Raw genomic sequence first — 115,343 nt, 5'->3', positions numbered from 1 at the left:
AATAGTGTGGCATGGGAAATATGCGAATCAATAGCAAACTAGTGATTTACTAGTTTGCTATTTTTACTTTTGTAAAAGGATTTGAAGGTATGATTAAGTTTGATTAAAATTTTTTCATTTTACTCTTGACCTTAACGTTGCGTCAAAGCTTACAGTAGCATTAGTGGAGGTGATGATATGGAATATACCATTCAGGAGCTTGCTCAACTATCTGGCGTTAGTACAAGAACATTGCGTTATTATGATGAAATTGGATTGCTAAAACCAGCCAGAACCAATGAGGCAGGTTATCGATTTTATGGCCAATGGGAGGTCGATATGTTGCAGCAGATTTTATTTTATCGTGCATTAGATATGAAATTAGCGACAATTCAGGCTATTGTTCAAACACCAAATTTTCAACATGCTGAGGCGCTCAAAACACATAAAGCTGCTTTGCTTCAACGCAAAGAACAGTTGGAAACGATCTTACAGACAGTAGAAAAAACAATACAATCCATTGAGGAGGAACAACCAATGTCAAATGAAGAAAAATTTAAAGGCTTTAAAGAAAAGTTAATGGAGGATAACGAAAAGCAGTACGGCAAAGAAATCCGTGAGAAATATGGGAATGAAACAGTGGATGCATCCAATGCTAAGCTTATGAACATGACCGAGCAACAATATCAAGCGATGCAACAGCTAGAACAGCAAATGTTTGAACGCTTAGCAGAGGCAATGAAACTTGGAGATGCTGCAAGTGACATTGCGATGGAAGTTGCAGAGTTGCATAAACGCTGGCTCAACTTTACGTGGAAAGAGTATTCCAAAGAGGCACATGCAGGGCTTGCACAAATGTATATTGCTGATGAACGTTTTACAGCTTATTATGATGAGCGTGGTGAAACAGGAGCAGCACAATTTTTGCATGACGCCATTATAGCTTATACAAGTAAGTAAATCGGTCTTCCTTATGCTGACATGTTTTAGAAATCGTAAAATAGGAAAAAATGAAAGCATGAGGAGGAGATTATTGTGGATCAACAAGTAATGCAACAATTAAAAAGACAACTAGAGCAAGAATTACAAGAAATAGAACAACGAATAGAAGAATCAGAGCGACCACAAGCGACAGAACTATCGAATTATGATAATCATCCAGCTGATAATGCAAGTGATTTAACGGATCAGCTTACAGAAATGGCTATTGATGAGCATCGTGGTGAGAATGCTGAAGAAATAAAAGAAGCTCTTCAAGCAATGGCAGACGGTACATATGGCAAATGTGCAGTCTGTGGTAAAGAAATTCCGATTGGTCGCTTAAAGGCAATGCCGCAAGCTCTGACATGTGTGGAGCATGCTGAAAAGAAAGAAGACAATTTACGACCAGTGGAAGAAGATGTTCTTTCTTCAACACCAAAATCAGATGATTTTATCGAGCTGGAGGAATTCGGCTCTTCTGATACACCACAGGATAAAATTTAGTCAGTTTTTCCTTGCAGAAGCAGTATAATAACTGTAGAGGTGAGGATATGAAGATTATTGATTTACATTGTGATGCGCTTTTAAAGTTAACTACTCTTGAAACGGCAAATTTTGCAGAGGATGTGCGAATACATGCTAATCAAAAAAGATTGCAATTAGGGCAAGTAGAGGCTCAAGTGTTCGCTATCTTTATTGACCCAAAAATCCCACAAAATTTGCAATTTCTTGAGGTCATGCGCCAAATCGAAGCATTCCATACTCACGTATTACAAACAGAGGGCATGGTGCATATTACAGATTGGGCACAGTTAGATCAATTAGCTCTCCACGAAATAGGAGCCATTTTAAGCTTAGAGGGCTGTAGTGCCATTGGCGAAGATTTAACAAAACTGACAGCTGTACTGGATGCAGGGGTGAAGTTGGTAGGTTTAACATGGAATGAAGAAAATGCTGTGGCCCATGGTGCTGAACAGGATGCAACTCTTGGTTTAAAGCCATTTGGTAAAGAAGTTATACAATTATTAAATGAACGCGATATTATTATTGATGTGTCCCATCTAAATGAGCAAAGCTTTTGGGATGTCTTGCCGCTTGCAAAGCATATTATTGCAAGCCATAGTAATGCACGTGCACTATGTGATCACCCGCGTAACTTAACTGATGCCCAGGCAAAGGCACTTGTTGAGGCGGGAGGACATATCCATGTAGTTTATTTCCCACTCTTTATAGGCAAAGGTGCAACACTAAACCATTTAGTGGGGCATGTGGAGTATTTAGCTAAACTGGTAGGCGTGGAGCATATTGGATTAGGCTCCGACTTTGATGGGATTGATAGGACTGTCAGTGGCTTAGCCCATGCAGGAGAGGCGCAAAATTTACTAGAGGCATTACGTACACGCTTTTCAGATGAAGAAGTGTATGGTATTGCAAGCCAAAATTTTCGACGCTATGTAAAAAAAGCAGCAACCCGTTAAGGCTGCCGCATCTTAATAAAAGAAATAATGAATTAATAAACCGATTCCTAATAGGAAGCCGAAGAATGTATTTGTTTGCGCTGTATATTTCATTGCAGGCATTACCTCTTTGGCTTCTTTTTTGTCTCGGAAAATTTGAATGGCACGTAATGGTTTTGGAATACTTAGGAAGATGATTAATGCCCAAAAAGTAATACCATCAACTGCTACAAGAGCAATCACCCATAAATAAGAGACGATAAAAAAGCCTGATAACACGGAAATTGCATTATCACGTCCTACCAAAATAGCTAAGGTTTTTCGTCCGCCTTCTGTATCGCCAACAATATCACGTATATTGTTCGATAGCATAATGGCACCGACTAAAATCATGCTTGGTACAGAGAGCAAGACAGCGTCTAGTGTTACTGTAAGCGCTTGAATATAGAAGGCAATTAATACAATGCCCATCCCCATCACTGCGCCAGAAACAATTTCACCAAATGGCGAATAGGCGATTGGGTACGGTCCACCTGTATATAAAAAGCCAATAAGCATACAAACAAGTCCGACAACAGCTAACCACCAAGATGTTGAGGCACATATGTAAATGCCAAGAAGCATGGCAATAGCATAAAAGCTTAATGCAATCATCATAATTGTTTTTGGCTGTACTCCATGACGGACAATCGTTCCGCCAATCCCGACGGAATGCTCGTTATCTAATCCTAATTTGTAATCATAATATTCATTGAACATATTCGTTGCTGCTTGTATAAGCATACTTGCAATGAGCATAGCAAAAAATAGTCCAAAATCAATTGTTTCTTTTTCAATTGCTAAGGCAATTGCTGTTCCTAGGAATACAGGAACAAATGAAGCGGTTAAAGTATGTGGACGTGTTAAATGCCACCAAACTTTAAAACCCCTATCAGCTTCAATGACTTTGGTCATAAGGTCTTTCTCTCCTTCAAATATTGTCGACTCTTCTTATTTTAAACGAAGATTGAGAAAATGGGTAGGTTCACAGCTTATTACATACTGTTTAATGAAAAAAAGTGATACAATAGAACATGCATTTATGAACTGAAAATAAAAAAGAACGATTAGCAACAGGACGAATCACGTGTTGCCAACCAAAATATGATGTGTTATTTAACCATCATTCATTATGTACATTGCAACAACGGAGGTAATTTTCATGCAACAGAAGTGGTACCAAGCCACAGAAGTAGAAGTGGACTCTTTGGGCCAAAGCCTTCATTTTTATATGGAAACAATGGAAGTAAGTCGCCTATCTGCACTGGCGTTTTATGCAGCTGGCGAGGAATGTTATAAAGGTGAACGATTTTATTGGCAAAATAGAGAAAAAACAATGACATTAGTTGGGCTAGGACATGCACATACTATTCAAAACAACGCTAAAGAAAGCCGCTTTGATGCAGTTGAAGCGGAATGGAAAAACATAACGAAAAACTGTCCAAAAGGTCAAAAAGCGTTACAACCAATTTTGTTTGGCGGTTTTACATTTGATCCTCAAAATAATGTGGGTGGGGAATGGACGGATTTCCCAGAGGCATATTTTGCATTAGCAACGTTTCAACTGGTGATACGCGATGATAAAGCATATGTGAGTATTCATCTTTTGACACAAGACCAACAGGCTGAGGATCAGTTCGAAGCGTTAAGAAAAGAGCGCGATCATTTAATCCATGCAGCTCAGGTTAAAGAAGTGAAAACGTATACAAAACCTGAAATCACAAGTTATTTTGAACCATATAAAGAACCTTATTTAGCCTCAATCGATCAAGTGACAGCATTAATTAAACAGAAAAAGGCAGATAAGGTGGTCATTGCAAGATCACTTGCTTTGCAATTTAAAGAGTATGTATCCGCACCACAAGTACTTTCTCAAATTATTCATGAACAACCAGAAAGCTATTTATTTGGTTTAGAGCATAGACATTTATTATTTTTCGGAGCATCACCTGAACGACTTGTGAAGGTAGAAGATGGTCGAGCATTTTCTTCTTGTGTTGCTGGCTCAATTAAACGAGGTAAGACTGCAGAGGAAGATGAGGCTTTTGGACAAAGTTTATTAAATGACCCTAAAAATGGCGGAGAACATCAGTATGTTGTGGATATGATTGCGGAAACATTCCGTAAAAATTGTGTGGACATGACGGTGCCAGATAGACCACGCTTGTTAAAAATACGAGATATTCAACATCTGTATACGCCTGTTGAAGGTCAGTTAAATCAGGATGCAACAATCTTACAATTGACTAAATCATTACACCCAACACCCGCTTTAGGTGGTGTACCACGCACGGAAGCATTGGCAGCCATTCGTAAATATGAGCCGATGAATCGAGGACTGTATGCTGCGCCAATAGGCTGGCTAGATGCCGAGGGGAACGGTGAATTCGCAGTTGCCATTCGTTCAGCAGCCTTATTAAATGATAAAGCTTATTTATATGCAGGCGGTGGAATCGTCGCAGATTCAGAACCACAATCTGAATATGAAGAAACATTAGTAAAATTCCGTCCAATGCTTCGTGCGCTAGGGGGACAATTACATGAGTGAACGAAAAATACTAACAGATTATGTTTATAAAATGGTCGCATCGCTAGTGCAGGCTGGTGTAGAAAACGTTGTCGTTAGCCCAGGCTCACGTTCAACACCGCTTGCTTATGCGGTTGCATCTACTAAACAAGTAAAAATGTATCGGCAGGTAGATGAGCGCTCAGCAGCATTCTTTGCGCTAGGGCTTGCTAAGGCAACTACTAAGCCTGTGGTTCTTTTATGTACATCTGGTACAGCAGCAGCTAACTATTTTCCTGCGATTGTGGAGGCAAGCTATGCACGTGTACCATTAATCATTATAACAGCTGATCGCCCACATGAATTACGTGAGGTAGGCGCTCCACAGGCTATCAACCAACCCAATTTATATGGTTCACATGTGAAGTGGAGTGTTGATTTTCCGTTAGCAGATGGTGCTGAACCAACATTGCCTTTTATTGAGCGTCATCTTGCTCGTGCGGTAGCCATTGCCACGAGCGCACCTTTTGGACCAGTCCATATTAATGTACCTTTCCGTGAACCACTATTAATTGATTTACAGCAGGAGCTACCAGCAGTGACGTTTAAGCACAGCAGTATGGGACAATTAACCCCAACACGCGTAGATCAACAGGAACTATCCTCTATTATACAATCAACTAAAAGAGGTTTTATGATCATCGGTGAGTTAGCTCTTGGTACAGAATTATCCATAGTTTGGGAATTTGTACGTCAGCTGAAGTGGCCTGTCATTGTTGAAAGTTTATCGAATATGCGTACATCCGTACCAGAGGATTGTTTACCATTTATCGTGACAACCTACGATGCCATTATGAAGAGTGATGACTTCAAAGCACTGGTGCAACCAGATACAGTAATCCGAATAGGGGCACAACCAGTTTCGAAGTTTATAATGCAATTTATTACAAAGTCACGTCCAAATGCGTATGTGATTATCGATGAAGACCCTATGTTTAGAGATGCTACAGGTGTATCTACGCATTTTATTCATGCGAATGTCGATCAGTGGCTAACAGAATTAGCTATCACTGAAACGGCTATCGAGGAAACATACTTAGTCGAATGGCAAAAAGCAAATCAGCTTGCTTCTATGTTTATTGAACAATACGCAGAGGTAGAAAAAGATGAAGGGGCTATAGTCAGTCGTTTACTCAAAATGATTCCTGACGGTAGTGATATTTTCGTAAGCAGTAGTATGCCAGTACGAGATATTGATACATTTTTATTGGCTACACCAAAAGATCTACGTGTTTTTGCCAATCGAGGAACGAACGGGATTGATGGTGTCGTGTCAACAGCAATCGGTTTCAGTCAGGGGAATAATCGAGAAAGTTATTTACTGATTGGTGATTTAGCCTTTTTACATGATGTGAATGGACTCATTGCTTCCAGATATCAGGAATGTAACTTAACGATCATTGTGATGAATAATGATGGTGGTGGTATTTTTTCTTATTTACCACAGTCAACTGTTGAAGATCACTATGAGGATTTATTTGGCACACCTACAGCCCTTGAATTCCGTGACATTGCACATATGTATGATATGGACTATGTACGTGTCGAAACAATCTCTGAGCTTTCTGAGAAATTTTCAACATGTAAAAACCATTCTTTACGATTAGTTGAAATATTTACAGATAGAACCGAGAATGTGAATGCACATCGAGGTCTATGGAATCGAATTAATGCGGAGTTAAAAGCATGACAAAGTGGATGATTCGTGGGCTTGAAACCCATGTCGATATATGGAATGAAAACGGTGAAGATACAGTCGTTGCCTTACATGGATTTACCGGTAGCTCAGCAACATGGCATAATCTAGCACAAGCTCTACCTCATGTGCGTGTTATTGCCGTTGATTTAATCGGACATGGTCAAACAGCTATTCCACAGCACGTACAGCGTTTTTCTATGGAGGAGCAATTACAAGATTTAGAAGAACTATTTTGCCAGCTTCATTTAGAGAAATTTACGCTGTTAGGCTATTCAATGGGTGGAAGAATCGCTTTATCCTATGCCATTTCGTATCCAGCTCGTATACATCAGCTCATTTTAGAAAGTGCTTCTCCTGGCTTGCGAACAATGGAAGAGCAACATGAACGTTGTAAGCGAGATGAAGAACTGGCGCAAAAAATAATGACAAATGGTTTACTGTCCTTTGTCAATGCATGGGAAAGCATCCCGCTTTTTGCTTCACAGCAACGTCTACCTAAAAGGGTAAGAGAAACCATTCGAGAAGAGCGACTTTCACAAAAGGAAGAGGGACTCGCTGGTAGCTTGAGAGGTATCGGGACAGGCGTTCAACCTTCAAATTGGGATAGACTGACGCAATTAGAAATACCTGTCCTGCTAATTAATGGTTCATTGGATGAAAAATTTTGTAAAATTGCACTAGAAATGAAAGCGCTATTAAATACTGTTAAGCATTTAACAGTAAATGACGCTGGACATGCAATTCATGTGGAAAATCCCGCTGAGTTTGCTACAATAGTAGAGGAGTATTTAACGTAATATACGATTACGTTAGCGCCTCGCTAGAAACGAGACGAATTTAATGATATAGGAGGCAATTCAATGACACGTCAATGGACAACATTACATACTTATGAAGACATTAAGTATGAGTTCTATAACGGTATCGCAAAAATTACGATTAACCGTCCAGAAGTGCGTAATGCATTCCGCCCAAAAACGGTAATGGAAATGATTGACGCATTCTCACGTGCACGCGATGATAAAAATATCGGTGTTATTATTCTAACTGGTGAAGGTGAACATGCTTTCTGCTCAGGTGGAGACCAAAAAGTTCGCGGTCACGGTGGCTACGTAGGAGAAGATGAAATTCCACGTCTAAACGTTCTTGATTTACAACGTTTAATCCGTGTAATTCCAAAACCTGTAGTAGCAATGGTAGCTGGCTACGCAATTGGTGGAGGTCATGTTTTACATGTTGTCTGTGACTTAACAATTGCAGCTGACAATGCTCGCTTTGGACAAACTGGACCAAAAGTAGGTTCATTCGATGCTGGTTATGGCTCAGGCTATCTTGCTCGTATTATTGGTCATAAAAAGGCACGTGAAATTTGGTACCTATGCCGTCAATACGATGCACAACAAGCACTTGATATGGGCTTAGTCAATACAGTTGTGCCTTATGCGCAATTGGAAGATGAGACAGTTCAATGGTGTGAAGAAATGCTTCAGATGTCACCGACTGCACTACGCTTCTTAAAAGCAGCAATGAATGCAGATACAGATGGTTTAGCAGGTCTTCAACAAATGGCTGGAGATGCTACACTTCTTTACTACACAACTGATGAAGCAAAAGAAGGCCGCGATGCATTCAAAGAAAAACGTCAACCAGATTTCGGTCAATTCCCAAGATTCCCTTGATTAGTATAGGGTTGAAAGCTCGTATCTTTTGGAGATACGAGCTTTTTATATGTCTTGAGCAGATTGAGGATAAAAATCTAAAAGTAGGGGATAGAAGCGGCTAAAAGGTGGATAAAATTCTTAAAGTAGCGGATAGAACTCAATATGTGAAGGATAGAGGTATTCACTAAAAAGCTAGATACTACATGGAGTAATAGACAAACTAGATGGGAAAGCGTTAAGATGTAGGGTGATTGGAGTGACAAAGATGTATCCTAACTGGATTTTACAAAGAGCTTATTTAACACCTTTGCGCAAGGCACTTACTTTTAAAAAGCAAAGCTGGACTTTTCAAGAATTAAATGATGAATCGATAAAACGTGCTCGACAATTAGTGACACTCGGTATTCAACAGGGTGATCGAATTGCTATTATGGGGCCAAGTAAGCCTGAGCTTGTGATCATGATGTATGCCTGCATGCATCTGCAATGTGAAATGGTGATGCTTAATCGTAGACTATCACAGGATGAGTTGGCTTATCAGTTAGAGGATTCAGAGGCTGTAGCAGTATTGGTTGCCGATGAGGATGTAGAAAAGCTGCCATCTGAAACAACCTATCATTTATTTTCAGCAATTGAAAAGGGTGCAGAGAGTGCAGTAGATATTGTCAAGGAATGGCCTCTTCATCAAACAATAACGATTATGTATACGTCGGGTACAACAGGCTTTCCAAAAGGGGTTCGCCAAACAGTTGGAAATCATCAGGCTAGTGCCACTGCCTCCGTTTTAAATATTGGGCTGCAGGCTCAGGATGTTTGGCTATGTGCGGTCCCTTTATTCCATATTAGTGGATTCTCCATTTTAGTGCGTTCACTGCTATATGGAAATCAAATCTTTTTATATGAGCAATTTGATGTAGAAGCTATCGCACAAAATATTATGGATGGGGATGTCACCCATATGTCTGTTGTAGCGGTGACCTTGGAACGAATTCTACATACGCTAGAGCAACGCAAGGCGAAAGCTTCATCTTATTTTAAGTTAATGTTAGCTGGAGGTGGACCTGTTCCCGTTGATTATTTAGCGAGAGCACATGCGTTAAATTTAGCTGTAGCACAAACGTATGGGATGACAGAAACCTCCTCACAAACTGCCACATTGGCAAGTGAAGATGCTATGCGGAAAATTGGTTCTGCTGGAAAGCCTTTATTTTTTAATCAAATAATGATTGCTGAGCCAAATGCTAAAGGTGAAGGGGAAATTTGCATTCGAGGTCCCCATGTCACACCTGGCTATATTGGACGTTTTGTGCAAAAAAATGCAACGAAGGCTGGCTGGCTTCATACAGGTGATATTGGTTATGTGGATGAAGAGGGTTATTTATTCGTCATTGATCGAAGGGCTGATTTAATTATTTCAGGGGGAGAAAATATTTATCCTGCAGAAATAGAAAATGTACTACTCACACACCCAGCTGTCAAAGAGGCAGGTGTATGCGGTATGCCTGATGAACAATGGGGACAGGTACCCATCGCATTTATCGTGTTAAATGAGCAGGTATCTGTTGAGCAACTAAAGGCCTTTTGTTTACAGAAACTTGCTAAATATAAAGTACCTAAAGAAATGATTATTACAGACAGTCTTCCGCGCAATGGTGCGGATAAATTGTTGAGACGGAAATTATTACAATAAAAACTTTTTGAAAGAAGTCTTCTTAAAAGGAGGCTTCTTTTTTATTTGAACTTTTAGCATGAAATTAATCATTTATTAACATAATAAAAAAAGAGAGGCATAAACTATTTAGTAAAGGAGAATGACTCATATGAGGAAATATATATATAATGTTGTCATTATATTATTTGTTCTACAAATGAGTCATGTGCAAGTATTTGCAAACTATGAAAAAGAAGATGTAGCAACAGCTCATTCAATTGAAACACTACAATCTCTCATTAATAAAGAAGTTATGCATCTATCATCCGAATTCTCGATTCGTTATACTGGAGACTTATCCGAGATAAAAGATGAACTAACAGAAATTACTAAAAATGCAATTGAAAACTCTTATATTTATACTAATATTTCAAGTTTCCAATGGAAGTACGAAGGTTATAGCAATAATATTGTCATTGCCTTTGCATTTACGTATCATCTCTCACAAACAGAGGCATTATTTGTCGAGCAAACTTTGGAAAATATTATTGCACCTATGCATGGATTAAGTGACATAGAAAAACTACAGGCTGCACATGATTTTATTGTATTGTACGCGGAATACTCTAAGGAAACAGAAGGAAGTCAATATTCTCCTTATACATTATTAACGGAGAATAAGGGCGTCTGTCAGGCATATGCTTTAGTGCTATATCGAATGTTAGAAATGTTGGGTTTTGAGGTACAATATGTACCTGGAAAAGTAGGAGAACAGCTACATGCCTGGGTATTAGTGAAACTTGATCATGCTTGGTATCATATTGATGTGACATGGGATGACCCTTTGCCTGATCGTAAAGGAGAAGTGCGCTATCAATATTTTTTAGTGTCGGATCGCCAATTAGCACAAGATCATACATGGGATTATGCAAGTTTCCCCGCTGCAACAAGCGAGAAATTTATAGATTTGCAGGAAGAAATAAAAAGACAAAGTTTAGCAACGCCTATACAACATCAATTGAATCAAATTATAGGGTTATCAATCATCGAAGAAAATCGGTTAGCCGTACAACCATTAGTGGAACAGCCGATGAAGCTTGTAACTCAAAAAACAAATAAACAAGACAATTCAATTCAGTTTAACTTTACGGAGTGGCCACCGATACTAGTAGAAAGTAGTATAATGACTTTTGTTGTCCTTCAGCCAAAAGCTAAGCATGTAACTAAGCAAAAAACAATGAAGTGGCAAACGTCTTTTTATCGAACGGGAAAACGAATGCCACAAGAAAAATACGTCATAATAAAGGAGGTGTCCCAATAGCGGGGCACCTCCTTACTCATATTATTGAACGCTTAAAGCTTTTTCTAATGTTTGAATATTTTTTTGCATCAATGTGAAATAGGTTTCTTTATTTTTTTCATCATCAGCTGTTAATACGCTTAAATTATGCAAGACAAGAGATTCTGCACCAACTTCTTTTTGAATAATCTCTGCTAATTTGGAAGAGACATTTTGTTCAAATAAAATATAGTGAATGTGCAATTCATTTGCTTTGTCTACAATCTTTGTTAATTCCTTTTGAGATGGCTCATTTTGTGAATTCAAGCCAGCAATCGGCACTTGAGTTAAGCCGTATTGACCAGCAATATAGCCAAATGCAGCATGGGATACAAAGAATGTTTTATTTTGTGCTTTGTCAGTCATTGCTCTGAAATCTTGATCTAAATCCTGTAATTCTTTTACTAATGCATCATAATTTGTGTTAAAAGTTGCCTCCTGAGCTGGCATTTTTTCAACTAGTGTGTTTTTAATAGCCAGTGCTAAATCTTGACTAATTGTAGGAGATAACCAAACATGCGGATCGATATCGCCATGCTCATGCTCATCATGTCCATGTTCTTCATGCTCATGATTGTCCTCTGTTGTACCGTGCTCATGCTCATCATGTGCGTCTGCTTCATGTTCTTCATCTTCTGCATGAACATGTCCTGTGCTTACAGCTAATTTTTCATCTGAAACTTCATCAGCAGTTGCCACCATTGTGACATCTTCGTTCGCTAAAGTTTTTTTAGCGTTTTCTACAAAGCCTTCAAGTCCTAAGCCAATATAGAAAAAGATATCAGCATCTGCTAATTTCATCATATCTTTTTGAGTTGGCTCGAAGGTATGTTCATTCGCACCAGCTGGGTAAATAGAAGCTACTTCAACATAATCTCCACCAATGCGCTGTGCAAAATAGCTTAACGGATAAACCGTTGTATAAATACTTAATTTATCTTTTTCCTCAGTCTTTTGGGATGTGGACGATTTGTCTCCACAAGCGGCAGTAAATAAAGCAAGAACTGCGACTAACAGTAATACAGATAGTTTTTTCATATAAGTAAGATACCTCTCTTAAATAGTAATCATTACGATTTATTTTTTAGAACAGTTATTATGATAACGCACAACTTAAAAAAGTACAAGAAAAAAATGCCCTCCGAAATTAATTCTTTTTCGAAGGCCATTTTTCAGGCACAGGATCAAAGCCACCAGGATGAAATGGATGGCATTTGGATATACGTGTAATGGTTAAGAAGAAGCCTTTGAATGCACCGTGCTTTTGAAAAGCTTCGAGCCCATAAGAAGAACAGGTAGGATGAAAACGACAAGTAGGTGGCGTCATAGGTGAAATAAATTTTCTATAAAACTGGATGAGCCAAATAAAGGGGTATTTCATCGTTGCTCTTCCTTTTGCTGAGACGTATGTTGTTCAGGCTTTGGATCAATTGTTTGTGTAAAAATATTATTTTTTTTCTTCATAATGATAATAACAGAAACACCAAACATTAGCATCATCATCGCAATCATAATGATAATTGGTAAAGGTACGCCCATTTCTTTCACTCCAAATTCAGTAATGGTATTTAATTTTCCTCTTGATGATAGTTTTGCTTCGGTTTTTCATCAACAGTATGTTTAAAGGCATAGGCACGGTTGACACTGATAATTGTCGCAATGGTGATTAAAATAACGATGATAACTGCGACTATTAAGAGCGTAGTTAAACTCATAGTATTCACTCCGTTCTTTATTCATCATACCTATTATAAATTATCTGGTCCTACTAATTGTGAAGGAAGTTTGACATAAAAGCGAATAAAACACCACCTATCACTCCATACTATGGAAAAAGGAGTGAATCGTAAAGATGGATCGTCAGCGCGTATATTTTTCACTTGCCAATAGAACGTATTATACCAACCCATATGCAGGACCATGGAATTTCGAACTCAATGTAGATCGACAAGCATTAGATGTATTTGAGAGAATCTTTCAGCAAATGCAACTGTTAGAAATTTCGAATGCATGGCGTGCACAGTTACCGTATTTACAGTATCATCAAGACAGAGAAAATGATGAAATAGATAAAAGATTAATGAAAATCTATGCACTTGTTCATGAATATGGAGATAATGATACGAAGGCATTCGTTGAGCAGCTTCCTTATTTCAATAAGCGTGTCTAGCGAATAGGGGAAAAGGTCACTGAATCAGAAGTGACCTTTTCTTCTATTAACAAATGGCTTTTAAAATTGTAAAAACCGCTTCTCGAGGGACGATGATGGGGATAGTGAGTTGATCTTTAATCATGTTTTTCATTGTTGTGGAATAGCCCATACAATCAAGAATAAGCAAATCAGCTCCTTGCTCTTCTAATTGTTGTGCTTCTGACAATAAATGTTGGTTATCAAAGTGATATGGGGAGCTTGCTGAAAAAGTTACATCGAACTGTGCTTTTTGCCATTTCTCTGCAACCGATTGTTGTTGTTCGGGTTCGGGACCTATTAAACCAATGGCTAATTCTGTATGTAAGCCCTTCACTAAATTAGTCATCATACGATCAGGTAATAAAAGATTTTTATAGGATAATTTATTCGCAAAATCTCCTGTACACATAAGTAGTATCCAAGTGAATTCATGTAGATCATCAATGCAGCTTTGAATATAAGGCATGAGCTTTTGTTTACTGAGCTTTACTTGTCGACCATTGGTAAGAAGTGTTACTAAAACATCTGAGTCCTCACATGAAGGCGAAAGTGTAGCAATTTCCTCTGAAGAAAGTGAATCCAGTACACCGAATTCATGAACATGTAAACCTGCTTCTCTTAATTGCTGTATATCCTCTGCCATATCTTTACGTGGTGCCTGACCAATTGTTACAACGGCAATTTTCGAATGTTGCATTGCGCTCACTCCGCTTCGTAATATTTTTGTCCATTTACATAAGTTTGTAAAACCTTTGCTTCTGTTTCAAAAATAGGGTGCGACCAAACAACAAAATCAGCATCTTTGCCTTCCTCAAGGCTACCAATGCGGTGATCTAGCTGTACAAGCTTAGCTGCATTGATCGTAATGCTTTTGAGGGCTGTGTCTTCATCTAAACCATATCGAATCGCTTCTGTGGCACAATACTTTAAGTATTGAATTGGTACAAATGGATGATCTGTCATGATAGCAAACGGAATATTATGTTCTTTAAAAATGCCAGCAATTGCTGGTGTAGAATGACGCGTTTCGTATTTAGATGGCGTTAACATATAAGGACCAAGCGTTGCATGGAATCCACTTTCTTTAACGGCATCCACTACGAGACAGCCTTCTGTGCAGTGTTCTAAATGAAGCTTTACATTAAATTCTTTGGCAATTCTAATTGCTGTCATAATGTCATCTGCTCTATGGCAGTGAAGGCGAAGTGGCATGTCGCCTCGCAGAACCTCAATAAACGGGCGTAACTCAGCATTTTGTTTAATTTGCTCAATTTGTTGTTGTTCATTGAGTTGACTTGCACGTTGGAAACCATCTCGTAAAAGCTGTGCAATGGCCATGCGAGTCATCGGCTTGCGCTTATACTGATTGCCAAAGACGTTTTTCGGATTTTCGCCTAGGGCCCCCTTTAAACCGCTCCGCTCTACTAAAACACGAGAGGAAAGGGTAGGTCCTGCTGTTTTAAGAATGCTCCAAATGCCACCAATGACATTGGCACTACCTGGACCAGTTTGCACAGTGGTTACGCCACCTTCTAACGCATGTTGAAAGGAAAAGTGTCGGATATCTACACTGTCTAAAGCGTGCATAAGAGGTGTAAAGGGTTCGCTATATTCATTGGCATCATTAATGTCTTCAGTGACTTCAGCCCATGTTCCAACATGGGCATGAATATCAATTAACCCTGGTGTAACATAAGCTCCCTGTAGATCAACAAGCTCTGCTTGTGGGGGAAATTCTTTGGCTGGTCCAATATAGACAATACGCCCATCTTCGATCCATAACTGTTCACAAGTATCGTTCTGCTCATTGACTGTAAGAAACTTTGCATGATGATAAATAATCATTGTGTAAACCCTTCTTCCCGTGCATAAACTTTTGTTCCTTTAATATAGGTTGCGACAACCTGTGCATCTAAATTTAATGGATGCTTATCCCAAATCACAAAATCAGCAAAAAGACCATCACGAATAGCACCTGTTTTATGGGCGATCCCTAGAAAACTTGCAGCCCCTGTTGTGAGAGCGTATAGTACGTCCTGGCGTGCCATACCTTCTCTTACAGCTAAGCAACCTTCTAATGTTAGATGGGAGGTACTACTAACAGGATGATCCGTACAAAAAACGAATGGAATATTGTTCTTAAACAGTTGATGATACAGTTTTGGTGATAGTGCCATCATCTCATTGTGTTCAATATATCGAAATGTGGGACCAGCTATAACCGTATTAAAAGATGTTTCATGAAGGAATGTAACTTCAGTGCCATGGATAATATGAAAATCAAAAATTGACGCAAATTCTTGTTGAAGGCGGCTAACGAATTCAAGATCAACGGCTTTGTGTGCTCGAATAACGATTTTCGTAATGGACGGCTCTTGTTGCTGAATTTGTTGTAATGTTTCTCTTAAAATTTTAGCGATGCCCATACGTGTGAGTGGTTTTTTCTTTTCAGCGAAAAATGTACTTTTTGCCTGTTGTCCAATAGAGAAGGAATAAGCCACATCTTTTGAAATAACCATTTCATCAACCGTTGTATGTGTATGATGAATAATAGCCGTTTTTGCACCTATCAAGCTTTTAGGAGAGGGAACAATATGAGATGCCGTCACCCCATGAGAAACAGCTTTTTGAAAAGCAGTATCAAATGGGTATATGCCATCAACTACAGAATATTGCAGATGTGAGTCAAATTCATAGCTATCATCTCCTTCCCAACGAATCCCTATTTCAGCTAGACCGATTTGTGAGCAGCTATCGATAAAACCTGGTGTAATATAGTGTCCATCTAAATCCAACTCTGTTTCAGGTGAATGAGTAGCGGGTTCAAAGTATTGCCCTTGTACTTGAAAAGATTGCTTATTAAAGCTACGAGTCTCAGAATTAAAAACAAGTCCATTTATATAGCGTGTCATCGGATCAAATCTCTCCTTATGAAGAGAAAAGCGGAGACTGGTATCTCCACTTTTCAAGTTTAATTATTTAGTAATGGATACGTTTGTGCCATTTGGATGGACAATTTGTACGGAGTTATCAGCAGAAACCTCAAAGCCCTGTACTTTTTTGTTTACACCTGCAACCGTTTGTGTTGCCTCTAATTCAATACGTGGAACATCAGCTAAAATTAGCTTTAATGCTTCTTGGTATAATTTTGCACGTTCTTCTTGCACCACTGTTTCTGAGACGGCACGTTCTAATAATTTATCCACTTCTGGATTGCTGTAGCCTTTACCATTTCCTAAGGCACCAATCTGATTTGTGTGGAATAATTGATAAAGGAAGAAATAAGGATCTGGGTACCAAGTCCAGCCACCAATATTCATCGGCGCATTACCCTTTGCCACAGTATCACTGTAAGTACCCCATTCAAGCACTTTTATTTCCACATCAATATTTAAGTTCTTCTTTAACTGACTTTGGAAAATCGTTGCGTAAGGAACACGTGCTTCTGATACGAAAATCTCTGTCTTGAAGCCATCAGCGAAACCAGCCTCTGCTAGTAATTTTTTTGCTTCTTCTGGATTATATTTTGGTACCATATCAACTAACGATTGATCATATCCCCATGAACCAGGTGGTAATGGTAAATAAGAAACATCGCCGCCACCCCATTGGTTAACGCCAGAAATAATTTCTTCTACATTTGTTGCCATATAAATCGCTTCACGAACGCGTTTGTCAGCAGTTGGACCTACTTTGTTATTAAGGTCAAGATAAACAATGGATAGACCTGGATTTGTTAAAAGCTCAAGGCTACTATCTTGGTTGATGATTTCTCGGTTTTGACCTTTAACGTCCATGGCAATATCAATATCACCAGAACGTAATGCGTTTGTCATCATATTTTGATCGGAGATAAACTTCATTGTTAAGTTATCGACATTTGGCTTATCGCCCCAGTAATTATCGTGACGAACTAATTTTACTTCTTGGTCTTTTTTCCATTCTGTTAGTTGGAATGGACCTGTACCAACAAAGTGTTCAGAAAAATTATCGCCCCATCCTTCAACTTCTTCTTTTGGAATAATAATATTCCCTGCATCCGTTAGCATAGCAAGTAGGGCAGCATTTGGCGTAGCTAAGTGAATCTCTACTTCATAATCCGATAACACTTTCACTTCTGTTACACCACTTAAACGATTCATAGCAGATTCTTTAGCAGAGCGTTCTAAAGAGTATTTCACATCTTCAGCTGTCATTTCACGTCCATCCTGATATTTACCTTTTTGGAATTTAATACCTTCTCGTAATTTGAATGTGTAGACTAACATATCCTCTGATACATTCCATTCAGTTGCTAACGAAGGGATGATATCAGATAGATCTTTGTTATAAACAACTAACGTATCACCCATTTGGCGCATCACCTGTGATTCATAAACCCCTGTATATTTGATCGGATCAAATGTTTTTGCATTGGCTGACAGACCGATATTTAATGTGCCTCCAGAAGTAGCTTCTCCCTCTTTTTCATCCGTTGAAGTACTTTTCTCATTTCCACCACAAGCAGCTAAAACACCAATTAGTAAAGTTAAAAAGAGTAGTAGTAAAGACTTTCTTACGTTTAATTTCTTCATATGCACTAGCCTCCTTAGTTTTTGTTTCACAATATGAACCGTTGATTCAAAAATGGTAGGTTCGAGATTAAAATTAGCACACTTGTAAATAGAAAGTAAATATAAAATTACAAAGATTCAGAAAAAAATATATTTACAAACAATTATTAAGTGGTGTACTATGTGGTTATTCACAATATGAACCACTGATTCTAATAATGAAAAGGAGGTCTTGCTAAGATGGGCTCATTTATTTTAAAAAGATTAGTTAACCTCATCCCGACACTGCTAGTAGTAGGAATTATCGTCTTTATTATTACGCGAATGATTCCTGGTGACCCGGCTTCAGTCATGCTTGGACCACAAGCGAGTGTAGAAGATGTAGAGAATTTAAGAGAAGAGCTAGGATTAAATAAATCCATGCCTTCGCAATTTATTTCATATGTAGGAGATCTAGCACAGTTAAATTTAGGATATTCCTATTCTTATAGTGAATCTGTCATCGGACTTATTCTCGAAAGGTTCCCTAATACAGTGATATTGGCATTGGCAGCGCTGTTAATAGCAGTCGTGATTGGCATCCCAGCAGGAATATTTGCAGCGAGAAAGCAAAATACCATCATTGATTATGTTGTTATGCTTGTGTCATTAGTTGGTGTATCCATGCCAATTTTCTGGTTGGGCATCATGCTTGTTTTATTCTTTAGTGTTAACCTTGGTTGGTTCCCAGCGACTGGGATGGGGAATATTAGCGATGGCCTATGGACCTATTTGAAGCATTTAATTTTGCCAGCATTTGCTTTAGCAACGATTCCAATGGCGACATTTGCACGGATTACCCGTTCAAGTATGTTAGAGGTTATTTCGCAAGATTATATTAAAACAGCTCGTTCTAAAGGTATTAAAGAATATTTAGTAATTGGTAAACATGCATTTAAGAATGCACTAACACCGATTTTAACCGTGTTAGGAATGCAAATTTCTAATTTACTGGGCGGAGCGGTTTTAACAGAAACAATTTTTAGTTGGCCGGGGATGGGTCGATTAATTGTAGATGCCATTGATAAACGTGACTTTGTAGTCGTCCAAGGTACTGTTATTTTCATTGCGTTTATCTTTGTGCTTGTTAACTTAGTAGTCGATGTACTTTATAAAGTGGTCAATCCTAAGGTCAATTTAGAATCGGATGGGGGGAAAAAATAACAATGACTCAAGCAATAGTCCAAGAAACGAAAAAAAGAAATACGTTATTGCGTAAGTTGCTAAAAAATAAATTAGCGACAATTGGGTTAATCATTGTCACTTTAATGGGTATTGTTGCTATTTTTGCCCCATTGATTGCTACCCATCCACCAAATGAAATGATTGTCGGTAAATCGTTTTTACCGATGAATACAGAAGGACATTTATTAGGAACAGATAACTATGGTCGTGATCTGTTTAGTCGCTTAGTTTACGGTACACGAATCTCAATGATTGTTGGGATTGCGGCGGTGCTATTTGGTGCTGTGTTTGGCACACTGCTAGGCTTAGTGGCAGGATATTTTGGTGGACGTATTGACTCCATTATCATGCGCACAATGGATGGTCTTTTCGCATTCCCGTTTATATTACTAGCTATTACATTAATGACGGTATTAGGGCAAGGACTTGTCAATGTTATTGTTGCGATTGGTATTGCTAATATTCCAGGTTTCGCACGACTTGTTCGAGGACAGGTGTTAAGTGTAAAAGAGGAGGAATTCGTTGAAGTAACGCATTCTTTAGGTGCTACACATACGAGGATCATTTTTAGCCATATATTACCGAACTGTTTAGCACCTTTAATTGTCTATGGAACGATGAGTACAGCTGGCGCTATTATTTCAGAAGCTGCCCTTAGCTTTTTAGGATTAGGCGTTCAACCACCGACAGCTTCATGGGGCAGTATTTTAAAAGATGGCAAAGACTTTTTAGTATTAAATCCCCAAATGGCGACATTTTCAGGCATTTGTATTTTATTAACAGTTCTTGGGATTAACCTATTAGGGGACGGATTGCGCGATGCATTAGATCCGAAAATGAAAGTTTAATAGAAGGGGGTGGAGTCATGACTGAACGTTTACTAGATGTAGAAAACTTAACAGTAGAATTTAAAAGTGGCGGCTCTACAATGAAAGCTGTTAATGGAGTAAATTTACAATTAAATAAGAAGGAAACACTAGGTATTGTGGGAGAGTCAGGATCAGGAAAAAGTGTTACAGCCACTGCTCTCATGCGTTTAATTCCATCTCCGCCAGGAAAAATAACGAATGGAAAAATTCTATTTAATGGCCGCGATTTAATCGGAATTTCTGAAAGGGAAATGCGCAATGTGCGAGGCAATGACATCTCAATGATTTTCCAAGATCCTATTACAAGTTTGAATCCTGTATTAACAGTGGGCAATCAAATTATTGAAGTGATACAAGCACATGAGACAATATCGAAGAAAGATGCTGCTATCAAAGCCGTTGATATGTTAAAAATGGTTGGGATTCCTGAGCCAGAGAAACGATTAAAAATGTATCCTCACGAATTTTCAGGTGGAATGCGTCAGCGTGTCATGATTGCTATTGCCCTGGCTTGTAACCCGAAACTACTCATTGCTGATGAGCCTACAACTGCACTAGATGTAACTGTACAAGCTCAAATTCTTGATTTAATGAAAAAATTACAACAAGAACACGATACAGCCATTATTATGATTACGCACGATTTAGGTGTGGTTTGGGAGCTATGTGACAAAGTAAATGTTATGTATGCAGGTCGTACAGTAGAGTCTACTACAACAAGACAGCTATATGAAAAACCTTTACATCCCTATACGTGGGGATTATTAGAGTCTCAAATTACAATGGGGACACAAGAGCAACAAAGGCTGCCAGCTATTCCAGGTAGTCCGCCAGATTTAACAATGCCACATAGTGGCTGTCACTTCTCAGCACGATGTCCTTTAGCAACAGATATTTGTCGTAGTACGGTGCCTGACTTAGTGGAAGTACAGGACAACCATTTTGTAGCCTGCCATTTACAAGCAAAAGATCAAATTGTCCCAAGGAAGGAGGGAATTTTTAATGCAACAGTACAATGAACTTGTCTTAAAGGTCAGTAATTTAAAAAAGCATTTTCCCATTAAAAGTTCAATTCCTTTTAAAAAACCAACACAATTTGTGAAGGCGGTAGATGGTGTAAGTTTTGAGTTATATAAAGGTGAGACACTGGGGATTGTGGGAGAGTCGGGGTGTGGTAAATCGACAGTCGCCCGTTTAATCAACCAGCTAATTTCACCAACAGAGGGAATAGTTGAATTTAAGGGAACGGATTTAGCAAGCTTAAATTCAAAAGATATCCGCTCTGCTCGAAAATCCATCCAAATGGTTTTCCAAAATCCTTATGCATCACTCGATCCTCGTAAAACGATTGAATATCTTATTGCTGAGCCATTAGTGATTCATGGGATTGGTGATGAGGCATCTCGTAAAAAGCGAGTAGTTGAATTACTGGAAACGGTCGGATTAAGTGCCTACCATGCAAAGCGTCATCCACATGAATTTTCTGGTGGACAGAGACAACGCATTAATATTGCTCGGGCTCTTGCACTGAATCCAGATATTGTGGTGTGTGATGAACCAGTTTCCGCATTAGATGTCTCTGTACAGGCTCAGGTTATCAATCTATTAAAAGATTTACAGAAAGAATTCGGTTTAACCTATATTTTTATTTCACATGATTTGAATGTGGTGAACTACATGTGTGATCGTATTGCTGTCATGTATTTAGGAAAAATAGTGGAAATTGGCTCATACAAGGAAATTTATGAGAAACCTCAGCATCCTTACACACAAGCCTTGTTATCGGCCATACCTAAGGAAAATCCTTTTGATAAAAAGGACCGTATTATTTTATCTGGCGATGTTCCAAGCCCGGTTAATCCTCCGAGTGGCTGTGCATTCCATAAGCGTTGTCGTTTCGCTACAGAAAAATGTGCAGAGATCCAACCGACACTTGATACAGTATCAGCTACACATCAAGTATCGTGTCATTTATTTAAGTCGATACAGCAAGAAGTATCATCCATTTAACGAAAGATAAAATTTATTGAAGCAGAAAAAGGAGCGGACTGATTATGTCATTGAAGCATGTTATTGAATTATACGAGGTAATGGATAGTATTTATGTAAACGGAGACACGATTAAAGAGTATTTACACAATATTGATTCCACAGCAGATGTCAAGGTAAAAACTATTCAAGGCGAAAGCGGCTCAACTGATTTTGTTCGCGTCCTCGTGAAAGGAAAGAACGGCAAATCCTCTGGCGGGAATGCACCTACATTAGGAATTATAGGACGATTAGGTGGTATTGGAGCACGCCCTGAAATGACAGGCTTTGTATCAGATGGAGACGGCGCACTGGCATGTCTGGCAGGAGCAGCAAAAGCTATTGATATGGCCTTAAAGGGTGATCAATTAGAGGGTGACGTTATTTTCTCCACACATATTTGTCCAACAGCTCCAACCTTACCACATGAGCCAGTGCCATTTATGAACTCGCCAGTGGATATTAGTGTCATGAACGAAAATGAAGTAGAAGATACAATGGATGCTATTCTATCCATTGATACAACAAAAGGCAATCAAGTATGTAACCATAAAGGATTTGCGATAACGCCAACTGTCAAAGAAGGTTACATATTAAAAATTAGTGATGATTTATTGCACGTATATACACAATCTGCTGGCATTTCTCCAGTTGTCCTGCCAATCACGATGCAAGACATTACACCGTATGGTAATGGTTTATTCCATATCAATAGTATTTTACAACCAGCAGTTGCAACATCTAGCCCTGTTGTAGGTGTAGCGATTACAACTGAATCTGTTGTGGCAGGCTGTGCAACGGGTGCAACCCATGTCACAGATGTAGAAAATGTTGTGCGATTTGTGTTAGAGGTAGCAAAAACTTATGGTGCTAATAAATGCTCTTTCTTTGATGAAACACAATTTACACATATGAAAGGCTTATATGGTAGCATGAGTCATCTACAAACGAAAGGAAACGAGGTACACACACATGAATGATTTACAAGCACTTAAAGCTCAATTAGTAGAGGCAGTTGAAAATCATCAAGATGAATTGATAGCGTTTTGTTCAAAGCTCATTCAAATTCCAAGTGTCAATCCTCCAGGGGATACGACTGAAATAACAGCTTTTATCGAAAACTATTTAAATGATGTAGGCATTACTTATCAAAAATATGAAGCTGCTGATAAAATGTTTAATTTAGTAGCTTCTATTGGAAATGGGGAAGGAAAAGAACTCGTTTATTGTGGCCATACCGATGTTGTTCCTGTCGGTGATCTATCAAAATGGGATTTTGATCCGTTTTCAGGAGAAGTGAAGGATGGCTGGATGCTTGGACGTGGGGCGAGTGATATGAAAGCCGGTTTAGCAGGTATTATTTTTGCAACAAAGCTTTTAAAGAAACTGAACATTGAACTACCAGGGAAATTAACTTTGGCGATCGTACCAGATGAAGAAACTGGCGGTGAATTCGGTGTTCCTTGGCTGTTAGAGCGAGGCTATGTGCAGGGAGATGGTTGTTTAATCGCTGAGCCCTCTTCACCTTTAAACCCAACCATTGGACAAAAGGGCTCTTACTGGTTTGAATTAGAGGTGCGTGGGGAACCTGGTCATGGAAGTCTATCACCATTGGCTGGACGAAATGCCATTGTCGATGCAATTCGAGCTATAGAAGAGATTCGTACACTATGGGATGTAGAAATCACAATTCCTGAAGAGGTACAGCCACTTATTAAGGTATCAAAAAAATACATGCGTGAAGTGGAGAAAGATCGCTTGAAATATCAAGAAGTTTTAGAGAAAATTACTGTAAATATTGGTACAATTGAGGGAGGTACGAAGTCAAACGTAATCCCAGATTACTGTAAGGTCCAGGTCGATTGTCGTTTACCATTTGGTATTACACAAGAAGAGGTAACTGAAATCTTGACAACTAAACTAGATGGCTTGGCTATCGATTATTCAATCCAACGTTTTGGCTTCAAAAGCGTCGCCAATTATACGCCTGCTGAAAATCCTGTATGCCAATCGATAGTGGAAAATATATCGTATGTGACAGGGCAAGAGGCATATGGTGTCATGCAATGGGCAAGCAGTGACGCTCGTCATTTCAGACAATATGATATTCCTGTATTGCAATACGGCCCAGCTTATTTACCAAGTATTCATGGTTATAATGAAAAAGTGCGTGTTGAGGATATCGTACGCTGTGCAAAAGTTTATATAACTGCTGCTGTTGATTTCCTATATCAAAAGTAAGAGATTAGCTACTCTCTTACTTTTGATAAAGTGATATCAGGTGCTGACGGCTGCTAAATCTGTCGATTATTTCCCCCTTAAGAGAGAGATTTGCAGCCGTTTGTACAGATAAATAGTTCAGAGGGATGAGAGATATGCTAAAGACATTAAATTTATCAATTGCGGTTTTAAAAATGTTTACAAAGGAAAAGCCCACATGGGGTGGTCGAGAGTTAGCACTGGCGATGAACATGAATCATACAAATTTATATCGCATTCTTGAAACCTTCGAAAATAATGGGTTTATAACAAAAGATCCTATAACAAAAAAATATTCTCTTGGTATTGCATTATGGGAAATAGGTATGAATATGTATGATTCATTAAACATAGATCAGCTATGTATGCCAGTTCTTGAGAAATTAAAGGATGTCACTGGTGAAACAGCTATTTTTACCGTACTGAATGGACTGGAAGCGTTAACATTACTAAAAGCAGAGCCTGTAAATAAGGTGAAGTTTACAGTTTCAAGAGGAAGTAGATCGCCACTGTATGTAGGAGCATCTTATCGTTCGATGCTTGCTTTTTTAAATGAAGAGCAAATTGCAAAGGTCATAGATGAACCATTAACAGCTTATACAAATAATACGATGACAGATGCCACAGAAATAAGGGCAGAGCTAGAAAAAATTAGAACATGTGGCTATGCACTTAGTAACAGTGAGTATTCGGTCGATGTATTGGCGCTAGCTATGCCTATATTTAATAGTGAGGAACAGGTCGTAGCGTCTATTACCGTTTCTGGACCAATTTATCGTTTTACAGAGCAACGTGTTCCTGATTTTTTGGGACCTTTAACGGAAGCTAGAAATGAAATAGAAGGAATTATTCGTAGATATCATTTGAATTTTAATTAAGGAGCCCTATTATGCATCATTTACATGATATTGCACTAAATGTTTTAAAAGGCCATTTAAATGTTCAATCTTCTGAGTCACTATTAATTTTGACAGATAGCCACAAACAAGACATCGCGAAAATTTTTTATGAAGCTGGACTGTCAATTACTGCAAATACAATGTTCATGGTGATGCCCCTGTTAGAGAAATCTGGGCAGGAACCAATCCATGCAGTTTCTGAGCTTATGGCAAATACCGATGTTACACTGTGTATTACCTCCCACTCCCTAACACATACACTAGCTCGTAAACATGCCTGTGAAAAGGGTGGACGTGTAGCAACAATGCCAGGGGTAACATTGGAGATGCTGGAGCAAGGTGCCCTTCATGCAGATGCACAGGAGATCGAAGCTACGGTAGAAAAATATGTCCTTTTACTTAATACGACAAAAGATATTCGTATTGTCAAGGATGGTCATGAGCTGACGTTTAGTGTAGAAGGTCGTTTTGGCATTCGTTCCACAGGGGTTATTCGTCAACCTGGTGAGTATGGGAATATTCCTTCAGGAGAATCCTATATTGCACCAATAGAAACATCTGCGAATGGAGAGATTTTAGTAGATGGCTCTATTGCTAATATTGGTGTCTTAAAAGAGCCATTATTATTAAAAATAAAGAATGGTCGCTTAGAAGAAGCAATCGGTCCTGATGGTCCACGACTACTGGCATTACTTGGTGAAGGCAATGGTAGAGTTATTGCTGAGTTTGGCATCGGAGCCAATAAAAGTGCTATCCTATGTGGCAATGTATTAGAGGATGAGAAGGTGTATGGGACCATCCATATCGCTTTTGGTAGTAATGCGCCATTTGGTGGAGCCAATGCGTCAGATGTTCATATTGATTGTGTTGTGAAAAGTCCTATCGTCTATTTTGACGGTCAGCAAGTAATTTAAAGAAAAGCGTGTCTTCCTATGAAGCACGCTTTTTTCATGCTTTATAAGACTGTAGCTTAGGGTTGCTTGTCATTGTAGGTTTACAATATAGTTAATATAGATAGGAATAGGAATGATGATTAAATTCTGTCCATAAAATAGAAGTAATGATGAAGAAAGTTACTTTTGTTTTGCAACAAGAAAGAACGTGAGGGTGAAGAGATGTTAACATTTACAGATTTACATGGCCTACAAGTAGATTTGAGTTTTACAAGAGGCGAATTTAAAGTAGAACCTAAACACGTCCTTGTCCTTTTAAAGTATGAAAATAAATGGTTATGTACTGTCCATAAACGACGTGGTGTAGAAGTGCCAGGGGGGAAATTAGAAGAAGGCGAAACATTAGAGGAGGCGGCGATTCGAGAAGTTTTTGAAGAGACGGGTGTTCATGTGAAAAATCTTCAATGGTTTGCAGAGTATGCAGTGTATGATGAAATCGTTTTTTGTAAAACCGTTTTCACTGCACAATTTTTAGCGCAAGAGGATATAGAATTTGATTTAGAAACGTCAGGCATGCTTTGGTTAACCGATGAAGAATTTGTTCAGCATCCTAACTTGAGTTTTCACATGAAGGATGAGGGGATGAAGAAAATGCTGGAGGAGCTGAAACATCGTGACACACAATGGTGATATTATCGAAAAACGCCCCTATCCTTCACCAAATCCAGCTATAAGTTTAACGGAAATAACCTATCTTTCACAGGGCTTACGTATAAAAGGACTATTAGCAGAGCCAAAGACAGAGGGTACATATGATGGCTTTTTATATTTAAGAGGCGGCATGCAAAGCATTGGGATGGTAAGACCCTCTCGTATTGCACAATTTGCGGCGCAGGGCTTTATCGTATTTGCCCCATATTATCGTGGGAATCGTGGGGGAGAGGGTCGTGACGAGTTTGCAGGGGCAGACCGTTACGATGCGGTCTATGCCGTAGATGTACTCAAACAATTCTGCAATGACAATATCCATGTTTTTGGTTTTTCACGAGGTGGTATTATGGCTCTGTGGACAGCCATTTTAAGAAGGGATATTACTTCTGTTGTAACATGGGCAGGTGTTTCTGATGCAACGGCCACCTATTGGGAACGTACAGATATGCGAAGGATGATGAAGCGCGTTATTGGAGGAACACCTAATCGTGTACCAGAAGCATATGATGCAAGAACACCTCTTTTTGAGATAGAGCGAATAACAGCTCCCGTTCTTATCATTCATGGCTATCGTGATGAAAATGTGGATATTGAACATGCCAGACAATTGGCATTTTTTTTAGAGGAAGCAAATAAATCATTCGAAACTTGGTATGATCTTCACTATGCACATCAATATCCACCAGCAAAAAATCGTGAAACTGTCCGTGCTCTTTGCAAGTGGATGAAACAACAATAAAGCGTAGAGAAAACAAAAAGACAAAGGGAACGAATAATTTGTTCCCTTTGTCTTTTATATAGACGTTACTTTAATGGGCCACCAAGTGTAGTGATGGCTTCAGAAACGTTTGAGAATTTCTTGAAGTTTTCGTTGAATAAGCCTGCAAGCTCAGCAGCTTTTGCATCGTATGCAGCTTTATCTGCCCAAGCTTCACGAGGATTTAACACTTCTGAAGGTACTCCTTCAACTGCTGTTGGAATGTGTAAACCAAACACAGCATCTTGTGTTGTTTCAACATCTGCTAATTTACCATCGATTGCTGCACGGACCATTGTACGTGTGTAAGAAAGTTTCATACGGCTACCTGTGCCATATTCGCCACCAGTCCAACCAGTGTTTACTAAGTATACCTGTGCACCGTGCTCGTCAATTTTTTGACCTAACATTTCTGCGTATACTGTTGCAGGAAGCGGAAGGAATGGAGAACCGAAGCAAGTAGAGAATACTGGTTCTGGCTCAGTCACACCACGTTCAGTTCCAGCAAGTTTAGAAGTGAACCCACTTAGGAAGTGATACATTGCTTGTTCTTTTGTTAATTTACTGATTGGAGGTAACACGCCAAATGCATCAGCTGTTAGGAAGATGATTGTTTTTGGATGACCTGCAACAGAAGGATCAACGATATTTTCGATGTATTGGATTGGATAAGCTACACGTGTATTTTCTGTTAGTGAACCATCGTCATAGTCACAAATACGAGTTTCTGGATCAACAGCTACGTTTTCTAATACAGAGCCGAAGCGGATTGCATTGTAGATTTCTGGTTCTTTTTCAGCAGAAAGGTTGATTGTTTTTGCATAGCAACCACCCTCAATGTTGAACACACCATTATCAGACCAACCGTGTTCATCGTCACCGATTAGCTTACGATCAGGATCAGCTGATAACGTCGTTTTACCAGTACCAGATAGACCGAAGAATAACGCCACATCGCCAGCTTCACCAACGTTTGCTGAGCAGTGCATTGAAAGAATACCTTGTTGTGGTAATAAGTAGTTCATGATACCAAAGATAGATTTTTTCATTTCACCAGCATATTCTGTACCACCAATTAAAATAATTTTCTTTTCAAGTGATACGATGATGAATGTTTCAGAAGCAGTGCCATCAACCGCAGGATCTGCTTTAAAGTTAGGAGCTGAGATGACAGTGAAGTCAGCAACATGAGAAGCTAATTCATCTGCTGTTGGACGGATAAATAATTGATGAGCAAAAAGATTGTGCCATGCGTATTCATTAATAACTTGAATGCTTAATTGTGAATCTTTGTCAGCACCTGCAAAGCCTTTGAATACAAATAACTCGTCACGTTCTTTTAAATATTTTATTACTTTTACATATAGGTTATCGAACACTTCAGAAGAAATTGGTTGGTTTACTTTACCCCAGTCAATTTGATCTTTTGTGCTTTCTTCTTCTACCGTATATTTATCTTTAGGTGAACGACCAGTGTATTTGCCAGTTTCTGCACGAACTGCGCCATCTACTGTTAACATTGCTTCACCACGAGATGTAGCTTTTTCTGCTAATTGTGGTACTGAAAGTTGAACATTAATGTTACCGCCGTTTAATAATTCCTTCAGTTCGTTTGCAATTTCTACTGAATTCATCGATTAAATACCATCCTTTTTTATAGTATTCCCTTGATTTAGAGGGATTTTTTCTTAATTTCAAAAATAGTATAACACAATTGCTTAAATAATCTATACTAATTAAGAAATTATTTTAGAGTTTTTACCACTTTTCAATAAACTGACAAAAAATAATGTTTTTCGAGGAGAATACCATCAATCCTACTGTAATTAGGCATGAAAATTGAGCCACACATATGTTACCACAAGTAGCTAGGTATGTTGTAGGGATTAATTTGCTTCTATTTACATCATCATCCAAGTATGAAAAGTTTTTGTGTAATAAGTTCTTTCCTTTCTATACAGTAATACATAAGAAAATATTTGACAACGTTCGACCTTTTCAGTAACATGAGATTGAACGGATACTCTTATCCCGAGCTGGTGGAGGGTCAGGCCCTGTGAAACCCGGCAACCTGCATGAACTATTTCACGACATGCGTTGGTGCCAACCTGATGCAAGGGAACATCCCTTGAACGATAAGAGTGAAAGGTTACGCAGTCATTATTCCTTTCCTCATGTAAAGTAACGTGAGAAAAGGATTTTTTTATTGTTAAAAATTAATGTAAAGGTAAGTATATGTAGTTCTTTCCTTATTATAATGACGGATCTTTCGAAATCCTCGTGTTAAAAGCAGCAGTAACGGCTTGAGAGTTCAATCCTTAGGAGCGGACTTGACATGGGTAATGAGTACCGTATTCATACACAACTACTTATTGTAAGAGTATTTAGGAGGAAAACCAAATGACAAACCGTCGACTGTTTACATCAGAGAGTGTAACAGAAGGACATCCAGATAAGATTTGTGACCAAATCTCGGATGCCATTTTAGATGCTATTTTAGCAGAAGATCCAAATGCACGTGTAGCGTGTGAAACAACTGTAACAACAGGATTAGTATTAGTAGCAGGAGAAATTACAACTTCTACTTATGTAGATATTAAAGGTATTGTTCGTGACACTGTAGCTGAAATTGGTTATACACGAGGTAAATATGGCTTTGATGCTGAGAACTTAGCGGTGCTTGTGGCTATTGGTGAACAATCACCTGATATTGCTCAAGGTGTTGATCAGGCATTAGAGGCACGTGAAGGCTCTATGACAGATGCAGATATTGAAGCAATTGGTGCTGGTGACCAAGGCTTAATGTTTGGCTATGCATGTAATGAAACACCAGAGCTAATGCCATTACCAATTAGCTTGGCACACAAATTAGCACGCCGTTTAACAGAAGTACGTAAATCCGGTGAACTTGCCTATTTACGTCCTGATGGTAAAACGCAAGTAACGATAGAATATGATGACAATAATGTACCGGTTCGCGTGGATACAATTGTTATTTCAACACAGCATGATGAAGAAGCAACACTTGAACAAATTCAAGCAGATTTAAAAGAATTTGTTATTGCACCAGTTGTACCAAGTGAATTATTAGATGCTAATACGAAATACTTTATCAATCCAACTGGCCGTTTTGTAATTGGTGGACCAAAAGGTGATGCTGGATTAACAGGACGTAAAATCATTGTTGATACATACGGTGGTTATGCACGTCACGGTGGTGGTGCCTTCTCAGGTAAGGATGCAACCAAGGTAGACCGTTCAGCGGCATATGCAGCACGTTATGTAGCGAAAAACATCGTAGCAGCTGGCTTAGCAGAGCGTGCTGAAGTGCAACTTGCCTATGCGATTGGCGTTGCGCAGCCTGTTTCGATTGCTGTCGATACATTTGGAACAGGTAGAGTGAAAGAAAGCGAGATCGTTGAATGGGTACGCGAGCTATTCGATTTACGCCCAGCGGGTATCATTAAAATGCTTGATCTTCGTCGTCCAATTTATAAACAAACTGCTGCGTATGGACATTTTGGTCGTACAGATTTAAATGTACCATGGGAGCAAATTGATAAAGCAGACGCGTTACGAGAAAAAGCACGTTTATAAACTATTGAACTAAAGTAATGAAGTCATTAAAAAATTATTCTAATGTATTAATAAACAAAGGAGCAATATTGCTCCTTTTGTTTTTTTATAAAAAATACCTCGCTAGGATTCGTGAACGTATTCGGTACACGAAAACGCGAGGGATTTTTTCGTTGGTATTAATTTTTTTGTGTAGATTATTTATTTCTGAATTGATTTATAATATTGACCTTTTTCTGCGTATTCTCGTACGATGCGTTCCATATCCTCTTTATCCTCAGCATTTAATTCTCGGACAACTTTTGCTGGACGACCTAATGCTAGACTATTTGGAGGAATGACTTTACCAGGAGGTACTAGGCTTCCTGCCCCAATAAATGCACCTTCTCCAATCTCAGCTCCGTCTAAAATAATGGATCCCATACCAATTAAGGCATTTTTGCGAATTGTACAACTATGTAAAGTGACTTGGTGTCCAACTGTTACCTCATCTTCAATAATGAGCGGATATTTTGGGCTTTGGTGTAAACAGCAAAGATCTTGAATACTGACACGTTTACCGATAATCGTTGGGGAAACATCACCACGAATAACCGTATTAAACCAAATGGTTGTTTCGGCGCCAATTGTTACGTCGCCCGTAACAGTTGCGTAATCAGCAATGAAAACAGACGGATCGATCTTTGGCGTTTTATCTTTAAATGGATAAATCATGAAAATCGCCTCTTTTCTTTCTATAATGTAGTATTATCGTATCAAATACGCAACTTTATGGAAATATAAAATTAAAATATGCTATTTATTTCGATATAATCAAAGTGTAATTATTTTTTAGGAGGACTATGTAAATGTGGAAATGGGAAGCTGATGGACAAGCAAAAGCTGTGATTGCTATTCTTCATGGTGCTTATGAAAATCACCGTTGGTATGCATGGCTGATAGAAAAATTAAGATTAGAAGGCTTCCACATAGTCATGGGGGATTTACCGAATCATGGGGGTAATGCAAGGTTTGCTCGAGTCCATGATGAAGACTTCAAATTGTACAATAAGTATACAAGAAACCTGATTGAGAATGCTTTTTCATATAATTTACCAACCTTTGTAATAGGTCATGGACTAGGTGCAACATTAATCCTCCATACACTGCAAAAGAGACAATATGAATGTGCAGGCATTATTTTAACATCACCTTGGTTGCAACTAAAGCTATTACCAGGTAAATTAACAAATGCTTTAACAAGTCTAAGTGCGTTAACAGCCAATGTGAAATTAACACATGATATTACATTAGAGAAATTAACGCGTAGTGTTGAAGGCAGAGAAGAAATGAAAGATGAGGTACCGCTCATGTCGGTTGTTTCTGTGAAATGGTACCGAGAGCTTCAGCAGATGATGAAAAATTTAGTGATGCTGCCTAAAGGTGAAATGCCAAATATGCCTATGCTCATTATGACAGCTGAGAAGGATAAAATTACGGACACTCGCCACACCCGAAATTGGCTTCATCAACAGGAATTCACAGAATTTCAGTTTAAAGAATGGGCAAATTGTTATCATAATTTATTTCATGAGGGAGAGCGCGAAGAGATTTTTATGTATACACGAGACTTTATTAATAATGCTCTTCGAAGAATTGGTTATATAATTAAATAGGTTTATACCCTTCCATTTACTAGGTTACTTACTTAAATATTGTTACTCAAAAATAATATTGTAATTTTCTGAAAAGTGTAATACTATAATGAACTAAAGTAAGGTATTTTAAATTGGAGGGGTAAAATGGATGTAATTGTGGAGAAGTTGAATGGTATTTTATGGGGACCATGGTTTATTTATGGTATCTTATTGATTGGGTTATTTTTCTCAATTATCACAAGGTTCCTACAGGTAAGGCACATTAAAGATATGTTTGTTTTAATGTTTAAAGGGGAGAAATCGGAAAAGGGAATATCCTCTTTCCAAGCAATGTCTATCGCATTATCAGGACGTGTAGGTACAGGTAATATTGCTGGTACTGCGACAGCAATTGGAATGGGAGGACCTGGTGCTGTCTTTTGGATGTGGGCAATCGCTTTCATTGGTGCGGCTACCGCGTATGTAGAGTCAACATTAGCTCAAATCTATAAAGAAGAGAAAGATACAGAATATCGTGGTGGACCGGCCTTTTACATAGAAAAAGGAATGGGTCAGAAATGGTTTGCAGTTATTTTTGCTGTAGCTGCTTTAATTGCAATGTTAATTTTGATGCCTGGTGTGCAGTCAAATGCCATCGCAGGTGCTGTTGAAAACGCTTTCGGTTTGGATACATGGATCACAGGACTTATAATTGTTGTGTTACTAGGTGCTATTATCATTGGTGGTATTAAATCAATTGCAAACGCTGCTCAAATTATTGTACCATTTATGGCATTAGCTTATATCATTATGGCAATAGTCATTATTTTTATGAATATTTCACAAGTACCAACAGTTATCGGATTAATTTTTTCTAGTGCATTTGGTGCTCAAGAAATTTTTGGCGGGGTTATTGGTTCAGCGATTGCTTGGGGTGTTAAACGTGGAATTTACTCCAATGAAGCTGGTCAAGGAACTGGGGCCCACCCTGCGGCAGCTGCGGAAGTATCGCATCCTGCTAAGCAAGGAATTGTTCAAGCAGCATCTGTGTATATTGATACATTATTAATTTGTTCTGCTACCGCATTTATGATTTTATTTACGGGTATGTACAATGTACAAGATGAAAAGGCAGCTGAAGGCGCAGATCCATTTATTCATGTTGGAGAATTCAATAGTGGTGGGTTAGCTGGTGATGAGCAAATGACTTTTGCAAAAAGTATTGAAGCAGGAGCTGCGTATACACAATATGCAGTTGACTCATCATTACCTGGCTTTGGAGCTCCGTTTGTAGCCATAGCGTTATTCTTCTTTGCCTTTACAACAATTATGGCTTACTACTATATTGCAGAAACAAATGTTGCTTACTTATTTAGAGGTAGCACAGAAAAGGTATTCATCTGGATTGCCAAAATTGCCATTTTAGTTGCGGCCTTCTATGGTACAATCCGTACGTCTGGTCTAGCATGGGCAATGGGTGATGTGGGCCTTGGTCTGATGGTTTGGATTAACGTTATAGCTATTTTAATTATTATGAAACCAGCTATTGTTGCATTAAAAGATTACGAGAAACAGAAAAAAGAAGGAAAAGATCCAGTATTTGATCCTCGTAAATTAGGAATTAAAGGTGCAGATTTCTGGGTTGACTATAATGAAAAACGAAATAACAAGTAGATAAAGAGCAAGGCGATCAGCTAGTTTTATAGCAACTAGCTGATCGCCTTTTAGTATGTTCTCCACATTACTATTAAATAGGGTATTCTTTCATTTTCTCTAATGCAATGACAAATGGTGGATCATTTTGTTGATTAAGAAATGCGTATTTTAAGACATGGACATATTTTTGTGGAAGTTGACTTACATAATCAATGATCTTATCACGTTCTTCTTTTCCACCTGGATGTCCATGATAAATAACAAGAACAATCAAACCGCCCACTTTTAAGAGCTTTAATATATTTTCAATAGCTTGGATTGTTGTATTAGGTCTTGTAATAATATCATGGTTGCTACCAGGTAAATAGCCGAGATTAAAGATTGCCGCAGTTACTGGCTTGTGTACAAACTGTGTGACTTCTTCATGTCCTTTATTTAAAACGAGCGCTCGATGTTCTAAACCATGATCTAAAAGTCGGAGGAGTGTCGCGTCAACCGCCTCTTTTTGGACATCAAAGGCATAAACTTGCCCTTCATCCCCAACAAGCTGTGCCAGAAACAATGTGTCATGACCGTTTCCAGCAGTTGCATCAACAACTGTATCTCCCTCTTCTATATTATCTTTTAATAACTGCTGGGCATATTGTAAAACGCGTTGTAGTTTCATTTCGTAACCTCTGTCTTATACAACTTCCCTTGCCAACTACCACGACGTTCAAGCTCAGCGTCAATGCCATTCAGTACTTCCCATTTATTGACACTCCACATTGGTCCAATCATTAAATCAATCGGTCCATCACCTGTAATACGATGAATCACCATCTCTGGTGGTAAAATTTCCAATTGGTCTGCTACTAGTTTTGTATAGACATCTTGATCTAAAAATTCTAGCATACCTTTTTCATATTGCTTCACCATAGGCGTTCCTTTTAATAGATGAAGTAAGTGGATTTTAATGCCTTGGACATCTAATTGAGCAACTGCTCGTGCCGTTTCCATCATCATGTCATAGTCTTCGAGAGGCAACCCATTAATGATGTGTGAGCAAACACGAATGCCATGCTTACGCAATTTTTCAACGCCTTCCACATACGTTGCATAATCATGGGCGCGATTAATAAGATTAGCCGTTTTCTCATGTACCGTTTGTAGACCGAGCTCAATCCATAAATACGTCCGCTCATTTAACTCTGCTAAATATTCGACAACATCATCAGGTAAACAATCAGGGCGAGTAGCAATAGAAAGACCTACTACACCTTCTTGCGCTAAAGCTGCTTCAAATTTTTCTTTTAAAACTGGCAAAGGGGCATGTGTATTTGTGTAGGCTTGGAAATAAGCCATGTATTTGCCATCCTTCCATTTCTGATGCATTTTGTCTCGGATTTCAGCAAATTGAACATCAATTGGATCTACCTTATTGCCAGCAAAGTCACCAGAACCAGCAGCACTGCAAAATGTACAGCCACCGAAAGCGACTGTGCCGTCGCGGTTAGGGCAATCAAAGCCTGCATCTAAGGCCACTTTAAATACTTTATGACCAAATTGGTCACGTAAATAGCGATTCCATGTATAGTATCTTTTCCCCTCTGAAGGAAAAGGAAAATTCGTCTCTGTCATTTATTTCACTCCTCTAACGCTCTATTCTATCATGTGCATTTCGTTCCGTCATGGGGTAAGGGTATTATCAAGATTTGGATAAAGAAAAATGGAAAAGAACAAAACTAAATATGATGGAAAATAGGATAGAAGTCTTGTAAAAAAGGTAAATTTATTTTCCTTGTACTTTTAAGTATTTCAGCATACACTAGCTATTTAGAGAAGCGAAATAATGGAGGTCATTCTATGCCAAAACGTGTTTGGTTTTTAATTATCGGAATGCTTGTGAACACAACAGGCAACTCTTTTTTATGGCCTTTGAATGCCATTTATATGCATGATTATTTAGGTAAATCTTTAGCTATGGCTGGTTTTGTCTTAATGCTGAATTCTGCTGCTGGAGTAATAGGCAATCTATTAGGCGGTTACTTATTTGATAGAATTGGTGGCTATAAAGCTATTATGCTTGGTATTCTGTTAACGATTGCTTCATTAATTGGCTTAACAATTTGGCATGGTTGGCCACATTATGTGTGGTTTTTAACGATACTAGGCTTTAGTGGGGGCATTGTTTTTCCGGGTATGTTTGCCTTAGCTGGAGCTGCCTGGCCCGAAGGTGGACGTAAGGCTTTTAATACGATCTATTTAGCACAAAATGTCGGTGTTGCCGTAGGTCCTGCCCTTGCAGGTATAGTGGCAGATTATCAATTTGACTATGTGTTTAAAGTAAATTTAGGTATGTATATTTTATTCTTTTTCATTGCCTTATTTACATTTAAGCGTTTGGAGGCGGGCAGTATTGCACCTAAAAATGTCTTGAGTGAAAGTAAACGAATCGTAAACAAGGCACCTTTCTATGCTTTGTTAATAATTAGTGCATCCTCTGTTTTATGCTGGCTAGCATATTCTCAATGGAGTGCAACCATTTCATCTTATACACAAGATTTAGGATTGGGATTAAAGCAATACAGCCTACTTTGGACAATCAACGGTCTTCTAATTGTCATTGGGCAACCGCTCATTGCACCGCTCGTAAAGCGTTGGGAAAACAATTTAAAGCGTCAGTTAGTATTTGGTGTAACGCTGATCGCACTTTCCTTTGGTATTATTGCCTTTGCAAACGATTTTAAAATGTTTGGAGCAGCGATGCTTGTCTTAACATTTGGGGAAATGTTTTATACGCCAGCATTACCAACGATTGCTAATCAACTGGCACCAAAAGGTCGTCAAGGATTCTATCAAGGGATTATCAATAGTGCTGCTACTGGAGGACGGATGATTGGTCCACTATTTGGTGGTATTATGGTAGATCAATTTGGCATGATTCCTCTCGTTTTAACATTGGTGGTGATCGTACTATTGGCGATTATTCCATGTTTAACATACGATTATCCTTTAAAAAAGAACAAAATAGTAGCAGATTAATAATATCGCACTTAAAAAGAGCAAAAACGAGTGTTAAGCACTTGTTTTTGTTCTTTTTTTATAGTAGATATTGAAAAAATGTTATGACAGGATTACAATCATACATATTCAAATATTTGAATATGTAGTTATATGGAGGGGTTTTTATGGAAGAGGGCTTACAACAGTTTAAAGCGGATTTTTTTAAAGCATTAGCACATCCGTTACGCATTAGAATACTTGAACTCCTTGTAGATGGACAGAAAAGTGTCAATGAGATTCAAGATTGCTTAGAGAAAGAGGGTTCTGCTGTTTCTCAGCAATTAAGTGTATTGCGTGCTAAAAACATCGTTTATGGCGTCAAGGAAGGAAAAAAAGTTTATTATTCTTTAAGTGACCCAATGATTGGTGCATTACTTGGGGTGGCAAAGGATATTTTTAATAACCATTTGGTTCATACCATTTCGAGATTAGAGGAAATGACAAGTAATGAAGGTGACAAAGAGAATAAGTAAATCAATGATGATGACAAATTGGGCTTTGCTTATTATTTCGAAGGGAAGATTTATCTATGAAGTCACTGTTTACAGGACGCTTTGAAGGATATTCAGTTCAACATGTAAAGAAGGATTTATTGTCAGGGATTATTGTGGGAATTGTTGCTATTCCGCTTGCCATGTCCTTTGCCATAGCATCGGGTGTGAAACCAGAATATGGGATTTATACGGCTTGCATTGCAGGTATTCTTATTTCTCTCTTTGGCGGTTCTAAATATCAAATAGGTGGGCCTACGGGGGCATTTGTGCCAATTCTATTGGGGATTGTACTTACCTATGGCTATGAAGATTTATTACTTGCCGGTTTAATGGCAGGGGTATTGCTTTGTGTCATGGGTTTTTTTAAGTTAGGGACTTTAATTAAGTTTATTCCACGTCCTGTAACAGTTGGTTTTACAGCAGGGATAGCTGTGATTATTTTTACAGGTCAAATCGCTAACTTTCTAGGACTAATAAATGTTAAAAGACATGAATATTTTATCGCCAACATACAGGAAATCATTAAGCAGCTTGGTACGACAAATACGTATAGTATTCTTACTGCCGTCGTATGCTTGGCGACAATAATGATAACACCAAAGTTTTTTCCAAAGGTTCCTGGAGCATTAGCTGGTATCGTTGTCTCTACATTGATGGCAACTTTCTTCTTTTCAGGACAAGTTGCTACTATTGCAACCGCTTATGGTCAAATTCCTAATACATTACCTCATTTCGCCTTACCGAACATCACGCTCGAACGATTACAACAACTTATTGGTCCCGCGTTTGTCATTGCAATGCTAGGTGGTATTGAGTCTCTATTATCGGCAGTTGTGGCGGATGGAATGACAAATAGTAAGCATAACAGTAATCGTGAGTTAATTGGTCAGGGGATTGCTAATATTGTGACGCCTTTATTCGGTGGTATTCCAGCAACAGGCGCCATTGCACGCACAGCGACCAATATCAAAACAGGCGCAGTATCCCCCATGTCGGGTATCATTCATGGTGTGTTTGTTTTAATCACATTATTGTTATTAGCTCCATATGCATCTCATATTCCGTTAGCAAGCATGGCTCCGGTACTGATGGTCGTAGCCTGGAATATGAGTGAACGACATCATTTTTCACATATCGCAAAATTAAAATCAGGCGACACACTAGTATTATTGATTACCTTTTTATTAACGGTATTCACTAGTCTTACATTAGCAGTTGAGGTAGGGCTTGTGCTGGCTGTGCTATTATTTGCGAAACGCATGAGTGAAAAGCTTGTTGTTACAAAAGTACTTCCAGATCATTCAAATAAAAGTGAAAAGGTACAGCCACATGTAGTGCATCAGCAGCATGATTGCCCGCAAATTAGTATGTATACAATTGAAGGGCCGTTGTTTTTTGGTGCTGCACAAATGTTTGAACAAACGATTGAAAGTACTTTGCATCAGCAGCCAAGAGTTTTGATATTACGGATGGGGAAAGTGCCCTTTATGGATTCTACTGGAGAAGCATATTTTAGCAATATCATTGAAAATTATACAGCACAGGGCGGTACTATTTTGGTGACGGGTGTGCAAGGAGATTTAAAGGGTGCTCTTCAGCACAATGGTCTTTACGATAAAATAGGCGCGCAACATTTTTTTCAGCATACAGGAGAAGCGATTACAAAAGCTTTCCATTATTTGAACGCCAATCAATGCATTGGTTGTCAGCATTTTGCTTTTCATGAATGTAAGGATTTATCAAAGTCTAATAAAGAAAAGGATTTAATTGTTCAGTAATGGGTAAGCTGTAAACAAAGGCTTGTGCTTTTCAATACTTTCCATTAGAATAAATGCAATATCATGTAAAGACTGTGATGAGGAATAGTAGATTTGTGGTTCTTTTTAGAGAGCTAGCGGTTGGTGGGAGCTAGTAAGAATGCAAGTTGAACTCGCCTTCTGAGTCTGCCCGCGTGAAACAGCGTGTGTCGTTTCTTCCGCGTTAAGGAAGCTTGAGCCGAGTGTAATCACTAATTTGGGTGGTACCGCGGGAGTACAAATTCTCTCGTCCCTTCTATAAGAAAGGGGCGAGTTTTTTTATTTTTTAAATATTTCGTCAATTATGATGAAGAGCAGCACGATCAATTGAAGGAGGAAAAAAAATGAGTTTTAATCATGAACAAATTGAAAAAAAGTGGCAGCAATATTGGGCTGATAACAAAACATTTAAAACTGAAAATGAAACAGCGAAGCCTAAATTTTATGCATTAGATATGTTCCCTTATCCATCTGGCGCAGGACTACATGTAGGCCATCCAGAGGGGTATACGGCAACTGATATTCTATCACGCTTTAAACGTATGCAAGGCTATAATGTACTTCATCCAATGGGCTGGGATGCTTTTGGTTTACCAGCTGAGCAATATGCACTTGATACAGGGAATGATCCAGCTGAATTTACAGCTAAAAATATTGCGACATTTAAACGTCAAATTCAAGAGCTAGGCTTCAGCTATGATTGGGATCGCGAAATTAACACAACTGATCCAGCGTATTATAAATGGACACAATGGATTTTTATCCAGCTTTATAAGAAAGGTTTAGCTTATGTGGATGAAGTAGCTGTTAACTGGTGTCCAGCACTTGGCACGGTATTAGCTAACGAAGAAGTAATTGATGGGAAATCAGAGCGTGGTGGTCATCCAGTAGAACGCCGACCAATGAAGCAGTGGATGCTTAAAATTACAGCCTATGCTGATCGTTTAATCGATGACCTAGAAGAAGTTGATTGGCCTGAATCTATTAAAGATATGCAACGCAATTGGATTGGCCGTTCAGAAGGGGCAGAAGTGACATTTGCCATTGATGGTTCAGATCAAAACTTCACAGTTTTCACAACACGTCCAGATACATTATTTGGTGCTACATACTGTGTGCTTGCACCAGAGCATAAATTAGTGGAACAAATTACAACAGCTGACCAACGCCAAGCTGTTGAGGCTTATTTAGAGAAAGTTAAAATGAAATCGGACCTAGAGCGTACAGATTTAGCGAAAGAAAAAACAGGCGTATTTACAGGTGCTTATGCAGTGAATCCGATTAACGGTAAAAAAGTGCCAATTTGGATTGCTGACTATGTGTTAGTGTCTTATGGTACAGGTGCTATTATGGCGGTGCCAGCGCATGATGAACGAGACTATGAATTCGCAACAGAATTTGGCTTAGACATCGTTCCTGTCCTTGAAGGTGGAGACATCAGTAAAGAAGCATTTACAGGTGATGGTCAACATATTAACTCTGAATTCCTGAATGGCTTAAATAAAGCAGATGGCATTGCGAAAGCCATTGAATGGTTAGCGGAAAAAGGTGTAGGGGAGAAGAAAATTTCTTATCGTCTACGTGACTGGTTATTCTCCCGTCAGCGTTATTGGGGTGAACCAATCCCAATGATTCATTGGGAAGATGGCACGATAACGCCAGTTCCAGAATCAGAATTACCATTAATGCTACCAAAAACAGATAATATCCGTCCATCAGGTACTGGTGAATCACCATTAGCAAATATTGATGAATGGGTAAATATTGTCGATCCGGAGACAGGTAAAAAAGGGCGTCGTGAAACAAATACAATGCCGCAGTGGGCAGGTTCGAGCTGGTACTTCCTACGCTATATCGACCCTACAAATACAGAGGCGATTGCAGATCCAGAGTTACTAAAACGTTGGTTACCAGTGGATATTTATATTGGTGGTGCGGAGCATGCTGTATTGCATTTACTATACGCTCGCTTCTGGCATAAAGTTCTCTATGATTTAGGCGTTGTTCATACAAAAGAGCCATTCCAAAAATTATTTAACCAGGGAATGATTCTAGGTGAAGGTAACGAGAAAATGTCTAAATCTAAGGGCAATGTTGTCAACCCAGATGAAATCATTACGTCACATGGTGCCGATACATTACGTTTATATGAAATGTTCATGGGCCCACTAGAGGCTTCTGTTGCATGGTCGACAAATGGTTTAGATGGAGCACGCCGCTTCCTAGACCGTATCTGGCGTCTATTTGTCAATGAGGAAGATGGCGCAATTTCAGCAAAAATTCAAGTATCTAACGATCAATCACTTGAAAAATCATACCACCAAACAGTGAAAAAAGTGACAGAGGATTATGAAGGCATCCGCTTTAACACAGCTATTTCACAAATGATGGTCTTTATTAATGATTGCTATAAAGCTGATGTGATTCCAACGACTTATGCTGAAGGCTTTGTGAAAATGCTAGCTCCAATCGCTCCGCATATTGCAGAAGAACTATGGCAGCTATTAGGACACGATTCAACACTTTCATATGAGCAATGGCCAACATATGATGAAGCAAAGCTTGTGGATGATGAAGTAGAAATTGCAGTACAAGTTGCTGGTAAAGTACGTGCTAAGATCGTCGTAGCAAAAGATGCTTCAAAAGAGGATATTGAAAAAGTAGCACTTGCCGATGAAAAGGTTCAAGAATACATGGCAGGAAAGAGCTTAGTGAAAATCATCGTTATTCCAGGCAAACTTGTCAATATTGTCGTAAAATAAAGAGATATAAAGTAAAAATGTACATTACTAAATTCAATTTTAGTAATGTACATTTTTTAATTTGGAGTAACCTTAAGCAATAAAAAAGGACTGCACCCCTCTATCTGAGTGCAGTTAAATAGTTCCTGAAACAATTTAAATAATCAATCCCACAATAATAGCTGTTAGGATACTTACGAGTGTAGCGCCGTACAACAACTTTAAACCAAATCGAGCAACGACATTCCCTTGCCTTTCATTCAAACCTTTTACAGCTCCCGAAATAATTCCGATTGATGAAAAGTTGGCAAAAGATACGAGGAATACAGAAATAATACCTAATGTACGTTCACTCATGGACTCGGCAACATCGCCAAGGTTAATCATAGCAACAAATTCGTTTGTCACTAATTTGGTTGCCATAATACCGCCAGCAGCAACAGCATCTGCCCATGGGATACCCATTAGGAAAGCGACTGGTGCAAAGATATAGCCTAATATTTCTTGGAACGATATACCAATTATCATATCGAATAGTGAATTGATTAAATCCATTAATGCTACGAAACCAATAAGCATCGCCCCAACAATGATGGCTACTTTAAAGCCATCCATAATATATTCGCCAATCATTTGAAAGAACGCTTGCTTCTGTTCATCTTCAATTGTTAAGATATCTTCTTTTTCATCCACAGTATATGGATTAATGATGGAAACAATAATAAATCCACCAAACAGGTTTAATACAATGGCTGTAACAACATACTTTGGCTCAATCATCGTCATATAAGCCCCCACTACTGACATCGAAACAGTCGACATAGCAGATGCGCATAATGTATACATTCGTTGAGGTGCAATCTTATCTAATTGCTTTTTAACAGTTATGAACACTTCTGATTGACCTACCATAGCAGAAGCAACAGCATTATAGGATTCCAACTTCCCCATACCACTTACTTTACTTAAAAATAAGCCTACCCATTTCATTAGAAAGGGAAGAATTTTAAAATGCTGCAAGATCCCAATCAGAACAGATATAAAGACGATCGGTAATAAAACTGCTAAAAAGAAGGGTGATTCTCCTTCATTTGCTAAGCCACCGAAAACAAATGATATACCCGCATTTGCATAGGACAATAAGTGATCAAATACTTTGGTGATTCCTTTAATTAGCACATAGCCAACTGTTGTATTAAGTAATAAAGCTGCCAATAAAAATTGGATGATCAACATAACTGCTATATATTTATATTTTATTTCTTTTTTGTTTTTACTCATTAATAAAGCTAAGGTAAAAACAAGTAACAATCCACAAAGGGAAATTAAGTATCTCATAAGTTCCTCCATAAGTATCTGTGATTTTTTGTCCTGATGTTCCAATTTCAGAAGAACAGCTAAAGATCTTAATTAGTCAGACGTCAGACAAACAATCTCACTATAACAGTTTTTTCGCTAGTTATTCAATAGATAATAGAAAAAAAGTATGCGACATGGCATACGAATAAATTCAGTGTAAAAAATGTTCGTTCTATCTTTGGTAGTGACTATCCATATTTATGGTTGCCAGAATAATTCAAGATAAAATACCCTTTTATTGTGTGAAGATTTTTTCATTTTATGTCCATCGTGTTAATGCAACTTTTTGGATTTTTTTGAAACCAACTAAGATTGGGTTACGACTATAGAGTGAATGTGAATAGGAGGTGTTTGGGTGAGTGAGCATTTAGCGACCATTATGCAAGAACACGGAGAATATTGCTTACGAGTGGCTTATCTTTATGTAAAGGACTGGGCAATAGCTGAAGAAATAGTCCAGGATGTCTTTTTTTCTTATTATCGGCAACAGGATCGCTTTGAACAAAGAGCATCTCTAAAAACCTATTTAGTTAAAATAACTGTACATAAAAGTCATGATTATTTACGAAGCTGGAAAAATAAACGCCATCAACTTTTTGAAAAATTGCATATTGGTGCAAGTAAACGAACACCAGAAACGATGCTATTAGCACAGGATGAACGGACAACCTTAACAAATGCTTTATTTGAGTTACCTATTACTTATAGAGAAGTCGTCATTCTTTATTATTATCAGGAATTAAAGGTTAGAGAAATTGCAGATATTCTTACATGTGCAGAAAATACAGTTAAAACCAGATTGCATCGGGCAAGGAAAATGTTACAGGAAAAATTAGTGAATAGTGAGTGGGAGGTGTTAATGGATGACAACTTTTAAAGAGAAATTGGATCAAGAACTTGGCGAAGCACCACGATTTACACAATCCTTACAGGAGGATATTTTACGGCAAGTGCGGAAAACAAAAAAAACAAGACGCTGGACATATCCCTTGATCATCATAGGCACGATTGTCATGTTTCTATTGATAATAGAAATCGGTCCATTAGGGCAGATAGAGCAAACGCAACATGCTTCAATTGTTCAATTAGCACAGCAGCAATCAATAAAAAAATATACAATGATTTATAATTCGGATGAGGAGATCTTTAAGGCTGGAAGACCTGGGTTTGTCATTGGACAACGGGTAATGGAGCAAAGTTCAGAAAAAGAGTTATTACATCAACTATTACAGCAAGCTACAATGACACAAATGAATGAGCGTACCTTTTTTAGATTACAACGTGATGTCTGGGTAGAGTTTGAAAAAGGGCAGGTTATGAAGCTGAAAATGTTCATAAACGAGGAGGATATCGGAATTGTTGATTATGACAACCATTCATTTTATAAAGTAGATAATAAAGAGCTGGCCAAGGCTTATTTAGATCTTGCTCTCAAAGAAGATGCTAAATTGGGAATGTCAGGTTTAATCGTTATGCTAGTTATTTTTCTAGCTATCCAAATGCTTGGCGATAAACTAATGAGGAAAATGTTTAATATACCAAAGGAGTATGTCAATAGTCATCATAGACGTGCTGTTTGGGCTATTAAAATTTTGAATATCATTATGCTTCCGCTATTCATGTTAAAAGGGTGGATTTTATTTTCTATCATCATCGGAGGATATTTAGCTGTCATCCTTTTCAGCTCTATTTTTGTCGACTATTACTATGGCCGAGAGGAGAAAAGACATTATCTTTCTATTAGTTCAGCCTTTATCGGAGTGCTATCCCTAATCCTATTCATTTATTATATTAGTTAAATAAACGAATAAACCTGAACCCGAATCATCTCGAGTTCAGGTATTTTTTTCTATCGTTTCAGTCTGAAGCATTAATTGATAAATACTCGAGATCATAAAGCTGGTAGCTAATCCGTAAAGCGTATTAAAGCTTAAACCAACACCAATTCCAATGATCATGGAAAGCAGGATGACAAGCCAACTATGCTTATGAACATGGCGATTCGTAAATAAAAGGATTAACACAAACGGTAGCATGGTAATGTGCAGAAAGGCAAAAGAATAAATAACACCTAAAATCGTTAAATCGATAGATAAGAAACAGGTGAATAAAATAATCATCAGGCCAACCAAATAGAAATAATAGGGTCTTTTCGTCACAAAAAAACGTTTCGTTGCCCGCATGTCTACAAGCAAGGTTGTGATAATGGCTAATAGGACAATGACGAGAAAAGCAAATGTCAGAAAGCCTGGTTGCACTTCATATAAAAACGTAAAAATCAGTACTTGGAATTGGCCAAATGATCCGCTGTATAGGGCAATCATTAATATTGCCGTAAATGATAGCGTTAATAACGCTAAAATTACACCTGAGGAAAACAGACTGCTACGTACTTTTTTTGGTTTTATAAAGGCAATTAAATACCATGTTGATTTATCAAAAAATACTTGTCCTAAAACGGCTAGTTGAATAATGACATAGAACAGCAGAATTTCGCTATTTTTAAAATAAAATAAATAAGGGTGATATAAGCGAATACCCTCATATACTGTGCTTGCCCCATTTAGTACAAAGTAATAAATAGGGATAAAAATAAGTAATGAAAAAAGAGCAATAATAAATAAAATTTCCAACCATAGTATACTTTTCACTGACATGATGCGGTCAAGAAGTAAGATGCCGATTAAAAAGAAAAAAAGTGTTATAGGGACTGGAATATTTAACATAATTTCAGACAATACACTAATGCTTATTAATTGAATAAGCCAAAGTTCAATACCTGTTAACAAGTAAAATAGACGTATAACCTTTAAATTCATTCCAGACAATTTACGCTGTATGGTAAAGAGCAAAAAACTTTGTGTATGCTGATTTTGTGTGTAGTCGCTCTTATTCAACAATGAGCCAAGTATGATAAACGAAATAGCTGTTGCTAATGTATAACAAATGCCCGCCATAAAACCAAAAGAAATAAGGGCTGAAGGAGAGGACAATAATAAATTACCATTAATCCATCTCGCTAAAAGAATAATGACTCCTGCTGCTGTGCTTAAACTTGCAAATGGAACAAGCAATGAAAACTTCCTTAACATACTATCTAAAGACCTTTACTCATTTTAGAGGATTTATATTGACGTGGTGATTGATTATATTTTTTCTTAAACGCAACACTAAAATAGTGCTGACTATTAAAACCACAGCTCTCAGCAATTGCAGACATACTTGTGTCAAGATTTTCATTGATTTTCTTTACAGCCATTTCTAGGCGATAATTATTAATATATTCATTAATGCCAATAGACTGCTCCTCCAAAAATTTACGACTTAAATAGCTCGGATTCAAATGAATTTTTTCAGCAATAATATTGAGACTCAGTTTTTCATAATAGTTTTCATGAATATAGGAAAGTGCGCTTTGAATCGCATCATGGTTAGAACTCCACACCTTATATTTCTCCACAATAGCATCTAATTCACTTGCAATGACTGGTTTTGTAAGATAATCCTTTACCCCGATACGCAATGCTTGTTGGGCATATTCAAAGGTTTGATAAGCTGTTACCATGATGATGTCTACCTCATAAAGCGCTTTTAATTCCTTGCTCAACGTGATTCCATCTTTCCCAGGCATTTGAATATCCAAAAAGGCGATAGTCATACGGTTCTTCTTAGCTAATTGCAGAGCTTGTGAGGCATCTTGGGCAGTATGGAAGGTCCAATTCGGAAAATGTGGCTTTAATAAATAAATCATTTGCTCAAGCTCTAATGGCTCATCATCTGCGATTAAAATATTCATGGTGAGATTCTCCTTTCTCCTTCCAGTTGATAGAATGCCTAAGCAGGAACATGGATGGTAACGATGTAATGCTGTTCATTGTTTTGAATCGAGAATAAAATATTTTCTAGCCCATAGATAAGCTCAAGCCGTTTTCTAATATTTTCGAGCCCATAACCTTGCTGCAGTTCGTCTACTACCTGTTCAGTAGTCATTTCTATTTTTTCTAAAGGCTGTGTATTTTTAATTTCAATTAATAAGCTATTATCCATTTTTTTGATTGTAATGGATAGCTCTGCAGGTCCTATATGTTTTTCAAAGCTATGTTTATAGGCATTTTCAATAATGGTCTGCAGAATAAAAGGTGGTATTTGGACGGATAGTGCTTCATCATCAACATATTTATTTACAGTCAAACGATGGCCAAATCGCAATTGTTGAATATTTAAATAACTATCGACAAATTGTATCTCGTTCTTTAACGCAATTAACACCTCATGATTATTGTATTTAAATTTAAAAAATGTTGCCAATGCCTCAATGCCCGCAACCAAATCTTCCTTCCGATTGATGCGAGCTAGGCTTAATAATGAATTTAATGCATTAAAAAAGAAATGTGGCTGTATTTGCTGATTCAACTGGAGAATATTTGCTCTTTGTAAATCCTGCTCAAGCTCTAAATTTCTTTTTTCCTCCTCAAGGCTATCGATTTGCTTTTCGAAAATAAATATAAAAGTAAGCAGAAAAGCTCCAATAATTGGAGCAATTACACATAGGAGAATATATATGTTGAAGGTTTCTGGTTGTAACATAATGACCTCTCCGTTTATTTTGTAAGTGTAAGATACATTAAACTAAATTTTCTGCGAAATGGCAAGCTACCTTATGTGTTGCAGTGATCGCTCGTAGTGTTGGCACTTCTGCTTTACATTTATCCGTCGCGAATGGGCAACGTGTGTGAAAGCTACAGCCAGTAGGGGGACTAAGAGGTGATGGTAAGTCACCTTTTAAAATAATACGCTCCTTACGATGCTGTTTATCAATAACAGGTATAGAAGAAAACAGTGCTTTTGTATAAGGATGATGTGGCTGAGTAAAAAGGGAATGCTTATCAGCAATTTCTACGACCTTTCCAAGATACATCACCATAATACGGTCTGAAATATGTCGAACAACACTTAAATCGTGTGAGATAAATAAAAAGGTTAAATCTAAATCTCTTTGTAGTTGTTTTAGTAAATTTAATATTTGAGCTTGAATGGAAACGTCTAGGGCAGAAACAGACTCATCACAAATAATAATTTTAGGATTAACAGCAAGGGCTCTGGCAATACCAATACGCTGACGCTGACCACCCGAAAATTCATGTGGATAACGCTCTAAGTATTCAGGACGTAACCCGACAAGAGACATTAATTCAATCATGCGTGCTTCTTGATGCTCAGGTGGTACAATTTTTTGAATAGACATGGCCTCTGTTAACATTTTACGAATCGTTCTTCGTGGGTTAAGGGACGCATAGGGATCTTGGAAAATAATTTGAATGTCCTTGCGTGCCGCACGAAGCTCTTTTTTGCTCATATTCACTAAATTTTTACCGAATAACAATACCTCTCCAGCAGTAGGCTCATCTAATCTTAAAATAGAACGACCAGTTGTTGATTTTCCGCAGCCAGATTCTCCAACAATACTGAGGGTCTCACCAGGCATGATGTCGAAAGATACCCCATCCACAGCTTTTACAACCTGCTGTGGACCGAAGAGCTTTTCTTTTTTTAAGAAAAAATGCTGCTTTAAATCATTTACTTGTAATAGTGGTTGTGTATGTTGCGCTGTTGTCATACTGTCAGCTCCTTCATAAGTGTTTCTCCTTGCCATTCATTACTGTACATCCAGCATCTTACCTTTTTTCCTTGCTCAACAGTCAAAAGCTCAGGTTGTTGTTCACGACATAAATCCGTAGCAAAAGGGCAACGTTCTGCATAACGGCAGCCAATTGGATAATTATAAGGACTTGGGACAGTTCCGTGAATAGTAGATAATTCTTCTTGGTCTTCATATAGCTTCGGTAATGATTGAATTAATCCATTTGTATAAGGGTGTAGCGGTTTTTCAAAAAGACTTTCTGTTGTGCCTTCTTCTACCACCTGCCCCGCATACATAACAGCAATCTTATCGCAGATTTCTGCTACAACACCAAGGTCATGGGTAATAAAGATAATGCTCATGCCTAGTTGTTTTTGCAGGTTTTGAATAATATCAATAATTTGAGCTTGAATGGTTACATCTAGAGCAGTCGTCGGTTCGTCAGCAATTAACACATCTGGTGTACACGCTAGTGCCATGGCAATCATAATACGCTGTCGCATCCCACCACTTAACTGATAAGGCTCCTGCTTCGCTCTTTTTTCGGGTGCAGGAATTCCAACTAGGCGAATCATATCGACTGCCTTTTGCCATGCTTCTTTACGTGATAAGCCTTGGTGCAATCGAATGGATTCAGCAATTTGCTCTCCAACGGATAACACAGGATTTAAGCTTGTCATAGGCTCTTGGAAAATCATCGAGATTTTATTGCCTCGAATTTTACGTAGCTCTTCATCTGAGAGTTTCAAAATGTCTGTATTATTTAATAAAATTTCGTCATTGATGATTTTACCAGGAGGCGATGGTACTAAACGAAGTAATGACAGGGAAGTCATGGATTTCCCACAACCAGATTCACCAACAATGCCCAGTGTTTCTCCTTTTTGAAGCGTAAAGGATACCCCATCTACAGCTTTGGCAACCCCTTCACTCGAATAAAAATAGGTTTGTAAATTTTTTACTTCCAACACGGTTTCTTGTTTCATCCGTTTATCCCCTCCTTAGTTTAAATCCATTCGTTTATTAAAGAATCGGTACATTATGTCTACAAAAAGATTAATGAAAACAAATATTAATGAGGCAACAAGAACGCCACCTTGTACGACTGGTATATCACGTGTTCGAATGGCATCTACAATCATTCGTCCTAATCCGTTTACAGCGAAAACCGATTCAACTAAAACTGTTCCACCAAGTAAACTACCAAACTGTAAGCCTACTACTGTAATAACTGGAATCAAGGCATTGCGTAATGCGTGCTTTAAAATGATGATGTACCCTTTTAAGCCTTTTGCTTTCGCTGTTCGTATATAGTCTTGGTTTACAACCTCTAACATACTAGAGCGAGTCATACGAGCGACGATGGCAGCTCCACCAGCACCAAGTGTGACAGCTGGTAGAATAATATGTTTGGCACTATCCCAGCCTGCTACAGGAAGCCAGTGTAACTGTACAGAGAATACATACATTAATAAAATTCCTAACCAGAAGCTTGGAAGGGAAATTCCTAATAAGGCGACAACCATTAATCCTACATCCATCAATGAATAAGGACGGATAGCGGAGATAATACCCGCAATAAGCCCCAGAACAATGGTGATTAAAATACTATAAAAGGCTAGCTCTATTGTAATTGGTAATCGGGAGGTAATTTCCTCGAATACTGGTTGATTATTTTTTAAAGAGTTACCCATATCTCCTTGTAGAAGATTTTTAATATAGTCTGTATATTGAACTGCTAATGGTTTATTGAGTCCTAAATTTTCACGTAATTCTGCCACTGTTTCTTGAGAAGCTCCTTCTCCTGCTAAAATAATCGCTGGGTCTCCAGGAATCATCTGCATAATTAGAAAAACAACAAGCGTTACACCAAGTGTCACAGGAATAATTTGAGCTAGTCGTTTTAAGATAAATAATGTCATGTGTCTTCTCTCCTTTAATTTTTCATTCTTGGATCGAGTGCATCGCGCAAACCGTCACCAAATAAGTTAAAGCCTAATACAAGTATAGAAATCATAATACCTGGGAATAGCGCCATATAAGGAGCGGTAAATAGGAAATCTCGTCCGTTAGAAAGCATGGCACCCCATTCAGGAGATGGTGGCTGAGCACCTAAACCTAAAAATGATAGACCTGCTGCAGATAGAATAGCGGTTGCTAAGCGCATAGATGCTTGTACAATAATAGGTGATAAAATATTTGGAAAAATATGCTTAATTAAAATCGTCATATCATTTGCTCCAAGTGTTTTGACAGCATCGATATATTCTAATTTTTTAACTTCCATTGTTGAACCACGTACTATACGAGCAAACATGGGAATAGAGAAAAACCCAACAGCAATTGTGACATTGATAAGGCTTGGTCCCAATGCACTGACAATCGCTAAAGCTAGCAAAATACCAGGGAAGGCAAGCATGATATCTAAAATTCGACTAATAATAGAATCAACCCATCTGCCATAATAGCCAGAAATAAGGCCTAAGAAAGTGCCGATTGTACCGCCGAATAAAACAGCTGAAATACCAACACCAATTGATAAACGGGATCCATATAAAATTCGACTTAAAATATCTCGCCCTTTGTCATCCGTTCCCATTAGATGGTCAACGCTTGGCCCTTGTAATTTTTGATCTAATTGTACGTCGTAGGGATCGTAGGGGGCTAAAATGGGCCCGAGAAGAAACATCAATATATATAGAAGAATGATGATGCCTCCTGCGACAGCTGCTTTATTTTTTTTGATTTTGTTTAGGAAAGAAACAAGATTCTTTTTTCTAGATGCCTTGCGTGCATTCACTAAAACAGAACGATCAATAGTAGTTGCTACTTTATTCATATCGAATACTCCTTTTCTATTTGAGTTGATTTCAATTTAGTGAAAAGCGTAAAGAATGTAAATATTTTATGGCTTATTAGTCAGAAAATTTAAAAAACACGTAAAAATATTAAAAAACAAGTGAATTTTATTTCTTTATAATTCGAAATGTAAGGAACAAATCACACAAGGAGGAAATGTTGATGAAGAAAATGAAGTTGTTTTTATTCATGGCACTAATGACTGTACTTATTCTGCAAGCCTGCTCTACTGCTAGCAATAATAGTACAGAAGGTTCCAAAGAGGGATCAAAAAGCGTAGGAGGAGAATTAGTTGTTCTAAGAGCAGCAGATGCGACAAGTCTTGATCCTCACTTTATTACAGATATTCCATCAGCAAATATTATTCATGGCAAGGTATATGAAACACTTGTCGCTTTTGATAGAGATCGTAAAATTGTTCCATTACTTGCAAAAGAGTGGGAGCAAAAAGATGAAGTCACTTGGACATTTACATTGAATGAAGGCATTAAATTCCATGATGGAGCAGATTTTAATGCAGAGGCTGTAAAAGCGACATTTGACCGAATTCTAGATCCTGCAACTGGATCACCACAGCGTGATAAATTATCTATGATTAGTGAAGTAGTGGTAGATGATGAATATGTTGTAACGTTGAAATTAAAAGAACCATATGCTCCGCTTCTATCTATTTTAGCCAGTCAAGAGGGGAGTATGATGAGCCCAAAAGCGATTGCTGAAGCAGCGGACGAATTAGCAACTCATCCAGTAGGAACAGGCCCATTTGTATTTGAAACTTGGAAATCTGGTCAAGAAATTACTTTAACTTCGAATAAAGACTATTGGGGAACTGTACCGAAACTAGATAAAGTAACATTTAAAGTTGTACCAGAGGATTCTACTCGTCTAGCAATGATTGAAAGTGGAGAAGCACATATTGCTGAACAAGTACCTGTAACAGAGATTGATCGTATTGAAAATTCTTCAACAATGAATTTATTCCGTGCAGAAGGACTAGCTGTAGAATTTATCGGATTCAATGTGAAAGATACGTTATTATCGGATGTAAAAGTACGTCAAGCTATTAGCTATGCTGTTGACCGTGAAGCAATTATTAGCGGTATTTATGATAATGTAGGAACACTTGCAAATTCTGCAATGAGTCCAAAAATTATTGGATATTCTAGTGAAACGAAACCGTATGACTATGATGTAGTGAAGGCTAAAGAATTGTTAAAAGAAGCTGGCGTTCAAGAGGGAACAAAAGTTAAATTACTGACAAGTGACCGTAAAGAGCGTATCAACATGGCGGAGGTTATTCAATCTCAATTAAAAGGAATCGGATTAGATGTTGATATTCAAGTAATGGAGTATGGTGCATTTATTTCTGAAATTACGAAAGAACAGCATCAAATCTTTATTAGTGGTTGGGGTAATGCAACGGGTGATGCTGATTATAACCAATACAATCTATTCCACACTGCATCTATGGGGCCTCCAGGAAACCATTTCTACTATTCAAATCCAGAAGTAGACAAGCTAATTGAGCAAGGGCGTTCCGAAGCAAACCAAGAGGCACGTAATGAAATCTACAAAAAAGCAATGCAAATCGAGTTAGACGAAGCTGTGTATATTCCAGTGCGTAACTATGAGCATTTAGCAGTTTACAGCAATGCTGTAAAAGGTTTCTGGTTAGATGCATCTAACTACACGATGATCAGTGGCGTTGAAATTGTAGAGTAATCAAATTTGGTGATAGACGAAAAAATACCAATTGGGAGGAAACTATGAGTAAACTATTGCTGAAAAATGTGAGATTAGAAGAAGCATATGAGCGCGAAAATGAACACATTGTTGCTACTCGTACAGGTATTTATGATGTTCTAATCGAAGATGGGCATGTTCAACAAGTAGATAAGGATATAGTGGCTGATGAAGATGTAGAAGTAATAGATGCACAGCAGCAACTATTAGTCCCTTCATTCCGAGAAATGCATATTCATATTGATAAAACGTATTTCGGCGGAGAATGGCAGGCACCAAGACCCATTACTAAAGGGATTTTAACACGCATTGAAGAAGAAAGAACACTACTACCTAAACAATTGCCGACAGCTGCTTATCGAGCTGAGGAAATGGTGAAGTGGCTCATTTCCCAAGGACACACACATATTCGTTCCCATTGTAATGTTGACCCACAAATTGGGACAAAGCATATTGAAATGACAAAACAGGTTTTAGCAAACTATCAAGATCAAATCACCTATGATATTGTGGCCTTTCCACAGCATGGCTTATTACGCTCCAATGTAGAGGGACTAATCCGTGAGGCAATGGCGATGGGAGCAACGCTTGTTGGAGGCGTTGACCCATCCATTGTAGATCGCAATATCGAAAAGTCATTGCAAACAACGATGGGTATTGCCCAAGACTATCATGCAGGGATCGATATTCATATTCACACAGCGAACACACTAGGCGAATTTGAATTTTATAAACTGATTGAGTTAACGAAACAGGCGAAAAAAGAAGGTCAAATCACAATTAGCCATGCGATGGCACTAGCTGATTTAGAACAGTCACGTTTAGAAAATTTAGTTCAAGCCATGGCTGAGGTACAAATGGATGTAACAACAACTGTACCAATCGATTTGAACCGTTCGACCATACCAATTCCTTATCTTTATAACAATGGTGTAAAGGTATCAGTCGGACATGATAGCTTAACAGATCATTGGTCACCTTATGGTACTGGTAATACGATTATGAAATTAAATGTCATGGCGGAGAGATTCCGTTTTATTGATGAATATTCATTAAGTCGAGCTTGGAAATACGCCTCGGGCGGTATCACACCATTGAATGATGCTGGAGAACGGGTTTGGCCACAAGTTGGTGATAAAGCGAATATGCTGTTAGTGGATGGCGTGAGCACTGCCCATGCGATAGCAAGAAGATGCCCAATTACTACGGTCATTTCACAAGGCAAAATGATTCACCAACAGGATGTAGGAGAGTTGAAAGGAGAATTCAGATGAAGCACTGGCTGACAAATGTTCTACTTGAAACAGGAGAATATCTAAAGGAAAATGATACAGTTGGAACGAAAGTGGAGCTTTTTCACCTTGAAATTACAGATGGCTTCATTTCGCAAATTGTACCCGCAACAGACGCAATCGATTCTCAAAACGAAGTCACAGATATGAAAGGGAAGCTGCTATTACCTGCCTTTAAGGAAATGCATAATCATTTAGATAAAACATACTTATCTTTACCGTGGAAGGCTTGTGTGCCCGTAAAGAATTTAAAGGAACGACTTGATCGTGAAGCACAAGAGTTATCCGTTCTTGCTACAACAGGTAAACAACGTGCGGCTGCAATGATTGAAAAAATCCTTAAGAATGGTGCGAATCATATTCGTACACATGTCAATATCGATCCATACATTGGATTAAAAAATTTAGAAGGTGTACTAGCGGCATTGGACGATTATAAAGATGTCGTGACATCCGAAGTCATTGCCTTTCCACAGCATGGTCTATTAAGAGATGATGTCCCTAAATTATTGCGTGAAGCTTTACGCAATGGAGCGACGATGATTGGCGGCCTAGATCCAGCTGGCATCGATAACTCGATTGAGCCTTCTCTTTATGAAGTGATGGATATTGCACAGGAATTTAATGTTGATGTCGATATTCATTTACATGATGGTGGGCATGTTGGGTATTATACAATCGATAAATGGATAGATATCGTGGAGGATGCCAAATATCAGGGGAGAACGGCGATAAGTCATGCCTTTTCACTTGGTGATGTATCTATCATGGAGCAGCATAAAATTGCAGATCGTTTAGCACAACAACAAGTGAAAATAATGTCGACGGTGCCATTTGATTTGCGACGATTAATTCCACCAATTGAATTACTAGCAGAGCGCGGCGTGGATGTCCACTTTGGTTGTGACGGCTTTTATGATTCTTGGAGTCCTAATGGCTCAGGAGATATTTTAGAAAAAGCGACTACTTTTGCAGACATTTCTCGTAAACTTGACGAACGTTCGATTCGACAAACATTAAAATATATTACAAATGGTATCACACCATTGGATGCAAATGGTCAAAAGGTTTGGCCGAATGTGAAGGACGAAGCAAGTTTTGTATTCTTTGACGCAGTTTCAAGCGCTGAAGTTATTGCACGTAAACCATCCAACCGAGTGGTTATGTCTAAAGGTAAGTTTATCAACAAAGCATAAATCTAAATCCCCCTTATTTAGATAACATAGCAAACTAGAAATTTTCTAGTTTGCTATACTTATGTTTTAATAGAAAAGATGAATAAAGGAAAGTAGATTTACCATTACTTATGTAGAAATCTCTTTATTTGCGGGTGTGATAAAATATGAAACAACTAACAATCTATATGATTTTATTTAGCTGTGTATTTTTTTGGGCTAGTAACTTCATTATTGGCTCTATTTTAATAGACCATTGGGATCCTTTAACAGTCGCCATTTTTAGATTGATTGTCATTGTTCTGTTTTTAGGAAGTATTAGTTGGAAAATAATTTTCCGAACAACATTTACAAGAAATGATTTATTGTTATTGATCCTTGCAGGAATACTAGGCGTTTCCATTAATCACTATAGCTTTTATGCTAGTCTCCAGCACACTTCTCCTATCACTGCCGCTTTAATATTAGCCTGTGCACCGATTGTTACATCTCTACTGAATAAAATGATCTATCATGAATCACGGAACGGCATTTTTTGGCTAGGTGCAATACTTTCATTTGTTGGTGTTGGCCTCATCATTACAAAAGGGGCACTTATCACCATTTCAATCGGTATGGGTGAAGTGTTGAGCTTAATTACAATGCTAAGCTTTGCTTTGTTCCTCATTATTGTCAATCATCTTAGTCAGAAAATGTCAGCCCAGTCGATTACGTTCTATACAAATTTAATAGGTTTACTGGTGCTCGTGCCGTTTTCATTTACTATTTTGCCGCAGACGAATTGGCAAGTTGCAATGCCCTATTGGTTTTTGCTCATTTTATCAGCGATTATTATCCACGGGGTAAGCAATTTAATATGGAATCAAAAAATGAAGGAGGTTGGCTCAACAAATGCGTCACTGTTGTTAAACTTTGAGCCAGCTATAGCCATGCTATTGAGTGCGGTATTTTTAAAACAATTCCCTACAAGTGTTCAAATATATGGCTCTTTATTAATTTTAGTAGGAATTTTGTTGTGTATTTATTATAAAGAAATGAAAGCAATTGTCCTTGTAAAAAAACAATGAATTAGCAAAAAAAGAGATGCTCATTTTTTGAGTACATCTCTTTTTTGCTGTTTCTGTAGCGAATTTAAAATAAATAGGTATGTTATTGGCAGAAAAGCAGTAATGATTACGATACCATGCCACTGAAATAATGACCAAACAGGGCTTAGTATTGTACTTCCAGAGGCCACCCCAAGGTAATAAGCGACCAGATATAGACTAGAGGCGCTTCCTTTTTGATAAAGAGCTAGCCGACTTACCAATGAGGAAGTTAATGCATGAGCAGTAAAAAAACCTAAACATGCTAGACAAAGTCCAATTACAATAATGAAAAGTGACTTGCTTAATGTAAAAAGTATTCCCACAGTTAATAAACAAACACCAAATGTTCGAATGGTATTTAATCCAACTTTTCCTGCAAGTGCATTAGCAATAGGCGAACCAATAATACCTAAACCATAGGCTAAAAAGATAAAAGAAATGCTTTGTAAAGATAATAGAAAAGGAGGCGCTGTTAAGTAATAGGGAATAAATGACCAAACCCCAGTAAAGGATAATTGTAAAATAACTCCTAATCCAAAAAGTATTAATAATTGAGGGTTTTTCAAATGGAACCAAAAGCCTTGTAAATCTTGTTGAATCGTACGCTGTTGTACCGAAAAATTTTTGGATTTAGGTAGCATCCACCAGACAATTACCATAACGATGCACCCCATAATGGCTAATGAAACAAATGCCATTTTCCATGATAAATATTCAGTGATATACCCCATCATGAGTCTACCAATTGTTCCGCCTAGTGCATTACAAGAAATATACAATGCAGTGGCAAAGCCCATTGATTGTTGATCAATTTCTTCACTAAGATAGGCAAGTGCTGCTGCAGGTACACCTGCAATAGCAAAGCCCTGAATAAAGCGTAATAAAATAATAGTAGAAAAAGTATCAGTTAGTGGCATGAAAAAAAAAGGTATGACAGTAAAAACTATGGATAAATGAATGAACAAAACTCTTCCATAACGATCTGATAAAAAACCTAGCACGATTAATCCAACAATTACTGATAGAGTAGTCATAGATACGGATAGACTTGCAACGGATACAGAAATATGAAATTGCTCTGTAAAGAAAGGGAGCAGGGGCTGAACAGAATACATTGCAGCAAAGACAAAAACGGAAGCCCCGCCCAAACTAATGACAATTGTCCAAAAAGAGCGATCTCTTATTGAATAACCCTTTGTATTTATACCCATCTTAAAGCCTTATTTCATTTGCTCTGGTAACCAGAGAGAAAGTTGTGGGATTAAGACAACAAGTGCTAAGAAGATAATCATTAAAATGATAAACGGTATAACGCCTTTTACCACTTCCCCAAGTTTTTCTTTTGCTATCCCACTTACCACAAAGAGATTCAATCCAACTGGTGGTGTGATCATACCTAATTCCATATTAATCGTCATAATAATGGCAAAGTGTAATAGATTGATATCGAAGTGTGCAAGAATTGGCAATAATATTGGTAAAGTGATTAAAATAATAGAGACAGCTTCTAAGAACATACCCATAATAAAGAACAAAATATTGACAATGATCATAAAAATCCACTTATTTAAATCACTTTCAGCAATCCATGCGCCAACTTGTTGTGGTACTTGTGCATTAGTTAAATAAAGCCCAAATAAAGAAGCGGCACCTATTATTAAGAAAATCATAGCGGTAATATTAATAGATTCTACTAATACTTCGCGGAAATCCTTTAGCTTCATTTCACGATAGATAAATAAGGATACAATAAGGCCATAGAAAACTGCAATCACCGCTGATTCAGTTGGTGTCACAACTCCTGAATAGATTGTTCCTAAAATTAAAAAAGGTAAAAAGGCTCCCCAAATGGCTTTTAAAGATTTACGCCCACGTTCTTCCCAAGAAGCTGGTTGATCTCCATTAAATCCATTGCGTTTCGCATAAAAGATGGCAGCAATAATTAAAATGCCTGTTAAAGCTAATCCAGGAAGAACCCCAGCCATAAATAATTCACCAATTGATTGCTCCGAGGTGATACCATAAATAATTAATGGAACACTCGGTGGAATTAAAATTCCTAATGTACCACCTGCTGCAACAAGTCCCATCGAATAACGTTTTTTATAGCCTGCTGAAATCATTGCAGGGATCATAATAGAGCCGATTGCTGCTGCTGTGGCAGGTGAAGAGCCTGAAATAGCGGCAAAAATAGCACAAGCAACAATTGTAACAACTGCAAGACCACCTGGCAGGTGACCAATCCATGCACGTAAAGCTTCAATTAAATATTTTGATATTCCACCGCGCGCCATTAATACGCCAGCCAACACGAATCCAGGGATGGCCATCATAGGGAAGGAATCTAATGCAGTAAAAATGCGCTGTGGAATCATATTCATATTAAAATCTATTTGGAAGAACACTAGAATTGTTGATAGTGCTAAGCTAATAGCAACAGGAACTCGTAGAAATAATAGCAAAAAGAAACTAAGTAAGAGGATTAGCATATTCTTCATCCTTTCCTCGTAGAATATTAACTAATCGTTCTACGAATCTTAGTAAAAATAAAATACCTGAAAGAGGTAGGACTAAATAGACAATCCACATTGGAATCCCTATATCAAGTGAAACCATACCAGATGTATAGCGATTTTCCACTAAAACAAAACCATAGTACGTGTAAATTAAGCAAAAGGCGATGCTCAAACCTGTTGCTACTAAATCTAATAGACGTTTTTTTGATGGCTTTAACTTGTCATATAGAATATCCACCTGTATATGCTGATTGTGGCGAAGAGCTAACCCGAACCCCAAAAATGTACCCCAAATTATAGAATAGCGTGCTAATTCCTCTACCCATGCTTGTGGTTCATTGAATATGTAGCGCATAATAACCCCATAAAAAATGAGTACAACACCTGCTACGAAAAAAATTCCAGCAAGAATTTCTTCTAAGTAGCCCCATATTTTATAAACGGTCTTCATGTTGTTGCCTCCTTTATTTAAAGTTAAAAACGGATGCTTTTATTCCCACTGTAAATGTTGCAGTTTGAAGTGAGCTTCTTAGCACCCGTTTGTAAGTAAGCGATATACTAATAAAATTATTGATATTGACGATAAATCGTCTACTACAGTGCAACTTCCTAACAAAGAATACCCAAGAAGTTGTTACGATTTTCTTACATCAACCAATTGTTGGAATAGTAAGTTTTTTTAAGAACTCTGTTTATTTTAAATCACGAATACCATTAATGAGTTCTTCTGTGATAACATCAGTAAACTCTTCATAAACTGGTTCCAGTTGTTTTTTGATGGCTTCTTTTTCAGCATCTGATAGCTCAATGACTTCAATACCAGAGTTTTTAATGTTTTCGAATGATTTTTCGTTTTCTTCCGCAGCTAAATCCCAAGCTAACGTTGTTGCCTCATTTAATGATTCTTCAACTGCTGTCAATAGCTCCGAAGGTATTTTTTCCCAGAATGTTTTGTTTACAAAGATGGCATAGTCTAGACGACCATGTTCAGACACGGAGAAGTACTTTTGAACTTCTTGATATTTTTGAGTATCAAAGTTATTAAATGTGTTTTCTTGTCCATCTACTGTTCCTTGTTGTAAGGCAGCGTATGTTTCACCAAATGCAATTGTCGCAGAACCAGCATTCAAAGCTTTAAACTGCGATTCTAAAACTTTACCTGCTTGTGCTCTGAATTTTAGTCCTTTAAAATCGTCCACTGTCACAAGTGAGTGTTTGTTATTGGAAAAGTGTTTAAAGCCATTTTCCCAGAAAACGAGACCTTTAATATCGTTAGCTGCTAGTTGGTCAGATTCTAGAATCAGTTTTGCAACATCTGAATTAAAGAACTTACGAGCATGCTCTTGATTTTCAAAAAGGTATGGCATATCAACATATTGCCAACGAGGATCGATTTTTACCATTTTCGTTACAGAAGGAGCAATCATATGCACATTTCCTGATACTAAGGCATCTAATTCATCGTTATCTCCATAAAGTTGCGAGGATGGATAAACCTCAACTTTCACTTTACCCTCTGTTTTTTCATCTACTAATTTTGCAAATGCCTCAGCTGCTTTACCTTTAACACTATCAATTGAAGTTACATGCGAGAATTTAATAACAAGAGGTTTTTCTTTGGTGTAGCCACCATCTCCCTCAGCTGCTGGAGCAGAAGCTTGTTCTTTTTTGTCGCCACCACAAGCCGCAAGTACTAGTAAAAGCAAAGCCATGAATGACATGAAAAGCCATTTTTTCATTCTATATCCCCCTAAAATATATATTTATAGTTAAAAGGGCAACCTTTTAAACCCTAGCTAATGAAATTGATTTTTAGGAAGTGCCTCAATATATTTAAAACCATAATTTTCTGTATAATAGTCGTATACAGGTTTAAAGGCGTTTTCCCAATCCTCTATTTCTTCCTCCGTTAAATAATGAATTTGTATGCATTGACATGCTTCCATTTCCTGAAGTCTTTCTGCACTTAAATTCTCTGCTTGTTGCCACTCCCATGTTTGTACTTCCTCAAGAGTATCAATCAAAAGCTCCTGTACATTTTTAGGGAGGGAATTCCAAAATTCATTATTCATTAATAACAAATAGCCTAGATAGCCATGATTACTAATAGTTAAGTAATCTTGAAGTGAATGTAGATTTTTGCTTGTAATATTAGTGAGCGTATTTTCTTGCCCATCAACATTGCCTTTTTGTAGTTGATGGAAGACCGTATTAAAATCGATTCGTCTAGGATAGGCACCGGCAATGGAAAATTGCTCGGCTAAAATATCACTTGGCATTATTCTCATGCGTAAGCCTTGTAGATCAGTTAAGTTTTGGATGGGACGAATACTATTACTTAACTGTTTAAAGCCACTATCCCATATGCCCATCGAGATTAGATTGTGTTTATTTAATCTCTTCATTAATGATTGTCCAACTTCGCTTTCAACATATGTATGAACTTCTTGTGCATTTTTAAATGCATAAGGTAAATCCATGACAGACCATTCGGGTACAAACGTAGTAATTTTTGAAATGGCAGGGGCAATCATCTGAATATCTCCTCTTAAAAGAGCATTCATCTCCTCACCATCCTTGTACAGTACGCCATTCGGAAAAACTTGAATCTCTACATGACCATTACTTCGTTCCTTAATAAGCTCCGCAAATTTAATTGCTGCCATTCCTTTAGGTGTGTTTTCACCAACAACATGTGAAAAGCGAATGACAATTTGTTCTTCATGACTTAATTGCTCATTGTCAGTTGGATAGGTTTGCTGTTGACAGCCTATAAGGATGGTTAAAAAACATAAGTTTAAGAAAAGTACTTTTATAGGGTTACGCCACATGTCAATTCACTCCTAACTGTATAAGATGTGAACGCTTTCTATTGTATTTTATACGAATAAATATTCAATATTATGGTTTTAATGAACATTTTGGTATTTATGGTATATAACAATTAGTTATATTGATAAATTGTTATAATACAAGATGATTGCTAGAGAAAAAAGAATCTGCTTACTTTTCTTTTATTAATGTGCATAGTAAAGCATCATAAAGCTATGCATAATAAGAAAAATAGCAGATTCTATATGAGTTTTTATTTTAATAACTATTTGTGCTCAACTATTTTATAGAATAATATTTCGTTGGTCGTCCAACTGTTCCATATTGTAGTTCAATGCTAACGGTTCCTTTAGTTGCTAAAAAATCTAGGTATTTTCGAACTGTGACCCTTGCCATTCCAACATTTTGGGCCAGCTGCTCGGAGGTTATAGCTACTCGATATGTTGTTAAATAATCTAATATTTGTTTCATCGTTAAATTGTTTAAGCCTTTAGGTAATTCATTTGACCCTTGTTGTATACCTAGCCAATTATCAATATCCTCTTGATTTAAGGCCGTGCAATTAGAAAATAACTTAGAGCTATTTTTATATTGCTGTAAAGCTTTTTCAAAACGTTCGAAACGGAAGGGCTTAATGAGATAATCGCTTGCACCAAATCGTAAAGCCTCTTGAACAGTCGGAGCATCCCGCGCAGCTGTTATCAGAATAATATCGGAGGGAATCCTTTCTGAACGGAGTTTTAAAAATAATTCCATACCAGTCATATCTGGTAAAAACATGTCTAGTAAAATTAAATCTGGTTTTTTCACTTTAATTTTTTCGTAAGCATCACGACCAGTGATCGATTCGCCTACAAGCTGAAAACCAACCATTTTATTTAAAAAACCTTTATTTATTTCAAGCACCATTGGATCATCTTCTACAATAAAAACTGAAAGTATGCTCATTGTTCTTCTATCATCCCTACCTCAATAGTAATATTTGTACCGATATTGACCGTTGATTCAACTTGTATATTTCCGTTATTAGATTCTACAATTTGTTTAACAAGTGCAAGGCCAATACCATGTCCTTCCTTTTGTTTGGTAGTAAAACCATATTCGAAAATTCGATGCGGTAAACCTATTATCCCCAAGCCACTATCCTGTACTTCTATATATAGATAATGCTTATCGCCAATTAACGTTAATCGTACATCTTTATACGTACACTCAAAGCATGCTTCCATCGCGTTATCCAGCAAATTCCCAATTATTGTTACCAAATCACCACTAGAAAAACCGCTCATAATATCGTCTAGTTTTGAATCATCATCAATGGTCAGTTCCACGCCGAGTTCTTTTGCTCGCGAGTACTTCCCAAGCAATAAACCTTGGATCGAGTAATCAAGTATTTTATCATGTAAAATTTGTATAATTTCCTCTTCATCCGTAATTTCATCAATAATAAGACTCAAAGCTTCATCATTACGATCTAGTTGAATTAATCCTGCAATACTATGTAAACGGTTCATATATTCATGCTGTTGAGCTCGTAAGGAATCCACAAGCATTTTAATCCCTGTTAATTCTTCAGCTAACATATTTGCCTCTTTACGATCCGTTAACATTATAAGGTATCCAGCATTTTGATCTAAAATTCGAATAGGGAATGTGCGTACTAAATACATCTGGTCATGTATAAGTAAAGGTCTATATATTTCATGCTGCTGTAAAATGTCATCCGCAAGCCATGTCCCATTAAATAATTCTTTGCGGGAAATTCTCTGTTCAAAGAAATGAGTATACTGCCTTGCGAGACGGTTAATAAATGATACATTACCGCTTTCGTCAGTTGCTAATATACCGATATCCATTGCCTGTATAATGCCAGATCGCTCTTCGACTAAGCGTGCGATTTCGTATGGTTCTAAGTTAAATGTTTGACGCTTTAGGTGATTAGCCACCCAGACTGAACCACCTAATCCAATAGCTAGTCCCCAAAAAAGAGAAATCAATATATCAAATTGATATTCATCTAGTAGGTTGTACCATTTTGGGGTGAGTAACCCAACTGTAATAACACCAACTTGTTGTGTACCTTCTTCATTCATTATAGGAACGAATGCACGGATGGAATAGCCAAGCACTCCCTGAGCTTTTGATATGTATTCATGCTGTGAAAAAGCTTCTATTTCGTCTCCACCCTCAAAAACTGTGCCGAGTTTGCTCTCGGAAGGGTGAGAATAACGGATTTTATTCATATCAATAATCACGATATAATCAACATCAGTTGTTAAACGAATTCTCTCCGCAATAGGTTGAATAACTTCAAATCCATTCGGCTTCCCAACATTATTTTGTACATCTGTCAGTTGTGAAACGGTTCTCGCGATAGCAATGGCTCGTGCTCCAAATTCTTTCTCAAATGCACCCGAAAGGTTATGGATCATGATAGCACCACTTGTTGCTATAGAAAAAAGGACAATAATAAACGAAAAAATAAACATTTTTAGACGTAAAGATATATTTTTCATAGACATATAAAAGAGCGATAGCTATTAGCTTTCTTTTATACATTCATCACCCCAATTCTACAAAATAAGCATGTTTACCTTAAAACATACTAAAAATTCTTAGTTTATACTAAATTACCATAAATAACAAATCTGTTGTAATACAAGATTTGTTGAAGAGTATTTTTTTTATTGTGTAGTATAACAAAACAAATGATAAATATGATTTATATTGTTGTAATGGCATACATATGCCAGAAAATTGGACTCTAATATATATATTTGAATAATAAAAAATTTTTCACTTTCAATAAATAATTTGAAATATACATTGATTGTATTGTAATTTTTTTAAATTAGAATAAAAATATGGAAATAAAAGACGGAAACCAGCTTTTTATTCATACATATAAAAGTAAAAATCTTGTAGAAAATAGTTTCAAATTTCTCTTCTGTTCTTAAAAATTCTAGCGTAATAAACTAAAGAAATAGTTCTTTCTTTAGATAGATAATAGAAATTAATATTCTAATTAAGATTTTATTCATAAACAGCATGTGAAAATATACACAAAAATAATTATTTGAGAATAATTAATATATAACGATAAAGTAGAGTAGAAAAATAATAAAATCTAGTATATGTAGATTTTTTAGTTTGTGAAACTTTATTTTTCTTAGAGGCTGTAAGGTTTGCTTGATTTTAATTTTTAAGAAAAGAATGAAAAACTTTTTGGAGAAATAATATTTTTTAGAAAAACATCTTGCATTTGAATAATTCTAAGTGGTAAATTGTTTTACATGGACGTTCATAGAATTTTCACAGGTAGCAAAAGAGGGGAGAAATGAGAATTTATGAATAAAAATAGATGGTTAATTGCATTATCTGCAATCGCTATTCACCTTTCAATCGGTGGAGCCTATGCATACAGTGTATACAAGCTACCGATTGTCACAGAAATGGGATGGAGTGAAACAAAGGTAACGATTGCCTTTACCATTATGATGGGATTAGCTGGGTTCTCAGCTGCATTATTTGGTAGTTTAGTAGAAAAAATGGGACCACGTAAATCGGCGATGGTAGCAGCTGTCTTATTTGGAGCAGGACAAGCTGGTGCTGGTGTAGCCATTTCAATGGATTCTGTTGTTATGTATTGGTTAACATATGGTGTTCTTAGTGGATTAGGAATGGGGATTGGCTATATTGCACCTGTATCAACACTTGTAAAATGGTTCCCAGACCGTCGTGGTCTAGCTACAGGTATGGCCGTACTTGGTTTTGGATCGGGTGCACTTATTACAGCACCAGTCGCAGCCAACTTAATGGAGGCAGTTGGCATTTCTACAACATACTTTATTCTAGGGGCAAGTTACTTCACGTTAATGATTTTAGGGGCATCATATATAGCACCACCTAAGCCAGGTTATATGCCTGCTAATATGAAAGCAGCTGCCAATAATGGTAAGGACGTAGTGAAGAAAGATTTAGCTGTTATGTCAGCACGAGAAGCTGTTAAAACAAAGCACTTCTGGATGCTTTGGTCAATGCATTTAGTTAATGTAACAGCAGGGATTATGATGATTTCTGTTGCTTCACCAATGGCACAGGAAATTGTCGGTCTATCAGTAGCAGGTGCTGCCGCAATGGTAGGAATTATGGGGTTATTTAATGGTGGTGGTCGTTTAATCTGGGCCGCTGTGTCTGATTATATCGGTCGTTCTAACGTTTTCGTTATTTTCTTTACTGCACAGCTAATCACATTTATCGTTTTACCACATACAACTAACGTAATTATTTTCCAAGCACTTATCTTCTTAGTTGTTAGTTGCTATGGTGGTGGGTTCTCAAATCTACCTGCATTTGCAAGTGATTTATTTGGCACAAAGCAACTTGGTGTGATTCATGGTTATTTATTAACAACGTGGTCATTGGGTGGAGTTTTTGGACCATTGTTAGTAAGTGCAATCAAAAATGCGTATGGAAGTTACATTCCTGTATTCTATGTATTCGCAGGTTTAATCGCAGCTTCGTTGATTATTTCCTTAACGTTACGTGCAGATGTACGTAAGCAAACAGCTTTAAAAGCAGCGCAAAATGTTGGAGATGTATCTGCTACACAATAATATGAACTTTCAATTTACTATATAGGTGTCATTTCGAGGATGGCACTTATATAGTTATTTTTTTGAATTACTTGTTATATAACAAGTACAATTTCTTTTTTTAATGTATAACAGCATGTGTCTGATGTCAATAACATTACTGGAAATAAAGTGATTTCGTTATTAAAAGAGAAATTTTGTAACGAAATACACAACGAGGAACAATCCGTTAAAAATTGAATCTTTTCTCAACGATCAACGTATATAAAGTAATTAGGGAGGGATCAATCATGGGGAAATTTTCTTTAGATGAATTTGTTCATAAAACACAGCAGGACGATAATGAGAATGATTATTTTGAATTGGAAACTGAACGCGTATTAGAGGTTAATCTAAACGGTGAAGTGTGGTCAAAAATGGGCGCTATGATTTCCTATACAGGTGATATTAAATTTGAACGTGAGCGCGTCTTGGAGCATGGTCTTGGCAAAATGTTTAAAAAGGCTTTAACGGGTGAAGGTACGCAATTGATGAAAGCTAGCGGAAAGGGCAGACTCTATTTAGCGGACCAAGGAAAGAAAGTAACTGTTTTTGATTTGAAAAACGACAGTATTTGTGTCAATGGCAATGATTTACTTGCCTTTGAGCCTAGCATCGAATGGGATATACGTTTGATGCGTAAAATGGCTGGCATCATGTCAGGTGGTTTATTTAATGTAACACTTCAAGGAACAGGGAAGGTTGCGATTACAACTCATTTTGAACCACTGACATTATTAGTGAAACCAGGTGAAACAGTATATACTGATCCACATGCTACTGTCGCATGGTCAGGCAACTTAACACCTGAATTTAAAACAGATATTAGCTTCCGTACATTTATCGGCCGAGGCAGTGGAGAATCCATCCAGATGGCGTTTTCTGGTGAAGGCTTTGTTATTATCCAACCATTTGAAGAAGTCTATATGACTAGTGAAAGCTAAAAAAGCGCGTCCGTTTTCTACGGACACGCTTTTTCTTCTATTATAATGCCGCATGCATTCCTGCAATACGTCCCGTTACGAGGGCTGAAGTGATGTTATAGCCGCCTGTATAGCCATGAATATCAAGAATTTCTCCACAAAAAAACAGTCCCTCTTTTTTCTTTGAGGCCATTGTTTTTGGCTCGATTTCTTTTACAGAGACACCACCACCTGTTACAAATGCCTTATCAAGTGACTGTGTGCCACTCACTTTCAACGTGAAGTTTACTAGTAAACGTGCTAGCTGACGAATTTTCTCTTGGGATAATTCAGCACCCGTCAATTGAACATCAATATGTGCTCGCTCACATAAGAACAAGAGCCATCGTTCAGGTGCTATGCCTTTCCAAACATTTTTCACAGCCTTTTTCGGATCTTCTTTTATTAATTTATTTAAATATTGTAGACATGTTTCTTCATTATAATGTACTAATGTTTGAATACGCATTGTCACGGGCTCATAGCCTGTTTTCATTAATTCTTTCACAACGAATTGACTACAACGCAAAATAGCAGGACCACTTAAACCAAAATGGGTAAAGAGCATATCCATTTGATGGGTGACGAGTGTCTTGCCTTTTTTATTTAGCACGGAGACAGCAACATCACGCAATGCTAGTCCTTGTAGCTCACGTGCTTGAATAAAATCTTCTTTTGAAATAACAGGGACTTCCGTTGGGAATAAGGTTGTGATTGTATGACCCGCACGTTCAGCCCAAGGATAGCCATCACCTGTTGAGCCTGTTTGTGGAACCGCCTTGCCACCAACGGCTACAACGACTGCTTGACTACGGACTTCGGTGCCGTCAGCAAGACGTACACCCAAAATTTTATCTTCATCCATTAGAAGCTTACTGACAGCTGTGTGTAAACGAACTTCAATATGAAGACGTTGTAGCTGTCTAATCAGCGCATCAACGACATCTTGTGCGCGATTGGATACAGGGAACATTCTACCGTGGTCCTCTTCCTTTAGGGCGACACCAAGCCCTTCAAAAAATGCAATTATATCTTCATTATTATAAACGGTAAATGGACTATAGAGAAAACGGCCATTACCGGGTATATGTTTCACAATTTCTTCAACAGGCAAACGATTTGTAACATTACAGCGTCCTCCGCCAGAAATGGCCAATTTCTTGCCTAGTTTTGTGCCTTTTTCTAACAATAACACCTTCTTTTTGCGCTCTCCAGCAGCAATTGCCGCCATTAAACCAGATGGGCCACCACCAATCACGATTACATCATACATAGTTAGAAACTCACTTTCTGTTCAAATTAGGAATCTTTCCTATTATACATGAAGTCTATATAGAGAGGGACTTTCTTTGACATTGAAAATAATAGAAAAGTGTTTTATAATTCTGTATCTCTTCTTTTGGGATGAAGAGCTTATACAGTAGAATGAAACACAATATTCTTTGTTATACAATTGGATGAATGAAAGTTTTCCTTTATTAGCATTGTCAGCATGAAATGAATGTCTTTTCGTGCTATTATGGTAAAGGTTATGCACTAAATTATGAGGTGAAAAATAGAATGTGCGGATTTATAGGTTATATTAATGGAACAAATGTGATTGATCATCATCAGACGATAGAAAATATGATGAATACAATTATTCACCGTGGACCAGATAGCGGTGGTATTCATAGTGACGATAAAGTGACGTTGGGTTTCCGTCGATTAAGTATTATTGACTTATCAGACGTAGCAAATCAACCATTATATAGTGCAGATGGCAATATTGTGCTTGTATTTAATGGAGAAATATTTAACTTCCAAGAGCTGCGTGCAGATCTTATTGAAAAAGGTCATACGTTTAAAACGCAGTCAGATAGTGAAGTCATTATTTATGGCTATGTAGAATATGGCGTAGATTTTGTGAAGAAACTGCGTGGGATGTTTGCCTTCTGTATTTGGGATAAAAAGAATGATTTACAATTCATTGCGCGCGATGGCTTTGGAATCAAACCATTGTATTACTCTGAGCATACAACTGACGGTACGTTTATCTTTGGTTCTGAGATTAAATCGTTTTTACCACACCCATCATTTATTAAAGAGTTAAATAAACAGGCACTTCGCCCTTATTTAACATTCCAGTATTCATCTATGGATGAAACATTCTTTAAAGGTGTCTTTAAATTACCACCAGCACACTATATGCTAATTCAAAATGGACAAAAGCAAATCGTGCAATATTGGGATAAAAAATTCCATGCAAAAGAAGCACCAATCGAAAAATATATTGAAGAAATTCGTTCGACTGTTAAAGAATCTGTAGAGGCTCATCAAATCAGTGATGTAAAAGTTGGTTCATTCTTATCGGGTGGTATTGACTCTAGTTATATTACGTCCTTATTACGCCCAGATAAATCCTTCTCAGTCGGGTTTGCGGACTATGAAGATATGTTCAATGAGACAAATCTTGCAAAAGAATTATCCGATACGTTGAATATTCAAAATGAACGTAGATACATTACAGCAGATGAGTGTTTTGAAGCGCTACCTAAAATTCAATGGCATATGGATGAACCACAATCCAATCCATCTTCAGTGCCACTTTACTTCCTTTCGGAGCTTGCTTCAAAGGATGTAACGGTTGTCCTATCAGGTGAAGGTGCTGATGAAATTTTTGGTGGGTATGCTTGGTATCAAAACTCAGGAAGAATGCAAAAATACGAAAAATTACCATTAGGTCTTCGAAAAACATTACGTGGGATGGCAGAAGCTCTACCGAAAAATCAATACACGAATTTCCTTATTAAAGGTGCTCAAACAGTAGAAGAGCGCTTTATTGGAGAAGCGGTAGTTTGGGATGAAGTAGATGCTATTAATGTTTTAAAGCCAGCTTATAAAAATGCCCCATCTGTAAAATCGATTACAAAACGAATTTATGATGAAGTGCCTGGCGATGATGATGTGACAAAAATGCAGTATCTAGATCTAAATCTTTGGATGCCTGGTGATATTTTATTGAAGGCAGATAAAATGAGTATGGCACACTCAATTGAATTACGTGTACCATTCTTAGATAAAGAAGTAATGGAGTTAGCGAAAAATATTCCTTCAAGATACCGTGTGAATGATATCGATACAAAATATGTTTTACGTCAAGCTGCACATCAGGAATTGCCAGAAGAATGGGCAAAGCGTCCGAAACTTGGATTCCCAGTGCCAATTCGTCACTGGTTACGTGAAGAAAAGTATTACAGTATGGTAAAAGAAATGTTTACAACTGACTTTGCAAATGAATTTTTTGATACAAAACAATTAGTTGGCTATCTAGATGAGCACTACGAAGGGAAAGCAAATCGTGGTCGTTATATTTGGACAGTTTATGTATTCCTAGTATGGTATAAAAAGTTCTTTGTGGACATGGTATAAGAAATACCTTAATCGGTGGGGATGTTCAATTCCTCACCGATTATTTTAAGGCCTTTTTTCTTCAAGTTTCTTTATGAATGAACTTTTTGGTGTTTTTATGCGTCTCATTTCCTATAAATGTGGTAAGATTACAATTGGTTTACTTAAATCATTTACAAGGTGACAGCGTTTGCATGTCGTGTATGAGTAAGGAAAATGTTTTATAAGAGCCTTTAAAGTGTTACGATAATAATATTGATTTTACAATGAATGGATGGGTATGATGTCCAATTTAATGAAAGGTACTGCGATATTAACAATGGGGATGTTTTTATCGAAGGTACTCGGATTAATTTATATTTTTCCGTTTTATGCAATTGTTGGCGAAAAGAACATTGCGCTTTATCAATATGCATATATTCCCTATTCAATTATGCTGGCAATCGCCATTTCAGGTGCGCCAATAGCCGTCTCTAAATTTGTATCCAAATATAATGCCATGGGGGATTATCAATCGGGTCGCAAGCTGATGAAATCTGGCATTCTTATTATGATGGTGACTGGCTTTGCAGCATTTATTGCTCTCTTTCTACTTGCTATGCCCATAGCAGGGCTAGTTATTAAGAGTGAGGAACAAGTCTTTACAGTTGAACAAATTGCTTCAGTAATACGATGGGTTAGTTTTGCCTTAATCGTAGTACCATTTATGAGTCTATGGCGTGGCTTCTTCCAAGGCTACGACAAAATGGAGCCTACTGCCGTTTCACAATTGGTGGAACAAATTGTGCGAATTGTTGTGTTACTTGGTGGATCATTCCTAGTGGTTATTGTGTTTAAAGGAAAACCAGAGACAGCCATCTCCTTTGCTGTGTTTGCAGCATTTATCGGGGCAATCGGTGGATTAGGTGTTCTTTATTATTACTGGAAAAAATATCAGCCTGAATTTAACTTATTACGTAGCCAAAGTGTGACTTCCACACAGTTACCAATGTCCAATATTTATAAAGAAGTGATTACCTATTCCATCCCAATGGTGTTTGTAGGGGTGGCCAATCCATTATTCCAATTAGTCGACATGCTTACGTTTAATGGAGCAATGACGTCCATTGGTTTAGCAGAAGTAACAGATACCTATTTATCGATGATTAACTTTATGACACATAAAGTTGTTATCATCCCTGTTATGCTAGCGACTGGATTTTCGATGGCGCTTGTACCAACAATTACAAAGTATTTTACACAGGGGGAGTATTTAGCGCTCCGCCATGCAATGGATAAGACCTATCAAATTTTAATCTTTATTACATTGCCAGCTGTGGTTGGTATTTCTTTATTAGCCAATGAAATTTATTTTATGCTTTATTCAGAAAGCGAAATGGGAGCAACGATTTTAGCGCATTATGCACCTGTTGCTATTTTATTTGCGTTATTTCAAGTCACAGCAGCACTACTTCAAGGAATTGATTTTCAAAAGTGGATTGTTTTCAGCTTATTATCTGGAATTTTCGTAAAGCTAGCATTAAATATTCCTTTAATTCGCTGGTTAGAGGCAGATGGTGCAATAGTAGCTACAGCTATTGGCTATAGTGTTTCGATTATCATTAATATGCTTGTGTTACGAAAAACGTTGAATTATCGATCAGAAATGGTTGTGCGTCGTGTCATGCTAATTGCTTTATTGACAATGGCGATGGCCATTAGCGTGCTGATGGTGCATAAATTATTGGAATTACTAATGGGACCAGTTGATAGTAAATTCTCAGCATTACTATTCTCAATTATTTGTGCGGGTGTTGGTGCGGCTGTTTATGGCTTTTTATCATTACGCCTAGGTTTAGCCCAAAAGCTATTAGGTGAACGATTAACCCGTATTATGAGTAAACTGGGATTGAAATAGGAGTGGAACGATGCGTTTAGATAAATTACTAGCAAATATGGGGTACGGTTCTCGTAAGGAAGTGAAGCAGTTATTAAAGCAAAAAGCTGTCACAGTAGATGGTGCTTATGTCAAGGATGCAGCTTTACATGTAGACCCAGAACAGCAAATTGTATCAGTGTTTGGAGAGCGCGTTGTTTATACAGAATTTGTTTATTTTATAATGAATAAACCGCCTGGTGTTATTTCTGCCACTGAGGATTTAAGAGATGAAACAGTCATTGATTTATTAGAGCCATTACACCAGCATTTTCAACCGTTTCCTGTTGGTCGATTAGATAAAGATACAGAAGGGTTGCTCTTATTAACAAACGATGGTCACTTAGCTCATAATTTATTGTCTCCAAAAAAGCATGTGCCAAAAGTTTATTACGCACAGATTGAAGGCGTTGTGACAGAAGAAGATGCCGAGAAATTTGCAAATGGTGTTGAACTAGATGATGGCTATGTTACAAAGCCTGGAAAGCTTGTGATTCTAAAGTCTGCACAGCAATCGGAAATAGAGCTAACGATTCAAGAAGGCAAGTTTCATCAGGTAAAGCGAATGTTTGAGGCTGTAGGAAAACGTGTAACATATTTAAAGCGTATTTCCATGGGAAGCCTGAAATTAGATGAAAATCTAGCGTTAGGTGAATATCGTGAGCTCACTGCTGAAGAGCTAAACGATCTACAAAACAATCATTAAACATATTATTCCTCGATGCCTCACATAGCATCGGGGATTTTTATATACAGTAATATGACTGTAACTGTATAATATGAAATGAGTTATTGTGATATAGTCATAGAATGTATCATATTTTGAAATGTTTCCCAAAAGACGATGGTATAAATAAGTAGAGGACAATTAAATGAAGAACCTGCGTATTAAATTATTACTATCTTTAATAGCATTTGCACTCATACTTGTTGCTGTTATTTCATATGTAAACCGACAAATACTGGTAACAGAGATAGAAAAGCAAGTGAGCATGAATAAAATATTAATTGAAAATCATATTTTGACAGATATGCAAACTGTCGATGATGCCCATTTTTATTTTGATAATACTATTTCAGACAAAATGGAACAGGAGCTTAGACAGTTAAAAAACTATTACCATGAAAACCCTAATGTAGCTACTTGGGATTTGCAGCAAATGAAAAAGAAACATGGTATGGATATTTACATAGTGGATCAATCCAATACAGTGGTTTACACGACTTTTGCCAGAGATATTGGCTTGGATTTCTCGCTTTGCTGTCAACGTTTTTCTGCTTTATTGGATGAGCGGCGCGCTAGTGGCGAATTTTTTACAGATGGCATTGATATTTCAACATCAACAGGAGAATATCGAGAATTTGGCTATCTGGCAACACATGATAAGAAATATTTGCTTGAGTTAGGTATAGACCTACTAAATGATCCTGTCTTCCAAACCTTTAATTTTGAGAAAACTGCACAGTACTTAATTAGTAAATATATTGATTTAGTGGATGTGCAAGCTATTAATGCAGGTGGCGTTTTCTTTAATGATTCGAGATCGAAGAGAATCACTGTACAGGAGCAATCTAAGAAATTTCAAGAATACTTCGAGCTAGCAAAGAAAACAATGGAGCCAGTTGAATATGAAAAGGCTTTAGACAATGGTTATATAGAAACACATCGTTTTCTGCCCTATGAAGCAGAGACAGTGAGAGGGGAGTCATCCAAAAGAATTGTCTATGTGAAATTTATCAATTTCACTAAAATGGAAGCTCTTCAAAAAAATACGAAACAATTTTGGATTTTACTGTCTATCGCCCTACTAACATCCTTTATTATGCTGTTAGTTATTAATAAAATTTTATCTAAAACAATACACCTAGCTACCTTCGATCCGTTAACAGGTGTTTATAACCGTGCTACATATATTAGAAAAATTGATAGTTTATTAAGAAAAAGAAAAATGAATGTGCCAGGTTTATTGTTAATTGATTTAGATAACTTTAAACAAGTAAACGATCAATTTGGTCATGTAGAAGGAGATCATATCCTCATTGAAACAGCGAAAATTTTAAAGCATGTTGTGAAACAAAGTGGCTTTGTCGTACGCTTCGGTGGGGATGAATTTGCCATTGTTTTATACGATACAACAGAGGAACAGATGCAGCACATGGCAGAGGACATTTTGACTCAAATAAGATCAGTTCGATATGATGGCCAAGCGAGCGAGAAATGGTCTGTGTTGTCTGTGAGCATGGGCGGAGCCATTTATAATCATGCTGAGGATACAGAAATGAGCTTATTTGAACGGGCCGATAAAGCGCTTTATCAATCCAAAAATGCTGGTAAGGATCAATATTCTAGTTATGCAGAGGTCGCTGCTGACGAGGGTTATAATAGTTAAAAAAACGCCCCATTCTATCGATAGCATAATTAGCTATTTTGATAGCAATGGGGCGTTTATTAATGAGCTGCTATTTTTGTTCTATAAAAGATACAACTACATAAAACAAGAACAGCGATGACAGGAAACATAGCGTTCATATAATGAGTCAAGAGCCAACCGCCTATTATTGGGCCAATAAAGCCACCTAAATTTTTAAATTGTGCAGCCCCTAAATAGGTTGCCTTTTGAGTATCTGGTGCAATTTCGTCAATCATGACATTCATTGTAGGGAAGGCAAAGATTTCACCTATGGTAAAAATAATCATGGCAATGATATAGAGCGTATAATTATTGGAGAATCCAAACATACATAATCCAATAGCAAAGAACAGTACACCTACTAATAATGTGGCTGTAGATGAAAAGCGCTCTGATACTATACTAATAGGTAATTGTAGTAATAACACAACTGCTGCATTGAGAGAGATTAATAACGAATAAAGTTTCGCACCTTCATCAATCTTTAATTCGATAATTTGAGGTAGCGTTGAGTCAAATTGCGAGTACCCAATATTGATTAAAATGGCTCCCAATATGAAGCTAAGCAGCACACGATTTGTCAAAAGAATCGTGAATGTACTGAGGATTTTTGTTTGTGTAACAGCTTTGGGTTGCTGCATTTGATAGCGATTTAACACAAAAAATAAAAACACTGCGTAAATAATATACATCATCCCTGTCAGCATAAAAGGGATACTTGGACTGGATAGCTGTGAGATATACACGCCAATAATAGGACCAATAACCGCTGCAATATTTATGGCCGTATAACGTAAGGAAAATAGTCTTTTTCGTTTATCGGCAGGTGTAAAATCAATCATCAATGCCTGTGTGGAAGGTTCGAAAAATGATCGACAAAGTCCATTTAAAGCATTGAATAGAATAAAAAGCCAAACAGCATGAACCGTTGCGAAGCCAAAGAACACAAGACTCCAAACGATAATTGTTAATAGAATAACGCTTTTTCTACCAAAGCGATCTGTTAAATAACCACCGAAAAATCCACCTACTGTGGAAATGAGTGGCGCGATACCAATTGTCAATCCAATTTGTAAGGGAGAGGCTTGAATTTCATTATGTAAATAAATAGCTAAAAAAGGCATTGCCATAAAGCTTGCAATACGTGTGAAAATTGTCCCACCTAAAATAATCCAAACTAATGGATGAAACAACTTTGACAAAGTCATATAAAATCCTCCTCTCAACATTTAGAATGTTTCGAGTTTAACGGATTGTTAAGCAACTGTAAATAGTTAAAATAATCTTGAAAGAGAACAGAGCAGCTAATGGCGTGCAGATTATGCTGCTATGCTAAAATGTGAAGCTCAGATTGAAGGGTAAAGGAGCGATGTAAATAATCCCTTTATAAATCATCAATTTACATAAAACGATGATTGACAAAGAGGTGAAAATAATTACCTTATACAGAAAGCAAGACGGAGAAGTCAGTAAGCAAAGTGGGCAAAACATCTAATAATCTTCTAACGACAAAAAAAAATGACCCCGACGAAAGGCCATTCTTTTTCCATACATAATGCTTTACGTACAAAACGTAAAACTAAGACGTTAATTTTACTTTTTTCTTCGTCGTTGTCCATCTGCCTCGACTTGGACTCGTCACCAAATCGTTAAAGGCTAACACGTTCAAATCTCTTTGAACGGTGCGAGGAGTGATACTAAACTCTTCGACTAAATCCTGTGTAGACACGGTTCCTTTGTCTAAAATAAACATGTACACGTCTTTAATACGATTAAGCATTCGATCAGTAGTTGGTTTCATTAAATGAACCACTCCTTCATCTTAATTCTCTTGGCAAAGACTAGCGGACGACAATATGTGCGGAGTGCACTTAGGCTAATAAGTAGCTGCCTTAGACATCCCCTTTTCTAATTTTATAGTCAGAACAATTATTCTGATAACTTTATTATATAGAAAAACTACTTAATTTTCTAGTGAATGCAAGAGAAATTTACAATTAATATATAAAATTTATACTGTATTTTGTGGGAATACGTGAAAAACGTGCTATATATGGTAGTGACAGTAGAAGTTACTGAAAATAGTTGTCAGAAAGCTGATTGTCATATATGTTGTAAGGTGTAGAATAATGTTAATACTTTGAAGGAGGTACATGGTATGGATTGGTTACAAGCTGCAAAAGAAAGGCAAGACGAATTAATACAAGAGTTACAGGAGCTTGTGCAAATAAATAGTGTGCTCGATGAGGATACAATAACTACTGAAGTACCTTTTGGAGATGGTCCACTTCAAGCGCTTGAATGGTTACTAGCAAAAGGTCAAAAAGAAGGCCTGCTCACGAAAAATGTTAATAATTATGCTGGACATATTGAAATGGGAACTGGTGAAGATTTACTTGGTATTTTATGTCATGTTGATGTTGTTCCAATTGGAGAAGAAGCAGATTGGACTTACCCTCCTTTCAGCGGCACAGTAGCTGATGGTAAATTATTTGCACGTGGTGCGATTGACGATAAAGGGCCTACGATTGCGGCATGGATGGCCATGAAACTTGTGAAAGATGCAGGTATTCCGTTAGAAAAAAGAGTACGAATGATTATTGGTACAGACGAAGAAACAGGATTCCGCTGTGTCGACCACTATTTTAAACAGGAGGAAATGCCGACAATTGGTTTTGCACCAGATGCGGATTTCCCGCTCATCAATGCAGAAAAAGGCATTGCAGAGCTTGTGTTCTCTCAAAATAAAGTGGGTGATGCAACGAAAGAACAACTACTACTATTTAATGCAGGAAAGCGCTCAAATATGGTACCTGATTTTGCAAAAGCAATGATTCAGCATGTAACAGCATCATTCGAACAGAATTTTCAAACATTTTTAAGCAAAAATCAGCTAGAAGGCTCTTTATTAATGGAGGAGTCTCGCTATATAATAACTATCAAAGGTAAAGCAGCCCATGCAATGGAACCAGATAAAGGTATCAATGCAGCTGTTTATCTTGCAGCATTTTTACAACAAGAGTTGACGACAGAAGCAAGTAAACAATTTGTCGACTTTATTGCAGATGTTTTTTATCAGGATCATTATGGTAGTCAGCTCGATCTGCAGTTTGAGGATACAATGTCAGGACCAACAACATTAAATCCAGGGATCGTAAGCTATGATGTCCATAAAGGTGGCAGTTTAGTAATTAGTATGCGCTATTCAGTTTCCTATCCGTTCGATGAAAAAATAACAGCAGCACAACGCTTAACGGTAGAAAAAGGGTTTTCTCTAGACATACAAGATGACTCCAAGCCACATTATGTCAGCGAAGATGATCCATTCATCCAGACATTAGCAGCTATTTATAGACGTCAAACGGGAGATACAGAAACACCTTTATTATCAACTGGTGGTGGGACGTATGCACGTGTGATGAAAAAAGGCGTGGCATTTGGCATGTTGTTCCCAGGGGAGCCAGATGTAGCGCATCGAGCGGATGAGTTTGTTGTCGTTGAAAACCTCGTAAAAGCAGCGGCAATTTATGCTGAAGCAATTGTTGAACTTGCAGGAAAAAAATAACTCAAAGACGAAAAGGATGAACAAAACATGGCATATTCATTATGGAATGATCAAATTGTTGAAGAAGGATCCATTGCAGTATCACCAGAAGATCGAGGCTATCAATTTGGTGACGGCATTTATGAAGTAATCAAAGTGTATAACGGAAATATGTTTACAGCACAAGAGCATATTGATCGTTTCTATGCAAGCGCCGAAAAAATTCGTCTTGTTATTCCTTATACAAAAGACGTTTTACACAAATTATTACATGAGCTGATTGAAAAAAATAATCTTGGTACAGGGCATGTTTATTTCCAAATTACACGTGGTGCCAATTCACGTAATCACGTTTTCCCAGATGCAAGTGTCCCAGCTGTATTAACAGGTAATGTGAAAGCTGGTGAACGTGCATATGAAAACTTTGAGAAAGGGGTTAAGGCTACGTTTGTAGAGGATATTCGTTGGTTGCGTTGTGATATCAAATCTTTAAATTTACTTGGTGCAGTATTAGCAAAACAAGAGGCAGCTGAAAAGGGCTGCTACGAAGCAATTTTACATCGCGGGGATATCGTAACAGAATGTTCATCAGCAAATGTTTATGGGATTAAAGACGGTAAGCTTTATACACACCCAGCTAATAACTTCATTTTAAACGGTATTACTCGTCAGGTCATTTTAAAATGTGCAGAGGAAATTAGTTTACCTGTCGTTGAAGAACCAATGACAAAAGCTGATTTATTAACAATGGATGAAATCATTGTATCCTCTGTATCTTCAGAAGTTACTCCTGTTATTGATGTGGATGGCAACCAAATCGGTACTGGAGTGCCAGGTGAATGGACGCGTAAATTGCAACAAGCTTTTGAGGCGAAATTACCAATTTCTTTGAATACAAAATAAAAGAACCGTTTAAGAGAACTATCGATAAGGGTAGTTCTCTTTTTTATGGATGTAATGTTTGGTATCGTCATGTAAAATAAAAAGGATAGTAATGAATAATTTTACAGATTGAAATTTGTAGAATAATTGTCGATGTATTGAATACAATGCCTCTTTTTTCTACCAAAGCAATCTAGATAAAAAGAGAACTATAGATATGGTGAGTAAGAATGGAGTGACCTTTACATGGCACAATTAGTGAAATTACAAGATTACATTTCACGCTATCAAATTGATTTAGCGAGATACCCAACACAATTTGTGCGCCTGAAGAAAAACCAATGGGAGCGCATTAAGCGACAGTGGGAATTAGGAGAAGATATTAGCGAGTGGCAACATGTCGACAATGAGGCTGAAGGGGAGGCTTACGAGGAAAAAGAACGTTTTTCCTTCATAAAAAAATGGTTTGCTGGACGTCAAAAGGAAACAACAGAGGATGTGGAAGAAGTAGAAATATCAAATGAGCTTGTTAGCGATGAGGATATCATTCCTGAAGAAGAAACGACGCTCACATTTGAACCTAAAATTGTGTATGCACCACAATCCATCCATGAGTTGAAACGAATGTTTATTGATCAGTTCTTTCATTTTCAAATGAAATGGGCCAGTTCAACATTACGGGAAAAATCATATGTAGATCCTCGCTTCATGCGTGACTCATTGCTCCGTATGCTATTGCAAACATTGCCAGATAATTATCTATTGTTTTATTATCCAATACTACAAATTAGAAAAGCACCTATAGAGCTAGAAGTAGTGTTAATGTCGCCGACAGAGTGTATTTGTATTACGGTCTTAGAGGCTGAAAATCAAGCTGTATATGTAGGTGGCAGTGATCGCTTCTGGATTAAAAAAGTAGGGACTAAGGATTCTAAAGTCCTGAATCCAACAATTAACTTAGGGCGGATGGAATCGGTACTGTCGCAATTATTTAAACAAGAGGATATTGATATGCCCATCCGTAAGGTTGTGCTATCTCGTAATGGGTATTTTGATTATCCTGGTTCACCATTTGGGGTTCGCTTTGTTGATCGTCGAAATTACCATGAATGGATAGAGCATTTAAGAAAAGTTTCCTCTCCTATGAAGCATATGCAAATCCGAGCTGCGCAGACAATTTTAAATACGGTCCAAACCACCTCCTTTAACCGAGATATATGGCAGCAAGCATCTCAGCCAACAGAGGACTGATCTATGAACGTTCTATTTATTGTCAATGAGGCTGCTGGGAATGGGAAAGGAAAAAAAGTTTGGCTCCAACTTCGAGAGCAACTAACGATTTCCTATCAAGTGGCTTTTACTGAATATGCAGGACATGGACAGAAAATCGCTCAACAATGGGCACACCAGCAACAAGAGAAAAAATTGCTTGTCGTTGTTGGCGGTGATGGCACTATTCATGAAGTGGTTAGTGGTGTTATACATAATAAATACATCATAATTGGTGTAGTTCGTGCTGGCTCTGGTAATGACTTTGCACGTTATTTTCACTCCTTTTCCAATGCCCAGCAAATCGAGGATTATGTAAAGACTACCTTGGCTAATGTAAAAATGGATGCAGGGATCGTTCAGATTGGTAATCAACAAACAGAAATATTTGTTAATAATGCTGGCCTAGGCTTCGATGCCTTTGTGACAAAATCAATTAACACTTCTCGTCTTAAGTTTTATCTCAATAAGATTGGACTAGGGAAACTTTCGTATGCTGTCGCTGTAATTAGAGGGTTATTTCGCTTTGAACGCTTTGACATAACGATACGTTCAGGGGAACAGGAATGGCAATTTCAGCAGACGTGGTTTGTGGCGATGAGTAATCAACCTTATTTTGGAGGCGGCATGAAAATATCACCTGCCGCAAAAGCAGATGATGGGCAAGTGGATATCACGATTGTACATGATATTTCTCGTATCAAATTATTACTTGTATTTGTCACGGTGTTTTTTGAAAAGCATACAAAATTTAAGGAAGTTACTTTTTTACAGGGGCAAGTCTTTGATCTTATCGTAGCAGATAAGGTTGACTGCCATACGGATGGGAATTATATTGGCATTGTCAATCAAGAGACCAATATCCATTGTACAATACAACAAAATGCTTGGCAGGTTATTGTTAACGATTCATAAAACTATCATGGTGCAATAATTTCATGCGAATTATAAGGGAATACGTTATACTATAAAAAAATCAATAATTTCACAAGAAAGAAATGAGGAACAACATTGAGATTAAGAAATAAGCCTTGGGCAGAGGAAATGATTACAGATCACCCAGAGGTGATTATTCCAAATCCTGAAGACTTTAAAGGAAATTGGCAGGCTGTTTTCGGCAATGATAACCCTATCCATATTGAAGTAGGGTCTGGAAAAGGACAATTTGTGACCGGTATGGCTTTGCAAAATCCAACAATCAATTATATTGGCATTGAACTTTACGATAGTGTGATTGTTTGTGCACTAGAAAAAGTGCTAGAGGCAAAATCTCCAGCGAATTTACGTTTACTAAAAGTAAATGGCGCAGATTTATATAAATTCTTTGACAAAAACGATGTATCACGTGTATACCTGAATTTCTCAGATCCTTGGCCAAAAACAAGACATGCAAAAAGACGTTTAACGCACGGGGATTTTTTGAAATTATATGAGTCGATTTTAGTGGATAATGGGGAAGTCCATTTTAAAACGGATAACCGAGGTCTTTTCGAGTATTCTTTAATCAGTATGTCTGAATATGGGATGTTATTAAAGTATGTATCTCTCGACCTGCATGCAAATATGCCAGAGGATAATGTGATGACGGAATATGAAGAGAAGTTTTCTGCGAAGGGGCAGCCGATTTATCGCTTAGAATCGCAATTTATCACTAAATTGTAGGGGGAATATGGATGGATCAATTACAGTTTCACAATATGTCATTATCATGGCTAAACGGGGGTGTTACGTGCCTAGATGGTGGTGCGATGTTTGGTGTTGTACCAAAGCCTCTTTGGTCCCGCAAATATCCAGTCAATGAAAAAAATCAAATTGAATTGCCAACAGAACCTATCCTTATTCAATTTGGGGGCAAAAACTACCTTATTGATACGGGTGTTGGCTTTAACAAATTAAATGAAAAGCAGCTACGAAACTTTGGTGTAACAGAAGAATCTTCGTTAACAGCTAGTTTACAAGAGTTAGGATTAACGACAGCAGATATTGATGCAGTGTTAATGACGCATTTACATTTTGATCATGCTGGTGGATTAACGCAGTGGGAAGGGGATGTACTTGTACCAACTTTCCCAAATGCCAAGATTTTTGTAACGAAAATTGAATGGGATGAAATGCGTAACCCCAATATCCGTTCAAAAAATACTTATTGGAAAGAAAATTGGGAGCCAGTTCAACATTTAGTTGAAACCTACGAAGAGTCATTGGAAGTAGTACCTGGAATCGAAATGATTCATACTGGTGGTCATAGTGAGGGACATGCTGTCATTAAGCTAACACAAAATGATGAAGTGTTATTGCATATGGCAGATATTATGCCGACTCATGCTCATCAAAATCCATTATGGGTATTAGCCTATGACGATTATCCAATGACAAGTGTATTTGCAAAGGAGCGACTGATGAAGGAAGCCCTTGCAAATAACTATGGCTTTATTTTCTATCACGATGCTTATTACCGTATGATTAGATGGGATGAGTCAGGTAAAGAGATTGTGGATAAATTAGAGCGTAGTAGACAAGCTGTTATTACATTTTAATAGAGCAAGCAAAGGCGAGGTATTTTGGCATATAAAATGTCAATACCTCGCGTTTTTGTTCGTGAACAGGATAGAAAATATGATACACTTAACACGATACTAAAATACAAAAGAGAGTTGAAATAAACATGGCAACTGAACAACCATTTTTACCCGTTTTACTTGGATCAGATATGAATGCATATGGTATGGCACGTGCGTTTTATGAAGCATATGGTATTAAACCACTTGTCTTAGGACGTTCTCATTTAACAGCAACACAAGATAGCCATATCCTAGAATTTCAAGAAATAGACCGTTTAAATGAACAAGATGTTTTTGCACCTGCACTTGCAGAAGTTGCAAAAAAATATGCTGATAAAAAACTGTTGCTTTTAGCATGTGGGGACGATTATGCCAAGCTGATCATCAAAAATAAACCAGCGTTACAAGAGCATTTTACCGTACCTTATATCGATGAATCGTTGATGGATGAAATTTTATTGAAAGAAAATTTCTATAAAATGTGTGATCAATATAATTTTAAATATCCAGGTACAACAACGGTGACAGCGGACAACTATGAAAACTTTACACCTCCATTTGCTTACCCTATTATTTTAAAGGCTTCAAACTCTGTAGAGTACTGGGCTTGTAAATTCCCTGGGAAGAAAAAAGTATTTGTTGCACATGATGAAGCGGAAAAAGCGGCTATATTAAAAGCTATTTATAGCTCTACTTATCAGGATACAATGATTATTCAAGAATTTATTCCTGGGGACGATTCCTATATGCGTGTGTTAAATGCCTATGTAGGGAAGGATGGAAAAGTGAAGCTGATGTGTCTAGGTAACCCTATTCTAGAAGAACATTCTCCTGAGGGAATTGGAAGTTATGCAGCCATCGTGACAACCTATGATAAAGAATTAATGGATCAAGTACGTTACTTCCTAGAAGACATTGGCTATACAGGTTTTGCGAATTTTGATATGAAATATGATATTCGAGACAAGCAATATAAACTTTTTGAAATCAATTTACGTAATGGTCGTTCTAGCTATTATGTAACAGCAAGTGGGCATAATTTAATGAAGTATGTTGCGGATGACCATATGTTAAATATCGAGCAAGAAGTCACATATGTGCAGGATAAGCATTTATGGATGATTATTCCTAAAGGTGTATTATTCAAATATGCATCGAATGAAAAGCTCAAACTAGAAGCAAAAAAATTAATTAGTGAGGGTAAATACACAAATTCTCTTTACTTTAACGAGGATATGAATGCGAAGCGTTGGGTGAAACTAACACTCAATAATTTAAATTATTATCGTAAGTATAAAAAGTACTTTAATAATAAAGGATTATCCGAATAACATAGAGAAGCCATCTCCATTTTATGAGATGGCTTCTATTGTATATACATAATTAAACTTCTGTTAGTTCCACGACAACACCAGAGCGTGCATCGGCAGCAAATTCGAATGTCTGCATCTCACCTTCATGCATACGCGAGATCCCCCCACGATATACTGGGATGGTAATAATACCGTTTGTGAAATCTTCAGTTTTCATAAAAATCCAAGAACCATCAATCGGTGAATCCTTTTTAAATTCTCTTTTTATGTTTTCAAGTACTTGTCCTGCAGGTACGAACGGAGAAACTTTTTCACTAGCTTCTTTAATAATGACTGCGGCAGCTAAGCCAGTTGCGACACCAATTAAAAAATCACGTAATTTCATACTTTTTTCCTCCTTTTTCTATACCTTTATTTTAGCATAGCCTATAGAGTGAATGCACGTTCACAATTAGCGGATTTAGGAAATGTATCAATATTTCGAATTCGGAAATAATTGTGTTACAATAGGCAAGGAAGAATATTCTACTTCGTGGGGAGAGAGTCATCATGAATGAGGAAACATTACAATTATTTAAAACATTAACAGAATTACCAGGCGCTCCGGGTAATGAACACGCAGTACGTGCGTTCATGCGTTCTGAGTTAGAAAAGTACTCGGATGAAATCGTTCAAGATAATTTAGGGGGTATTTTTGGTGTTAAGCACAGCGATGTTACGGATGCACCGAAAATATTAGTTGCTGGTCATATGGATGAGGTTGCATTTATGGTTACTTCTATCACAGATAATGGAATGATCCGCTTTCAAACATTGGGCGGCTGGTGGAACCAGGTTATGCTTGCACAGCGTGTAGAAGTATATACGAAAAATGGGGCAATTCCTGGTGTAGTTTCATCCATCCCACCACATTTATTAACAGATGCAGAACGAGCGAAGCCAATGGATATAAAAAATATGCTTATCGATGTTGGTGCTGATAATAAAGAAGATGCTATGTCTATGGGTGTTCGTCCTGGACAATCCATTATACCAATTTGTCCATTCACACCAATGGCAAATCCGAAGAAAATTATGGCTAAAGCTTGGGATAACCGCTACGGCTGTGGTCTAGCTATTGAATTAATGAAAGAAGTACAGCACGAAAAATTAGGTTCACATTTATACTCAGGTGCAAATGTAATGGAGGAAGTTGGCTTGCGTGGTGCACAAGTATCAGCAAACATGATTAAACCAGATTTATTCTTTGCACTAGATGCTTCTCCTGCCAATGATATGTCAGGTGAAAAAAGTCAATTTGGACAGCTCGGCAAAGGTACTTTACTTCGTATTTTAGATCGTACAATGGTAACACATCGTGGAATGCGTGAATTTATTTTAGATACGGCCGAATCCAATCATATCCCTTATCAGTACTTTGTCTCTCAAGGTGGAACAGATGCTGGTCGAGTGCATACGGCAAACGATGGCGTTCCAAGTGCAGTCATTGGTGTATGCTCACGTTATATTCATACATCAGCGTCAATTATACACATTGATGATTATGCAGCTGCCAAAGCATTAATTGTTGAATTAGTGAAAAAAGCAGATCGTTCGACATTAGAGACAATTCACGCTAATGTATAAGAAGTTAGGAAGATGCCTTTTAGAGGCATCTTTTTCTATGGAAAGAAAGTAGGGATTAAATGAAGATAGCAATTGGCACAACCAATAAAGCCAAAACAGAAGCAGTTGAAGTAATTGTTCGCAAATACTTTGAGGATCCTCTCTTTACTCATGTCAAAGCTGCTTCTGAAGTATCAGATCAACCGATAAGTAATGAAGAAACTAGATTAGGAGCAATGAATCGTGCTAAAAACGCATTGATTTTAACGGATGCAGAATTATCATTTGGCTTAGAAGGTGGCGTAACCGAAATCGATGATGAAATGTACGTTTGTAACTGGGGTGCATTAACTGTGTCAGACGGAACAATGTTTACAGCTGCCGGTGCACAAATTATTCTGCCAAAAGAAATTGCCCAGGAAATAAGAACTGGTGGAGAACTTGGACCGATAATGGAGCAATATACAAAGCGTCGAGATATTCGTCAGGGTGCAGGTGCTGTAGGTATTTTTACGCAAGGTTTAGTGAGTAGACAGATGATGTTTGAGCATATTGTCTCACTTTTAGTTGGTCAATATTTGTTCACATTTTCACAAAAATAGTTAAAAAGAATTAGTGGTGAGAGGGTAGTTAGGTTGCATCTTATGAATAATTTTTTTAAAATAGAAAAAAGTTAGTAGTGAAAGGAAGAGAGACATGTTATTTTCATGGCTAAGAGCAATTGGCCTAATGCTTTTACTTCTTGTCCTTTCTGGCTGCAATCAATCTATTGATGATCAAATTGCTAATGGGCTCCAATTAACGGAGAAGGTTTTTGCTGAAGAGCCAGAAGAACATACAGTAGAAATTGGGGATATCAAATTATACTTACCCTCACACTTTAAAATTGAAGACAGTTCAGATGCTTATAATATTGTGATTTCAAAAGGAAAAGAAAGCTACATTCTTTTTATCAATGATCGTGAAGCACAAGACAGTAAACTTTATTATAGTCTTTTAAAAGAAAATGAAGCGGACAAAATTATCGAGGAATCGACTTTTGATAAGGATGGTCGTTTTGGCTTTACAGCGGTTCTAAAAACGAACGAAGAAAATGAAATGGAACTCATTGTAAGTAGTGGTGGTGTGAAGATGACAACCATTTCAAAGGCTAAACAAATTGAAAATAATTTGCGTGAGATGACGAAAATCGTTCATTCGGTTAAGATAAAGTAAATAGAAGGAATGAACAGAACGGTTCACAAACATGTGAGCCGTTTCATTTTGAAGTTAGGATGTGAAAAAGATGAAGCAAATGAAGTCTGAACAACTAGTCGAGCTATTAAAAAAGCATTTAACTGAAGAGAAATATGAATTTCATTTTGATAAAAAGTACGATAAATTACGCTTGAATCATAAGATGATTGAAAAAGGGATGGAGCTCTCCTTACCTGGGATCTTAGCAAAATATAATGAGAAGCAAGAGTCAGCGATTGAAGAAGTTATATATACAATTGAGCAAACTTTTAATGCGATGGTACAAGAAAAAGAACAGGGTTTCCAAATGACTACACAGATTTATCCCGTAATTCGTGCCACTTCTTATCCACAGTCATCAAAAGAAGGGCATGCCTTTATTACAACTGAGCATACAGCTGAAACGCGCGTTTTTTATGCACTCGATTTAGGTAAAACCTATCGCTTTATTGATGAATCCATGCTAGAATCCTTACAATTAACTGTAGAACAAATTCGAGAAATGGCACGCTTTTCGGTGAAACAACTACCAACCGCCTATAAAAAAGATGAGGTAGCAGGTAATATTTTTTATTTTGTCAATGTGAATGATGGCTATGATGCTAGCCGTATTTTAAATGAGAGCTTTTTAAAAGAAATGCAGGCACAAGTGGAGGGCGATATGACATTATCTGTTCCTCATCAAGATGTATTAATTATAGGTGATATTCGTAATGAAACAGGGTATGATGTATTAGCACAGATGACAATGCATTTCTTTGCAGTCGGTACTGTACCGATTACGTCATTATCTTTTATTTATGAAGATGGGGAACTAGAACCAATCTTTATCTTAGCAAAAAACAGAGTGAAGAAGGAGCAAGAATAACAATGAACGTATTTTACAACAAAGAGCATGTAGGAGATGTCTTACTAGTTCAACTAGCAACGGAGGCCATAGTGAAAACAGAAGTAGAACGTGCTGGTGATATCGCTATTTTAAGGGAAGCTCAAACGGGAGAAATTAAAGCCTTCAATTTATTTAATGCGAGCAGTTACATCCAAACAGATGCTAAAGGCTTAGTAGAAGTGACACCAGAATTAGTAGCACAGCTAGCAGTGGCAATTGAAAAAAATGGAGCTAATATTAATCTTGATGTTGATTTTTCACCAAAATTTGTTGTTGGTTATGTAGAAACAAAGGACAAGCATCCAAATGCTGACAAATTGAGTATCTGTTCAGTCAATGTAGGAGATGAGATACTACAAATTGTATGTGGTGCCCCTAATGTAGAAGCAGGTCAGAAGGTAGTTGTTGCGAAAATTGGTGCCGTAATGCCTTCAGGAATGCTTATTAAAGAAGGGAATTTACGTGGTGTTGAGTCTTACGGTATGCTTTGTTCAGCACGTGAATTAGCGATTCCTAATGCACCATCTGAAAAAGGAATTTTAGTATTACAAGAGGATGCTATAGTAGGTAGTTCTTTTGAATCACCAACTAAATAAAAATTCCTCTATTTAAAAAAGAAATTATTAAAATTTAAATGTTTTATCATGATATTATTCCTTGTGTCAAGGTGAAATGCCCTAAATCGTTATGTTACTAATATGCTAGTAGCATAACGATTTTTTTGTTTAGAATGAGCCTCTAAATGCAAGTTTCAAGACCGTTTTTATGGTATGCTTTTTGATGTAGACATTGAGCTATTGATGAATTTAAAACTAGACAATGCTATAAATGAAGTGTAAGAGAAATGAGTGAAACGAAGTGAACTGGTTTAAAAAACAAATTAGTAAATTTATTAATAAAGAAGATGAAGACTATGAGTATGAAGAATATTATGAGGATTATGGAGAAGTTCAGTCGGAGCAATTACATACACAAAAAGAACCACCAATCTCTAAGCAAAAGACTTTCCGTTTTCCTTTGATTGACGATGATGAAGGTGAGGCATCCTATACGTCCTCAAAAGAAATGTTTGATCAAATGGAAGATGATGATTATGGACAAATTGGGGATTTATCGTTACCAAAACATTTAAATCATCATATTGTCGATTCTAGTGTTTATGATGTAGAGGTTTCAGGAATTCGAGATTTACTAGCAAATCGCTCTAAACGTACAGGTAGAAAAACAACGATGAAAAGTCAGCCTTCAGAACAAGAATTTCGTTCAAGAGCAAGCTTAGTGTTTCGTGATGCACAAAATGAAACAGCTACTATAAGTCCTATGACTGCACCTGCACCGAAAGAAAAGAGTCAGCGAAAAGAACAAAAAGTTGAAAGTATTATGCCTGAGAATCGCAAACGATTTGTTCCAACAGATGTGCCTTCACCGGTCTATGGTTTTGCAAAACCAAGTCCCATCAAAGAATTATTAGATAAAAGAAAAGAGGAATACGAGAAACAAGAAACCGATGTACAGGCAGTTGAAAAGGTAACTGTTGCAAAGCCTTTAAAAGAAGCGACAACAAATGAGGTCAATGAAAATATACTAGAAGAAAAAGAGCCGGCTAGCACAAACCAAACGGTTGTAACGGAACACCATGAGATTATTCAATCGAAAGAAATTTTGACAGTAAGTGAACCAATTATTTTTGAGGAAGAACTGTTAGTTGAAGAGAACGATGATAAGGAAAATTTGTCATCAAATGTAGCTGTGCCTCAAACGACTTCTTTTGCTATGGATTTTGAAGGGCAAGAGAAGGAAGCTGTTGTTCAAGATCAAACAGTTCAACAACTTTCAGCAAATCAATCCGAAATCCATGTCAAAGAAATGATTGTGGAACAAGTACAAATTGAAAATTCTACGATCCATATTGGAGAAGTTACTGTCGTTCAACCGTCAATGGATGACCAATCTCCTGATACTGCATCGAAGGAAGACAAAAGTCGAATTCCATTTAATGTACTCATGTTAAAAACAGATAAAGAAAAATGGAGAATCCAACAGCAATTAAAGATGGCTCATCAGCCTATACGTGTAGAGAGCAAGCCGGAAACAGAGAAAAACAAACTAGTGGATGTGATGCCAGAAAAATCATCGTCCTTAGACAGTATGACAACAAATGAAATGTCCGTTTCACCATCAAAAGATGACAACGATTTCCATATGACAGAGAATATTCAATTGCAAGTAGATGGTACAGTGCAACTAGATATAAAAGATGAAGTAGAAAGTGTCACTACAAAAAGCAATGTTGAAGAGCCTATTGCTGTAATTACAATGGCTCCTGTTACATCAATGTCAAGTATCTCAACAAATGAAAAAATAGAAATTGAAAAAACCGCTGCTGATGAAATTTCTGCAACTATTGAGCCAAAGCTTGAGTTAGAACCAGAACTTGAACTAGCTTCTGAACGGGAACAAGTGTCAGAACCAGAACTAGCTATCGAACCTGAAGTCGTTTCAGAAATTATAGAGCATGCTTCAGTAGAATCTGTTGAGAATCAAGTAGTAGAAGCTGAGTTACCAGCAAAGCCTGCTCACGTCTATCAAAAGCCTACGGATGAATACCTAGAGCCACCAGAGGAAAAAACACAAGATACGGATTGGATGGAGCAACAGGGCGACACATTAGTCGAAGCACTATCTTATTTCCAAGTTTCTGCACAAATTGAATCGATTATGCAAGGTCCTGCCGTTACTCAATTTGAAATAACAGTGAGCCATGGTACAAAGGTTAGTAAAATTCGAAACTTAGCAGATGATTTAAAACTTGCCTTAGCAGCAAAAGACATTCGTATTCAAGCACCAATTCCTGGGAAAAGTTCGATCGGTATTGAGATCCCAAATCGAGTATCACGAGCTGTTCGCTTATCTGAGGTTACAAATAGTCCCTCCTTCGTTGAGTCAGATTCACCATTAGAGGCAGCATTAGGACTTGATTTGACTGGAAAGCCTGTTACGTTAGATCTACGTAAAATGCCACATGGCTTAATCGCTGGTGCAACAGGTTCGGGTAAATCCGTTTGTATTAATTCTATTTTGGTTAGTTTATTATATAAAGCTGCACCACACGAGCTAAAACTCATGCTGATCGACCCTAAAATGGTAGAACTGGCGCCTTTTAACCATATTCCGCATTTAGTTAGTCCTGTCATTACAGATGTAAAGGCGGCAACGGCAGCACTAAAATGGGCAGTTGAGGAAATGGAGCGCCGCTATCAACTGTTTGCTCATGCAGGTGCACGTGATATTACACGTTTTAACGCCATAGCAGATAAAAATAATGAACATAGCCTGAAGTTGCCTTACATTTTAATTGTCATTGATGAGCTAGCTGATTTAATGATGATGTCTCCAGCAGATGTAGAGGAGGCCATTTGCCGTATTGCTCAAAAGGCACGTGCATGTGGTATTCATTTAATTGTTGCAACGCAAAGACCTTCAGTGGATGTTATTACAGGGTTAATCAAATCAAATATCCCTACACGTATTGCCTTTGCAGTTTCCTCTCAAATTGATTCTCGTACCATTTTAGATGGGCAGGGGGCAGAAAGGTTACTTGGTCGAGGGGATATGCTATATTTAGGTAATGGTATGTCAGCGCCAGTGCGTTTACAGGGAACTTTTGTAACAGATGATGAAATTGAATCGATTATTGAGCATGTTCGTGAACAGGGTGAGCCTGATTATATTTTCGATCAAGAGGAATTATTAAAGAAAACAGAGGTGTCGGCAGAACAGGACGATTTATTTGAAGATGTTTGCCGATTTGTCTATGAGCAAGGTGGCGCTTCTACCTCATTGATTCAACGAAAGTATCATATAGGCTATAATCGTGCTGCTCGTTTAATTGACATGTTAGAATCACATGGTTTTGTTTCGGAAGCAAGAGGAAGTAAGCCACGTGAAAGTTACATTACAGAAGAAGATTTAATTACTATGTTTGAATAAGAATTGCATTGTTTTCGTCTAGATTATCTAATTTACGTCGAATTTAGTTTTTTTAGAAAAGTTACACATCTATCCTTATGCATAAAAAGTGCTATAATAGACAAGATGTGTTGAATAGTACGTATTTTTTAACACTTGTGAAGGTATTAATACCTAACCATTCGTGAAATAATACGATACACCTAATAGATGATAGATGGGATATTGAAATTCCCGGGGGGTTTAATTAATGACAGTTTTTCATTTCACAGGCATTAAAGGTTCTGGCATGAGTTCACTTGCACAAATCTTATTTGATGCTGGTGAACAAGTACAGGGCTCAGATGTCGATAAATATTTCTTCACGGAGCAGCCGTTACGTGAACGTAATATTCCAATTTTTACATTTAATGCAGATAATATTAAAGAAGGTATGACAGTGATCGCAGGTAATGCATTTTCTGATGATCACCCTGAATTAGTACGTGCTCGAGAAATAGGTGTAGAAGTCATTCGTTACCATAAATTTTTAGGTGAATATATTGGCAACTATACATCCATTGCCATCACAGGTGCACATGGTAAAACGTCTACGACTGGTTTAATGGCACATGTGGTAGGTGGCTATAAACCGACATCTTATTTAATTGGTGATGGTACTGGGGCAGGTCATGAAAATGCTGATTTCTTTGTGATGGAGGCGTGTGAATACCGCCGTCACTTTTTAGCCTATAATCCTGATTATGCTGTGATGACGAACATCGATTTTGATCATCCAGACTACTTCGCTAATATAGAGGACGTATATTCTGCATTTCAATCATTAGCATTACAAGTGAAAAAAGCAATTATCGCATGTGGTGATGATGAACAGCTTCAACGTATTCAAGCAAAAGTACCAGTTGTGTATTATGGATTTGGTGCTGAAAATGATTTTGAAGCACGTAATGTTGAAAAAACAACTGAGGGTACAAAATTTGATGTTTTTGTACGTAATGAATTTTATAGCACTTTCTTTATCCCATTATTTGGAGATCATGCTGTTTTAAATACATTGGCGGTTATTACGCTATGTGAATATGAAGGCATTTCTCCAGATATTATTCAGGAGCGTTTACACACGTATAAAGGTGTAAAAAGACGTTTTACTGAGACCGATATAGGGGATAATGTTTTAATAGATGACTATGCACACCATCCAACGGAAATTCGTGCGACAATTCAATCAGCACGACAAAAATTCCCTGAACGTGAGCTAGTTGCGATTTTCCAACCACATACATTTACACGTACACAAGCTTTTTTACAAGATTTTGCGGATAGTTTGAGCCTTGCTGATACAGCCTATTTATGTGATATATTTGGCTCTGCGAGAGAAACGCAAGGCGCACTTTCTATTCATGATTTAGCGTCACTTATTGAAGGCAGTGCAGTGATTACCACTGAAGGAATTGATATATTAACAAAACATAATGGCGCAGTATTCTTATTTATGGGCGCTGGTGATGTTCACAAGTTCCAAGATGCTTTTGAAGACGTGCTTAAAAACAATGAAACAGCTTAGTCCGTAGGGGTTAAGCTGTTTTTTCTCAAATTTAAGCAGGAATTCCGTTTTTTTTGTCGAAGATAGGGAAAGTAATAGTAAAGACAATTTACTAGCAGGAGGTCAACTTATGGAAGTGATTTTGTATATTGCAGCCATTATTGCTGCAATCGGTTTTTTAATTTTATGTGTGAGCGTGGGCATGACATTATTCTCGCTTAAATCCATCCTAAACAGCTTAGCTGGGACATTATCTGGGATTGAAGGCCAAATGGAAGGCATTACACGCGAAACAACGTCTTTATTATCAAAAACAAATAGCTTAGCAGAGGATATTCAACATAAATCTGAACAATTAAATTCAGTTGTTCAAGCTGTTAAAGGTATTGGTGACTCCGTTAATGGTTTAAATAATTCTGTTCAGCAGATCACTTCTTCTGTTTCTAAAAGCGTAGAACAAAATGAAGAAAAAATTGCACAAGTTGTACAATGGAGTAATGTTGCGATGGGGATTGCGGATAAATGGAAAAAACGCAAAATCATCGAGCAGGAATCGGTATCACCAGATGCCTATGCATTTGAAACTGTGCAAGTAGAAGAAACACCAAAAAGAAAATGGGGTCGTAAAAAATGATAATTATTCAGTGAGTATTCTATGCTGGCTGAATAAAAATAAAGTCTTAGACATATAAGTTGAAGATGCATCTGTGAAAGTAGATGGACAACCAGTCTAGACAAATTTGATAATTAGATGGGGAGGAATTGTTGCATGACAACTCAAAAGCCAAATTTTAACGAAGTAAAGGAACAGCAGCTTGAAAGTTCTTTGCCTCAGCTTTATCATCCACAAGACTCGATTTATGAAGAGGAGCGTGTTAACATGAAGGATTTTGTGATTGGCGCATTAGTTGGTGGAATCGTAGGGGCTGCTGCAGGTCTACTGTTAGCTCCAAAATCAGGAAAAGATTTACGCAGTGATGTGGCTGTACAAGCTGTTCAGCTAAAAGATAAGAGTGCAGACTTCTCGACAACTGCAAAAGATAAAACAGTTCAACTTTCTAAACAAATTCAAGAGCAATCCACACAATTAGTAGAGAAAGTAAAAACACTAAAAACCGCAAAAGCACCAACTGTTTTTGATGATGGTACGGTTTCTTTTGAAGGGGAAGAACCGTTAGAGGATTACATTCCAAGTGAGGAACCAAAAGCCGAAGAAACGACAGAAAAAGCAGATCAAAAAGAAGAAACAAATGAAGAAGTTCGTGCATAATGCATAATGTAAAGGGATACGTTACAAGATAAAGTTGTAACGTATCCCTTTTTTTAAATGATAGGTGTAGATTCTAATATTATTTCTAATTGATCACCACCAAATATCTCTGTATCAAAGCTCGCTGTCTGGCCATTTCTTAAAATTGTAAAATTCCCCTTAAAGGCACTTGGTAGCTGCCAATTAGAGAATCGGAAAACATCTTGATAAATCCAACGACTGCGATCCTTTTCTTTAAATACTAAAGTCGCTCCATTGTGTACAGTGGACTGTGGTGATACAACCATTTTATTAACAATTGCTTCATTTGCAGTCTTCTTTAGTTCCAAAACTTCCTGTTGGAAATGAATAATGATTTTATCCTCTAGCAAAAGATTCATTTGGTCTGCGATATGTTGTACTGTTGGTAGAGCTGGTTGTTGGAAGCTTATCACATCTCCAGTTTGTACAGCATAGCTCAATTTTGCTATTTTTCCATTAATCATTAGCTGTGGGGAAAATTCCGGTAAATATAAAGGTTGTCCATCCACTTGAATCGTATAGGACTCAAATTGCTTTAACAAATGCCAATTATTAGTAATTTTAAATACATCCTCAATTGTTTCGGCAATATCAAAAACGACGATATCACGATCATTTAAAACGGTATCGAGTGATGCATCAGAGTTATTGACAGTAATTTTTGGCTCAATCACATATTTGGTGTTTTGAATTGTCACTGTCTTTATTGCTGCATCATCTATAAGATCTCTTACTGTAGCCGTCGCCTGTTGCCCATCTTGGCCTTCTATTAACTGAATGGCATCTCCAGTTTTAATCAGGCTTTTTGTAGATGCCTGTTGACCGTTTACCAATATTTCAGCAGGCTGACCATGTCCACCTGGTATAAAAATGTCCTGTCCGTTGACACTGATAGATAGCCCATGTCCTGGTTTTCCATATAATTGCTTTGCGCGAATATTTGCAGCTAGAAAGGCATCAGCCACAGTCATTTCTTTTAGTTCAAAAAGACGTACCACTTGATTATTGACTGTTAAACTCATATATTGAATCGGCATCTTTTTAGCAGCAATGGCAATACCAATAGGTGTGACTAATTCAGGTGAGGCTTTTATATGTTCTTCTTTTGTTAAGTTTTGAATAGCATCAATGCCTCGAACAGCAATACGATTAGCTGGTAAATTTAGAACTTGACCTAGTTCTGTAGTAAGGTTGGGTGTTAAACTACCTCCACCAACCAGCATAACGGCTTTGGGAGCTACTCGGTTATTGAGTCGTAAAATTTCTTCTCCGATAGACTTCGCCAACTGTTTCACTGCAGGCTCAATTGCTAAAAAAACCTCTTCTTTGGGATAAAACTGATCAAAGCCTAGAATATCTTGAATTAATATCTCTTCAGAGGTTTGTAGCTGACGTTTAGCCTCTTCAGCTACAGGGAAGTCTAGCAAATAGTGGTCGCTTAAAGCTTCTGTTATTTCATCGCCAGCTGTAGGGACCATGCCATAAGCTACAACTGTACTTTTATCCGTAATGGCAATATCCGATGTCCCTGCCCCTATATCAACAAGGGCCACATTTAAGCGACGCATCGTTGGAGGAATCAGCACATTAATGGCAGCAATCGGTTCTAACGTCAATGCTTCCATCTCTAAATCAGCTCGTTTAAGAGCGGCAATCAATGATTCCACCACCACCCGAGGTAGGAACGTTGCTATCACTTCGATTTGGGCTTCATCCCCTTGTTGATCCAGCAGGCTTCCAATCTCTTCGCCATCCAAGCGATAATACAGGACTGAGTAACCTACACAATAATAGTGGCTAATTTTGGCATCCTCTTTTTGTTGCAAGAGTTGCTGCTGTGCTTGTTGAACAGCCTGAAGTTCCAAGCGACTAATATCTTCTTCAGTAAAAATGGGTCGATTACGTATATTGATGGTCACACTAGCTTGTTCAGTTTTCAACGATCGACCTGCTGCAGCGACACTTACCTTTGTGAGAGGTCCATGTTTCTCTTCAAGTTCACGTTTTATTTCATTAATTAATTCTGCCACATACATGACATTATGTATTTGTCCATCTACCATGGCACGTTCTTTATGCTCTTTTACTAAAATATCTTCCACATGAAAATGGTCATTTTCTTCTTGGAGAATAATCCCGACCACTGAGCGAGTGCCAATATCAAGTGCGAATAGTTTAGAACTCAATGTAATCGCTTCCTTTCGCGTCATACTTGAAAATAATTTAGCGAGTTGAAGCGCTAAATTAAAAATGCGTGACATTCTGAACAACATTGATTATAATAATGCTATTATCTAAAAATGTAACATACATTTCAGAGTTCTGAAAGTGTCTGTCATGAGGAGAGGAGCAAGAAAGCATGAGCCAAAAAGATTTAGAAAGCTTACGTAGTCAAATAGACGGTTTAAACTTAGAAATTCTTCGTCTAATTAATGAACGTGCAGCTGTAGTTGATGAAATCGGTAAAATTAAAGAAAAACAAGGTGTGAATCGCTATGATCCACTGCGTGAAAGACACATGCTTGATCTTATTAAAGAACACAATCAAGGTCCATTAAACCAAATGACGGTTGATTATATATTTAAGCAAATCTTTAAAACAGCTTTAAAACAACTTGAAGCTGATAAAAAGAAAGAGTTGCTTGTATCTCGTAAGAAGAAGTCAGAAGATACAATTATTAATATCAATGGTGAATTAATTGGACAAGGAAAACCATCTTTCGTATTCGGTCCTTGTGCGGTTGAGTCGTATGAGCAAGTAGCAGCAGTTGCCGCTTCTATTAAAGCAAAAGGCGAAAAGTTAATTCGTGGTGGTGCTTATAAGCCACGTACTTCTCCTTATGACTTCCAAGGTCTTGGATTAGAAGGTCTGAAAATCTTAAAACGTGTGTCCGAGGAATATGGTTTAGGTGTGATTACAGAAATCGTGACACCAGGTCATTTAGAGGAAGCATTGGATTATATTGATGTCATCCAAATTGGTGCACGTAATATGCAAAACTTTGAATTATTAAAAGCAGCAGGTGCAACAAATAAACCTGTATTATTAAAACGAGGCTTAGCTGCAACAATTGATGAATTCATTCATGCTGCAGAATACATTATGTCTAAAGGAAATGAAAACATTATCCTTTGTGAACGTGGTATCCGTACTTATGAAAAAGCAACTCGTAATACATTAGATATTTCAGCCGTACCAGTTTTAAAACAAGAAACGCATTTGCCAGTATTCGTAGATGTTACGCATTCAACAGGGCGTCGTGATTTATTATTACCATGTGCAAAAGCAGCGATTGCCATCGGTGCTGATGGCGTCATGGCAGAAGTGCATCCAGATCCATCTGTGGCATTGTCTGACTCACAACAACAAATGGACATCCCAACATTTGACGCATTCTATGAAACACTACAAAAATTCATGAAAAATCATGAAATTCATGCTTAATTGTTAACAGCGAACACCGCTTGCTTACTTCGGCAGGCGGTGTTTGTTATATCGTGACAAAATAATGTCTAGAATAGGACTATTAGTACTTGGTTTTTACGTAGTTCTTCTTGAAAAGAATATGAAAATTATCGTATGATAAGGCTATAATAGGAAAAAAGGGAGGCACGTACGATGACTGTTACAATTTATGATGTTGCAAGAGAAGCAAATGTTTCTATGGCAACGGTCTCTCGTGTAGTCAATGGTAATCAAAACGTAAAACCAGCAACACGAAAAAAAGTACTAGAAGTAATTGAACGATTAGAATACCGTCCAAACGCAGTAGCGCGTGGATTAGCAAGTAAGAAAACAACAACAGTTGGCGTGATTATCCCAGATATTGCAAACAATGTTTATGCAGAGCTGGCTCGTGGTGTAGAGGATATTGCCACAATGTATCGCTACAATATTATTTTAGCCAACTCAGATCAACATGAAGATAAAGAGTTACAGCTACTGGATACAATGCTTGGAAAACAGGTTGATGGTATTGTCATGATGAGTGATGAGGTTACAGAAAAGATGCAGCAAACGATGGATCATTCGCCAGTACCAATTGTACTTGCAGGCTCTGTGGATGAATCCCAAACAATTGCAACTGTGAATATCGATTATTTCCAGGCGGCTTATGAAGCGATTTCATTACTTATTCAAAATGGCCATACACGCATTGGTTTCGTAACTGGTCCACTTTCGTATACAATTAACGGAAAATTCAAGCTAGCAGCCTATAAGAAAGCATTACAGGATGCTGGTTTACCAATAGATGAAGCATTAATTGCTGCAGAAGAGTCCAGCTATGATATGGGCTTAGAGGCATGGGAGATTTTATCTGCTCTTGAACAGCCACCAACAGCTTATTTTGCAGGAAGTGATGAACTGGCCATCGGTTTAATTCATGGCGCACAAGATGCGGGCAAAAATGTTCCAGAAGATATTGAAGTTATTAGCTTTGAGAACTCAAAGTTAGCACGAATGGTTCGCCCACAGTTAACAAGTGTCGCGCTACCGCTTTACGATATTGGGGCTGTTGCAATGCGTCTGCTGACAAAATTAATGAGCAAGGAAACTGTTGAGGACGAAGCGGTTATCTTACCACACCGTATTGAGCATCGACAATCTATCAAAAGTAAATAATGATACCTAACACGTAAATCGCTTATGAAGGATTTGCGTGTTTTTTTACTGGATGGAACGTCAAAAATAGAGGATAGCGTTTCAAAAATGAGGGATAGAACAAAAGAATTGATGGATATACAACCAAAAGACCAAAAGCATTAATCTAATTTAAAAAGCCCCACGAATATCGTGAGGCCAAGAAATTAATCCCGTCTTTCATTCCGAATAATATGTAGCGATTTGGCTAACATTTGAGCATTCTTTTCCTCTATTTCCGCTTTACGAGGAATTGGCTCATATAAAGGCATCGGGTCCTCCCATGTTGGAATAAAAGGAACAGGGGATTCTGGTTGCCAGCGATCCAACCATGCTTGAGGGAGTGGCCCCATTGGTAACACTTGGTCAGTCATTTCCAACCATAACATGGACCAGGCACGGGGCACCACTCGCCAAATATCGTAGCCACCGCCACCCACTGCAATCCATCGACCATCACAATATTCATGTGCTAATTGATGAGCTAGCTTAGGAATTTCGCGATAAATATTCATTGTTCCATGTAAATGTGTTAATGGATCAAAATAATGTGCATCTGCCCCATTTTGCGTTAATACAACATCTGGCTTGAAAAATTCAAAAATCTCTCGCATTGACTGTTCATAGATCTCTAGAAAACTTTCATCCTCAGTAAATGCATCCATTGGAAAATTAAAGGAGGTTCCATAGCCTTGACCATTGCCACGCTCAGTAATATTTCCGGTTCCAGGGAATAGATAACGACCAGTTTCATGTATGGACAGTGTACAAACATTAGGATCCTCATAAAAGCTCCATTGGACACCATCCCCATGATGGGCATCTGTATCTACATAAAGTACACGAGCGTTGTACTTTTCCTGTAAGTAACGAATAGCCACTGTGCTATCATTGTAAATACAAAAACCTGATGCACGACCACGGAAACCATGATGGAGTCCTCCACCAAGGTTAAGGGCGTGTTCGGCTTTTCCTTCCATTACATAATCAACAGCGGTTAAAGTTCCACCAACTAGCTGTGCACTTGCTTCATGCATATTTTCAAAAATGGGGGTATCTTCAGTACCAATCCCATAGCTTTCACATTGTGCTTCTGATAATTCACCATGCCCTGCTTTTTTTACGATATCTATATATTTTGAATCATGTGCAAGCAATAGCTCTTCTTCCGTTGCAACACGTGCTGGTACAATATCTACATCATCGAGAGCATTAATATTTTTTAGTAGATCCATAGTAAGCGTCAAGCGTTTATGATTGAAAGGGTGTGTATCTGAAAATTTATATCCGAGTTGTTCTGGCGAGTAAACGAATACGGCCTTTTTCATTATAGCGAAACACCTGGTAAATTTGGCCATAGGACATCAAAGCCCTCTTTGCGTAGATCTTCAATCATTGCTAAAGGATTTAGTGTTTTTACTCGGACGCTTAAAATTTTGTTTTGTGTATTTTCAGAGTCAGGATAAACTAAGACGCTTTGAACATTGGCATGATGCTGATGAAATATTTTTGTAATTTCAAATAAAACTCCTGGTGTATCGGATACCCGAATCTCGATTTTTGACCCAGGCTCTGTAGCACCAGTCAGCTCTATATATGTATAGAGTAAATCTGTTGTCGTAACAATGCCTACCAATTTTCCACCAGAAACGATAGGTAAACAGCCTATTTTTGATTCGTAAAACGTAAGTGCTACCTCTTCAACAAAATCTAGTGGATGACCTATAAGGGGGTCTTTCACCATAATATCCTCTACTTTTGCATTAAAAATAGGAGAGTTTGGTTCATCCTGCAAAGATGAGGGCAAGACCTCTTTAATATCTCGTTCAGTAATTACTCCTAAAACGTGTTGTTCATCATCTACAACTGGTAAATGACGAACTTTCTTTTCACGCATTAACTTTAGTGCCTCCTGCACTGTATTGGTAGGAGCTAATGTATAAGGCTTATCATTCATAATTTCTTCTACAATCATATATGCATCCCCTTTGTATTAGTTTTAATACATGAAACGATTTCTAAAACGAAGTCTATCAAATCTTTCCATTGTCTCAGGAGGCACCCGTTTTCCTTCGCGTGCCATCAGGCAATTGGCTGGATGTGATGTAATTTCAGGATCATCTGTTGCAAAATATTCGAAACCAACAGAGCTCATCATTTTCTCCATCATTTTGCGGTAATCCCAAACATTTAAACCAGTTCCTTTTAAATCCCAATGCCAATAGTACTCGGTAGTAATCACAAGATAATCTTCCATTTCATCCCCCATAAATGAAACGGCTAGTAGTGCCTTCCCAGCACCTGTACCACGGTAGTCTGGAATGACTTCAATGGCACCTAATTCAATCATGTCATCGATACGATCTTCTGCCCATCGTTCAAGTGGATCAGGGTAAAGATAGGTAACATAGCCTACAATAATATCTTCGTTTCGAATAATAATAATTCGGCCTTCGGGTAGTCCAGCAATTTCTATAATGGCCTGCTGTTGCTGTTTTGGAGGTCTGAAGGCAACCAAGCCTTCATGGAATGAATATGTAGCTAATTTTTCTGGAGGCACAGGTCCTTCCACATACACAGTACCATGCTTTGTTTCCTTTGTGACAGAAAAAAAAGTTTTTTTATGTTCCATAATTACACCACCTGAGTTTAATAATTCCATTATAGCTGATTTCTTGCGTAAAAACGCTTATTTTTGCAAAATATACCTGTATTTTTGGAAAAATAAAAATATTGAGACAATCTATCCGAATTCGTGTAAAATAAGATTATATTGCTTCTGTTATTTAACAGATAAAAGTAGTGCTATTAGGGATTCGATCATTAATACTATGGATAACTGTTATATAACAAATGCTACATATCAATTTTGCTTTTGAAAAATTCTCTGATTTTCAACAGGGGGGATTGTTGAAATTTAGTCAAAAAACAAAAGCAAAGAAAGGGGTATTTTCATGGGGATGAAAATGAAGGAGAAGTTAATGGCTTTACCTGGTCAACACCATTTAACGAATTATGAAGAAGTGGCAGAATCTCATAATTGGGCAGATACGGAAAAGGCATTTAGTTGGAGCGAAACAGGTTTAGTGAATATGGCGTATGAGGCTATTGATCGCCATACCGAAACACATCGGAAAAATAAGGTAGCATTGTATTTTAATGATGGTAAACGGAAAGAGGCATATTCATTTAATGAAATGAAAAGGTTAACAAACAAAGCAGCAAACGTTTTTAAAACAACTACTAATCTGCAGAAAGGTGATCGTTTATTTATTTTTATGCCTCGTTCACCTGAGCTTTATTTTTCATTATTAGGTGCGTTGAAAATGGGGGTTATTGTTGGGCCATTGTTTGAAGCTTTTATGGAAGGTGCCGTGTATGATCGACTTGCTGATAGTGAGGCGAAAGTATTAGTCACGACACCCGCTTTACTTGAACGTGTACCTTTAGCTAAATTACCTAAATTGGAGCATATCTTTTTAGTAGGGGAGGGCGTTGAGGAAACAGCTCAAATCCTAGACTTTACTAAACATTTAAAAGAAGCTTCAGCTCATTTTGATATAGAGTGGGTAGACAGAGAAGATGGGATGATTCTTCACTATACCTCTGGATCAACAGGTGCTCCAAAGGGCGTATTGCATGTCCATAATGCTATGATTCAGCAATATCAATCAACGCAATGGGTGCTTGATTTACGTGAAGATGATATTTATTGGTGTACAGCCGATCCTGGATGGGTTACAGGAACAGCCTATGGTATTTTTGGTCCGTGGTTAAACGGTGTAACAATGCTAATCGTTGGAGGAAGATTTTCACCACAAGCATGGTATCAGGCTATTGAAGATTATAGTGTGACAGTGTGGTATAGTGCACCAACAGCGTTCCGTATGCTGATGGGGGCAGGTAGTGGCTTGCTTGAAAGCTATAATCTAGCATCTTTACGCCATGTGCTGTCTGTTGGTGAGCCGTTGAATCCAGAAGTTATTCGCTGGGGAGTAGAGGAACTAGGTCATCGTATACATGATACATGGTGGATGACAGAGACGGGAGCACATATGATCTGTAATTATCCTTCGATGGATATTAAGCCAGGTTCAATGGGGAAACCTCTTCCTGGTATTCATGCGACGATTGTAGACGATGCAGGCAATGAGGTACCACCATTTACAATGGGGAATCTAGCTATTCGTCGTGGTTGGCCTGCCATGATGCGCCAAATTTGGGGCAACCCAGAGCGTTATGAGTCTTATTTCTTGAAAGGAGAATGGTACGTTTCTGGAGATTCTGCCTATATGGATGATGAAGGTTACTTCTGGTTCCAGGGGCGTGTGGATGATGTCATTATGACGGCTGGTGAACGTGTAGGACCTTTTGAAGTAGAAAGTAAGCTACTTGAGCATCCGGATGTAATTGAAGCAGGGGTTATCGGGAAACCAGATCCGGTACGAGGTGAAATCATTAAAGCCTTTGTATCCTTACGAGAAGGGGTTGAACCTTCTGATGCATTAATTGAAGATATACGTGATTTTGTTAAAAATGGTTTATCTGCACATGCAGCACCACGTGAAATAGAATTTAAAGATAAATTGCCAAAAACACGTAGTGGTAAAATTATGCGTCGTGTTTTGAAAGCTTGGGAATTAAATTTACCAACTGGTGATTTATCAACAATGGAAGATTAATTAATTATCTAAAACATCAATTGATATTTATACAACATGTGCATAAAAAGAAGGCAGGGATTCATTCGGTGGGCGAAAGGATTCTTGCCTTCTTTTTTCTGGTTTTACAATAGTATAGAAGTGAGAGTAGGTGAAATATTATCTATTTCAAAAAACAATAAATTAAATAAAAATTCAGTTGACTTAATAAATATGCAGACGTATACTATTTTTAACTTATTTCAGAGGTGAGTGCAGTGAAAGTAGGTATTGTTGGAGCAACTGGATATGGTGGTCTAGAACTTATTCGATTTTTACATAATCATCCAGCTGTGGAACGAATTGATTTATTTACTTCTTCGGAAGAGGGTGTCCAATTTTCTTCAAAATTTGGCCATCTTGTTAGGATAGCTGATATACCGTTACAAAAGATAGCGTATGACACTTTAGAAAAATTCGATGTTGTTTTTACGAGTACACCATCTGGAGTGACAAGTGAGCTATTACCGCCTTTGGTTGGGAAAGGACCAAAGCTAATCGACTTATCTGGTGATTTTCGGTTAAAAGATCTAGTAAACTATGAAACCTGGTATGGCAAAAAAGCTGCACCTTTCCATAGTGTTCAACAAAGTGTATATGGTTTAACAGAATGGAATGCAGAGCTTATATGTCAAGCAACACTCGTTGCTAATCCAGGTTGCTACCCAACAGCAGTTTTATTATCCTTACTACCACTTGTAAAAGAACGTTTAATTGATCCTAGTTTTCTAGTTATTGATGCAAAGAGTGGCATTTCAGGAGCAGGCAATAAGCCCTCACAAACTACCCATTTTAGTGAGACAAATGAGAATTTTTCAATCTATAAAGTAAATACACATCAACATATTCCCGAAATTGAACAGGCACTTTCTATGTTTGCTCAAGCAGATACAAAGGTTACTTTTAATACGCATCTGGTTCCAATGACCAGGGGAATTTTGGCGACATCCTATGCACCAGTAATGCAGGGAATTACAGAGTCGCAGTTGATCACTTGCTTACAGGCAACCTATGAGAATCACCCTTTTGTTCGAGTCGTTACGGATGCATCTAGTTTAGGGACAAATCGTGTCAAGGGATCAAATTATTGTGACATTCTAGCGAAAGTAGATTCTCGTACAAATCGCGCCACAATTGTTAGTGTAATTGATAACCTTGTCAAAGGAGCAGCAGGGCAAGCTATCCAAAATATGAATGTGCAATTTGACTTACCCCAAACGACAGGGCTAGATGTCGTACCGTTCTTTATTTAACAGCATGCAGGAAACTGTATGCTTCTCTTATTTATTAATCTAAGGAGGAATTTCGGATGACAGTTACCACTTCAACGAATGTAATGAAAAAATTATCAAGTAAAAATATTGTTTCACCAAAAGGCTTTAAGGCAGCCGGATTACACTGTGGTTTAAAGCATAAGAAAAAGGATTTAGCCCTTTTAGTAAGTGAAGTCCCAGCAAGTGTTGCGGGTGTTTTTACTACAAACGCTGTGCAAGCAGCACCATTAAAAGTTACCAAGGAAGTTGTTTATGCAACTAAGAAAATGCAAGCGATGATCGTCAATTCAGGCAATGCGAATGCTTGTACAGGTAAACAAGGTGTAAAAGATGCCCAAACAATGCAAGCGCTAGCTGCGGAAAAATTAGGGATTGCACCAAATTTGGTGGGAGTTTGCTCGACGGGTGTTATTGGAGAAATGATGAAATTAGAGCCAGTAGCAAACGGTATTCTACAGTTGGAGCCAAAGGCCAATTTAGAAAGTGCGATTGACTTTGCACAGGCTATTTTGACAACAGATACCGTCATGAAAAACACAAGCTATAGTACAACTGTGGATGGCAAGGAAGTTATTATTGCAGGTGTAGCAAAAGGTTCAGGTATGATCGAACCAAATATGGCCACAATGCTAGGCTTTATTACAACAGATGCCAATATTGAATCTGAGGTGTTGCAAGCAGCTTTATCGACTATTACTAATTTAACATTTAACGCTATTACAGTTGATGGGGATACATCCACTAATGACACAGTGGTAATATTGGCTAATGGCTTGGCAGGGAATCATTCTTTAACACCAGAGCATCCAGATTGGCAAAATTTCTTTTACACTTTGCAAACAGTAGCGGAAGATTTAGCAAAAATGATTGCCAAAGATGGTGAAGGAGCAACGAAGCTTATCGAAGTGGAAGTTGTTGGTGCAATTTCAGACGAGGAGGCACGTAAAATTGCAAAAACAGTCGTTGGTTCACCACTTGTAAAGACTGCTGTTTTCGGCTGTGATGCTAACTGGGGGCGTATTATTGCAGCAGTAGGGTATAGTGGCGCAACAGTTGATCCAGATAAAATTACCATCCAAATCGGTGGTGCTACTATGGTAGAAAACGGTGAACCAATTCCTTTTTCTGAGGATGAGTTAATTCAAATATTAAAAATGCATGAAGTTAAAATTTATGTGTCTCTTGGTGTGGGTGATGGTAAGGGGCATGCTTGGGGATGTGACTTAACATATGACTATGTCCAAATCAATGCATCATACCGCTCATAAACGTATGGTCATTAAGCTTGGGGGCAGTACACTGGAAGGTTTAAATGAGGCTTTCTTTGATAATTTTAAAAGATTACAAGAGAGTGGGGTAGAGCTGATTATTACCCACGGAGGTGGGCCAGCCATAAATCGAGAATTAGCTGCTCAAGGCATACAATCACATACATTAAATGGAATACGTGTCACGAATGAGGCTGCAATTAAAGTTGTCCAATCGACCCTAATAGGGCAAGTGAACACTGCATTAGTTCATGAGTTAACAACAGCTGGTATAGCAGCCATGGGATTAAATGGCTTTGATGGTCAGTTGATGGTCGTAGATTTTTTAGATCAAGAGACTTATGGCTATGTCGGAGCTATTAAAGATATCAATACATCCTTATTGGAAGCTTTAATGGGTGTAGGGATCGTACCTGTTATTGCCTGTGTAGGTGCCACCGAAGCAGGTCAGGCTCTTAATATTAATGGCGATACGGTAGCTAGTGAAATTGCTTTAGCCGTCGGAGCAGATAGCTTACTACTCGTGACGGATGTGAATGGTATCCGTATTGAAGATGAATATCAAGCAATAGCTACACCTAGTCTTATAGATCAATGGACAGAGCAGGGCCATATTTATGGTGGAATGATTCCGAAAGTACAAGGAGCGATTGACTGTTTACGGGCAGGGATTCCTTCTGTACAAATCGTAGGCGCAACTTTAGTTGGTACAACAATTGTAGCCACAAGTGAACTTCTTTCTTCCTAATGTTCTAAATAGGATAGCTTGAGAAGTATAGTTGTTGAAAGAAACTATTTTAAATGATAGTGGAGATGATAACATGAGTGTTTTATTTGAGAATTACGGCAAGCGTCGTGCACAAATTGTCAAAGGTCAGGGGACAATTGTTGAGGATTCAACAGGGAAGCAATACTTGGATTTTACTAGTGGCATTGCTGTGGTGAGTCTTGGTCATGCCCATCCAGCAGTTGTACAGGCACTTCAAGAGCAAAGCGAAAAGCTATGGCATATTTCAAATCTTTTTGAAATACCAGGTCAGGAAAAGGTGGCAGAAAAATTAATTGCTAATACACACTTTTCACATGCCTTTTTTTGTAATAGTGGGGCTGAGGCTAATGAAGCGGCCATTAAATTAGCTCGTAAGCATACAGGCAAACATCATATTATTACATTTGAAAAATCATTCCATGGTCGTACCTTTGGAGCAATGTCTGCAACAGGTCAAGGCAAAGTACATAATGGCTTTGGACCACTCGTAGAAAAATTTTCGATTTTGCCCTTTAATGATGCTGCTACACTTGAAGCAACCGTTGATGATTCTGTAGCAGCTATAATGCTAGAAATGATTCAGGGAGAGGGTGGCGTCAATAGTGTATCGGCAGAATTTGCAGCAGCTATTGCAAAAGTCTGTGAGGAGCAAGGTATACTACTAATTGTTGATGAAGTGCAAACGGGCATTGGACGAACAGGAACACGCTATGCATTTGAACAAACGGTATTAAAGCCACATATCATAACTTTGGCAAAAGGCTTAGGTGGTGGTTTCCCTGTTGGTGCAATGCTCGGAACTGCTGAGCTTCATGCTACATTTAGTCCAGGAACACATGGTACAACATTTGGTGGAAACCCTCTTGCGATGAATGTGGCACAAGCTGTTTTGAATCATGTGTTTGAGCCGGATTTTTTACAGCAGGTACGAGAAATATCTGCCTATTTTGTGGCACACCTAAGGGCTCATTTACCTTCTAGCTATACTGTTCAAGGTCAGGGTCTCTTGTTAGGGATTGGCTGTGGGGACACGGAAATAGCGCCTTATATCGCGGCAGCGGAAGAAAGTGGTCTTTTATTAGTAGGGGCAGGGCCAACAGTTATTCGTCTCTTGCCTCCATTAACGGTCACAAAGCAAGAGATTGATAAAGCAGTAGCTATTTTAAAGAACATATTACCGTGATACATTTCAGCAATGAAAGTGAGGCATCAGCGGCAAAAATGCCTAGAAATTAGGAATGAACAAAGAATCTGCTAGATACCTAGCAGATTCTTTGCGCTATAAATGCTACTGTAGCTGTTTTACTAATGTTGTCACTAATTTTGGTAGCCAATCTTCAAGCTGACTAAACGTAAATCCTGCCTTCTCTGCTTTTGCATTGGACATATACCAATCAGCAGGCACCCCATAAGGAGACTGTGATTCCTCATCACCACCAATGAGGGAAATTTTTGCGAGCTGACCACTCGCTTCTTCGATTAGAGCAATTAGCTCTTTGAGAGACATTGCCCCTGATGCGGTAGCATTGTATGGTCCCTCAACAGGAGTAACACCCGCAAAGTATAAAAATTCAGCTGCTTCTTCATCTGTAATATAACTCATCTTTGCATCAATGTTCGGTAAAGTAATCGGCTGATTCTGTAAAATATGTTCAACGTGGAAATGTAAACGTCGTGTATAATCATCTTCACCCATCACAATTGGGAAACGTACAGCTACGACTGGGAATGAAGCTTCTTTGAATAAGACTGCCTCCGCTTGTCGTTTTCCTTCTCCATAAGAAAATTCCTCTTGATGTCCCATGCGAATTGGATACTGGTATGGATCAAAGTCTTCTTCCTTTTTCATTTTACCATCTACCTCATATGTTGAAAGAGTAGAAGTAAAGACCAGCTTTTTCGTTTTCCCTTTTAATATCTCGCAAATCGCTTGTGCCTCGTTGGGCGAATAGCAAATATTATCATAGACAATGTCCCATGTTGTATTGGCTAGTGCCTGTTCTAAAGCATCACGATCATTACGATTTGCTACTAATTGCTTAACATGTGTACCAAAGGGATTGCCACTTTGACCACGTGTTAAAATCGTTACATTATGTCCATTTTGAATACAAAGATCAACTAGCTTTTTTCCAAAAAAACGCGTGCCTCCTAAAATCAATATGTTCATATATTTTCACCCCTTCAAAATAGTAGTCCTCTTAATAATGACAAAAAAACAGACTTACTACAATTCATAAGGAATATGCAGTAAGTCTGTTTAATTGATTATTTACTACAAATGCTTGCTAAGGCATAATAGATTAGCGCTTTGACGTTTCAGTTGGAGTAGTGGTATTACCATTGTCTCCTCCGTTTGTGTCATCTCCAGGGTTACCAGAACCATCACCATTGCTTCCGGACCCATTTCCATTATTGGATCCATTGCCGTTGTTACCAGAACCATCACCGTTATTGGAGCCATTGCCGTTATTACCAGAGCCGTTCCCGTTATTGGATCCATTGCCGTTACTCCCCGACCCATTCCCATTGCCATTAGTAGGTGGCGTTGTAGGTGGTATTGGTTCTTGGTCGTTTTCCTCTGGGTCAGGTTCGTTTTCACTACCGCCAGTAGACACAACATTGGAGTGTGGTGATGTTAAACCTGTAATATCTACAGCGACCACTACATAAGCTTGTCCACTAGCAACCGTAATGCTTTGTGTTGACTCTAGTACGGACGTTACAAGTGTATTACCGCCATTCGTAACGTTGTAGATACGATAACCAACAACATCATTCGATGACTCTGACCATGATAATGTAGAGCCATTTACTGAAGCTGAGACAGCTGCTGGAGGGCTACCATCTGCTGGGAAATCAACAGCTGATACAGATGAATTCGACAATGTAGAATTCTTTGGTAACAGACTAGCAGGGTTCCCGCCAAGTCTACCTAACATTCGTTTAATAAAGTCTTGATTAATGCCTGCGCCACCTGCTTTTACAAACTCGGCTGGTGTATTTGGCAACGCATTATAAGTTTTTCCTTTAATCGTCACAACACTTGAAGAGGCTAAGCTATCATCAGGTTGTGAGGGTAAAAATACTTTCGCATTAAATAAATCTGAGCGTACAAGACCTGCGCTAGCACAAGCTGCAGAAGGGGCCATGCCGGAAATGCCACAGAATGACGCAGTCACAACATTTTTAGGCGCCTTAAAACTTGTTGGTGGGTCAATTAGCTGAGGGTCCGCATCGTAAACGGCATTCATTAAAGTACCCCATAGCTTATTCACCCGAACGCTTGGCTGTAAATAGGTGTTGTTAAATGCATAAAGTGTACGAGGTTGATCGTAACCCATCCAAACACCAAGAGATACATTAGGGTTATAACCAACTAACCAAACATCTTTATATTCTTGAGAAGTCCCTGTTTTTGCAGCGAAATCAGAAGAGAACTTTAATGTATTTCGTGCCATTGTCCCTGTTCCTTTAGTGAGAACATCACGTAACATATCTGTCACGATATAAGATGTTTCTGGGCTAAATACTTGAACAGGTTCTATTTCATGTTGGTAAACAATATTTCCTTCTTGGTCTTCAATTCGATCAATCATATAAGCGTCAATGAATTGGCCACCATTTGCAAAGGTAGCAAAGGCATTTGTATTTTCTTCAACAGTAGTTCCTTCTCTTAAAGCGCCGATCCCAGTTGCTAGGTTAGTAAAATCATCAGGATGTAATTTTGAGAATCCCATTTTTACTAACAAATCTGCAGGGCGTCTACTAATAATATCATTATATAAACGTAGTGCTGAAATGTTTTGAGAATCTGCTAAAGCTTCACGTGCTGGGATAAGACCTCGCTCATCACTCGTAATATAGTTACTTGGACTCCAAGAACCGACTGAGAATTTCACGTCAACTAATGGGCTACCGGCACCGATTACGCCATACTCAATGGCAGGTCCATAAACAAGTAATGGTTTCATTGTAGAACCGTTAGAACGATAAGCTTGTGTTGCATGGTTTACTTGAGTGGTTTTAAAGTCTCGACCACCAACAAAGCTTAAAATGCGACCTGTCGTATTTTCTATTAAAATACTACCTACTTGTACTGGCATCTCAATATTAATTTCTTCACCAGTAACAGGGTCTTTCCCTTTACCAGTATACGTATGACCATAATACTGGAAGTCTTTTGCTGCTTTTTGCATCGCATCATACATATCCTTATTAATGGTTGAATAAATACGATAGCCTTTTGAACGAACATCACGATCTGCTAAAATCGTATATTTATCCTTTAATTTCTTTTCTGACTTTAAGCGCTCTGGGTCAATCCCATCATCTTTTGCTAGTTTTTCAGCAATAATATCTTTTGCACGAGCTTCAAGCTCATAAGTCAACCAAGGATAACGATCCTCCGCGCGCATTTCTGGTCCACGGAAATCTGCAGCAATATCATAGTTTAACGCTTCATTATACTGTGCATCATCAATATAACCAGCTTCTTTCATACGATAAAGTACTGTTTTCATACGATCAATACCTGGTTTCAAAGCTTCTTCACTTTTCAGTTCACCTGTATTTGTAAATGGTGTATAAGCAAATGGTGCCTGTGGAATCCCAGCTATGTACGCAGCTTGAGGAAGAGACAATTCTTTTGCTTTTACGCCAAAAATTCCTTCCGCAGCTGTTTCAACACCTGCAATATTTCGTCCTGAAGAGTTACGACCATATGGAATGATATTTAAATAAGCCTCTAATATTTCTTCCTTCGTCATAAAATGTTCTAAACGCATCGCCAGTAAAATTTCCTTAGCTTTACGCTCGTATGATACTTCATTAGTTAGTACTTGGTTTTTAATAAGCTGCTGGGTAAGTGTAGAACCACCTGTCTGCGTTGCAGAATTTGTGACATCTTGTAATAACCCACGAACAACCGCTTTAGGAACAATTCCGTTATGCTCTCGGAAATATTCATCTTCTGTTGCCAGAACAGCATTCACGACCTCTGGTGCAACATTGCTAAGCGAAGTTTCACGTCGATCTAAATCTGTCCTTAATTTTCCAATATAAATATCGTTGGCAAAATAAATCTCACTGGTTTCTTCATAGCTAAAAATTTGATCCCTTAACTCTTGTTTTGAGCGTAATGGCTCTTCTTTGACAAGTGAAGCAAAATAACCAGCTCCAACTGAACCGACAAATACAGTGCCAACCAATGCAAAGACTAAAAATAGTAAAAATAAGTTCCAGGTAACACTACCTGAAATACGTAATTTCTTCATCCATTTTTGTTCAAGTAATTCATCGATCTTTGCATTGATTTTTTCAATCCAATCTTTCAATGTATCGACCTCCTAAAATCTTGTCTATTATAGCACATATTGTTTTAGCACGAACATAGTTATTGACTTTGAAAAAGAATCGTATAAAATTATGTTTATAGTTTTCTGGTGATGAAGAGTTTGCAGTAGTGTCTATATTCCCTGTTTAGAGAGCCAGTGGTTGGTGGAAACTGGTCATAATGTAGAGACGAATTACGTACTTGGAGCTTAGACGTGCGCGCCTGCGATAAAGGCGGCTGAATGAAGTGGAAGGTGGATGACATCTTCAAGCTGGGTGGTACCGCGTTAGTTTGCAACTTAACGTCCCTGCATGCAATTGTTTGCGTGTAGGGACTTTTTTTATTTAAACATGTCCATGCACGTAACGAATTTAACCATTTTAGGAGGAATGAACATGACAAACGAATTATTACAAGATTTAGAATGGCGTGGTTTGCTATACCAACAAACAGATGCGGAAGGCATGGCAAAATTATTAAATGAACAATCCGTATCTTTATACTGTGGGGTAGATCCAACAGCTGACTCCATGCATATTGGACATATTGTTCCATTGTTAACACTTCGTCGATTCCAAAAAGCAGGCCACCGTCCAATTTTACTTGTTGGTGGTGCAACAGGGATGATCGGTGACCCGTCTGGCCGTTCAGAAGAGCGTCAATTACAGACAGTAGAGCAAATCGATAAAAACGTTCAAGGAATCCGTAGTCAATTAGAACGTATTTTCGAATTTGCAGAAGATGGCAATGGTGCGC

General features: G+C 37.8%; 102 protein-coding genes, 1 riboswitch and 2 other annotated features (2 of these 105 only partly in view). Of the genes, 64 read left to right on the top strand and 38 right to left on the bottom strand.

Annotated features, from left to right (window positions below; all coding sequences use genetic code 11):
- The 4 genes from JIN86_RS05415 to JIN86_RS05400 all read left to right on the top strand — a co-directional run.
- Positions 1 to 34 carry the final stretch of a diaminopropionate ammonia-lyase gene (locus tag JIN86_RS05415; RefSeq protein WP_202341394.1) on the top strand. The gene continues 1,181 nt to the left of window position 1, outside the view, so the window shows 34 of its 1,215 coding nt (coding positions 1,182-1,215); the start codon falls outside the window, past its left edge; it ends in the stop codon at positions 32 to 34.
- Between the two features lie 143 nt (positions 35 to 177).
- Complete coding sequence (locus tag JIN86_RS05410; RefSeq protein WP_004225905.1) at positions 178 to 939, top strand: MerR family transcriptional regulator; 762 nt, start codon at positions 178 to 180, stop codon at positions 937 to 939.
- 75 nt (positions 940 to 1,014) lie between these two features.
- Positions 1,015 to 1,464: a TraR/DksA C4-type zinc finger protein gene (locus JIN86_RS05405; RefSeq protein WP_004225907.1), complete on the top strand. Its 450-nt coding sequence runs from the start codon at positions 1,015 to 1,017 to the stop codon at positions 1,462 to 1,464.
- Between the two features lie 47 nt (positions 1,465 to 1,511).
- Positions 1,512 to 2,438: a dipeptidase gene (locus JIN86_RS05400; protein ID WP_202341393.1), complete on the top strand. Its 927-nt coding sequence runs from the start codon at positions 1,512 to 1,514 to the stop codon at positions 2,436 to 2,438.
- A 12-nt stretch (positions 2,439 to 2,450) separates the two neighbouring features.
- On the opposite strand, the gene JIN86_RS05395 is transcribed toward JIN86_RS05400, so the two are convergent.
- Positions 2,451 to 3,371: a 1,4-dihydroxy-2-naphthoate polyprenyltransferase gene (locus JIN86_RS05395; protein WP_016992515.1), complete on the bottom strand. Its 921-nt coding sequence runs from the start codon at positions 3,369 to 3,371 to the stop codon at positions 2,451 to 2,453.
- 247 nt (positions 3,372 to 3,618) lie between these two features.
- Between JIN86_RS05395 and JIN86_RS05390 the strand changes: the two genes are divergently transcribed.
- From JIN86_RS05390 to JIN86_RS05365, 6 genes are all read left to right on the top strand, one after another.
- Positions 3,619 to 5,004: an isochorismate synthase gene (locus tag JIN86_RS05390; RefSeq protein ID WP_202341392.1), complete on the top strand. Its 1,386-nt coding sequence runs from the start codon at positions 3,619 to 3,621 to the stop codon at positions 5,002 to 5,004.
- Entirely contained in the window at positions 4,997 to 6,712 is a 1,716-nt protein-coding gene (menD, locus tag JIN86_RS05385; protein WP_004225915.1) for a 2-succinyl-5-enolpyruvyl-6-hydroxy-3-cyclohexene-1-carboxylic-acid synthase, read from the top strand. Before JIN86_RS05390 ends, menD begins: the two co-directional genes overlap by 8 nt.
- Positions 6,709 to 7,518, top strand: a complete 810-nt coding sequence (menH, locus tag JIN86_RS05380) for a 2-succinyl-6-hydroxy-2,4-cyclohexadiene-1-carboxylate synthase (RefSeq protein WP_202341391.1) — start codon at positions 6,709 to 6,711, stop codon at positions 7,516 to 7,518. Before menD ends, menH begins: the two co-directional genes overlap by 4 nt.
- A gap of 63 nt (positions 7,519 to 7,581) precedes the next feature.
- Positions 7,582 to 8,400 carry a 1,4-dihydroxy-2-naphthoyl-CoA synthase gene (gene menB / locus JIN86_RS05375; RefSeq protein ID WP_004225917.1) on the top strand — a complete coding sequence of 273 codons (819 nt, stop codon included), beginning with the start codon at positions 7,582 to 7,584 and terminating at the stop codon, positions 8,398 to 8,400.
- A 247-nt stretch (positions 8,401 to 8,647) separates the two neighbouring features.
- Positions 8,648 to 10,072, top strand: coding sequence for an o-succinylbenzoate--CoA ligase (locus JIN86_RS05370; RefSeq protein WP_202341418.1), 1,425 nt, complete (start codon positions 8,648 to 8,650; stop codon positions 10,070 to 10,072).
- Between the two features lie 130 nt (positions 10,073 to 10,202).
- A complete protein-coding gene (locus JIN86_RS05365) occupies positions 10,203 to 11,354 on the top strand; it encodes a transglutaminase domain-containing protein (RefSeq protein ID WP_004225921.1) in 1,152 nt (383 codons plus the stop codon).
- Between the two features lie 21 nt (positions 11,355 to 11,375).
- Here JIN86_RS05365 and JIN86_RS05360 read toward each other — a convergent pair whose 3' ends face one another.
- The 4 genes from JIN86_RS05360 to ytzI all read right to left on the bottom strand — a co-directional run bounded on the left by JIN86_RS05360 (position 11,376) and on the right by ytzI (position 13,087).
- Positions 11,376 to 12,410, bottom strand: coding sequence for a metal ABC transporter solute-binding protein, Zn/Mn family (locus JIN86_RS05360; RefSeq protein WP_004225923.1), 1,035 nt, complete (start codon positions 12,408 to 12,410; stop codon positions 11,376 to 11,378).
- A gap of 109 nt (positions 12,411 to 12,519) precedes the next feature.
- Positions 12,520 to 12,753 (bottom strand): membrane protein insertion efficiency factor YidD, encoded by a 234-nt coding sequence (gene yidD, locus JIN86_RS05355; protein WP_004225925.1) that lies wholly within the window; start codon positions 12,751 to 12,753, stop codon positions 12,520 to 12,522.
- The gene (locus tag JIN86_RS05350; protein ID WP_004225927.1) at positions 12,750 to 12,911 is read right to left on the bottom strand and encodes a hypothetical protein; all 162 of its coding nucleotides are present in this window, start codon (positions 12,909 to 12,911) and stop codon (positions 12,750 to 12,752) included. The genes yidD and JIN86_RS05350 overlap by 4 nt, the downstream gene beginning before the upstream one ends.
- 29 nt (positions 12,912 to 12,940) lie before the next feature.
- Positions 12,941 to 13,087, bottom strand: coding sequence for a YtzI protein (gene ytzI / locus JIN86_RS05345; RefSeq protein WP_004225932.1), 147 nt, complete (start codon positions 13,085 to 13,087; stop codon positions 12,941 to 12,943).
- 137 nt (positions 13,088 to 13,224) lie between these two features.
- Here ytzI and JIN86_RS05340 point away from each other — a divergent pair, with 137 nt between their 5' ends.
- Positions 13,225 to 13,542, top strand: a complete 318-nt coding sequence (locus tag JIN86_RS05340) for a hypothetical protein (protein ID WP_004225937.1) — start codon at positions 13,225 to 13,227, stop codon at positions 13,540 to 13,542.
- Between the two features lie 46 nt (positions 13,543 to 13,588).
- Here JIN86_RS05340 and JIN86_RS05335 read toward each other — a convergent pair whose 3' ends face one another.
- The 4 genes from JIN86_RS05335 to JIN86_RS05320 form a co-directional block, all read right to left on the bottom strand.
- On the bottom strand, positions 13,589 to 14,260 hold the full coding sequence (locus JIN86_RS05335; RefSeq protein ID WP_202341390.1) for an AroM family protein: 672 nt from the start codon (positions 14,258 to 14,260) through the stop codon (positions 13,589 to 13,591).
- 5 nt (positions 14,261 to 14,265) lie between these two features.
- Entirely contained in the window at positions 14,266 to 15,408 is a 1,143-nt protein-coding gene (locus JIN86_RS05330) for an amidohydrolase family protein (protein WP_004225940.1), read from the bottom strand.
- On the bottom strand, positions 15,405 to 16,475 hold the full coding sequence (locus JIN86_RS05325) for an amidohydrolase family protein (RefSeq protein ID WP_202341389.1): 1,071 nt from the start codon (positions 16,473 to 16,475) through the stop codon (positions 15,405 to 15,407). The genes JIN86_RS05330 and JIN86_RS05325 overlap by 4 nt, the downstream gene beginning before the upstream one ends.
- Before the next feature lie 63 nt (positions 16,476 to 16,538).
- Positions 16,539 to 18,137: an ABC transporter substrate-binding protein gene (locus JIN86_RS05320; RefSeq protein WP_202341388.1), complete on the bottom strand. Its 1,599-nt coding sequence runs from the start codon at positions 18,135 to 18,137 to the stop codon at positions 16,539 to 16,541.
- 219 nt (positions 18,138 to 18,356) lie between these two features.
- Between JIN86_RS05320 and JIN86_RS05315 the strand changes: the two genes are divergently transcribed.
- The 10 genes from JIN86_RS05315 (at position 18,357) to JIN86_RS05270 (ending at position 27,738) form a co-directional block, all read left to right on the top strand.
- Entirely contained in the window at positions 18,357 to 19,319 is a 963-nt protein-coding gene (locus JIN86_RS05315) for an ABC transporter permease (protein ID WP_004225947.1), read from the top strand.
- 2 nt (positions 19,320 to 19,321) lie between these two features.
- Positions 19,322 to 20,188, top strand: a complete 867-nt coding sequence (locus JIN86_RS05310) for an ABC transporter permease (protein WP_004225950.1) — start codon at positions 19,322 to 19,324, stop codon at positions 20,186 to 20,188.
- A gap of 17 nt (positions 20,189 to 20,205) precedes the next feature.
- A complete protein-coding gene (locus JIN86_RS05305; protein WP_004225953.1) occupies positions 20,206 to 21,228 on the top strand; it encodes an ABC transporter ATP-binding protein in 1,023 nt (340 codons plus the stop codon).
- The gene (locus JIN86_RS05300; RefSeq protein ID WP_202341387.1) at positions 21,212 to 22,219 is read left to right on the top strand and encodes an ABC transporter ATP-binding protein; all 1,008 of its coding nucleotides are present in this window, start codon (positions 21,212 to 21,214) and stop codon (positions 22,217 to 22,219) included. Before JIN86_RS05305 ends, JIN86_RS05300 begins: the two co-directional genes overlap by 17 nt.
- Positions 22,220 to 22,263: 44 nt before the next feature.
- On the top strand, positions 22,264 to 23,217 hold the full coding sequence (locus tag JIN86_RS05295) for a DUF1177 domain-containing protein (protein WP_004225958.1): 954 nt from the start codon (positions 22,264 to 22,266) through the stop codon (positions 23,215 to 23,217).
- A complete protein-coding gene (locus JIN86_RS05290) occupies positions 23,210 to 24,478 on the top strand; it encodes a M20 family metallopeptidase (protein WP_202341386.1) in 1,269 nt (422 codons plus the stop codon). The genes JIN86_RS05295 and JIN86_RS05290 overlap by 8 nt, the downstream gene beginning before the upstream one ends.
- A gap of 134 nt (positions 24,479 to 24,612) precedes the next feature.
- A complete protein-coding gene (locus JIN86_RS05285; RefSeq protein WP_004225962.1) occupies positions 24,613 to 25,374 on the top strand; it encodes an IclR family transcriptional regulator in 762 nt (253 codons plus the stop codon).
- Between the two features lie 11 nt (positions 25,375 to 25,385).
- Positions 25,386 to 26,309 (top strand): aminopeptidase, encoded by a 924-nt coding sequence (locus JIN86_RS05280; RefSeq protein WP_202341385.1) that lies wholly within the window; start codon positions 25,386 to 25,388, stop codon positions 26,307 to 26,309.
- Between the two features lie 201 nt (positions 26,310 to 26,510).
- Positions 26,511 to 26,978, top strand: coding sequence for an NUDIX domain-containing protein (locus tag JIN86_RS05275; protein ID WP_202341384.1), 468 nt, complete (start codon positions 26,511 to 26,513; stop codon positions 26,976 to 26,978).
- Positions 26,962 to 27,738: an alpha/beta hydrolase family protein gene (locus JIN86_RS05270; protein WP_009371453.1), complete on the top strand. Its 777-nt coding sequence runs from the start codon at positions 26,962 to 26,964 to the stop codon at positions 27,736 to 27,738. Before JIN86_RS05275 ends, JIN86_RS05270 begins: the two co-directional genes overlap by 17 nt.
- A 65-nt stretch (positions 27,739 to 27,803) precedes the next feature.
- Here JIN86_RS05270 and pckA read toward each other — a convergent pair whose 3' ends face one another.
- Positions 27,804 to 29,390, bottom strand: coding sequence for a phosphoenolpyruvate carboxykinase (ATP) (gene pckA / locus JIN86_RS05265; protein ID WP_066038097.1), 1,587 nt, complete (start codon positions 29,388 to 29,390; stop codon positions 27,804 to 27,806).
- Between the two features lie 389 nt (positions 29,391 to 29,779).
- A riboswitch (SAM riboswitch) is annotated at positions 29,780 to 29,898 on the top strand.
- A 258-nt stretch (positions 29,899 to 30,156) separates the two neighbouring features.
- Here pckA and metK point away from each other — a divergent pair.
- Positions 30,157 to 31,353 carry a methionine adenosyltransferase gene (metK, locus tag JIN86_RS05260; RefSeq protein WP_004225981.1) on the top strand — a complete coding sequence of 399 codons (1,197 nt, stop codon included), beginning with the start codon at positions 30,157 to 30,159 and terminating at the stop codon, positions 31,351 to 31,353.
- Between the two features lie 180 nt (positions 31,354 to 31,533).
- On the opposite strand, the gene JIN86_RS05255 is transcribed toward metK, so the two are convergent.
- Complete coding sequence (locus tag JIN86_RS05255; protein WP_004225983.1) at positions 31,534 to 32,046, bottom strand: gamma carbonic anhydrase; 513 nt, start codon at positions 32,044 to 32,046, stop codon at positions 31,534 to 31,536.
- A gap of 134 nt (positions 32,047 to 32,180) precedes the next feature.
- Between JIN86_RS05255 and JIN86_RS05250 the strand changes: the two genes are divergently transcribed.
- Positions 32,181 to 32,987 carry an alpha/beta hydrolase gene (locus tag JIN86_RS05250; RefSeq protein WP_004225984.1) on the top strand — a complete coding sequence of 269 codons (807 nt, stop codon included), beginning with the start codon at positions 32,181 to 32,183 and terminating at the stop codon, positions 32,985 to 32,987.
- A gap of 126 nt (positions 32,988 to 33,113) precedes the next feature.
- A complete protein-coding gene (locus tag JIN86_RS05245; RefSeq protein WP_004225986.1) occupies positions 33,114 to 34,622 on the top strand; it encodes an alanine/glycine:cation symporter family protein in 1,509 nt (502 codons plus the stop codon).
- Between the two features lie 73 nt (positions 34,623 to 34,695).
- Here the strand turns inward: JIN86_RS05245 and mnmM are convergent, their stop codons facing one another.
- Together mnmM and mnmL are read right to left on the bottom strand one after the other, a co-directional pair.
- Complete coding sequence (gene mnmM / locus JIN86_RS05240) at positions 34,696 to 35,271, bottom strand: tRNA 5-(aminomethyl)-2-thiouridylate-methyltransferase MnmM (protein ID WP_004225988.1); 576 nt, start codon at positions 35,269 to 35,271, stop codon at positions 34,696 to 34,698.
- On the bottom strand, positions 35,268 to 36,224 hold the full coding sequence (mnmL, locus tag JIN86_RS05235) for a tRNA modification radical SAM protein MnmL/YtqA (RefSeq protein ID WP_004225990.1): 957 nt from the start codon (positions 36,222 to 36,224) through the stop codon (positions 35,268 to 35,270). Before mnmL ends, mnmM begins: the two co-directional genes overlap by 4 nt.
- Positions 36,225 to 36,449: 225 nt before the next feature.
- Here mnmL and JIN86_RS05230 point away from each other — a divergent pair, with 225 nt between their 5' ends.
- The 4 genes from JIN86_RS05230 (at position 36,450) to leuS (ending at position 42,701) form a co-directional block, all read left to right on the top strand.
- Positions 36,450 to 37,628, top strand: a complete 1,179-nt coding sequence (locus JIN86_RS05230; protein WP_009371448.1) for an MDR family MFS transporter — start codon at positions 36,450 to 36,452, stop codon at positions 37,626 to 37,628.
- A gap of 146 nt (positions 37,629 to 37,774) precedes the next feature.
- Positions 37,775 to 38,122 carry an ArsR/SmtB family transcription factor gene (locus JIN86_RS05225; protein ID WP_009371446.1) on the top strand — a complete coding sequence of 116 codons (348 nt, stop codon included), beginning with the start codon at positions 37,775 to 37,777 and terminating at the stop codon, positions 38,120 to 38,122.
- Between the two features lie 56 nt (positions 38,123 to 38,178).
- Positions 38,179 to 39,921 carry a SulP family inorganic anion transporter gene (locus tag JIN86_RS05220; RefSeq protein WP_202341383.1) on the top strand — a complete coding sequence of 581 codons (1,743 nt, stop codon included), beginning with the start codon at positions 38,179 to 38,181 and terminating at the stop codon, positions 39,919 to 39,921.
- Between the two features lie 65 nt (positions 39,922 to 39,986).
- Positions 39,987 to 40,197 (top strand) — a binding site (T-box leader).
- An 86-nt stretch (positions 40,198 to 40,283) separates the two neighbouring features.
- On the top strand, positions 40,284 to 42,701 hold the full coding sequence (gene leuS, locus JIN86_RS05215; RefSeq protein ID WP_004226007.1) for a leucine--tRNA ligase: 2,418 nt from the start codon (positions 40,284 to 40,286) through the stop codon (positions 42,699 to 42,701).
- 135 nt (positions 42,702 to 42,836) lie between these two features.
- Here the strand turns inward: leuS and JIN86_RS05210 are convergent, their stop codons facing one another.
- A complete protein-coding gene (locus JIN86_RS05210; protein WP_301281691.1) occupies positions 42,837 to 44,018 on the bottom strand; it encodes a NupC/NupG family nucleoside CNT transporter in 1,182 nt (393 codons plus the stop codon).
- Positions 44,019 to 44,394: 376 nt separating this feature from the next.
- Here JIN86_RS05210 and JIN86_RS05205 point away from each other — a divergent pair, with 376 nt between their 5' ends.
- Both JIN86_RS05205 and JIN86_RS05200 read left to right on the top strand, forming a co-directional pair.
- On the top strand, positions 44,395 to 44,916 hold the full coding sequence (locus JIN86_RS05205; protein ID WP_202341382.1) for a sigma-70 family RNA polymerase sigma factor: 522 nt from the start codon (positions 44,395 to 44,397) through the stop codon (positions 44,914 to 44,916).
- Positions 44,903 to 45,838: a DUF4181 domain-containing protein gene (locus tag JIN86_RS05200; protein WP_202341381.1), complete on the top strand. Its 936-nt coding sequence runs from the start codon at positions 44,903 to 44,905 to the stop codon at positions 45,836 to 45,838. Before JIN86_RS05205 ends, JIN86_RS05200 begins: the two co-directional genes overlap by 14 nt.
- 36 nt (positions 45,839 to 45,874) lie before the next feature.
- Here the strand turns inward: JIN86_RS05200 and JIN86_RS05195 are convergent, their stop codons facing one another.
- From JIN86_RS05195 to JIN86_RS05165, 7 genes are read right to left on the bottom strand one after another with little or no spacing between them, the layout of a single operon-like run.
- Positions 45,875 to 47,113, bottom strand: a complete 1,239-nt coding sequence (locus JIN86_RS05195; protein WP_004226025.1) for a hypothetical protein — start codon at positions 47,111 to 47,113, stop codon at positions 45,875 to 45,877.
- A gap of 23 nt (positions 47,114 to 47,136) precedes the next feature.
- Positions 47,137 to 47,835 (bottom strand): response regulator transcription factor, encoded by a 699-nt coding sequence (locus JIN86_RS05190; RefSeq protein WP_202341380.1) that lies wholly within the window; start codon positions 47,833 to 47,835, stop codon positions 47,137 to 47,139.
- 38 nt (positions 47,836 to 47,873) lie between these two features.
- Positions 47,874 to 48,626 carry a sensor histidine kinase gene (locus tag JIN86_RS05185; RefSeq protein WP_202341379.1) on the bottom strand — a complete coding sequence of 251 codons (753 nt, stop codon included), beginning with the start codon at positions 48,624 to 48,626 and terminating at the stop codon, positions 47,874 to 47,876.
- A gap of 37 nt (positions 48,627 to 48,663) precedes the next feature.
- Positions 48,664 to 49,656 (bottom strand): ABC transporter ATP-binding protein, encoded by a 993-nt coding sequence (locus JIN86_RS05180; protein WP_202341378.1) that lies wholly within the window; start codon positions 49,654 to 49,656, stop codon positions 48,664 to 48,666.
- Positions 49,653 to 50,666 carry an ABC transporter ATP-binding protein gene (locus tag JIN86_RS05175; protein WP_202341377.1) on the bottom strand — a complete coding sequence of 338 codons (1,014 nt, stop codon included), beginning with the start codon at positions 50,664 to 50,666 and terminating at the stop codon, positions 49,653 to 49,655. The genes JIN86_RS05180 and JIN86_RS05175 overlap by 4 nt, the downstream gene beginning before the upstream one ends.
- Positions 50,667 to 50,681: 15 nt before the next feature.
- On the bottom strand, positions 50,682 to 51,602 hold the full coding sequence (nikB, locus tag JIN86_RS05170) for a nickel ABC transporter permease (protein ID WP_004226032.1): 921 nt from the start codon (positions 51,600 to 51,602) through the stop codon (positions 50,682 to 50,684).
- 14 nt (positions 51,603 to 51,616) lie between these two features.
- Entirely contained in the window at positions 51,617 to 52,519 is a 903-nt protein-coding gene (locus JIN86_RS05165) for an ABC transporter permease (protein WP_202341376.1), read from the bottom strand.
- 182 nt (positions 52,520 to 52,701) lie between these two features.
- Between JIN86_RS05165 and JIN86_RS05160 the strand changes: the two genes are divergently transcribed.
- The 4 genes from JIN86_RS05160 to JIN86_RS05145 all read left to right on the top strand — a co-directional run bounded on the left by JIN86_RS05160 (position 52,702) and on the right by JIN86_RS05145 (position 57,816).
- A complete protein-coding gene (locus tag JIN86_RS05160; protein ID WP_202341375.1) occupies positions 52,702 to 54,261 on the top strand; it encodes a glutathione ABC transporter substrate-binding protein in 1,560 nt (519 codons plus the stop codon).
- Between the two features lie 44 nt (positions 54,262 to 54,305).
- On the top strand, positions 54,306 to 55,556 hold the full coding sequence (locus JIN86_RS05155; protein WP_202341374.1) for an amidohydrolase family protein: 1,251 nt from the start codon (positions 54,306 to 54,308) through the stop codon (positions 55,554 to 55,556).
- The gene (locus tag JIN86_RS05150) at positions 55,553 to 56,770 is read left to right on the top strand and encodes an amidohydrolase (RefSeq protein ID WP_202341373.1); all 1,218 of its coding nucleotides are present in this window, start codon (positions 55,553 to 55,555) and stop codon (positions 56,768 to 56,770) included. The genes JIN86_RS05155 and JIN86_RS05150 overlap by 4 nt, the downstream gene beginning before the upstream one ends.
- Before the next feature lie 146 nt (positions 56,771 to 56,916).
- The gene (locus tag JIN86_RS05145) at positions 56,917 to 57,816 is read left to right on the top strand and encodes a DMT family transporter (RefSeq protein WP_202341372.1); all 900 of its coding nucleotides are present in this window, start codon (positions 56,917 to 56,919) and stop codon (positions 57,814 to 57,816) included.
- Between the two features lie 20 nt (positions 57,817 to 57,836).
- Here the strand turns inward: JIN86_RS05145 and JIN86_RS05140 are convergent, their stop codons facing one another.
- The 7 genes from JIN86_RS05140 to JIN86_RS05110 all read right to left on the bottom strand — a co-directional run bounded on the left by JIN86_RS05140 (position 57,837) and on the right by JIN86_RS05110 (position 65,617).
- Positions 57,837 to 59,048, bottom strand: coding sequence for an MFS transporter (locus JIN86_RS05140; protein WP_202341371.1), 1,212 nt, complete (start codon positions 59,046 to 59,048; stop codon positions 57,837 to 57,839).
- A gap of 9 nt (positions 59,049 to 59,057) precedes the next feature.
- A complete protein-coding gene (locus JIN86_RS05135) occupies positions 59,058 to 60,326 on the bottom strand; it encodes a TRAP transporter large permease (RefSeq protein WP_004226042.1) in 1,269 nt (422 codons plus the stop codon).
- Positions 60,307 to 60,804, bottom strand: coding sequence for a TRAP transporter small permease (locus JIN86_RS05130; protein WP_004226043.1), 498 nt, complete (start codon positions 60,802 to 60,804; stop codon positions 60,307 to 60,309). Before JIN86_RS05130 ends, JIN86_RS05135 begins: the two co-directional genes overlap by 20 nt.
- Before the next feature lie 241 nt (positions 60,805 to 61,045).
- Positions 61,046 to 62,092: a DctP family TRAP transporter solute-binding subunit gene (locus JIN86_RS05125; RefSeq protein WP_004226044.1), complete on the bottom strand. Its 1,047-nt coding sequence runs from the start codon at positions 62,090 to 62,092 to the stop codon at positions 61,046 to 61,048.
- 57 nt (positions 62,093 to 62,149) lie between these two features.
- Positions 62,150 to 63,184 (bottom strand): DctP family TRAP transporter solute-binding subunit, encoded by a 1,035-nt coding sequence (locus JIN86_RS05120; protein ID WP_004226046.1) that lies wholly within the window; start codon positions 63,182 to 63,184, stop codon positions 62,150 to 62,152.
- Between the two features lie 280 nt (positions 63,185 to 63,464).
- The gene (locus tag JIN86_RS05115; RefSeq protein ID WP_004226048.1) at positions 63,465 to 64,133 is read right to left on the bottom strand and encodes a response regulator; all 669 of its coding nucleotides are present in this window, start codon (positions 64,131 to 64,133) and stop codon (positions 63,465 to 63,467) included.
- Positions 64,130 to 65,617: an ATP-binding protein gene (locus tag JIN86_RS05110; protein ID WP_202341369.1), complete on the bottom strand. Its 1,488-nt coding sequence runs from the start codon at positions 65,615 to 65,617 to the stop codon at positions 64,130 to 64,132. Before JIN86_RS05110 ends, JIN86_RS05115 begins: the two co-directional genes overlap by 4 nt.
- A 915-nt stretch (positions 65,618 to 66,532) precedes the next feature.
- Here JIN86_RS05110 and JIN86_RS05105 point away from each other — a divergent pair.
- A complete protein-coding gene (locus tag JIN86_RS05105) occupies positions 66,533 to 67,801 on the top strand; it encodes an L-lactate MFS transporter (RefSeq protein WP_004226054.1) in 1,269 nt (422 codons plus the stop codon).
- 269 nt (positions 67,802 to 68,070) lie between these two features.
- Positions 68,071 to 68,763 (top strand): AIM24 family protein, encoded by a 693-nt coding sequence (locus JIN86_RS05100; protein ID WP_004226055.1) that lies wholly within the window; start codon positions 68,071 to 68,073, stop codon positions 68,761 to 68,763.
- Positions 68,764 to 68,803: 40 nt separating this feature from the next.
- Here JIN86_RS05100 and JIN86_RS05095 read toward each other — a convergent pair whose 3' ends face one another.
- A complete protein-coding gene (locus tag JIN86_RS05095; RefSeq protein ID WP_004226057.1) occupies positions 68,804 to 70,054 on the bottom strand; it encodes a BaiN/RdsA family NAD(P)/FAD-dependent oxidoreductase in 1,251 nt (416 codons plus the stop codon).
- A gap of 287 nt (positions 70,055 to 70,341) precedes the next feature.
- Here JIN86_RS05095 and asnB point away from each other — a divergent pair, with 287 nt between their 5' ends.
- The 4 genes from asnB (at position 70,342) to JIN86_RS05075 (ending at position 76,476) form a co-directional block, all read left to right on the top strand.
- Entirely contained in the window at positions 70,342 to 72,192 is a 1,851-nt protein-coding gene (gene asnB, locus JIN86_RS05090; RefSeq protein WP_004226058.1) for an asparagine synthase (glutamine-hydrolyzing), read from the top strand.
- Positions 72,193 to 72,454: 262 nt separating this feature from the next.
- On the top strand, positions 72,455 to 74,068 hold the full coding sequence (locus JIN86_RS05085) for a putative polysaccharide biosynthesis protein (protein ID WP_004226060.1): 1,614 nt from the start codon (positions 72,455 to 72,457) through the stop codon (positions 74,066 to 74,068).
- Positions 74,069 to 74,078: 10 nt separating this feature from the next.
- Entirely contained in the window at positions 74,079 to 74,792 is a 714-nt protein-coding gene (locus JIN86_RS05080; protein ID WP_202341368.1) for a pseudouridine synthase, read from the top strand.
- A gap of 166 nt (positions 74,793 to 74,958) precedes the next feature.
- Positions 74,959 to 76,476, top strand: coding sequence for a GGDEF domain-containing protein (locus JIN86_RS05075; protein ID WP_004226064.1), 1,518 nt, complete (start codon positions 74,959 to 74,961; stop codon positions 76,474 to 76,476).
- 59 nt (positions 76,477 to 76,535) lie between these two features.
- Here JIN86_RS05075 and JIN86_RS05070 read toward each other — a convergent pair whose 3' ends face one another.
- The gene (locus JIN86_RS05070) at positions 76,536 to 77,705 is read right to left on the bottom strand and encodes an MDR family MFS transporter (protein ID WP_004226066.1); all 1,170 of its coding nucleotides are present in this window, start codon (positions 77,703 to 77,705) and stop codon (positions 76,536 to 76,538) included.
- A gap of 371 nt (positions 77,706 to 78,076) precedes the next feature.
- Positions 78,077 to 78,298, bottom strand: coding sequence for a DeoR family transcriptional regulator (locus tag JIN86_RS05065; RefSeq protein WP_004226074.1), 222 nt, complete (start codon positions 78,296 to 78,298; stop codon positions 78,077 to 78,079).
- Between the two features lie 357 nt (positions 78,299 to 78,655).
- On the opposite strand from JIN86_RS05065, the gene pepV reads away from it, so the two are divergent.
- From pepV to JIN86_RS05030, 7 genes are all read left to right on the top strand, one after another.
- Complete coding sequence (gene pepV, locus JIN86_RS05060; RefSeq protein ID WP_004226076.1) at positions 78,656 to 80,062, top strand: dipeptidase PepV; 1,407 nt, start codon at positions 78,656 to 78,658, stop codon at positions 80,060 to 80,062.
- A 27-nt stretch (positions 80,063 to 80,089) separates the two neighbouring features.
- Complete coding sequence (dat, locus tag JIN86_RS05055) at positions 80,090 to 80,944, top strand: D-amino-acid transaminase (RefSeq protein WP_004226078.1); 855 nt, start codon at positions 80,090 to 80,092, stop codon at positions 80,942 to 80,944.
- Positions 80,945 to 81,169: 225 nt separating this feature from the next.
- Positions 81,170 to 82,174, top strand: coding sequence for an NERD domain-containing protein (locus JIN86_RS05050; protein WP_202341367.1), 1,005 nt, complete (start codon positions 81,170 to 81,172; stop codon positions 82,172 to 82,174).
- A gap of 3 nt (positions 82,175 to 82,177) precedes the next feature.
- Positions 82,178 to 83,107, top strand: coding sequence for a diacylglycerol/lipid kinase family protein (locus JIN86_RS05045; protein WP_004226082.1), 930 nt, complete (start codon positions 82,178 to 82,180; stop codon positions 83,105 to 83,107).
- Between the two features lie 96 nt (positions 83,108 to 83,203).
- The gene (gene trmB / locus JIN86_RS05040) at positions 83,204 to 83,854 is read left to right on the top strand and encodes a tRNA (guanosine(46)-N7)-methyltransferase TrmB (RefSeq protein WP_016991781.1); all 651 of its coding nucleotides are present in this window, start codon (positions 83,204 to 83,206) and stop codon (positions 83,852 to 83,854) included.
- A gap of 11 nt (positions 83,855 to 83,865) precedes the next feature.
- Complete coding sequence (locus JIN86_RS05035; protein ID WP_004226085.1) at positions 83,866 to 84,729, top strand: YtnP family quorum-quenching lactonase; 864 nt, start codon at positions 83,866 to 83,868, stop codon at positions 84,727 to 84,729.
- A 128-nt stretch (positions 84,730 to 84,857) separates the two neighbouring features.
- Complete coding sequence (locus JIN86_RS05030; protein WP_004226087.1) at positions 84,858 to 86,084, top strand: carboxylate--amine ligase; 1,227 nt, start codon at positions 84,858 to 84,860, stop codon at positions 86,082 to 86,084.
- A 52-nt stretch (positions 86,085 to 86,136) separates the two neighbouring features.
- Here JIN86_RS05030 and JIN86_RS05025 read toward each other — a convergent pair whose 3' ends face one another.
- Positions 86,137 to 86,451, bottom strand: a complete 315-nt coding sequence (locus tag JIN86_RS05025) for a hypothetical protein (protein ID WP_004226089.1) — start codon at positions 86,449 to 86,451, stop codon at positions 86,137 to 86,139.
- A gap of 164 nt (positions 86,452 to 86,615) precedes the next feature.
- Between JIN86_RS05025 and JIN86_RS05020 the strand changes: the two genes are divergently transcribed.
- From JIN86_RS05020 to JIN86_RS04980, 9 genes are all read left to right on the top strand, one after another.
- On the top strand, positions 86,616 to 87,692 hold the full coding sequence (locus JIN86_RS05020) for a M42 family metallopeptidase (RefSeq protein ID WP_004226091.1): 1,077 nt from the start codon (positions 86,616 to 86,618) through the stop codon (positions 87,690 to 87,692).
- A 59-nt stretch (positions 87,693 to 87,751) separates the two neighbouring features.
- Positions 87,752 to 88,273 carry a DUF84 family protein gene (locus JIN86_RS05015; protein ID WP_004226093.1) on the top strand — a complete coding sequence of 174 codons (522 nt, stop codon included), beginning with the start codon at positions 87,752 to 87,754 and terminating at the stop codon, positions 88,271 to 88,273.
- Between the two features lie 94 nt (positions 88,274 to 88,367).
- On the top strand, positions 88,368 to 88,886 hold the full coding sequence (locus tag JIN86_RS05010) for a hypothetical protein (RefSeq protein WP_004226095.1): 519 nt from the start codon (positions 88,368 to 88,370) through the stop codon (positions 88,884 to 88,886).
- A 70-nt stretch (positions 88,887 to 88,956) separates the two neighbouring features.
- Positions 88,957 to 89,775 carry a DUF1444 domain-containing protein gene (locus JIN86_RS05005; RefSeq protein WP_202341366.1) on the top strand — a complete coding sequence of 273 codons (819 nt, stop codon included), beginning with the start codon at positions 88,957 to 88,959 and terminating at the stop codon, positions 89,773 to 89,775.
- 2 nt (positions 89,776 to 89,777) lie between these two features.
- Positions 89,778 to 90,392, top strand: a complete 615-nt coding sequence (gene ytpR / locus JIN86_RS05000) for a YtpR family tRNA-binding protein (RefSeq protein WP_202341365.1) — start codon at positions 89,778 to 89,780, stop codon at positions 90,390 to 90,392.
- Between the two features lie 262 nt (positions 90,393 to 90,654).
- On the top strand, positions 90,655 to 93,786 hold the full coding sequence (locus JIN86_RS04995; protein ID WP_202341364.1) for a DNA translocase FtsK: 3,132 nt from the start codon (positions 90,655 to 90,657) through the stop codon (positions 93,784 to 93,786).
- Between the two features lie 229 nt (positions 93,787 to 94,015).
- On the top strand, positions 94,016 to 95,329 hold the full coding sequence (gene murC, locus JIN86_RS04990; protein WP_004226102.1) for a UDP-N-acetylmuramate--L-alanine ligase: 1,314 nt from the start codon (positions 94,016 to 94,018) through the stop codon (positions 95,327 to 95,329).
- A gap of 109 nt (positions 95,330 to 95,438) precedes the next feature.
- Positions 95,439 to 95,942, top strand: coding sequence for a DUF948 domain-containing protein (locus tag JIN86_RS04985; RefSeq protein WP_004226103.1), 504 nt, complete (start codon positions 95,439 to 95,441; stop codon positions 95,940 to 95,942).
- A gap of 135 nt (positions 95,943 to 96,077) precedes the next feature.
- Positions 96,078 to 96,578, top strand: coding sequence for a YtxH domain-containing protein (locus tag JIN86_RS04980; protein ID WP_004226105.1), 501 nt, complete (start codon positions 96,078 to 96,080; stop codon positions 96,576 to 96,578).
- 53 nt (positions 96,579 to 96,631) lie between these two features.
- Here the strand turns inward: JIN86_RS04980 and pilM are convergent, their stop codons facing one another.
- Complete coding sequence (gene pilM, locus JIN86_RS04975; protein ID WP_004226106.1) at positions 96,632 to 98,785, bottom strand: pilus assembly protein PilM; 2,154 nt, start codon at positions 98,783 to 98,785, stop codon at positions 96,632 to 96,634.
- Positions 98,786 to 98,958: 173 nt separating this feature from the next.
- On the opposite strand from pilM, the gene JIN86_RS04970 reads away from it, so the two are divergent.
- On the top strand, positions 98,959 to 100,044 hold the full coding sequence (locus JIN86_RS04970) for a bifunctional 3-deoxy-7-phosphoheptulonate synthase/chorismate mutase (RefSeq protein WP_004226108.1): 1,086 nt from the start codon (positions 98,959 to 98,961) through the stop codon (positions 100,042 to 100,044).
- A 174-nt stretch (positions 100,045 to 100,218) separates the two neighbouring features.
- On the top strand, positions 100,219 to 101,223 hold the full coding sequence (gene ccpA, locus JIN86_RS04965) for a catabolite control protein A (RefSeq protein WP_004226110.1): 1,005 nt from the start codon (positions 100,219 to 100,221) through the stop codon (positions 101,221 to 101,223).
- Positions 101,224 to 101,408: 185 nt separating this feature from the next.
- On the opposite strand, the gene JIN86_RS04960 is transcribed toward ccpA, so the two are convergent.
- Genes JIN86_RS04960 through JIN86_RS04950 form a run of 3 tightly spaced genes read right to left on the bottom strand, consistent with a single transcriptional unit; the run spans position 101,409 to position 103,873 of the window.
- Positions 101,409 to 102,569 (bottom strand): acetoin utilization protein AcuC, encoded by a 1,161-nt coding sequence (locus JIN86_RS04960; RefSeq protein ID WP_004226112.1) that lies wholly within the window; start codon positions 102,567 to 102,569, stop codon positions 101,409 to 101,411.
- Complete coding sequence (locus JIN86_RS04955) at positions 102,569 to 103,216, bottom strand: acetoin utilization AcuB family protein (RefSeq protein ID WP_004226115.1); 648 nt, start codon at positions 103,214 to 103,216, stop codon at positions 102,569 to 102,571. Before JIN86_RS04955 ends, JIN86_RS04960 begins: the two co-directional genes overlap by 1 nt.
- Before the next feature lie 24 nt (positions 103,217 to 103,240).
- Positions 103,241 to 103,873 (bottom strand): GNAT family N-acetyltransferase, encoded by a 633-nt coding sequence (locus JIN86_RS04950; RefSeq protein WP_004226116.1) that lies wholly within the window; start codon positions 103,871 to 103,873, stop codon positions 103,241 to 103,243.
- A gap of 322 nt (positions 103,874 to 104,195) precedes the next feature.
- Here JIN86_RS04950 and acsA point away from each other — a divergent pair, with 322 nt between their 5' ends.
- The 5 genes from acsA to JIN86_RS04925 all read left to right on the top strand — a co-directional run bounded on the left by acsA (position 104,196) and on the right by JIN86_RS04925 (position 110,435).
- A complete protein-coding gene (gene acsA, locus JIN86_RS04945) occupies positions 104,196 to 105,923 on the top strand; it encodes an acetate--CoA ligase (RefSeq protein WP_370568638.1) in 1,728 nt (575 codons plus the stop codon).
- Positions 105,924 to 106,159: 236 nt separating this feature from the next.
- Positions 106,160 to 107,194 carry an N-acetyl-gamma-glutamyl-phosphate reductase gene (gene argC, locus JIN86_RS04940; protein ID WP_202341363.1) on the top strand — a complete coding sequence of 345 codons (1,035 nt, stop codon included), beginning with the start codon at positions 106,160 to 106,162 and terminating at the stop codon, positions 107,192 to 107,194.
- 56 nt (positions 107,195 to 107,250) lie between these two features.
- Positions 107,251 to 108,483, top strand: coding sequence for a bifunctional glutamate N-acetyltransferase/amino-acid acetyltransferase ArgJ (argJ, locus tag JIN86_RS04935; RefSeq protein WP_202341362.1), 1,233 nt, complete (start codon positions 107,251 to 107,253; stop codon positions 108,481 to 108,483).
- Complete coding sequence (gene argB / locus JIN86_RS04930; RefSeq protein WP_004226126.1) at positions 108,446 to 109,231, top strand: acetylglutamate kinase; 786 nt, start codon at positions 108,446 to 108,448, stop codon at positions 109,229 to 109,231. The genes argJ and argB overlap by 38 nt, the downstream gene beginning before the upstream one ends.
- Before the next feature lie 73 nt (positions 109,232 to 109,304).
- A complete protein-coding gene (locus JIN86_RS04925; RefSeq protein WP_009371412.1) occupies positions 109,305 to 110,435 on the top strand; it encodes an acetylornithine transaminase in 1,131 nt (376 codons plus the stop codon).
- 105 nt (positions 110,436 to 110,540) lie between these two features.
- On the opposite strand, the gene JIN86_RS04920 is transcribed toward JIN86_RS04925, so the two are convergent.
- Both JIN86_RS04920 and JIN86_RS04915 read right to left on the bottom strand, forming a co-directional pair.
- On the bottom strand, positions 110,541 to 111,422 hold the full coding sequence (locus JIN86_RS04920) for an NAD-dependent epimerase/dehydratase family protein (RefSeq protein ID WP_202341361.1): 882 nt from the start codon (positions 111,420 to 111,422) through the stop codon (positions 110,541 to 110,543).
- A 133-nt stretch (positions 111,423 to 111,555) separates the two neighbouring features.
- Positions 111,556 to 114,588, bottom strand: a complete 3,033-nt coding sequence (locus tag JIN86_RS04915) for a transglycosylase domain-containing protein (RefSeq protein ID WP_202341360.1) — start codon at positions 114,586 to 114,588, stop codon at positions 111,556 to 111,558.
- 102 nt (positions 114,589 to 114,690) lie between these two features.
- Positions 114,691 to 114,899: a binding site (T-box leader), on the top strand.
- 83 nt (positions 114,900 to 114,982) lie between these two features.
- Here JIN86_RS04915 and tyrS point away from each other — a divergent pair.
- Positions 114,983 to 115,343: the 5' portion of a tyrosine--tRNA ligase gene (gene tyrS / locus JIN86_RS04910; protein WP_004226134.1), read on the top strand. 908 nt of this gene lie beyond the right edge of the window; only the first 361 of its 1,269 coding nucleotides appear in the window; it begins with the start codon at positions 114,983 to 114,985; the stop codon falls past the right edge of the window.

Origin of the sequence: Lysinibacillus sp. HST-98, assembly GCF_016757845.1 — a bacterium.
GTDB lineage: Bacteria > Bacillota > Bacilli > Bacillales_A > Planococcaceae > Lysinibacillus > Lysinibacillus capsici.
This window is presented reverse-complemented; position numbering and strand designations above follow the sequence as displayed.

What these genes read in the sequence shown, in the direction of transcription:
- JIN86_RS05075 (WP_004226064.1), top strand. Translation starts at nt 74,959, where the DNA reads ATGAAGAACCTGCGTATTAAATTATTACTATCTTTAATAGCATTTGCA.
- JIN86_RS04925 (WP_009371412.1), top strand. Translation starts at nt 109,305, where the DNA reads ATGAGTGTTTTATTTGAGAATTACGGCAAGCGTCGTGCACAAATTGTC.
- JIN86_RS04980 (WP_004226105.1), top strand. Translation starts at nt 96,078, where the DNA reads ATGACAACTCAAAAGCCAAATTTTAACGAAGTAAAGGAACAGCAGCTT.
- JIN86_RS05030 (WP_004226087.1), top strand. Translation starts at nt 84,858, where the DNA reads ATGGCAACTGAACAACCATTTTTACCCGTTTTACTTGGATCAGATATG.
- JIN86_RS05190 (WP_202341380.1), bottom strand. Translation starts at nt 47,835, where the DNA reads ATGAATATTTTAATCGCAGATGATGAGCCATTAGAGCTTGAGCAAATG.
- JIN86_RS04985 (WP_004226103.1), top strand. Translation starts at nt 95,439, where the DNA reads ATGGAAGTGATTTTGTATATTGCAGCCATTATTGCTGCAATCGGTTTT.
- JIN86_RS05350 (WP_004225927.1), bottom strand. Translation starts at nt 12,911, where the DNA reads ATGGGCGTACCTTTACCAATTATCATTATGATTGCGATGATGATGCTA.
- JIN86_RS05025 (WP_004226089.1), bottom strand. Translation starts at nt 86,451, where the DNA reads ATGAAATTACGTGATTTTTTAATTGGTGTCGCAACTGGCTTAGCTGCC.
- JIN86_RS05115 (WP_004226048.1), bottom strand. Translation starts at nt 64,133, where the DNA reads ATGAGCATACTTTCAGTTTTTATTGTAGAAGATGATCCAATGGTGCTT.
- JIN86_RS05180 (WP_202341378.1), bottom strand. Translation starts at nt 49,656, where the DNA reads ATGACAACAGCGCAACATACACAACCACTATTACAAGTAAATGATTTA.
- JIN86_RS05335 (WP_202341390.1), bottom strand. Translation starts at nt 14,260, where the DNA reads ATGCAACATTCGAAAATTGCCGTTGTAACAATTGGTCAGGCACCACGT.
- pckA (WP_066038097.1), bottom strand. Translation starts at nt 29,390, where the DNA reads ATGAATTCAGTAGAAATTGCAAACGAACTGAAGGAATTATTAAACGGC.
- JIN86_RS05315 (WP_004225947.1), top strand. Translation starts at nt 18,357, where the DNA reads ATGGGCTCATTTATTTTAAAAAGATTAGTTAACCTCATCCCGACACTG.
- JIN86_RS05105 (WP_004226054.1), top strand. Translation starts at nt 66,533, where the DNA reads ATGAATAAAAATAGATGGTTAATTGCATTATCTGCAATCGCTATTCAC.
- JIN86_RS05230 (WP_009371448.1), top strand. Translation starts at nt 36,450, where the DNA reads ATGCCAAAACGTGTTTGGTTTTTAATTATCGGAATGCTTGTGAACACA.
- JIN86_RS05245 (WP_004225986.1), top strand. Translation starts at nt 33,114, where the DNA reads ATGGATGTAATTGTGGAGAAGTTGAATGGTATTTTATGGGGACCATGG.
- JIN86_RS04970 (WP_004226108.1), top strand. Translation starts at nt 98,959, where the DNA reads ATGAGCCAAAAAGATTTAGAAAGCTTACGTAGTCAAATAGACGGTTTA.
- JIN86_RS05155 (WP_202341374.1), top strand. Translation starts at nt 54,306, where the DNA reads ATGAGTAAACTATTGCTGAAAAATGTGAGATTAGAAGAAGCATATGAG.
- pepV (WP_004226076.1), top strand. Translation starts at nt 78,656, where the DNA reads ATGGATTGGTTACAAGCTGCAAAAGAAAGGCAAGACGAATTAATACAA.
- asnB (WP_004226058.1), top strand. Translation starts at nt 70,342, where the DNA reads ATGTGCGGATTTATAGGTTATATTAATGGAACAAATGTGATTGATCAT.
- JIN86_RS04955 (WP_004226115.1), bottom strand. Translation starts at nt 103,216, where the DNA reads ATGATTGTAGAAGAAATTATGAATGATAAGCCTTATACATTAGCTCCT.
- JIN86_RS05140 (WP_202341371.1), bottom strand. Translation starts at nt 59,048, where the DNA reads ATGGGTATAAATACAAAGGGTTATTCAATAAGAGATCGCTCTTTTTGG.
- argB (WP_004226126.1), top strand. Translation starts at nt 108,446, where the DNA reads ATGACTATGTCCAAATCAATGCATCATACCGCTCATAAACGTATGGTC.
- JIN86_RS05275 (WP_202341384.1), top strand. Translation starts at nt 26,511, where the DNA reads ATGTTAACATTTACAGATTTACATGGCCTACAAGTAGATTTGAGTTTT.
- dat (WP_004226078.1), top strand. Translation starts at nt 80,090, where the DNA reads ATGGCATATTCATTATGGAATGATCAAATTGTTGAAGAAGGATCCATT.
- menD (WP_004225915.1), top strand. Translation starts at nt 4,997, where the DNA reads ATGAGTGAACGAAAAATACTAACAGATTATGTTTATAAAATGGTCGCA.
- metK (WP_004225981.1), top strand. Translation starts at nt 30,157, where the DNA reads ATGACAAACCGTCGACTGTTTACATCAGAGAGTGTAACAGAAGGACAT.
- JIN86_RS05310 (WP_004225950.1), top strand. Translation starts at nt 19,322, where the DNA reads ATGACTCAAGCAATAGTCCAAGAAACGAAAAAAAGAAATACGTTATTG.
- ytpR (WP_202341365.1), top strand. Translation starts at nt 89,778, where the DNA reads ATGAACGTATTTTACAACAAAGAGCATGTAGGAGATGTCTTACTAGTT.
- JIN86_RS05295 (WP_004225958.1), top strand. Translation starts at nt 22,264, where the DNA reads ATGTCATTGAAGCATGTTATTGAATTATACGAGGTAATGGATAGTATT.
- murC (WP_004226102.1), top strand. Translation starts at nt 94,016, where the DNA reads ATGACAGTTTTTCATTTCACAGGCATTAAAGGTTCTGGCATGAGTTCA.
- JIN86_RS05280 (WP_202341385.1), top strand. Translation starts at nt 25,386, where the DNA reads ATGCATCATTTACATGATATTGCACTAAATGTTTTAAAAGGCCATTTA.
- JIN86_RS05285 (WP_004225962.1), top strand. Translation starts at nt 24,613, where the DNA reads ATGCTAAAGACATTAAATTTATCAATTGCGGTTTTAAAAATGTTTACA.
- JIN86_RS05150 (WP_202341373.1), top strand. Translation starts at nt 55,553, where the DNA reads ATGAAGCACTGGCTGACAAATGTTCTACTTGAAACAGGAGAATATCTA.
- JIN86_RS05095 (WP_004226057.1), bottom strand. Translation starts at nt 70,054, where the DNA reads ATGTATGATGTAATCGTGATTGGTGGTGGCCCATCTGGTTTAATGGCG.
- JIN86_RS05085 (WP_004226060.1), top strand. Translation starts at nt 72,455, where the DNA reads ATGTCCAATTTAATGAAAGGTACTGCGATATTAACAATGGGGATGTTT.
- JIN86_RS05390 (WP_202341392.1), top strand. Translation starts at nt 3,619, where the DNA reads ATGCAACAGAAGTGGTACCAAGCCACAGAAGTAGAAGTGGACTCTTTG.
- JIN86_RS05070 (WP_004226066.1), bottom strand. Translation starts at nt 77,705, where the DNA reads ATGACTTTGTCAAAGTTGTTTCATCCATTAGTTTGGATTATTTTAGGT.
- JIN86_RS05330 (WP_004225940.1), bottom strand. Translation starts at nt 15,408, where the DNA reads ATGATTATTTATCATCATGCAAAGTTTCTTACAGTCAATGAGCAGAAC.
- JIN86_RS05015 (WP_004226093.1), top strand. Translation starts at nt 87,752, where the DNA reads ATGAAGATAGCAATTGGCACAACCAATAAAGCCAAAACAGAAGCAGTT.
- JIN86_RS05340 (WP_004225937.1), top strand. Translation starts at nt 13,225, where the DNA reads ATGGATCGTCAGCGCGTATATTTTTCACTTGCCAATAGAACGTATTAT.
- ccpA (WP_004226110.1), top strand. Translation starts at nt 100,219, where the DNA reads ATGACTGTTACAATTTATGATGTTGCAAGAGAAGCAAATGTTTCTATG.
- JIN86_RS05005 (WP_202341366.1), top strand. Translation starts at nt 88,957, where the DNA reads ATGAAGCAAATGAAGTCTGAACAACTAGTCGAGCTATTAAAAAAGCAT.
- acsA (WP_370568638.1), top strand. Translation starts at nt 104,196, where the DNA reads ATGGGGATGAAAATGAAGGAGAAGTTAATGGCTTTACCTGGTCAACAC.
- mnmL (WP_004225990.1), bottom strand. Translation starts at nt 36,224, where the DNA reads ATGACAGAGACGAATTTTCCTTTTCCTTCAGAGGGGAAAAGATACTAT.
- JIN86_RS05200 (WP_202341381.1), top strand. Translation starts at nt 44,903, where the DNA reads ATGACAACTTTTAAAGAGAAATTGGATCAAGAACTTGGCGAAGCACCA.
- JIN86_RS04960 (WP_004226112.1), bottom strand. Translation starts at nt 102,569, where the DNA reads ATGAAAAAGGCCGTATTCGTTTACTCGCCAGAACAACTCGGATATAAA.
- JIN86_RS05110 (WP_202341369.1), bottom strand. Translation starts at nt 65,617, where the DNA reads ATGATCCATAACCTTTCGGGTGCATTTGAGAAAGAATTTGGAGCACGA.
- menB (WP_004225917.1), top strand. Translation starts at nt 7,582, where the DNA reads ATGACACGTCAATGGACAACATTACATACTTATGAAGACATTAAGTAT.
- argJ (WP_202341362.1), top strand. Translation starts at nt 107,251, where the DNA reads ATGACAGTTACCACTTCAACGAATGTAATGAAAAAATTATCAAGTAAA.
- menH (WP_202341391.1), top strand. Translation starts at nt 6,709, where the DNA reads ATGACAAAGTGGATGATTCGTGGGCTTGAAACCCATGTCGATATATGG.
- JIN86_RS05045 (WP_004226082.1), top strand. Translation starts at nt 82,178, where the DNA reads ATGAACGTTCTATTTATTGTCAATGAGGCTGCTGGGAATGGGAAAGGA.
- JIN86_RS05120 (WP_004226046.1), bottom strand. Translation starts at nt 63,184, where the DNA reads ATGTGGCGTAACCCTATAAAAGTACTTTTCTTAAACTTATGTTTTTTA.
- JIN86_RS05360 (WP_004225923.1), bottom strand. Translation starts at nt 12,410, where the DNA reads ATGAAAAAACTATCTGTATTACTGTTAGTCGCAGTTCTTGCTTTATTT.
- leuS (WP_004226007.1), top strand. Translation starts at nt 40,284, where the DNA reads ATGAGTTTTAATCATGAACAAATTGAAAAAAAGTGGCAGCAATATTGG.
- yidD (WP_004225925.1), bottom strand. Translation starts at nt 12,753, where the DNA reads ATGAAATACCCCTTTATTTGGCTCATCCAGTTTTATAGAAAATTTATT.
- JIN86_RS05370 (WP_202341418.1), top strand. Translation starts at nt 8,648, where the DNA reads ATGTATCCTAACTGGATTTTACAAAGAGCTTATTTAACACCTTTGCGC.
- JIN86_RS05400 (WP_202341393.1), top strand. Translation starts at nt 1,512, where the DNA reads ATGAAGATTATTGATTTACATTGTGATGCGCTTTTAAAGTTAACTACT.
- JIN86_RS05080 (WP_202341368.1), top strand. Translation starts at nt 74,079, where the DNA reads ATGCGTTTAGATAAATTACTAGCAAATATGGGGTACGGTTCTCGTAAG.
- JIN86_RS05300 (WP_202341387.1), top strand. Translation starts at nt 21,212, where the DNA reads ATGCAACAGTACAATGAACTTGTCTTAAAGGTCAGTAATTTAAAAAAG.
- JIN86_RS05210 (WP_301281691.1), bottom strand. Translation starts at nt 44,018, where the DNA reads ATGAGATACTTAATTTCCCTTTGTGGATTGTTACTTGTTTTTACCTTA.
- JIN86_RS05050 (WP_202341367.1), top strand. Translation starts at nt 81,170, where the DNA reads ATGGCACAATTAGTGAAATTACAAGATTACATTTCACGCTATCAAATT.
- JIN86_RS05165 (WP_202341376.1), bottom strand. Translation starts at nt 52,519, where the DNA reads ATGAATAAAGTAGCAACTACTATTGATCGTTCTGTTTTAGTGAATGCA.
- JIN86_RS04920 (WP_202341361.1), bottom strand. Translation starts at nt 111,422, where the DNA reads ATGAACATATTGATTTTAGGAGGCACGCGTTTTTTTGGAAAAAAGCTA.
- JIN86_RS05145 (WP_202341372.1), top strand. Translation starts at nt 56,917, where the DNA reads ATGAAACAACTAACAATCTATATGATTTTATTTAGCTGTGTATTTTTT.
- JIN86_RS05175 (WP_202341377.1), bottom strand. Translation starts at nt 50,666, where the DNA reads ATGAAACAAGAAACCGTGTTGGAAGTAAAAAATTTACAAACCTATTTT.
- JIN86_RS05255 (WP_004225983.1), bottom strand. Translation starts at nt 32,046, where the DNA reads ATGATTTATCCATTTAAAGATAAAACGCCAAAGATCGATCCGTCTGTT.
- JIN86_RS05010 (WP_004226095.1), top strand. Translation starts at nt 88,368, where the DNA reads ATGTTATTTTCATGGCTAAGAGCAATTGGCCTAATGCTTTTACTTCTT.
- JIN86_RS04950 (WP_004226116.1), bottom strand. Translation starts at nt 103,873, where the DNA reads ATGGAACATAAAAAAACTTTTTTTTCTGTCACAAAGGAAACAAAGCAT.
- JIN86_RS05305 (WP_004225953.1), top strand. Translation starts at nt 20,206, where the DNA reads ATGACTGAACGTTTACTAGATGTAGAAAACTTAACAGTAGAATTTAAA.
- JIN86_RS05065 (WP_004226074.1), bottom strand. Translation starts at nt 78,298, where the DNA reads ATGAAACCAACTACTGATCGAATGCTTAATCGTATTAAAGACGTGTAC.
- ytzI (WP_004225932.1), bottom strand. Translation starts at nt 13,087, where the DNA reads ATGAGTTTAACTACGCTCTTAATAGTCGCAGTTATCATCGTTATTTTA.
- JIN86_RS05160 (WP_202341375.1), top strand. Translation starts at nt 52,702, where the DNA reads ATGAAGAAAATGAAGTTGTTTTTATTCATGGCACTAATGACTGTACTT.
- JIN86_RS05325 (WP_202341389.1), bottom strand. Translation starts at nt 16,475, where the DNA reads ATGACACGCTATATAAATGGACTTGTTTTTAATTCTGAGACTCGTAGC.
- JIN86_RS05185 (WP_202341379.1), bottom strand. Translation starts at nt 48,626, where the DNA reads ATGTTACAACCAGAAACCTTCAACATATATATTCTCCTATGTGTAATT.
- JIN86_RS05130 (WP_004226043.1), bottom strand. Translation starts at nt 60,804, where the DNA reads ATGAAGACCGTTTATAAAATATGGGGCTACTTAGAAGAAATTCTTGCT.
- JIN86_RS05220 (WP_202341383.1), top strand. Translation starts at nt 38,179, where the DNA reads ATGAAGTCACTGTTTACAGGACGCTTTGAAGGATATTCAGTTCAACAT.
- JIN86_RS05100 (WP_004226055.1), top strand. Translation starts at nt 68,071, where the DNA reads ATGGGGAAATTTTCTTTAGATGAATTTGTTCATAAAACACAGCAGGAC.
- JIN86_RS05225 (WP_009371446.1), top strand. Translation starts at nt 37,775, where the DNA reads ATGGAAGAGGGCTTACAACAGTTTAAAGCGGATTTTTTTAAAGCATTA.
- JIN86_RS05395 (WP_016992515.1), bottom strand. Translation starts at nt 3,371, where the DNA reads ATGACCAAAGTCATTGAAGCTGATAGGGGTTTTAAAGTTTGGTGGCAT.
- JIN86_RS05020 (WP_004226091.1), top strand. Translation starts at nt 86,616, where the DNA reads ATGAATGAGGAAACATTACAATTATTTAAAACATTAACAGAATTACCA.
- JIN86_RS05290 (WP_202341386.1), top strand. Translation starts at nt 23,210, where the DNA reads ATGAATGATTTACAAGCACTTAAAGCTCAATTAGTAGAGGCAGTTGAA.
- JIN86_RS05035 (WP_004226085.1), top strand. Translation starts at nt 83,866, where the DNA reads ATGGATCAATTACAGTTTCACAATATGTCATTATCATGGCTAAACGGG.
- JIN86_RS05250 (WP_004225984.1), top strand. Translation starts at nt 32,181, where the DNA reads ATGTGGAAATGGGAAGCTGATGGACAAGCAAAAGCTGTGATTGCTATT.
- JIN86_RS05320 (WP_202341388.1), bottom strand. Translation starts at nt 18,137, where the DNA reads ATGAAGAAATTAAACGTAAGAAAGTCTTTACTACTACTCTTTTTAACT.
- JIN86_RS05125 (WP_004226044.1), bottom strand. Translation starts at nt 62,092, where the DNA reads ATGAAAAAATGGCTTTTCATGTCATTCATGGCTTTGCTTTTACTAGTA.
- JIN86_RS05135 (WP_004226042.1), bottom strand. Translation starts at nt 60,326, where the DNA reads ATGCTAATCCTCTTACTTAGTTTCTTTTTGCTATTATTTCTACGAGTT.
- JIN86_RS05365 (WP_004225921.1), top strand. Translation starts at nt 10,203, where the DNA reads ATGAGGAAATATATATATAATGTTGTCATTATATTATTTGTTCTACAA.
- JIN86_RS05410 (WP_004225905.1), top strand. Translation starts at nt 178, where the DNA reads ATGGAATATACCATTCAGGAGCTTGCTCAACTATCTGGCGTTAGTACA.
- nikB (WP_004226032.1), bottom strand. Translation starts at nt 51,602, where the DNA reads ATGACATTATTTATCTTAAAACGACTAGCTCAAATTATTCCTGTGACA.
- mnmM (WP_004225988.1), bottom strand. Translation starts at nt 35,271, where the DNA reads ATGAAACTACAACGCGTTTTACAATATGCCCAGCAGTTATTAAAAGAT.